We start from the raw sequence: 111,278 nt of genomic DNA on the forward strand, positions 1-111,278 counted from the left end.
ACAACCGGGGGAACGACTCCCCGTCTTTCCAAGAAGTTCGCGCGCCGCGCCGCCGCCGCGCTGGTCGTCCCCATGCTGATCGCCTCCGCCGCGGCCTGCGGCAGCGAGGACGCGTCCGACTCCAAGGGCGGCGCTCCCGCCGTCACCGGCGACGCGGGCAAGAAGCCCAAGGTCGCCAAGGGCGAGGGCGACCCGCCGAAGGACCTTCAGGTCAAGGTCCTCAAGGAGGGCAACGGCGAGAAGGTCAAGAAGGGCGACGCGCTCAACGCGGACTACCTCGGCCAGCTCTGGAACGGCAAGGAATTCGACAGCAGCTGGAAGCGCGGTCAGCCGGCCACCTTCGAGATCGGCACTGGCAAGGTCATCAAGGGCTGGGACGAGGCCCTGGTGGGCAAGAAGCTCGGCAGCCGTGTCGAGATCGTCGTGCCCCCGGACAAGGGCTACGGCAAGCAGGGCCAGCCGCCCCAGATTCCCAAGAACTCGACGCTGGTCTTCGTCGTCGACCTGAAGAAGATCATGCCGAGCCAGATCGACGGCAAGGCCAGCGACGCCGAGCACAACTCGGAGCTGCCCAAGGTCAGCAGCAAGGTCGAGAAGGGCAAGGCCCCGTCCGTCGAGATGCCCGACGGCAAGGAAGAGGCGCCCGACAAGATCGTGAGCGAGACCGTGGTCGAGGGCGACGGCAAGACCGTCGACGCGAAGAGCACCGTCCTCGCGCACTTCACCGCCAAGCTGTGGAAGGGCGGCAAGCAGCTCGACGACACCTGGCAGCAGGGCGGCCCGCAGGAGATCCCGGTCTCCCAGATCCCCGGCTGGAAGGACGGCCTCAAGGGCGCCAAGGCAGGCAGCCGCGTGGTGATCTCGGTCCCGAAGGACGAGTTCCCCAAGGAGCAGCAGAAGCAGTTCAAGTCCGGCGTCGTCTTCTCCGTGGACGTGCTCAACGTCAGCTAGCGCCCGGCAGGAGAGTCCGGCGGGTCCGTCAGGCCGTCAGGGGTGAGGGGGGCGCGGCGCGCCCCCCTCACCCACCTTTCCTCCGCCTCGCCGGAGCGCTTCCAGGCTGGTCGCGCGCGGTGCTCCCGCGCGTGGCAGACTGGCGCAGTTGTCCGAAAGATACGTTCGTAGGAGCCATTCGTGAGCATCGACAAGCCCGAGGTCGACTTCCCCGAGGGCGAGCCGCCGGCAGACCTGGAGATCGTCGAGATCTGGGAGGGCGACGGGCCGGAGGCCAAGGCGGGCGACAATGTCGCCGTCCACTACGTCGGCGTCTCCTTCTCCTCCGGCGAGGAGTTCGACGCAAGCTGGAACCGCGGCAAGCCGCTCCAGTTCCAGCTCGGCGCCGGACAGGTCATTCCCGGCTGGGACAAGGGCGTGCAGGGCATGAAGGTCGGCGGGCGCCGCCGGCTGACCATCCCGGCCCACCTCGCCTACGGCGAGCGCGGCGCGGGCGGGGGCCGGATTCAGCCGAACGAGACGCTGATCTTCGTTTGCGACCTGGTCTCCGTCTGAGCGACGGCCGGTACACGTCCGAGGGCCCCGCGGCTGCCGCGGGGCCCTCGGTCCGTTCCGGGGCGGTCTGTTCCGGGGCGGGGAGGGGCGCCGGGCCCTTCCCGCGCTCTCCCGGGCACCCCTCCGCACCGGCGCTCTCCCCGGCTGTACCCTTCGCTTTTGCCGGGCGTTGCCGGAGCGGTACGGTCAACTGCCGAGAGCAGCATGAGAGAGGGCAAGAGGGATCCCATGGCGATTGCCAAGGCCGAGCGGCTGATGAACCTCGCGCTGTGCCTCCTGGGAGCCCCGCGCCCGCTCACCAAGCGTGAACTGCGCGATTCCATCGAGGCGTACATCGAAGCGGGCGGCGACGACTCCTTCAACCGGATGTTCGAGCGCGACAAGGACGACCTGCGCGAGCTGGGCCTCGTCATCGACACCGTGGAGAACCTGGACGGCGAGACCGGCTACGTCGCCCGGCGCGACAGCAACCGCCTCCCTCCCGTCACGCTCGACGCCGAGGAGGCCACGGCGCTCAACCTCGCGGCCCGCGTCTGGCAGCAGGCCAGGCTCGCCGGGGCAGCGAGCGGGGCGCTCCAGAAGCTGCGCGCGGCCGGAGGCATGCCGCAGCAGCCGGAGGGCACGGAGGGCGATTCCGGCGCGAGCGGTGCGGACGGTACGGGCGCCGCCGGCGGTGCGGGCGGCGCGTCCGCGGGCCAGGCGGCGCAGCCGCACAGCACCCTGGAGCCCCATATCCCGGCCCGCGAGGCCGCTTTCGAGCCGCTGATGCTCGCGTGCCGCGACCGCCGTCCCGTCGTCTTCGACTACCGCAAGTCCAACGCGGCGCACCCCGAGCGCCGTCAGGTCGAGCCGTGGACGCTGGAGTGCTGGCGCGGGCACTGGTACCTCGCGGGCTACGACCGGGACCGGCAGGCCGAGCGCGTCTTCCGGATCTCCCGCATCACCGGTTCCGTCCGGTCCCGCGCCGGTGCCTTTACGGCGCCCGTGCCCGACCAGGTCACCGTCCGTGAGACCGTCGAGCGGTTCGCGGGCGAGAGCGCCTCGCGCAGCGCCCGTATCCGCCTGCGGTCCGGTTCCGGATACCCGCTGCGGGCCCGTGCGACAGAGGCGCGGGAACTGGGCGGCGAGTGGACGGGCTGGGAGGAGCTGGAGGTGCCCTACGGGCACGGTCTGGACGCCTGGCTCGTCGAATTCGGCGCCGATGTGATCGTGCTGGAGCCCGCTGAGCTGCGGGCCGACGTGCTGGACCGGCTGCGCGCCGTGGCCAAGGGCTGAGGGGAAGACGTACGGCATGGCATCGAACGCCATCGACCAGACACGCCGGATGCTGTCCCTGGTCACCTATCTGCGCGACCGGCCGGGGGCCCGCGTCGAGGACGTGGCCCGCGCCTTCGGCATCAGCACGGACGAGCTGATCTCGGACCTCAATGTGCTGCCGATGTGCGGCACCAGCTTCCGGGGCGGCGATCTGCTGGAGATCGACACCGACGGCGAGCGGATCTGGTGGCGCAACGCGGAGGCGCTGGGCAGCGACACGGCCCAGCCGCTGCGGCTGGCCGCCGACGAGGCCACGGCCCTGCTGGTCGCCGCGCGCGCCGTGGCGACCCTGCCGGGGCTGCGCGAGAGCGACAGGGACGCGCTGCGCCGGGCCACCGCGAAGCTGGAGGAGGCGGCGGGCGAGAGCGCCGGTGCCAGCTCCCGGCTCTCGGTGACCTTCGAGTCGGAGGGCGGGGTCTTCGCGGCCGTCGACCGCGCGCTCGCCGAGCGCCGGAGGCTCTGGATCCGCTACTACTCACCGGCGCGCGACGAGCTGACCTCGCGCGAGATCGACCCGATCCGGCTGTTCGCCGTGGGCCACACCTACGTCGAGGCGTGGTGCCGCCTCTCCGAGGCGCGACGCACCTTCCGGCTCGACCGCGTCGCGGAGATCCAGTTGCTGGACGAGACCGCCGATCCGCCGCCCATGGAGCTGCGCGATCTGAGCGAGGGCCTGGTCCAGCCCGCGGCCGAGGACCCCGAGGTCGTGGTGGAGGTCGGTCCCGGCGGGCGCTGGGTCGCGGAGTACTACCCGCACGACAGCGCCGAGGAACTGCCCGACGGCGGGCTGCGGATCACGCTCCGTACGCCCGACCCCGCCTCGCTGCGGCGGCTCGCCCTGCGGCTCGGGCGCGACGGGCGCATCACCGAGCCCGCCGAACTGGCGGCCAGCGCCCGCGAGGCGGCCCGGCTGGCGCTGGCGGCGTACGGGGAGTGATCCCGGCCACCCGTGGGGTGCGCCGCGCGAGTGATACGGCCCACTCGGGTGACGGGGGCGCGTCGCGGGCGTGGCGCGTTCCGTGCACCCGGGCGGGTGGGCGCCGTGACCCTCGGGTTCCGCTTGGCCGATAGGCTTCCCGCATGCTCTGGCCCATGTTCTTTCTCGCGCTCGCCTTCTGCGGAATCGCCGTGCTCGGCGTGCTGGCCGTCCGGGTCGGGCTGGAGGTGAGGCGCTTCTCCCGTGCCGTCGGGGACAGCGCGGAGCGGATCACGCTGGCCGCCGAGGACCTGGAGCGCGCGGCGCTTCCGCTGGCCGGGCGCGCCTCGCGCGCGACCGTACGCCCTGCTCCGACGACCCGTGCGGATTCCGCCGATCGTTGACGGCGCTCTCCAGTCTCGTACGGACGACCGGTACGCTGCTGTATGCGGCGTCTGTGATACGTGGTGGCGGTAATCAGGAGTACGCACGGGCATTGCCCCGCGTTCACTCCCCAGGGTTACGATCGCTGTCAGCACGACAGCATGACGCAGCCAGTCCGAATTCATACGGCAGGCACGGAAACACGCCGCCCCGGCGAGAAGGTAGTGGCACATGATCGCAGGTCTGAAGCCCATGGAGATCGTTCTGATCCTCCTGGTCATCCTGCTGCTGTTCGGCGCCAAGAAGCTCCCGGACATGGCCCGTTCGCTGGGCAAGTCGGCCCGCATCCTCAAGAGCGAGGCCAAGCAGATGAAGAAGGAGGGCGCGAGCGAGGACACCGAGGCGGGCAAGTCCACCGACGCCGAGCAGTCCGCGCCCCGGACCATCCAGGCGGCACCGGGCGATGTCTCGACGTCGCGTCCCGTGAGCGAGCCGGCCGCGCAGCAGCAGTCGAAGCAGAGCTGACGGCAGCCGAAGCGGAGCCGATCGACGGCCGGTCCGAGAACCGGCATGTGACCGGGTGAATGCCTCCTTCAAGGCTTCCCCGGCATCTTCTGGTAATTCCGACACTTCTGACAACGAGGACACGGGTTGCTCAAGTCCGCCCGCACAGAGGGTAAGCAGCAGAAGGACCCCGAGGGGCGGATGCCGCTCGCGGAGCACCTGCGGGAGTTGCGCAACCGTCTGATGAAGTCGGTGCTGGCGATTCTCGTCGTCTGCGTTGTCGCGATGATCTACTACAAGCAGATCGCCGACTTCCTCACCGACCCGGTCCGTGACTCCGTCGGCTGCACCAAGGGCTTCGGCCAGGCGGCCCAGGACGGCGAGACCTGCGCCGAGATCACGATCAACGGTCTGATCGCGCCCTTCACCATCATGCTGAAGGTGGCGCTGACCGCCGGTGTCGTCGTGGCCTCCCCGGTCTGGCTCTACCAACTGTGGGCGTTCCTCGCGCCCGGTCTGCACAGCCACGAGAAGAAGTACGCGCGCAGCTTCGTCGGCGCGGGCGTGCCGCTCTTCCTCGGCGGCGCCTACCTCGCGTATCTGGTCCTCCCCGCCGCCGCCAAGGCGCTGCTCGACTTCAGCCCCGACGGCACAGGCAACCTGATCCCGCTGGACGACTTCCTCGACATCGTCACCCGGCTCGTCGTCGTCTTCGGGCTCGCCTTCGAGCTGCCCCTGCTGCTCGTCCTGCTCAACCTCGGCGGCATCCTCAAGGGCAAGCAGCTTCTCGGCTGGTGGCGGGTCATGGTGCTCTGCATCACGATCTTCTCGGCCATCGCCACGCCCACAGGCGACCCGCTGACCATGGGCGCGCTCGCCGCTCCCATCGTGCTCCTCTACTTCGGCGCCGTCGGCGTCTGCCTCTTCAACGACCGCCGCCGCGCGAAGAGCGACCCCTACGCGGGACTGGACGACGACGAGGCGTCCGAGCTGGACATCCCCGAGGCGATCGGCACCTCCGAGTCCGTGCCGTCCCCGCGCGCGCTGCCCGAGGGCGAGAACGGCTCAGGCAACGGTGACGGACGCCAGGGCCCGAGCGGCCGGAACGGTTTCGACGACGCGACCTGATCCGGTACCGTCCGCGCGTGACCAGCGAGATCACCCTCTTCGTCAACCCGACGGCAGGCCGCGGACGCGGCGCCCACGCGGCACAGCCCGCCGCGCACGCACTGCGGGAAGCGGGTTTCGCGGTACGCACCGTGGTCGGAAGCGAAGCGCCTGACGCACTCGCCCGCGCCCGCGAGGCCGTCGCAGGCGGCACCGGAGCTCTCATAGCCGTCGGCGGCGACGGCATGGTCTCCCTCGCGCTCCAGGCCGTCGCCGGTACGGGCACCCCGCTCGGTGTTGTCGCCGTCGGCACGGGCAACGACTTCGCGCGCGCGAGCGGGCTCCCCGTGCGGGCCCCAGCCGAGGCGGGCCGCGTGATCGCCCGCGCGCTCAAGGGAGGCTGCGGCCGGGAGATCGACCTGGCCCGCGTCACCCGCGTCCCCGCTTTCCCCGGCCCGCGCGGCGCGGGCGACACGCCGGGGCCCGAGACCGGTCCGGCCGACCCAGCCGGCCCGGAAGCGGACGGTCCGGAATCCGTCGGCACGCCGCAGGACCCCCTCGCGGGCGCAGGGGAGCGACGGCACTGGTTCGGCACCGTCCTCGCCTCCGGCTTCGACTCGCGCGTCAACGACCGCGGCAACCGGATGCGCCACCCGGCCGGACGGCTCAAGTACGACCTGGCCATGCTCGCCGAGCTGGCCGCCCTGCGCACCGTCCCGTACCGCCTCACCCTCGACGACGGCGAGGGCGGCGAGGCCAGGCGGATCGTGGAGACCGAGGCCGTCCTGGTGGCCGTCGGCAACGGCTCCTCGTACGGCGGCGGCATGCGCATCTGCGCCGACGCGTCGATGACGGACGGGCTCCTGGACGTGACGGTCGTCGGCGCCTGCTCCCGCACCACGCTGCTGCGGGTCTTCCCCCGCGTCTACAAGGGCACCCACCTAGGGGGTGTCGTCAACGTCCCGTCTGGGCCGCGGCGTCTGGCACGCACACTCGCGACGTTGTCGGTCGTCAGCGCAGCCCGCTGCGCTTTCCTCCCTCCGCCTTGCGATTGCACGCACCAGACGCCGTGGCCCCCGGCCTGGCGGCCGGACGACGCTACGTTGACGACACCCCCTAGCCATCCGGCCGTCACCGTCCACCGGGTGCGCGCGGTGACGGTGGAGGCGCGCGACGTGACCGCGTACGCGGACGGGGAGCCGCTGGGCGCGCTGCCGCTGAGGGCCGAGGCGGTGCCCGGAGCCGTGCGTCTCCTCATGGGCGATTAAAGATCGTGATCTGTGTCAGAGGTGGCCGGTAGTCTCGTAGACACGATGACCGAGGACCTGTCCCCAGCAGAGCGATACACCGAGGCTCGGAGGCGCGCAGCCGAGCAGGCCACCGCTCTCGCCCCCTTCCGTGACCTGTACGACTTCGATCTCGACGCGTTCCAGGTCGAAGCGTGCCAAGCCCTCGAAGCCGGAAAGGGAGTGCTGGTCGCGGCGCCGACCGGCTCCGGCAAGACGATCGTCGGCGAGTTCGCCGTCCATCTGGCCCTGACGCAGGGCCGCAAGTGCTTCTACACCACCCCCATCAAGGCGCTGTCCAACCAGAAGTACAACGACCTGGCCAAGCGCTACGGCGCGGACAGGGTCGGCCTGCTGACGGGCGACAACAGCGTGAACTCGGACGCCCCGATCGTCGTCATGACGACCGAAGTGCTGCGGAACATGCTCTACGCCGGTTCGCAGGCCCTCGTCGGCCTGGGCTATGTGGTCATGGACGAGGTGCACTATCTCTCCGACCGCTTCCGTGGTGCCGTCTGGGAAGAGGTGATCATCCACCTTCCCGAGTCGGTCACCCTGATCTCGCTGTCGGCCACCGTCTCGAACGCGGAGGAGTTCGGCGACTGGCTGGACACCGTACGCGGCCACACCGAGGTGATCGTCTCCGAGCACCGGCCCGTGCCGCTGTGGCAGCACGTGCTCGCCGGGCGGCGGATGTACGACCTCTTCGAGGAGAAGGGGGACAAGCGGGAGGTCAATCCGGACCTGGTGCGGATGGCCAGGATGGAGAACAGCCGCGTCGGGCCGCGCGAGCGGCAGCGGGGCCGCCCCAAGCGGGAGGCGGACCGCGAGCGCGAGCGGCGGCAGCGCTCCCGCGTCTGGACGCCCAGCCGCGCCGAGGTCATCGACCGCCTGGACTCCGAGGGCCTGCTGCCCGCCATCACCTTCATCTTCAGCCGCGCCGGCTGCGAGGCGGCCGTCCAGCAGTGCCTCTACGCCGGACTGCGGCTCAACGACCAGGCGGCCCGCACCCGCGTGCGCGAGATCGTCGAGCAGCGCACCGCCGACATCCCGGACGAGGATCTGCACGTCCTGGGCTATTTCGAGTGGCTGGAGGGCCTGGAGCGGGGCATCGCGGCGCACCACGCGGGCATGCTGCCGACGTTCAAGGAGGTCGTCGAGGAGCTGTTCGTGCGCGGCCTGGTCAAGGCCGTCTTCGCGACCGAGACGCTGGCGCTGGGCATCAACATGCCTGCCCGCTCCGTGGTCCTGGAGAAGCTGGTCAAGTGGAACGGCGAGCAGCACGCCGACATCACCCCGGGCGAGTTCACCCAGCTCACGGGCCGCGCCGGGCGCCGCGGCATCGACATCGAGGGGCACGCCGTCGTCCTGTGGCAGCGCGGCATGGACCCGGGCGCGCTGGCGGGTCTCGCGGGCACGCGGACGTATCCGCTGCGCTCCTCCTTCAAGCCGTCGTACAACATGGCCGTCAATCTCGTCGGCCAGTTCGGGCGGCACCGCTCGCGGGAGCTGCTGGAGACCTCGTTCGCGCAGTTCCAGGCGGACCGCTCCGTCGTGGGCATCTCGCGCCAGGTGCAGAAGAACGAGGAGGGTCTGGAGGGCTATCGCGGCTCGATGACCTGCCACCTGGGCGATTTCGAGGAGTACGCGCGGCTGCGCCGTCAGCTCAAGGACCGCGAGACGGAGCTGGCCAAGCAGGGCGCCGTGCAGCGCAGGGCCCAGGCGTCCGCCTCGCTGGAGAAGCTGAAGCCGGGCGACGTCATCCATGTGCCCACGGGCAAGTTCGCCGGGCTGGCCCTGGTCCTCGATCCGGGCACCTCCGGGGGGCGCAGCCCGAGCCACCGGCAGGGCTGGGACCCGTATCAGGACGGCCCGCGTCCGCTCGTGCTCACCGCGCAGCGGCAGGTCAAGCGGCTGGGCTCGGTCGATTTCCCGGTGCCCGTGGAGGCGCTGGACCGGATGCGGATCCCCAAGTCCTTCAACCCCCGCAGCCCGCAGTCGCGCCGTGATCTGGCCTCGGCGCTGCGCACGAAGGCGGGCCACCACGAGCCGGCGCGCCACCGCAAGCAGCGCTCCGAGGCGGCCGACGACAGCGAGATCACACGGCTGCGCACCGAGCTGCGGCAGCACCCCTGCCACGGCTGCGACGAGCGCGAGGACCACGCGCGCTGGGCCGAGCGCTATCACCGGCTCAAGCGGGACACCCGTCAACTGGAGCGCAAGATCGAGGGGCGCACGAACACCATCGCGCGCACCTTCGACCGCGTCTGCGGCGTGCTGACGGACCTCGGCTATCTGCGCGGTGACGAGGTGACCGAGGACGGCCGCCGTCTCGCCAGGCTCTACGGCGAGCTGGACCTGCTGGCCTCCGAGTGCCTGCGCGACGGTGTCTGGGAGGGCCTGCCGCCCGCCGAGCTGGCCGCCTGCGCCTCCGCGCTGGTCTACGAGGCGCGTTCCAACGACGACGCGCTGCCGCCCAAGCTGCCGGGCGGCCGTGCCAAGACCGCGCTGGACGAGATGGTCCGCATCTGGGGCCGTCTCGACGCGCTGGAGGAGGAGCACCGCATCCAGCAGACCGAGGGCGTGGGCCAGCGCGAGCCGGATCTCGGCTTCGCCTGGGCCGCCTACCGCTGGGCCGAGGGCCACGGCCTGGACGCGGTCCTGCGGGACGCGGACATGCCGGCCGGTGACTTCGTGCGCTGGTGCAAGCAGTGCCTCGACGTGCTGGGGCAGATCGCGGCGGCGGCCCCGGAGGGCGGCACGGTCGCGAAGAACGCCCGCCGTGCCACCGACGCGATGCTGCGCGGCGTCGTCGCCTACTCCAGCGTGGGCTGAGCCTGCTGAGCTGCGGGCCCGGCGTGTGCCGTCGGGTCGTGCGCCGTCTGGCTGTGGCTGTGGCTGTGGTGTGCCGCGTCCCCGTTCCGCTCCGGCGGCGCGGGGACGCGGCGCTTCATGTTCCGTAGCGGCAGGAAGACGGCGAGTCTTCACCGACGAGATCCCGACCAGGTGCGAGGAGATCATGCGGGGCGTTGTGCACGAAGGTGAACGCGCAGCTGCGGGGGTTCAACGGCGAACGCGACCACGTCCACCTGCTCATCCACTACCCACCGCAGGTCGTGCCGTCGACGCTAGTCGGCCCGCTCAAGGGCGTCTCGGCGCACTACCTCCGCGAGGAGTTCCACGGCCACAACAAGCGGTAGCTGTGCGGCGATCACTTCTGGTCCCCCAGCCCAGAGGGGAACGCGGAGTTCAACTTGCCGCCCGGAGCGCGATGTTGACCAGGTGCGGGGGCGACGGCATGTTGAGCCCGTATCCGCCCCCTGACGGGAGACACACGTGCGCCGACACCTCAGCGACCACCGGAACCACCTGACCGGCCGGACCGGTTCCGCTCTCACACCCCGTACCGGCACGGCCCGCGCACGGGCCAGACCCGTGCTCCGCGGCTGGCTCCGCGCCGCGACCGCGCTCGCCGCCGTCGCGGCGCTGTCGTCGGCGGCCCAGGCCGCGCCCCCGCGCCACGGGCACGGGCACGGGGGCGACCCGGCGGGCTCACTGCGCCTCACCCAGGTGCAGTCCATGGCCACGCACAACAGCTACCACCGCGAGGCGTCCTTCGCCGAGCAGCAGCTCATGAGCCAGTACGACCCCAACTTCCAGACGCTGCTCTACAGCCACGCGTCCCTGCCCGTGCAGTTCGAGCGCCAGCGGGTGCGCGGCATCGAGCTGGACGTCTTCCCCGACCCCGACGGCGGGCTCTACGCGGACCCGCTGATCCAGAAGCAGGCCGGACTGCCCCCGCTCACCGATCCCGACTGGAAGAAGCCGGGCTTCAAGGTGATGCACTGGGGCGACTTCGACTACGGCACGAGCTGTGTGACGCTCACGGGCTGTCTGAAACAGGTCAAGAAGTGGTCGGAGAGCAGCCCGGGGCACGTCGCCGTGCCGATCCTGCTGGAGCTGAAGCAGACCGACCCGCGGCTGGAGGAGCGGGGCGGCGCCAAGAGCCCGCCCTGGGACACGGCGATGCTGGACGCGCTCGACGCCGAGATCCGCTCCGTCTTCCCCGACGAGGACACCGTCACCGCCGACGACATACGCCACCGGGGCGAGACCCTGGAGCGGTCCGTGCTCAAGCGCGGCTGGCCGAAGGTCGCCGACACCCGGGGCAAGACGATGTTCTTCATGGACAACGACGACCCGAAGCTCCAGGACGCCTACCGCGCGGGCGGGCGCGAGAGCCTTCAGGGCCGGGTGCTGTTCACCGACTCCGAGCCGGGGCGCGCCGACGCCGCCTTCATGAAGGTCAACGACCCGACCGGTGCCAACAAGGCCGTCATCCAGGACCTGGTGAAGCGGGGCTACTACGTGCGCACGCGCTCCGACGTCCCTCTGACGCAGGCGAGCACGGGTGATACGCGCATGCTGCGGGACGCGCTGGAGTCCGGTGCCCAGATGGTCAGTACGGACTTCCCGGTGCCGGGGATGGCGGCGCGCTACGGGTCCGACTACGTCGCCGAGCTGCCGCCGGGGAGCGGGCCCGTGCGGTGCAACCCGGTCACGACGACCGGGCACCGTTGCCCCGGAAACCGGCTGGAACGCTGACCCGACACGGAACGGAACGCCGACGCCGCACCTGGGGCGCCGACGCCGTGGGGCGGCCGGTCGGGCGACGGCCCCAGGCCGGGCCGTGCCGCCCCCCTCTCCGCGTCGCGCGGGATCAGCCCTGCGCCGCGCCCGCGCGCTCCGCCCCGCTCTCCTGCTCGGCTTCCACCTGCGCGTTCCACTCCTGCTTCGACGCCTGCCAGCCGTCCTCGTTGTGGCCGACGCGCCAGTACCCGGAGATGGAGAGCTGCTCGCGCGTCACCTCGCGCTCCAGGCGCAGGTGGCGGCGCAGCTCCTTCACGAAGCCCGCCTCGCCGTGCACGAACGCCTGCACCTGTCCGGGCGGGAACTCCAGCGCGCGCACGGCCTCCACGAGCCGCTGGCCCACGGGCGCCGAGCCGCGGTGCAGCCACGTCACCTGCGCGCCCAGCGGCGCGTCCAGCTTCTGCTCCTCCTCGGGGCCCTCGACCTCGATCAGCGCGTGCACGGGCGCCCCGGCGGGCGCGGCCTCCAGCGAGGCGGCGATGGCGGGCAGCGCGCTCTCGTCGCCGACGAGCAGGTGCCAGTCCGCGTCGGCGCCGGGCGAGTAGGCGCCGCCGGGGCCGAGGAACCTGATCTCGTCGCCCGGCTGGGCCTTGTCTGCCCAGGGGCCCGCGAGGCCCGCGTCGCCGTGCACCACGAAGTCGATGGTCAGCTCGCGGGCTTCAGGGTCCCAGCGGCGCACGGTGTACGTGCGGGTGACGGGCCACTGGTGGCGCGGGAAGTCGGCGCGGATCTGGGCCATGTCGAAGGGCTCGGGGTAGGTGACGTCCGGCAGCGGGAAGAGCAGTTTGACGTAGTGGTCGGTGTGCTCACCGGCGGAGAAGTCCGCCAGTCCCTCGCCGCCGAGGACGACGCGCACCATGTGCGGCGTCAGGCGTTCCGTGCGCGTCACCCGCGCGCTGTGGAGCTGGGGCTTCTTGCGTGCCGGACGTTCTGCCACGGTGGCCTCCCTGAAGCGCTGCGGCGATCACTGGTTAGGTTTACCTAACCTAACACCTCAGTCTGTGTGTGCGGAGACCTCCTCACGCCTGTTCAAGTGTGGACAGCAGCCTCTCCAGCGAGCCGCCGAGCCCCCAGCGCTCGCCGAGGCGCGCCAGCTCGTCCGCGTCGCGCGGGCGCGCGGGCAGCGCCGGGTCGAACTCCGGGAGCGCCACATCGTCCGCGACGCGCACCACCTTCGGGGCCACGGCGATGTACGGGCGTGCCTCGTCCAGCTTCTTGCGCTGCGACGGGGTCAGCTTGGCGCCGGGGTCGTCGACGGCGGCCATGATCCCCGCGAGGTCCCCGAACGCGTCCAGCAGCTTGGCCGCGGTCTTCTCGCCGATGCCGGGCACGCCGGGCAGCCCGTCGCTGGGGTCCCCGCGCAGCAGGGCCAGATCGACATAGCCGGAGCCGTCCACGCCGTACTTCTCGCGCAGGGCCTCCCCGTCGTAGGCGGCGAGGGTCCCCACGCCCTTGACCGGGTACAGGACGCGGACGCCGCGCTCGTCGTCGATGAGCTGGAAGAGGTCGCGGTCGCCGGTGACGATGTCGACGGGGCCCGTCGCGCGGGCGGTGAGGGTGCCGATGATGTCGTCGGCCTCGTAGCCCTCGGCGCCGACCCGGGCGATGCCCGCCGCGTCGAGCACGGCCTCGATCACCGGGACCTGGGGCGAGAGCGTGTCGGGGATCTCCTCGGCGTCGGCGCCTCCGGCGACCTCCTCGGCGACGCGGTGCGCCTTGTAGGTGGGGATCAGATCGACCCGCCACTGGGGGCGCCAGTCGAAGTCCATGCAGGCCACGAGGTCGTCGGGGTGGTGGTCGCGGACGAGTCTGGTGATGAAGTCCAGCAGCCCGCGCACGGCGTTCACGGGCGTCCCGTCGGGGCTCCTGACGGAGTCGGGCACTCCGAAGTACGCGCGGAAGTAGAGCGAGGCGGTGTCGAGGAGCATGAGGCGGCGCGCTGTTGTGGTCACGCCCCGATGATGCCGTATCCGGTGGCGCCGTTACGGGTGCCCGCCGATGCTGCGCGGGTGCCCGCTGATGCCGTAAGGGCGCCCGCGAATGCCCGAAAGCGGCGTTCAAGTGTGCGCACGGAGAGCGTTCTCCAAACACGCGGACGCATGTGACTCACGTCACCAAGGTGTTTACAAGCCATTCCCGGGGGCAGGTGCGCACGCGGACCGGCGTCCGTGTCGCCTACATCGATTTCGTAAGGTGTGTATTTGTCCGGTAGGCCCGGATGACGGTCGGCGACCCGCCAGCGGGGGAGGCGGGTCGTTTCCCGTTCCGCGACTTCGAGAGGTATATGTGTCAAGGCTGCAAGCCGAGAACCTGTACAAGGTCTTCGGCAAGAAACAGAACGAGGCGGTGACCCGGCTCGAAGCCGGTGCCGACCGCGACGAGCTGCGTGCCGAGGGCACCACGGCAGCCGTGATCGACGCCTCCTTCGAGGTCGAAGAGGGCCAGATATTCGTCGTCATGGGCCTCTCCGGATCCGGTAAGTCCACGCTGCTGCGAATGCTGAACGGCCTGCTCGAACCGACGTCGGGCCGGGTGCTCTTCGACGGCCAGGACATCACCCATCTCAGCCCCCGTGACCTGCGCGCCGTCCGCTCGAAGAAGATCAGCATGGTCTTCCAGCACTTCGCGCTCTTCCCCCACCGCAGCGTCATGGAGAACGCCGCCTACGGCCTGGAGGTCCAGGGCGTGCCCCGCGAGGAGCGCCAGCGGCGCGCCGTCGAGGCGCTGGAGCTGGCCGGGCTCAAGGGCTGGGAGAACTCCTGGCCCGACGAGCTGTCCGGCGGCATGCAGCAGCGCGTCGGCCTCGCCCGCGCCCTGGCCACCGACGCCGACCTGCTGCTCATGGACGAGTCCTTCAGCGCGCTCGACCCGCTGATCCGCCGTGATATGCAGGACCAGTTGCTTGAGCTTCAGCAGAAGCTCAAGAAGACCATCGTCTTCATCACCCATGACCTGAACGAGGCCATGCGCCTGGGCGACCGCATCGCCGTGATGCGCGACGGCCTGATCGTCCAGAACGGCACAGCCGAGGACATCCTGGTCCGCCCGGCGAACGACTACGTCGCCTCCTTCATCCAGGACGTCGACCGCTCCCGCGTGCTCACCGCGGGCTCGATCATGGGCGACGCCGAGCCCGTGGACGCGGCGGCCGTCCAGGACGCGCCCGCCTCCGGCTCCGGCGACGACGCGCACGCCCCCGACGCGCACGCCACCGTGACGGCGGAGACCCCCATAGCCGAACTGTTCTCGCCGTTCTCCGTCAGCGACGACGCCGTCGTCGTGACGGACGCGGCCGGAACCCCCGTCGGCGTCATCGACCGCGAGCGGCTGCTGGCAGCCCTCGCCGAGGAGCCCCAGGTCAACGGCGGCAACGGTGCTGACGGCGCCGTCGGCGCCACGGACACCGCGGCCACCGGCAGAGCCGATGACGAGCCGAAGGACGCAGCAGAGGTGACCGCACGTGCCTGAGTTCCATCCCGGTGACTGGGTCGAGAAGGCCGTGGACTGGCTCCAGATCCACCTCGGCTGGCTCTTCGACTTCGCCACCACCGTTCTGACCGGCCTGAACGACGGCATCAACGCCGTACTCGGCGCGGCCGACCCGCTGATCATGGCGGGCATCTTCGCCGTCATCGCCTTCTGGCTCCGGGGGCTGCTCCCCGCCGTTCTCGCCTTCGTCGGGTTCGCGGTCGTCGACTCCTTCGGACTGTGGGACGACGCGATGCTGACGCTGTCGCTCGTCCTCGCGGCGGCCGTCATCACCATCGTGATCGCCGTGCCGCTCGGCATCTGGGCGGCGCGCAGCGACAAGGTCAGCGCCACCGTGCGCCCGGTGCTCGACGTCATGCAGACGATGCCGGCGTTCGTGTACCTGATCCCCTGCGTGATGTTCTTCTCCGTCGGCCCGACCCCGGGTCTGCTGGCGACGATCGTCTTCTCCATGCCGCCCGGCGTGCGGATGACCGAGCTGGGCATCCGCCAGGTGGACAGCGAGCTGGTCGAGGCGGCCGAGGCGTTCGGCACCCGCCCCAAGCACACCCTGACGCGGGTGCAGTTCCCGCTGGCGCTGCCGACGATCATGGCCGGTATCAACCAGGTCATCATGCTCGGCCTGTCCATGGTCGTCATCGCCGCCATGGCCGGTGCCCCAGGGCTGGGCGAGCGCGTCTACTCCGCCGTCACACAGCTCCAGATCGGCCTCGGCGTCGAGTCCGGCATCGCGGTCGTCATCCTCGCCGTGTACCTGGACCGCATGACGGGCGCCCTCAACCAGCGTGTCTCCCCGCTCGGCCGCCGCGCCGCGGCCAAGGCAGCCGCGCTCATGGGCCGGATGCGGTTCCTGAACTACAAGCCGGGCACCGCGGTCGCGATGTGCGGTGTCGTGGTGCTCGCGCTGATCGCAGGCGGCATGAACGTCGCGAACAGCGGCGGCGACGACGCGCAGGCCGCCGGTGCGAACGTCGGCAAGGGCAAGCAGATCAACATGGGCTACATCCCGTGGGACGAGGGCATCGCCACCACGTACCTGTGGAAGGAACTGCTGGAGCAGCGCGGCTACAAGCCCAATGTGAAGCAGCTCGACGCGGGCCCGCTCTACACCTCGCTCGCGCAGGGCAAGACCGATTTCCAGACGGACGCCTGGCTGCCGACGACGCACGAGCAGTACTGGAACAAGTACAAGGACAAGCTGGAGGACCTGACCGACTGGTACGGGCCCACCTCGCTGGAGCTGACCGTCCCCTCCTACGTCAAGGGCGTCGAGTCGCTCGAAGACCTCAAGGGGAAGGGCAAGGAGTTCAACGGGAAGATCATCGGCATCGAGTCCAGCGCCGGTGAGATGAAGATCCTGAAGGAGAAGGTCCTCAAGGACTACGGCCTCAAGGGCGAGTACAAGGTCGTCTCCTCCTCCACCTCCTCCATGCTGGCCGAGCTGAAGCGCTCCATCCAGAAGAAGGAACCGGTCGTCGTCCCGCTCTGGTCCCCGCACTGGGCGTACAACGCGTACGACCTCACCAAGCTCAAGGACCCCAAGGGCTCCTTCGGCAAGGGCGAGAAGCTGCACTCCGTGGCCCGCAAGGGCTTCAGCAAGGACGAGCCGACGGTCGCCAAGTGGCTGAAGGACTTCAAGCTGAAGGAGAAGCAGCTCACCTCCCTGGAGAACGAGATCCAGAAGGCGGGCCAGGGCAAGGAGCAGGACGCCGTCCGCACCTGGCTCAAGGACCACCCCGGAGCCCTCGACAAGTTCGCGCCCGTGCCCGGCGGCAGCGGCGGTACGCAGAAGGGCAAGGACGCGGGCAAGTCCGTCAACATCGGGTACTTCCCGTGGGACGAGGCCATCGCGACCACCCACCTGTGGCAGAACATCCTTGAGGACCGCGGCTACAAGCCCAAGCTCAAGCAGCTCGACCCGGGACCGCTCTACACCTCGCTCGCGCAGGGCCAGATGGACTTCCAGACGGACGCCTGGCTGCCGACGACGCACGAGCAGTATTGGAAGAAGTACAAGGACAAACTCAGTGATCTGGGTTCCTGGTACGGGCCCACCTCGCTGGAGCTCTCGACGCCCGAGTACGTCGACGGCATCGACTCCATGGAGGACCTGAAGGGCAAGGGCGACACCTTCGGCCACAAGATCACCGGCATCGAGTCCAGCGCCGGTGAGATGAAGATCCTCAAGCAGGTGCTCAAGGACTACGGCCTGGACAAGGAGTACAAGGTCGTCTCGTCCTCCACCTCCTCGATGCTGTCCGAGGTGGACCGCTCGGTAAAGCAGAAGAAGCCCGTTCTGGCCGTGACCTGGTCGCCGCACTGGGTCTACAGCAAGTACCCGATGAAGAAGCTCCACGACCCGAAGGGCTCCTGGGGCGAGGGCGACGAGATCCGCGTCACCGGCAAGAAGGACTTCGCGAAGGACTTCCCCGAGCTGGCCGGGTGGCTGAAGGACTTCAAGCTGTCCGAGAAGGACCTCGGCTCCCTCGAAGCCGCCATCCAGGAGGGTGGCAGCGGCAAGGAGAAGCAGTCCACGCGCAAGTGGATGGACGAGCACCCGGGCATCGTCGACAAGCTCGCGCCTGTCGGCAGCTGACCCCCTCCCAGGTCGGCGCCTCCCCCCCTGGCGCCGACCGCCCCGGCCGGGGCCCGGCCGCACACCCCTCACGGGGCATGCGGCCGGGCCCCGGCTTTTTGGTGTGTGCGCTGTGAGCGGAAATTCGGATGACTCGACGGGGTGCCTTCTTCTACTCTCTTTCATGTGAGCGGAAACGCCTTCCGGTGCGAAGGCGACGGGTACTTCGGCTGATTTGGGTTCGATTCCCTGAAGCACCCCGCGAAAGCGGAGTGCTGTCCCCGTCGTCGCCTCTGACCTCGGAAGACGTCTCCGGCGCACACGGCGCCCGGTGCGCTGGCCGCGGATACTTCCTCCTTATAAGACACCGCAGCCGCATTCCGATCTCGGGCGCACTGAATTAACGGGGGAAAAGATGAGCAAGTTCAACAGGAAGGTAAGGAACACCGATAAGGACAACACGACGTGGGAGGGCAGCGCGTCGTATGTCCGTGATCCGCGGTCGGAGCTGGTGCTTCTGGCCGCGGTCAACATGGTCGGTGAGCAGACGTTCTACGAGGAGGCGGGTGAGCGCGATGCGCGCTTCACCCGCCTCGTGCGGTCCGTCGCCGTCGAGCACGGCGAGTGGACGACGCGGTTCGTGACGTGGCTGCGCGGCGAGGCGCAGATGCGCAGCGCGTCCCTCGTCGCCGCCGCCGAGGCCGTGCACGCCCGGCTGGCCGCCGGGCTGCACGGCGGCAACCGCGCCCTCGTGGACGCCGCCTGCGCCCGCGCCGACGAACCGGGCGAGTTCCTCGCCTACTGGACCGCGCGGCACGGCCGGGCCCTGCCCAAGCCCGTGAAGCGCGGCCTGGGCGACGCGGTGCGGCGGCTCTACGGCGAACGGTCCCTGCTGAAGTACGACACCGACGCGCACGCGTTCCGCTTCGGCGACGTCCTGGAGCTGATACACGCCGCGCCCGACCCGGCCAAGCCGTGGCAGGGCGCGCTGTTCCAGCACGCGCTGGACCGTCGGCACGGGCGGGCGTCTGGCGTGCCGGAGGAACTGCCCGTGATGCGGGCGCGCGCCGAGCTGTCGGCGATGCCGGTGGTGGAGCGTCAACTGATGCCCACCCAGCCGGACGGCCCCGAGGTGCTGAGGGGGGCGGGCATGACCTGGGAGGCGCTCGCCGGGTGGCTCCAGGGACCGATGGACGCGGCGGCCTGGGAGGCGGTGCTCCCGTCCATGGGGCTCATGGCGCAACTGCGCAACCTGCGGAACTTCGACGAGGCCGGGGTCTCGGACGAGGCGGCGCGGCTGGTCATGGACCGGCTGTGCGACCCCGCGGAGATCGCCCGCTCGCGCCAGTTCCCCTACCGCTTCCTCTCCGCGTACCGCGCGGCACCCTCGCTGCGCTGGGGCCACGCACTGGAGCGGGCGCTGGACGCCGCCACGTCGAACGTCCCGGCACTGCCTGGGCGCACGCTCGTCCTCGTCGACGCGTCGGGCTCGATGCGGGGTTCTGTGTCGGGGCGCTCGAAGGTGCGGCACGCGGACGTGGGCGCACTGTTCGGCGTCGCGCTGGCACACCGGGGCTGCGACGTCGAGCTGTACGGCTTCGCCGACCGCCCCTTCCGGCACGAACTGACGCCGGGCGGCTCCGTGCTCGGCGGCATCGAGAGCTTCTGCGCGCGGATCGGCGAGGTCGGCTACGGCACGGAGACGGTCGCGTCGCTGCGGGCCACGTACCGGGGCCACGACCGGGTGGTGATCGTCTCGGACATGCAGGCGTTCGCCGACTGGTCGGCCGCCGGACGGCGCGGCGAACGGAACACCCCGGTCTCCGAGGCGATCCCGGCCCACGTCCCGATGTTCGGCGTCAACACGACGGGCTACGCCCAGGCGTCGATCGCCCCCGACACCCCGAACCGCTACGAGATAGGCGGCTTCAGCGACAAGCTGTTCACGATGGTCGGGCTGCTGTCCGGGGTGGGGGAGCGGCGATGGCCCTGGGAAGCGGTGGACGTGCGGGACGGCGACGTCTGAGGGGGTGGCCCTCGCCGGGTGGTGAGGGCCGCACCGTCAGAGCTGCGTTACGAAGTGGTGCCAGGTGTCCCGGCCGATGGTGAGGGCGGGGCGGGTGGTGTCTTTGCTGTCTCGTACGCGTACGGCGGCGTCGGGGACGTTGTCGGCGACCTCGATGCAGGCGTCATTGGTCTCACCTGAGTACGAGCTTTTCCGGAAGGTGTAGGTCACTGCGTGGGCCTTTCGCTTGCCGCTTCTGTGCCCTTCCGTCAGAGCTGCGTGACGAAGTGGTGCCAGGTGTCTCGGCTGATGGTGAGGGCGGGGCGGGTGGTGTCTTTGCTGTCCCGGACGTGGATGGGGGCGTCGGGGATGTTGTCGGCAACCTCGATGCAGGCGTCGTTGGTCTGTCCCGAGTACGAGCTTTTCCGGAAGACATGTGTCACTGCGTGTGCCTTTCGATTGCCGCTTCGATGTGCTGCGTTGAGGCCCGTGCTGAGAGCGAGTCTCCGTGGATACGATCGTAGACCCGCTGATACTGCGCCACCTGGTCCGGTTCCTTGGTCACCGCGCCACAGGTGAATCCTTCCGTGTAAGCCAGCCTCGTGCCATCCGGCATGGTGAGCAGGCTCAAGTAGCCGGTAACTACGGGTGAGTTGAAGGGCAGGATGCTGAGGTTGATGTGGGGCAGCCGGTTCAGTTCGAGCAGGCGCTCCAGTTGGTGCCGCATGGCCTCGGGAGGCATCCCCCAATCCCTGTGCAGTACGGCCTCATCGAGGGTGCACCACAACCATGGAGGCTTCGTGCGGCCCCAAATAAGGTCCTGCCGTTCCATTCGTCCTGCGACGAACGACTCGATGTCGGCCGGATCTCCGGCCTGACCAGCGATCATGTTGGCTCTGGCGTAGTCCTCGGTCTGGAGCAGTCCGGGGATGTGAGCGGAGAACTCGTGCATGCTCTCCGCGAGGAGTTGCTGGCGCATGAAGCCGCTGGCGTAGTCCTGCACCTGGCTCCCGTCCAGGAGCCGCAGCAGGTTCACGAGTTCGTTGCCGAGGCCCAGGACGACGCCCAGCCGTTTCGCCAGGTCCCGGGTGGGCACCTCGTTGCCCCGTTCGATCTCCGAGATCAGCGAACCCGAGGCGAACACCTTCTGGCCCAACTCGGTCTGTTTCCAACGGCGTTCCATGCGCGCGTCACGGATACGGGAGCCGATGAACGCCTCGATGGATTCGCCCGGATCGATCTCACGCAGGGCGGGCATATGCCTCACTCGTTCCAGGGGTAGCGGACTGTAACCGAAACGCTTTCAGAGTAACCGTCCACTTGTGAGCCTGGTCACTAAACCCGACCAGTGACCAGGAGCAACCACGTGGCGATCCCATCCCTCGAACCGCACCGGCAGCCGGGCCCTCCTCCAGGGGAGGGGCAGCCGCGATGAGCCGCATGACCCTGCGCGTATCGCGCGACTCCGGCCGGACATGGGGACCGACGCACGTCGTTGAGGAACACCCTCCCGACCCCCGCGTACTGCCGGACTCCTGGTTCAAGCTCCCTCCCGAACTGGAACCCTGCGAGTGCCCGCGCTGCCGGGTCCGGCCCGTCCGCTTAGACGCTCCGCTGACCCGTCTCGACGTTGTGGTCTACTGCGGTTCCCTCAGCGCACTCGTCATCGCGCTGCTCGTGGGCATCGGCACGGGCCGCTGAGTGCTCGCGGTTCGCGGGCGTACGGTGCCGGTATGGCGAACACCCCCACCCGCACCGTGCGGCGCGTGGTCTCTCTCGTGCCCTCCCTCACCGAGGCGGTCGCCGCCACCGGGCCCGAACTGCTCGTCGGCGCGACGGACTGGTGCAGTCACCCCGAAGGGCTGGACGTCGCCCGTGTGCGCGGCACCAAGAACCCCGACCTCGCACGGATCTCCGCGCTCGCTCCCGATCTCGTCATCGCCAACGAGGAGGAGAACCGTCCGGCCGACCTCGCCGCGCTCCGCGCGGAAGGCATCGACGTGCTGGTGACCGAGATCCGCGACGTGCCCCAGGCGTTCGCCGAGCTGGAGCGGGTGCTCACGCGCGGGTGCGGGCTCGGCAGGCCGGGGTGGCTGGACGAGGCCGAGGAGGCGTGGGGCGCGGCGCGCGCGGAGTTCGACGTGCGGGCCGTCGTGCCCGTGTGGCGCAGGCCGTGGATGGTGCTGGGCCGCGACACCTTCGCGGGCGCGCTGCTCGACCGGCTCGGGGTGCGCAACGTCTACGCGGAGCACCCCGAGCGCTACCCCCGCATCCCCCTCGCGGAGCTGACGGCGCCGGGTCGCGCGGATGTGGCCGTACTGCCCGACGAGCCGTACGCGTTCTCCGCCGACGACGGCCCCGAGGCGTTTCCAGGGCTGCCCTCCGCACTCGTCAGCGGGCGCCATCTCACCTGGTACGGGCCCTCGCTCACCGAGGCGCCCGCTCTGCTGGCCGGGGCGCTGCGAGCAGCGCTCCGGTGACCAGTCCCCGTACCGTCCCCGCGCAGGCGGCGCACCAGGCGAGGACCAGCGCGACGTAGAGCGCGAGCGCCAGCCAGCCCAGCGCCGCAAGGCCCGTGTGCCGTGCCAGCGATGCCGCGCCCGTGACACAGGTGCCCACCGGGAAGGTGAAGGCCCACCACGTCATCGCGAACCCCATCCCAGCGCGCGCAGCCCGCACCACCATCGCCGTTGCCAGCGCCAGCCACAGCAGCGCGAAGCCCGTCACCGGAACCCCGTAGAGCACCGCCGCCGAGGCGAAGGTGCCCGGTGCCGCGTCCGCGAGGTTGCCCATGGCCGTGGTGGACTGGCCCAGCGGCCCGAGCACCAGGAAGAGCGTCGGCGTCAGGGCCGGGGGCGGCGCCCCGTGGTGCATCAGGCGAGCGAAGACGACGGGCAGGATCATCAGCGTCGCCAGCAGGCTCATCCCGAACAGCGCGAAGCAGCCGAGCAGCATCGCCAATCGGGGTTGCCCCGGCGGCAGATGGAGCGCGAGCTGCGGCCCCAGCGCCGCCGAGACCATGGGCGCGACGACGGGCAGCAGCCACACGGGCGAGGCCGAGCCCGGCTCGATCCTGTGCCGCACCACCATCAGATACGGCACGGCCGTCGCGGTCACCAGCGCCAACGCGGTGCCCACGGACCACAGGGCCGCGTCCAGGGCGAGACCGCCAGGCACCCCGGCCGCCAGGGCGCCGCCGCCCACGGCGAGGAGCGCCATCGAGAGGCAGCCGTAGAAGGGCGCGACGGACGGGTCGCGCAGATGGGTCCTGGCCTGGTCGGTGTGGCGCAGCCAGTGCGCGGCACGCGCGACGAGCAGTGTCACGAGCGCCAGCGCGGACAGCGCCCACACGGCGGCGAGCACCGGGTCCGGGACCCGCACCGGCAGTGCGGCGCCCGCGGTGGCGAGGATGGCGGTGCCCATGACCGACGCGTACCAGTTGGGGCCGAGGTGGCGGACGGAGGGCCGGGCGGGGGAGACGGGGGACCGGAAGGAGGCGGTGTCCCGGCGGCCGGGGTGCCGGACGTCGGCATGGACGAGAGCGGTCATCTCCGCACGGTCGCAGCAGCGCACGGCTCCGACCAGCCCCTTCGCCCCTATGAGGCCATAAGCCCGGGTTATGTGCTGCTGCCCCCACCGCCTCCGCGTCGTGCGCGCAGGACGCTGTCGTGGGTGTGGTGGGTGCCGACGGGTGCCGGGGTGACACGTGGGCGGGTCTCGTTGGCCTCGACGGCCCATGCGGGGCCGGTGAGTTGAGGGAGAAGGCGGGCGATGTCGTCGGCCTGGTAGTAGTCGGCGGGGTCGGGGCCGCCGTCCTGGCGCGGCGGCAGGTCCGTGAGTACGTGGGTGGCGAACAGGAACGTGCCTCCGGGCGCGACGGCGTTCAGCAGGCCGCGCAGCGCGGTGTGACCGGGTCGACGCCTGAGCGGGAAGTAGTGGACGGACACCAGGCCGAAGGCGTCGGCCGGGGGTGGTGTGGTGAGCAGGTCCGTCCGCTCCCAGGACACGCTGCCCCGGACATCCGTAGCGGTGGCCGTGTCGGTGGCGGCGGCGCGGCGCAGGGCCACCTCGGAGACATCGGCCGCGGTGACGTGCCACCCGCGCCGGGCCAGCCACAGCGCGTCGCCGCCCTCGCCGCACCCCACGTCGAGCGCCCGGCCAGGTGGCAGATCCGCCGCCTCGGCCACGAGCACGCCGTTGGGGTTGCCGCTGAACACCTGCTCGCGGCTGCGGTACATCGTGTCCCAGCGCTGAGCTTCCATGTCGTCCATGTCACGTGGTCCTTCTTGCCGGTGGGTTCGCTACTTCCGACGCCAAGGTCCCGCCACCGCACCGTCGCGGCAAAGTTCTTTGCGGAAATCGCAAAGCGGCAGCACGGTGGGTGCATGAACGAGGATCTCGACGCGGTGCTGGCGGCGGTCGGGCCCCGGCTGCGCGAGCTGCGCCGTCGGCGCGGCACCACGCTGACCGCACTGTCCGAAGCCACCGGCATCCCGGTCAGCACCCTGTCCCGGCTGGAGTCGGGGCAGCGCAGACCGGGCCTGGAACTGCTGCTGCCGCTGGCCAGGGTCCACCAGGTGCCGGTCGACGAGCTGATCGGCTCCCCGCCCGACCCCGACCCCCGGGTGCCCGCGCGGCCCTTCACCCGCAACGGCATGACCGTCGTCCCCCTGACCCGTAAACCCGGCGGCCTCCAGGCGTACAAGCACGTCCTGCCGGCGGGCCTCACAGACGGCCGCGAGCCCGAGCCACGCTCGCACGAGGGCTACCACTGGCTGTACGTCCTCAAGGGGCACCTGCGCGTCGTCCTCGGCGACAACGACTTCGTGCTCACGGAAGGCGAGGCCGCCGAGTTCGACACCCACCTCCCGCACTGGTTCGGCAACGCCGACGACCGCCCCGTCGAATTCCTGAGCATCCTCGGCCCCCAGGGCGAACGCGTGCACATCAAGGCCCGCTACCGTCCCGACCGGTGAAGGCGGTCCCGGCCGTCGGGTCGCCGGGCCGCCGCCGTACGACGCCGCGCGACGACACCGCATAGCCTGAGACCCATGCAAAGCGCCCACGAGGCGGACCCGGGTCCGCTCAGCCATCGCGTCCCCGACCTGGGCGGACTCCAGCTCCTGCTGGCCGTCGCGCGGCTCGGCAGCCTCGGCCGCGCGGCGCGCGAGAGCGGCGTCAGCCAGCCCGCCGCGAGCAGCCGGATGCGCGCCATGGAGCGTCAGCTCGGCGTCGCGCTCCTGGAGCGCTCACCGAGGGGTTCGCGGCTCACCGAGGCAGGGACGCTCGTGACGGACTGGGCCCGCCGCATCGTCGAGGCGGCCGAGGGCTTCGACGCGGGCGTACAGGCGCTGCGCGACCGTCGTGACTCGCGGCTGAGCGTCGCCGCCAGCATGACCATCGCGGAGTACCTGCTGCCCGGCTGGCTGATCGCGCTGCGCACCGCGCGCCCCGGCACGGCCGTCTCGCTCCTCGCGGGCAACTCGGCCGCCGTCGCGGAGCGGGTGCGTACCGGCGAGGCCGACCTCGGCTTCGTGGAGGGGATCGGGCTGCCCACGGGGCTCGACGGGGCCGTGATCGGCCGCGACCGGCTGCTGGTGGTGGCGGCGCCGGGGCACGCGTGGGCGCGCCGTCGAGGGCAGGTCGGGGCCGAGGAGGTCGCGGCCACCCCGCTGATCCTGCGGGAGCAGGGCTCCGGCACCCGTCAGGTGCTCGACGACGCGCTCGCCGCGCACGGCGGCCTCGCGCCGCCGCTCCTCGAACTGTCCTCCACCACCGCCGTGAAGTCAGCGGCCGTCAGCGGCGCGGGGCCCTCCGTGCTCAGCGAACTCGCCGTCGGCGAGGAGCTGTCGGCCGGACGGCTCGTGGAGGTCCCCGTCGCCGACGTACGCTTGGGCCGCGAACTGCGCGCCGTCTGGCCCCGCGGCGCCCGCCCCACGGGCCCGGCCCGCGAACTGCTCACCCTCACCCGCGGTCGCCCCACCTCACCGCGCGACGCCTCACCGCGCACCGGGGGCTGAGGCGACGCGGGGTGCCGCACCGTGCCTCGCACGGCGCTGTGCGGTGTGGGTTCCGCCTGGTCCGGGTGCCGCGTGGTCCCGGTCCCGTTGACGGGAGCGTCGCGCGGGACGCCGGGCCCGCGAGGCGGGTGCCGGTGCCGTAGGGGGTGTCGTCGCTGCCCCGTCTGGGCTGCGACGCCTGGCACGCACGCTCGCGGCGTTGTCGGTCGTCAGCGCAGCCCTCCCCCCAGGCCCTGCGGGCTGGGGGTGCCCCTGGCGGCCGGAGACGCTACTGCGAAGACACCCCCAGGCCCGCGCTGTTCCGCTCGTGCTCACAGGGAGGGCGCGGTCCGTGAAGGGGCAGCCGCTTCGCGGGCGTGGGTGACGAGGGATTCCATCACGCGCAGGTCGTCGCCCTCCTCGGGGTGCCACTGGACGGCGAGCACGAAGCCCTCCGCTTCCGGGAGTTCGAGGGCCTCGACCGTCCCGTCCGCCGCGTAGGCGCCCGGCACCAGGCCCTCGCCGAGCCGGTCGGTGGCCTGGTGGTGGTAGGCGGGCACGGACAGCGGCTCCGGCAACACCTGTGACAGCAGCGTGCCGGGCACCGGCTTCACCTCGTGCGACGTGAACACGCCGGGCTCTCCCCGGTGCCCCTCCAGATGCTGGACGAGGGTGCCGCCGCGCAGGACGTTCAGCACCTGCATCCCCCGGCAGATGCCCAGCAGCGGCACGCGCCTCGCGAGCGCGGCCCGCGCGAGCGCCAGTTCCCACGCGTCCCGCTCGCGCGAAGGAGGCCCGGTCTCCGGGGCCGGATCGGCGCCGTAGAGCGCGGGTTCCACATCGGGGCCGCCCGCGAGGACGAGCCCGTCGAGCCGTGCCACGACCTTCTCGGCGGCCTCCGGCGCGTCCGGCGGCAGCATCACCGCCAGTCCGCCCGCGCGCTGCACCAGCCGGTGGTACCCGACGGGCAGCAGCGCGGCGGCCCACTGCCAGATTCCGTAACTCACGGTGGGTTCCAGATACGTGCTGACGCCGATGAGGGGGCGGGAGAGCGGGTGGGCGGGCGGGGGCATGACGGAGACCTCTCAGAACGGATCGGACACGAGCACGGGCACGGGCACGGGCACGGGTTTCGGCACCGTCAGTGTGCACCGCACACCGCCGGGCGGGCCCACAGCCGAGTGAGCCGAGTCAGTCGAGTTCCGCCTCGGCCGCCGCCAGCGCCGCGAACTCCTCCTCCGGCGCGGCGGCGACGAGGTGGTGCCTGCTGTAGAAGGTGAAGTAGCCGACGGCCACCACGTACAGGGTCAGCGCGATCCCGGCCGCCTTCGGGTCGACGAGGAAGGTGGCGACCACGGCCGAGCAGGCCAGCACGAACGCGACCGACGAGGTGACGACGCCGCCCGGCGTGCGGTACGGGCGCGGCAGCTCCGGCTCCCTGCGGCGCAGCACGATGTGCGAGAGCGACATCAGGACGTACGAGATGGAGGCGCCGAACACCGCGATGTTCAGCATCCGCGCCCCGTCGCCCGAGAACGCGGCGAGCCCGAAGCCGAGCGCGCCCGGCACCAGCAGCCCGAGGTAGGGGGCCTTGCGGCGGCTGGTGAGAGAGAGGAAGCGCGGCAGGTATCCGGCGCGGGAGAGCGCGAAGAGTTGGCGCGAGCCCGCGTAGATGAGGGAGAAGAAGGAGGCGACGAGCCCGGCGAGGCCCGCGTAGTTGACGATGCGGCTCAGCGTGGTCGCGTCGCCGCCCGAGGCCGCTTCCAGCGCCGCGACCAGCGGGTTGTCGGCGTCCTTGATCGCGTCGGAACCGGCCGCTCCCGCCGCGGGCAGCAGGGTGAGGAGCGCGAGCAGCACCAGGATGCCGATGGCGAGCGCCATCGCGCGCGGCAGGGTCTTCGCCGGGTTCCTGGTCTCCTCGGCCGCCAGCGGCACCCCCTCGATCCCGAGGAAGAACCACATGCCGAAGGGGAAGGCCGCCCAGATGCCGAGCAGCCCCAGCGGCAGCCAGGAACTGGAGCCGAGCGCCGAGCCGTCGACGGCGATGTCGTCGAGGGAGCCCGCGTCGAAGTGCCCGAGGGCGCCGACGCAGAAGACGATGAGCGCGGCGACGGCGATGCCCGTGACCACGAAGCTGAAGCGCAGCGCCTCGCCGACGCCCCACAGGTGGATGCCGATGAAGAGCGCGAAGCAGACGAGGTAGACGGGCCACCCCGACTCCAGGCCGAACAGGCCCAGCGACTCGACGTAGCCGCCGATGAACACCGAGATGGCGGCGGGCGCGAGCACGTACTCGATGAGGATCGCGGTCCCGGTGAGGAAGCCGCCCCAGGTGCCCAGGGCGCGGCGCGCGAAGCCGTAGCCGCCGCCCGCCGTGGGGAGGATGGAGGACAGCTCGGCCAGCGAGAAGACGAGGCAGGCGTACATCGTGCCCATCAGCACGGTGGCGATGGCCAGTCCGCCGAAGCCGCCCTCGGCGAGGCCGAAGTTCCAGCCCGCGTAGTCGCCGGAGACGACGTACGCGACGCCGAGCCCGGTCAGCAGCAGCCAGCCCGCGCTGCCGCGCTTGAGGGCACGTCGCTGAAGATACGCGTCGGCGCTCTCCGTCGTGCCGGTGCCGGTGGTGCCGGTGCCCGCATCGGTCGCCGACGGCGGGGGCGCCCCGGTGGGCCGTGCGCTGCCTGACTCGGTTCCTTCGGCCATGAGCCACTCCTGCCTACGGCATTGGTGTGCGCCCATACCTTTGTGTGCCGCACACGTGCGGCGCAACCCCCGTGCGTTAAAGAAGGGTTACGGCTGCGCCGCGAGGGCCCGCGCCGCCCCGGCGGGGGCCGTCACGTCAGGAACCCCCGCAGCAGCGCCGCCGTCCCCGCGCAGTGCTCGCGCATCACCTCGCGGGCCGCGTCGGCGTCACCGTCGAGCACCGACTCCACCAGCGCGGCGTGCTGGAGCTGCGCGTGCTCCAGGTTCCGCACCAGCAGCGGTATGCGCTCCAGCATCGCGTTCACCCGCGCCCGTACGGCCGCGTACTGCGCCGTCAGCGTGGGCGAGCCCGCCAGCTCGGCCAGGGTGAGGTGGAGGAATGTGTCGTGGCGGCGGTAGTCGTGCGGCGCCGCGTCCCGCGTCGCGTCCAGTGCCGCGCGCAGCCGCGACGCCTCGGCGTCGGAGAGGCCGCGCGCGGCGCACAGTCCGGCCGCGCCCACCTCCAGCACCTCGCGGAAGCGCAGCGCGTCCTCGACGTCGCCCTCGTCCTCGTCCGCTGACGCGACGGCCCCCGCGCCCCCGTCCACCTCCCCGCGACGGCGGACGAAGGTGCCGCCGTAGCGCCCGCGACGGCTCTCCACGAGGCCCTGTTCCGTCAGCACCTTCAGCACCTCGCGCAGCGTCACCCGGCTGATGCCGAGCCGCTCCGCCAGTTCGCGCTCGGCCGGGAGCCGTTCGCCGTCCGGCACCAGGCCGAGCCGGACGATCTGGAGTATCTGCTCCAGCGCCTCCTCGAAGCCGTTGCCCGCGCGCACGGGACGCAGCACGGTGGCGAGGCGGTCGCCGTTGCCCTGGTCCGCGCCCGCGCCGTCGCCCCGGCCGACGCCCGCACCGCCGCTCGTGCCGTCGCCCGTGTCGTTCATCCCGGACCTCTTCCGAATCAATGGTCTTCCCGACTACCTTATGGCTTCCGGTGGACCGACAGGAGGCCCTCACGTGCCAGACCGCACCGCAGACCGCATCCCACCGCAACGCACCGCGCACCGCACCCCGCCGCTCGCCGTCGACGAGCTGCGCGCGCTCGTCGAAGCGGGCGAGATCGACACCGTCGTCCTCGCCTTCACCGACATGCAGGGCCGCCTCCAGGGCAAGAGATTCGCCGCCCGCTTCTTCCTCGCCGAGGTCCTGGACCACGGCACGGAGGGCTGCAACTACCTGCTGGCCGTGGACGTCGAGCTGAACACCGTCGAGGGCTACGCGATGTCCTCCTGGGAGCGGGGCTACGGCGACTTCGCCATGCACGGCGACACCGGCACGCTGCGCCGCGTCCCCTGGAACCCCGGCACGGCGATGATCAACGCCGATCTCGCCTGGCACGACGGCTCGCCCGTCGTCGCCTCGCCCCGCCAGATACTGCGCCGCCAGCTCGACCGCCTCGCCGAGCGCGGCTGGAGCGCGTACGTGGGCACCGAGCTGGAGTTCATGGTCTTCCAGGACACCTACGAGCAGGCGTGGGGCAGCGGCTATCGCGGACTCACCCCGGCCAACCAGTACAACGTCGACTACTCCGTCCTCGGTACCGCGCGCGTCGAGCCCCTGCTGCGGCGCATCCGCAACGAGATGGGCGGGGCAGGGATGACCGTCGAGTCCGCCAAGGGGGAGTGCAACTACGGGCAGCACGAGATCGCCTTCCGCTACGACGAGGCCCTGACCACCTGCGACCACCACGCCATCTACAAGACCGGCGCCAAGGAGATCGCGGCCCAGGAGGGCCAGTCGCTCACCTTCATGGCCAAGTACGACGAACGCGAGGGCAACTCCTGCCACATCCACCTCTCCCTCCGCGACGAGGAGGGCCGCCCCGTGATGGCCGACGAGGAGGGCCCCTACGGGATGTCCCGCACCATGCGGCACTTCCTCGCGGGCCAGCTCGCCGGGCTCCGCGAACTGTCGCTGCTCTACGCGCCCAACATCAACTCCTACAAGCGGTTCCAGCCCGGCTCCTTCGCGCCCACCGCCGTCGCCTGGGGGCCCGACAACCGCACCTGTGCGCTGCGCGTCGTCGGCCACGGGCCCTCGCACCGGCTGGAGAACCGAGTCCCTGGCGGCGACGTCAACCCGTATCTGGCCGTCGCCGGAATGATCGCCGCCGGGCTGCACGGCGTGGACCACAAGCTGGAGCTGCCCGAGGCGTGCACGGGCAACGCGTACACGGGCGAGGCCGAACACGTCCCCGCCACCCTGCGCGAGGCCGCCGACCTGTGGGGCGCGAGCGCGCTCGCCCGCGACGCGTTCGGCGAAGAGGTGGTCGGGCACTACCTGAACATGGCGCGCGTGGAGCAGCGCGCGTACGACACCGCCGTGACCGACTGGGAGCGCTACCGCTCCTTTGAACGTATGTGAGGGGCCGTCGGCCCCGGCACGTCCACACCTCCGCACAACGCCGCACAACGCCGCACCACCAGGAACGAGGACACACCCTTGGCTGACCAGCACGAAGCGCGCGGTCACGACACCGCGTCCCCGCCACCGCCCCTCCAGGTGATCAACCCGGCGACCGAGGAACCCGTCGCCACCGTCCCCTCCGCCACCCCGGCCGAGGCGGACGCCGCCGTCGTACGGGCAGCGGCGGCGCAGCGCGCCTGGGCGGCCCTCGCGCCGGCGGACCGCGCCCGGCTGCTGCGCCGCTTCGCCTCCGTCGTCGACGCGCACATCGAGGAACTGGCCCAACTGGAAGTGCGCGAGGCGGGCCACCCCGTGGGCAACGCGCGCTGGGAGGCGGGCAACGTCCGCGATCTGCTCGACTACGCGGCCGGGGGAGTGGAACGCCTGACGGGCCACCAGATCCCCGTCGCCGGAGGAGTGAACCTCACCTTCGCCGAACCCCTCGGCGTCGTGGCCGTGATCGCGCCCTGGAACTTCCCGATGCCCATCGCCGCCTGGGGCACGGCGCCCGCGCTCGCCGCGGGCAACGCCGTCGTCCTCAAGCCCGCCGAGACCACCCCGCTGACCGCCCTGCGGCTGGCCGAGCTGGGCCTTGAGGCGGGGCTTCCCGAGGGGCTGTTCCAGGTGCTGCCGGGGGAGGGGTCCGTCGCGGGCGCGGCCCTCGTCGAGCACCCGGGCGTGGCCAAGGTGGTCTTCACCGGGTCCACGGCCGTCGGCAAGGAGATCATGGCCAAGTGCGCGGCGAGCGTGAAGCGCGTGACGCTCGAACTCGGCGGCAAGAGCCCCAACATCGTCTTCGCCGACGCCGACCTGGAGCGCGCCGCCGCCGCTGCCCCCGGCTCCTTCCTCGACAACACGGGCCAGGACTGCTGCGCCCGCAGCCGCATCCTCGTCCAGCGCGCGGTGCACGACCGCTTCCTGGAGCTGCTGGAGCCCGCGGTACGGGCCTTCACCGTCGGCGACCCGGCAGACCCCGGCACCGACATGGGGCCGCTGATCTCGGCCCGGCAGCGCGAGCGCGTGCGCGGCTACGTGCCCGAGGACGCGCCCGCGCTCATCCGCGGCGATGCGCCGCAGGGCAAGGGCTTCTGGTACCCGGCGACGGTGCTGGCGGGAACACCCGGCGACCGCGCCGCCACCGAGGAGATCTTCGGGCCCGTCGCGGTCGTCATCCCCTTCGACGACGAGGCCGACGCCGTCCGCATCGCCAACGACTCCGACTACGGCCTCTCCGGCTCGCTCTGGACCCGCGACACGGGCCGCGCGCTGCGGGTCTCGCGCGCCGTCGCCGCGGGGAACCTGTCGGTCAACTCGCACAGCAGCGTCCGCTACGCGACCCCCTTCGGCGGCTACAAGCAGTCAGGGCTCGGCCGCGAGCTGGGCCCGGACGCGCTGGCCGCCTTCACCGAGACCAAGAACGTCTTCATCAGCACAGAGGAGCAGCCGTGACCGCAGAGCCCGCGCCCACTCCCGCGCCCACGCCCACGCCCGACTCCGGGAACACGCCCGTCTGCCGACGCCTCGTCGGACGTACCGCCGTCGTCACCGGCGCGGGCAGCGGCATCGGCCTCGCCTCGGCCCGCCGCCTCGCGTCCGAGGGCGCCCACGTGGTCTGCGCCGACGTGGACACCGTGCGCGGCAAGGCGGCGGCCGAGGAGGTGGGCGGGCTGTACGTCGAGACGGACGTCACCGACCCGGGCCAGGTCGAGGCGCTGTTCGCGACGGCCCACGAGACGTACGGCTCCGTCGACATCGCCTTCAACAACGCGGGCATCTCCCCGCCCGACGACGACTCCATCCTCACCACAGGGCTCGACGCCTGGCAGCGCGTCCAGCAGGTCAACCTCACCTCGGTCTACCTGTGCTGCCAGCAGGCACTGCCCTACATGCGGGAACAGGGCAGGGGCTCCATCATCAACACCGCCTCCTTCGTGGCCGTCATGGGCGCGGCCACCTCGCAGATCAGCTACACCGCGTCCAAGGGCGGGGTGCTGGCGATGTCGCGCGAGCTGGGTGTCCAGTTCGCGCGCGAGGGCATCCGCGTCAACGCGCTCTGCCCCGGGCCCGTCAACACCCCCTTGCTGAAGGAGCTGTTCGCCAAGGACCCCGAGCGCGCGCAGCGGCGCCTCGTGCACGTTCCGGTGGGCCGGTTCGCCGAACCGGAGGAGATCGCCGCCGCTGTCGCCTTCCTCGCGAGCGACGACGCGTCCTTCGTCAACGCGGCGGAGTTCCTGGTGGACGGGGGCATCGCGGGCGCGTACGTGACGCCGCTCTAGACGTATCGGTCACGAGCGTCGCTCACAGCTCGCTCACAGTGTCCACACGTACCGTCGCGGAGCGGTGTCCGCCGCACTAGAGTGCGACGGGTGAACACAGAGACCCCGCCCGGCTGGTATCCCGACCCCGGGCACGCGGGCAAGGGCCCCGCGCAGGAGCGCTGGTGGGACGGCACCGCCTGGACAGCGCAGACCCGCACGCGCGGCCCCGCCCGTGTGCCCCTCGTCGCGGGCATCGTCGGTGCCCTCGTCCTCGTCGCCGCGCTCATCGTCGGCGGGATCCTGTTCGTCGGCGCAGCGGACGACGAGGACTCCGGCCCGCGCGAGCGCGCCGGTTCCTCGGACGGGCCCGGCTTCGGCTCGCCGCAGCCGTCACCCTCGGGGCCCCAGCGCCAGGGCCCGCCCGGGCAGGAAGGCCCTGGCCAGGAAGGGCCGCAGCAGAACCCCGAGGCCCCGCCGGGCCAGCAGCAGCCCGACCTCCCGGCCTCGGGCGTCGAGCTGCCCGTCCTGGACGGCTGGAAGGACGAGGGCGGCGGCGCCATGGTCACCATGGGCGAGTACAAGTGCCCCGGCGACAGCGGGGAGACCTGCCTGCGCGGCGCCGCGATGGTCATCGTCGCCACCTCGGAGGGGTCGGCCGAGAAGGTGGCCAAGGCCGACATCGAGAAGCACGCCGAGTCGGCCTACAGCAAGGAGACCTACGGCGGCATCACCTCGCACAAGGTCCTCGCCACGGAGAAGACCACCGTCGCGGGCGAGGACGCCTACCGCGTCCGCTGGAAGATCACCAACAAGGTCAAGCCGGACGCCTACGTCGAGTCGGTCGCCTTCCCGCACCCCGACGGTTCAGGGCAGATGCTGGTGCTGCGCACCGGGTTCGACATCCACAAGGACGCCCCGCCGCAGGACGACATGGAGAAGCTGTCCGAGGGCATCAAGGAGAACCCGAACGCCACGGGCGGCGGCACCGGCGGCAACGGCAAGGAGATCGCGTACCGGCACTGAGCGCGCTGACGCCGCGGCCGTTCCGACGTCGGCAGTCGGCCGAGTGAGCGCCCGCGCACCCCGGGCTCGGAGTGCGCGCCGCGCCTCGGCAGACTGGGCCGCATGGACGCAGGTCTCGCGGCCCTGCTCGGCGCCGCCGTCGGTTCCCTCGCCACCCTCGGCGCCGCGATCGTGGGCGGCCGGGCGCAGGCACGCGCACAGCACGACCAGTGGCACCGTCAGCAGCGCCGCGACGCGTGCGCCGGTTACCTCAGCGCGCTTCACGACCGCGACCTCGCCATGGACGCCGTTCTCGACGCGCTGCGTCCGGACGGGCCCGATCTGCCCGACGTCGACGAGAAGGTGCGCCGCTTCATCGGCCTGGCCCGCGAGGTGCACCGCGCCGTCGAGATCGTCATGCTTGAGGGCCCGGCCTCCCTGGCCGGGGCCGCCGAACGCGTGACCCACACCTCCCACGACCTGGCGCGGGTCATGCGGCGGATGGTCGAGCGAGCCCACGCGGGAGACGCCACCCGCAAGGCCGAGGACACCGCCCTCGCCGCCGAACGGGAACGCGCCCTCTACCAGGCGGTGAAGGACTTCCGCCTCGCGGCACGCGACACCATCGGCGGTACACGCTGAGCCCGGCCACCCCGGGCGGGCCCCTCACGGTTCACCCCGTCACAGGAACGTGTGCCCCTCGCCCCGGTATGTGGGGACCGTCGATGTGACGCGGCCGTCCTCCACCAGGTGCAGTTCGGCGAAGCGCTCGCACAGTTCGCCCGCCTTCGCGTGCCGGAACCACACCTTGTCGCCGATCAGCAGATCGTCGGCAGGCTGCCCCCGCAGCGGGGTCTGCACCTCGCCGGGGCCCTCCTGCGGGTCGTACCGCAGGCCCCGTGGCAGATACGGCTGCGGCAGCCGGTCGGGGCCCGGCGCGCCCGAGGCGGGGTAGCCGCCGCCCAGCACCGTCACCACGCCGACCCCCGGCCTGCGCACCACCGGCATCGCGAACAGCGCGGCGGGGCGCGCGGTGAACGACGTGTAGTTGTCGAACAGGCGCGGCACGAACAGGCCCGAGCCGGCGGCGATCTCCGTCACCGCCTCCTCGGCCGCCGTGTGCTGGACGCTGCCCGTACCGCCGCCGTTGACGAACTCCAGGTCGGGCGCGACCGCGCGCACCGCCCGTACGGCAGCGCCCCGTCGCGCCGCCAGCTCGCGCCGCGCCACGGTCTGCATCATCCGCACCGCGCGCGAGCGCAGCGGGCTGCCGGGCACCGCGTCGCCGACGCCCGCCACATGGCCCTCGTACGCCATCAGCCCCACCAGCCGGAAGCCCGGCCTGCGCACCACGGAACGCGCCAGCTCGGCCAGCCGCTCGGGGGAGTGCAGCGGGGAGCGCAGCGCGCCCACCCGCACCCGGCCGCCCAACAGCCGCAGCGAGGTGTCGAGTTCGAGACAGACGCGGATCTCCTCGGTGCCGCCGTCGCGGGCCGCGTCGATCAGGGCGAGCTGGGACGGGTCGTCCACCATCACCGTCACGGAGCGCGCCAGCTTCGGGTCCGCTGCCAGTTCCGCGTAGCCCGCGCGGTCGGCCGACGGGTAAGCGAGCAGCACGTCCTCCACGCCGGAGCGGGCCAGCCACAGCGACTCGGCGAGCGTAAAGCTCATCACCCCGCTGAAACCGTCCCTGGCGAGCACCCGCTCCAACAGGGCCCTGCACCGTACCGACTTGGACGCGACGCGGACCGGTTTGCCCGCAGCGCGGCGCACGAGTGCGTCGGCGTTCGCGTCGAACGCCTCCAGATCGACCAGCGCCAGAGGGGCGTCGAGGTGCGCGGTGGCGCGGTCGTAGCGCGCGCGGTCCGCGGCGGGGTCAGCAGTCGTATCGAACACCTGGGCAGCTTGCCAGAGCCCCGCCCTCCAGCACAGCCCTTCCCGGCCCTGCTTGCCCCTCGGGTCGCCCTCGGGCCGGGTTGCCGCGGATACCTGTTCGCACCGTAGAGTGACGGCCGCACGCTGCGACACCTGACCAGCGGCGTGTTGTCCGATACGAACCGGCCTGCCCCGAAAGGCATTCGTGTGGGGTGGCACTGCGCGCGGGAGGGGTGCAGATGAGCACTGATGCCGACCGCACCGGCGTGCCCCTTCCGCCGGTGGCCCCACCCCGTCCCAGCTTTCCGCCCCGCCCCGCCGTACCCCCGCGCCCCAGCGTCCCCCCGATGCCGACGGCTCCGCCGTCCATGGCATCCGCCGCGCGCGCGGAGTCCGGCGGCCCGGAACCGGCTGAGCCGGCCGGGCCCGCCGCACCGGCAGAGACCGCCGTACCGGCCGGGGCCGGCGCCGTACCGGAGGGCGCGGAGACCCGCAGGGACCCGAGCGAGGAAGACGAGCCCGACCCACAGATGCCGCACCACACGGATGCGGAGGAGTACCGGCTGGCACCTCCCCGCGGGCGCGGAGACCGCCCGCGCCCGCCGATACCGACCGCGCCGCCCCAGCCTCCGCCGCCCACCGGCCGCCCCATCACCGGCCCGCGCCCCGCACCGCTCAGCGACGTGCCCCCGCCACCGTCCGGCGCGCCCGCCATCGGCCCGGTCGCCCGCGCCTCCGGGCAGGGGGCCGACGGAGGCGGGGACGGGCCCGAGCCGAAGGAGCCGGTCGAGCCGGTCACCGCGGCCGGGCCGCTGCGCCCCCTCGGCACCAGCGACCCGCTCGCCACCGGCAACCCCCTCGGGACCGGCAACCCCCTCGCCACCGGCCGCACGCTCGGCATCCCGGGACCCCGCGAACCGGAAGGACCCGGAGCACCCGGAGCCCCTGGTGTGCCCGGCGCCTCCGGCAGGCCGGGCGCGCCCGGCACGACCGGCGCCACCGGAACCGTCGGCTCGGCCGCCGAGCACGACGCGGAGCGCTCAGCACCGCCCACCGCGCGCCCTTGGTCCGTACTCGACCCGGCGCGTGGCCGCCCGGCCCGCCGCACGGTCGCCGCAGCCGCCTGCCTCGTCCTCGGCGCGGGGCTGCTCGGCGGCTCGGCAGCGGGCGTCTGGCTCTCCGACGATCCGGGCGAAGCGGCGGCGGCCCAGGGCGACTTCGACCGCACGCGCGGCCTGTGGCACAACGTCCCCGTCGACGAGCTGTTCCCGCCCGTACTCAAGGGCGAAGGGGCGGGCCCCGGCGGCGCCGACCGGCGCTGGACCCGGGTCGCCGTGGCGCCCGACAGCGACTGCGCGAACGCCTTCGACCCCCTGCTGGCCAAGGCGCTCTCCCCGGCCGGGTGCAGCCGCCTCGTACGCGCCACCTACGCGGACGAGACGACGACCAGCGTCACCACCGTCGGCCTCGTCTTCACCCGCGCCGACGAGGCCACCATGGGGTCGCTCAGGAAGCGGTTCGCGCTGGAGAACCTCACCGACCGCACCGATCTGATGCCCCGTCCGTACGCGGCGCGCGGCACCGTCGCCGCCGACTTCGGCGACGCGCAGCGCGCCAGTTGGACCGTCCGCGTGCTCGACGACGCGCCCGTCGTCGTCTACGCCGTGACCGGGTTCGCCGACGGACGCGTGGTGAGCGACCCGCAGGCCGCGTCCGCCGCGACGGGCAAGGGCGAGAACTCGGCGGCGGCACAGGCGGGCCTCGGCCACGACGCGCAGGGCATCGCCGACCGCGTCGAACGCGGACTGCGCAAGGCGTCGAAGGCGGCCGGAACGGAAGACGAATGAGCGAGCACCACCCCGGCAACTCCGGCCACCCCGGCAACTCCGGCCACCCCGGCAACTCCGGCCACCCCGGCAACTCCGGCCACCCCGGCAACTCCGGCCACCCCGGCCACCCCGGCAACTCCGGCAACTCCGGCACGACGTGGCACCGGTCCGGCCCCGCGAGCACCCGGTCCCGCCGCACCCCCCGTCGGATGTCCCGTCGCACGCGCGCCCTGGCCCGCAGGGGCGGCGCCGTGCTGCTGGCCGCGCTCCTCGCGCTCGCCCCCACGGCGGGTACGGCGCACGCGCAGGGCGAGGGCGTCCAGGAGCAGTTGTGGGGCCTCAAGGCCATCCACGCACAGGACGCCTGGAAGACCACCAAGGGCAACGGCATCACCGTGGCCGTCCTCGACACCGGGGTGGACGCCGACCACCCCGACATCAAGGGCAGCGTCATGGAGGGCAAGGACTTCGTCGGCATGGGCGCGAAGAAGGGCGACCGCGAGTGGGCCAGGCACGGCACCGCCATGGCCGGGATCGTCGCGGGCCACGGGCACGGCAAGGGCCGCAAGCAGGGTGTCCTCGGCGTCGCGCCCGAGGCCAAGGTGCTGCCCGTGCGCGTCCTCCTCGAAGAGAGCGACCCGGACCGCAAGAAGGCCCGCAACGCGCGCGGCGGCGCCCTCGCCGACGGCATCCGCTGGGCCGCCGACCACGGCGCCGACGTCATCAACCTCTCCCTCGGCGACGACAGCGACTCGGCCCACCCCGAGGCCCGCGAAGACGCCGCCGTCCGCTACGCGCTGCGCAAGGGCGCCGTCGTCGTCGCCTCGGCGGGCAACGGCGGTGAGGACGGCGACCATGTCTCCTACCCGGCCGCCTACCCCGGTGTCATCGCCGTGGCCGCCGTGGACCGCAGAGGCGCGCGCGCCGCGTTCTCCACGCGCCGCTGGTACGCGACGGTCGCCGCACCGGGCAAGGACGTGATCATCGCTGACCCCGACCGCCGCTACTACGAGGGCTGGGGCACCAGCGCGGCGGCGGCCTTCGTCTCCGGCGCCGCCGCCCTGGTCCGTGCGGCGCACCCCGACCTCAGCCCCGCGCAGATAAAGGAGCTGCTCTCGGACACGGCGCGCAACACACCCGAGGGCGGACGCAGCGACGCCCTGGGCACGGGCGTCGTCGACCCGTCGGCGGCCATCGAGGTCGGCACCAGCGTCAAGCCCCGCAAGCAGGAACCGAGCCAGTTGCCGTACCGCAGCCAGTACTTCGGCACGGGGCCCGACGGCGAGGGCCACGCGGTGTGGGCGGCCGTCATAGCCGCGCTGGTCGGCGCGCTGCTGGTCGGTGGAGCCGTCGCGCTCCACCGCGGGTTGCCGCGCCGCCGCGACGGCTGAGGCGCGCGGAGGGGGAGTGGGGACGGCGCCCCGTCCCCACTCCACGAGCCGTACCGGCCTCGGGGCTCGCGCGCCCCGCCGGATACCCTCGGGGCGTGGCGCTCAAGAACATCCCCGACCCCGGTTTCGCCGACGACGACGGCTCGGCCGACCCCGCACTGACCGAGGCCCTCGCCGCCTGGCAGGCGGCACCCTCGGACCCCGGAACCGAGGCACGGCTGCTCACGGCGCTGGCCGGGGCCCGGCTGCTCGTCCCCGTCGTCGCCGTCCTGGGGGAGAGCGAGACCGGCGAGGACGGGCTGCGCCGCGAGAAGTCCAGCGACATGGCGGTACCCACCCTCACCGCGCCCGGCGGACGCAGGGCACTGCCCGCCTTCACCTCCACCGCCGCACTGGCCCGCTGGCGCGCCGACGCGCGCCCCGTGGCCGTCCCCCTGCGCCAGGCGCTCCAGGCCCTCGCCCACGAGGGGGCAGACACCCTCGTCCTTGACCTCGCGGGCCCCGTCACCTACCCGCTCACGGGCCCCGCGCTGCACGCGCTCGCCGAGGGCCGTACGCGCACGGACCCGGCCGCCGACCCCGCCGTCGCCGAGGCCCTGCGCACGGTGCTCGCCGACGAGCCCGAGGTGGCGGGCGCCCACCTGGCCCCCGGAGGCGAAGCCTCCGACGGCACCCTCGCGCTCTCCCTCGAACCCGGTGCCGAGGCCCGTACGGTCGCGGAGCGGCTGGCCGGGGCGCTGGCCGGGCACGAGACGCTGCGCTCCCGGCTCGTGCACGGGCTCGACCTCGCGCTCCTCCCGCCCGGCAGCACCCTCCCGGAGCGGGCCCTCTACCGGCGCTGACGCCGCGCGCCGGGCGCGTCGGCGCCGTGCCCGGCGCCGTGGGCGCCGCCTCGGCGTGCGGCCCGGCGGAAGGCGGCGGACACTCTAGGAGAGATCGGGAAGGACCGGATCTCCCGACCACCCGGACGTGACGGGAGGGTGTCATGCCGACCATGTCGTCCATGCAGTCGTCTTTGCGGTCGTCCATGTCGGCCGAAGAGGTCGAGACGAACCCGCAGCCCTACGCGGCGGAGTTTCTCGGAACCCTCCTTCTGGTCTTCTTCGCGGTCGGCGCGGCCGTCCTGTCGAGCGAGTACATCGGCACCCTCGGCGTCGCGCTCTCCTTCGGCTTCACCCTGCTGGCACTCGCCTACGCCATCGGGCCGATCTCGGGCTGCCATGTGAACCCGGCGGTGACCCTCGGCATGCTGATGGCCCGGCGCATGAGCCTGCACACGGCCATCCGCTACTGGATCGCGCAGATCGTCGGCGCCATCGTGGGCTCCGCGCTGCTCTTCCTCGTCGCCAAGCAGGTGCCGGGACTCCAGACCGACGAGTCGTTCGGCAGCAACGGCTTCGGCGACCGCTCGGCGGTCCACATCAACGCCTTCGGCGCCTTCGTCGCCGAGCTGATCCTGACGATGCTGCTGGTCTACGTCGTGCTGTCGGTGACCCACAAGGTGGCCGTCGTCGGCTTTGACGGGCTGCCTATTGGCATGGCACTGGCCGTCGTCCACCTCGTCGGCATCCCGCTGACGGGCACCTCGGTCAACCCGGCCCGCAGCATCGGCCCGGCCCTCTTCGCGACGGGCTCGGCGCTGACGCAGCTCTGGCTGTTCATCGTCGCGCCGCTGATCGGCGCCGTCCTCGCGGCGCTCGTCCACCGCGTCACCCACCCGCAGACGGGCCGGGACGAGCTGGCGAACGCCGAACCGGCGGAATCCACGAGCCGCTGAACGGCGGCCCGGTGATCCGCTCAGCCGGAGACTCAGCCGTAGACGGGGCCCGTGAACTTCTCGCCGGGGCCCTGGCCGGGCTCGTCCGGCACGAGGGACGCCTCGCGGAAGGCGAGCTGGAGCGACTTCAGGCCGTCCCTGAGCGGCCCGGCGTGGTAGGAACCGATCTCGGTCGCGCTCGCCGTGACCAGCCCGGCCAGCGAGTGGATCAGCTTCCTGGCCTCGTCCAGGTCCTTGTGCTGCTCGCCGTCCTCGGAGAGCCCGAGGTTCACGGCGGCGCTGCTCATCAGGTGCACCGCCACCGTGGTGATCACCTCGACGGCCGGCACGTCCGCGATGTCGCGGGTCATGCTGTCGAAGTCGGGGTTCTGACCGGAGGGCCCGGCGGATCCGGAAGATGCGGTGTCGCTCATGCGCCACAGCCTATGCTGCGCCCGGCTCGCACGGACGTGTGGGGACCACCGGCGTCCCCTGGTATGCTGGGAAATCGACCGGCTGAAGACTGCGCTCTCGTATACCGCGTGCTCGTGATCTCCAGCCCACAAGTGGAGGCTCTTCAAACTCCCACCTGGCGATCTCCCGGATCGCGGGTCAAAGGTCAGGCTGCGCCCCGTGGGTTCTCACGGCGGTGCTCCCGGTCCATGAGGAGCCCCGCTTGTGTCCTGTCCGGGGCGTTTTGTGCGTTCCGGCGCGGTGGTCACCATTAACAGACTCATGTGCGGCCGTTCGCCAGATGGCCGCGCGGTGCACCCGAGGAGGCCCCATCAGCGCCGAGCCCCGCATCAACGACCGGATTCGTGTCCCCGAGGTGCGACTCGTCGGTCCCAGTGGCGAGCAGGTCGGCATTGTGCCGCTTGCCAAGGCCCTGGAGCTTGCGCAGGAGTACGACCTCGACCTCGTCGAGGTGGCGGCACAGGCCCGCCCGCCTGTCTGCAAGCTCATGGACTACGGAAAGTTCAAGTACGAGTCGGCCATGAAGGCCCGTGAATCGCGCAAGAACCAGGCGCACACGGTCATCAAGGAGATGAAGCTCCGGCCGAAGATCGATCCGCACGACTACGACACCAAGAAGGGTCACGTCGTCCGGTTCCTCAAGCAGGGTGACAAGGTCAAGATCACGATCATGTTCCGCGGTCGTGAGCAGTCCCGCCCGGAGCTGGGCTTCCGCCTGCTCCAGCGACTCGCTGACGATGTGGCCGACCTGGGCTTCGTGGAGTCCAACCCGAAGCAGGACGGCCGCAACATGATCATGGTTCTCGGTCCTCACAAGAAGAAGACCGAGGCGATGGCCGAGGCCCGCGAGGCGCAGGCCGCACGCAAGGTCAGCCGCCACCAGAGCGAGAACCCTGGTGAGCAGCCGAGCGAGCAGCCCGCCCAGCAGGCCGAGGAGCCCGCCGAGGCGTGAGCCCCCTCCGGGGGCACCCGCCCCGGGACACACACACGAACGACTTGGTGCTTCCGTGTGCCCGTCCGTCGACGGGAGGACGAGGGAAGCACCACCGACGAGGAGAGTACGGCGACATGCCGAAGAACAAGACGCACAGTGGTGCCCGCAAGCGCTTCAAGGTCACCGGCTCCGGCAAGGTGATGCGCCAGCGCGCCGGTCGCCGCCACCTTCTCGAGCACAAGCCCTCGACACTGACGCGCCGCCTTGCCGGCAAGACCGAGATGGCCCCGGCCGACGCCAAGAAGGTCAAGAAGCTTCTCGGCAAGTAAGACCCCCGCACGACCGGGACCCATTCGTTCCGGGCCGGATGGATGAGCGGAACCATGCTCACCGGCCCCGCCTACAAGGAGTTATCAAGTGGCACGCGTCAAGCGGGCGGTCAACGCTCAGAAGAAGCGCCGGGCGATCCTGGAGCAGGCCAGCGGTTACCGCGGCCAGCGCTCCCGCCTCTACCGGAAGGCGAAGGAGCAGGTCACCCACTCCTACGTCTACAACTACAACGACCGCAAGAAGCGCAAGGGCGACTTCCGTCAGCTCTGGATCCAGCGGATCAACGCCGCTGCCCGCGCCAACGGCATCACCTACAACCGCTTCATCCAGGGTCTGAAGGCTGCCAACATCGAGGTGGACCGGAAGATGCTGGCCGAGCTGGCGGTCAATGACATCAACGCGTTCGCCGCGCTCGTCGAGGTGGCCCAGAAGGCCCTGCCGAGCGACGTCAACGCTCCGAAGGCCGCCTGAAGCACGGCCGCAGAGCGCGCGTGTACGGACCCGCAGGCCCCTGGCCTGCGGGTCCGTCCTTGTGTGCGGGGCCCGCACCGCCGCATCCGGCGACAGACCCAGTGACAGACGACGTGACGACGTGAGAAGTGAGCCGCCGCCCATGGGCACCCCCGAGCTGATCTCCCCGCGCTCCGCGCGCGTGGCCGCCGCGCGGCGGCTGGTGCGCCGCAACTTCCGCGGCAAGGACCACCGCTTCCTCGCCGAGGGGCCGCAGGCCGTACGGGAGGCCGTCGCGCACCGCGGTGCGGACGGCGGGCCCACCCTGCTGGAGCTGTTCGCCACGCCCGAGGCGGCCCAGCGGCACGACGCGATCCTCGCCCGCGCACGTGCGGAAGGCGCCCGCGTCCACCTGGCCGACGAGGCGACCCTCGCGGACATCGCGCAGACGGTGACCCCGCAGGGCCTGGTCGGCGTCTGCCGCTTCGTCGACCGGCCCTTCGCCGACGTGCTCGCCGCGCGCCCCCGCCTGGTGGCCGTCCTCGCGCACGTACGCGACCCGGGCAACGCGGGCACCGTGCTGCGCTGCGCCGACGCGGCGGGCGCCGACGCCGTCGTCTTCACGGACGCCTCCGTGGACCTCTACAACCCCAAGGCCGTACGCGCCTCGGCCGGGTCGCTCTTCCACCTCCCCGTCGCCGTCGGCGTGCCCGTCGAGGAGGCGGCGCGCGGCCTGGGGGAGACCGGGGTGCGGGTGCTCGCGGCCGACGGCGCGGGCGAGAGCGACCTCGACGACGAGCTGGACGCGGGAACCATGGGCGCGCCCACCGCGTGGATCTTCGGTAACGAGGCGTGGGGGCTCCCGGAGGAGACCCGCGCACTCGCGGACGCGACGGTGCGTGTTCCGATCCACGGCAGTGCCGAGAGCCTCAATCTCGCGACGGCTGCCGCAGTGTGCCTGTATGCCTCGGCCCGTGCGCAGCGGTCCGCTGGAGGGTGCCGCTCCGTCACCGAGAGCTAGTAGGGTGGCGGGCCCGGGACGGGGAAGCCCGGAGGGGAGAGGGGGTGCGGCGTGGCGAATGTGGAGACTCCTGGGAGGCGCGCGCGCGGCGCCCCGGCCACCGAGCACACCGTGACCTCGGACGAGGGCGCGGGTCCCGAGCGGATCGGCGACGCCCCCGCGGCCCCCCGCGTCGAGTTCGTCCGCTCCTTCGGCTCGCCGGGACAGCAGCGCCAGGCAGCGGAGGACGCGCTCGGCCTCTTGCCCGACGACCTGCCGGACGGCCTGGTCGTCGCCGATCACACCGGACAGGTGATCTGTTTCAACAGCGCGGCGGCCCGGATCACGGGGTGCAGCGCCGAGGACGCGCTCGGGCGCCCCATCCACAGTGCGCTGCCGCTGGAGGATCTGGAGGGCCACCGCTGGTGGCAGCTCACCGATCCCTACGGCGGCCTCGCCACCCGCAAGAGCCAGCCGGAGCGGAACCTGCTGCTGCCGGGGGGCCGCGAGGTGCTGGTCTCCGCGCGGTACGTCCGCACGCGCCCCACGGGCCCCGTCCACCGCCTCGTCGTCACCCTGCGCGGCACCGAGGCCAGGCGGCGCACGGAGCGGGGGCACGCGGAGCTGATCGCCACCGTCGCGCACGAGCTGCGCTCCCCGCTGACGTCGGTCAAAGGTTTCACCGCGACGCTGCTGGCGAAGTGGGAGCGGTTCAACGACGACCAGAAGCGGCTGATGCTGGAGACCGTGGACGCCGACGCCAACCGCGTCACCCGGCTCATCGCGGAGCTGCTGGACATCTCCCGTATCGACTCGGGACGGCTGGAGGTGCGCCGTCAGCCCGTCGACATGGCCGCGGCCGTCCGCCGTCACATCGAGGCGCACACCACCGCGGGCCAGCCCGCCTCCCGCTTCGTCACCCGCATCAGCGGGCCGCTGCCCGCGCTGTGGGCGGACCCGGACAAGGTGGACCAGGTGCTGGGCAACCTGCTGGAAAACGCGGTGCGGCACGGCGAGGGAACTGTCACGATCGAGGTGGCGCCAGCGCCCACCCGTACAGGCGACGAAGGAACGGCGGTCACCGTGAGCGACGAAGGCCCCGGCATCCCCGAGGAGTCGATGGGCCGCGTCTTCACCCGCTTCTGGCGCGGCAGCAAGCGCGGCGGCACCGGGCTCGGCCTCTACATCGTCAAGGGCATCGTCGAGGCGCACGGCGGCACCATCACGGTCGGCCGCGCCGCCGAGGCGGGCGGCGCCCAGTTCCGATTTACGTTGCCCGTGAGCGCTCCGGCCTTCATGGCCTGACCCGCGCCACGGGCTTCCCGGCGGCCCACGGGCCGGTGCGGACGTCTCCCCGCGGACCGGTGCGGACACCGGTGCGGACACGTCCGCGTACAAGAGACCAGGCAGGCCCCTTTAGACTCGGCCTTTGGCACCTTTCGCACCAAGGTCTGATCGCACCAAGGTCTGGGGCAAAGCGCGCGCTCAGCTGCCGGATGCCTCTTCGCCCAGCGGAGGCGGAGCGGAGCGGAGCCATCTATCGGAAGCACGGGAAGAGATGTCGGCACCCAATAAGTCGTACGACCCTGTCGAGGTCGAGGCACTGAAACCGGAAGAGATCGACCGGGCGAAGGACGAGGCGATCGCGGCGATCGCCGCCGCCGGTGACCTCGAAGCGCTGCGCGAGGTGAAGGCCGCCCACTCGGGCGACCGCTCCCCGCTGGCCCTCGCCAACCGCGAGATCGGCGCCCTGCCGCCGCACGCCAAGGCCGAGGCGGGCAAGCGCGTCGGCCAGGCCCGCGGCGCGGTCGGCAAGGCGCTCAAGCTGCGCCAGGAGGAGCTGGAGCGCGAGCGCGACGAGCGCGTGCTGGTCGAGGAGGCCGTGGACGTCACGCTGCCCTACGACCGCGTGCCCGCCGGGGCCCGCCACCCGCTGACCACGCTCATGGAGCGCATCGAGGACATCTTCGTCGCCATGGGCTACGAGGTCGCGGAGGGCCCCGAGGTCGAGGCGGAGTGGTACAACTTCGACGCCCTCAACCTTGGCCCCGACCACCCGGCCCGCACCATGCAGGACACCTTCTTCGTCGAGGGGCCGGGGAAGAGCGGCGCTGCGGACGGTGACAGCGGTGTCGTCCTGCGGACGCACACCTCGCCCGTGCAGGTCCGTACGCTGCTCGACCGCGAGCCCCCCGTCTACGTCATCTGCCCCGGCCGCGTCTTCCGCTCCGACGAGCTGGACGCGACCCACACCCCCGTCTTCACGCAGGTCGAGCTGCTGGCCGTGGACGAGGGCCTGACCATGGCCGATCTCAAGGGCACCCTGGACCACATGGTGCGCTCGCTGTTCGGTGAGGGAGTGCACACGCGGCTGCGGCCCAACTACTTCCCCTTCACCGAGCCGTCCGCCGAGATGGACATGGTCTGCTACAAGTGCCGCGGCGAGTCGGTCGGCGACCCCGACAACCCCTGCCGCACCTGCTCCAGCGAGGGCTGGATCGAGCTGGGCGGCTGCGGCATGGTCAACCCGCGGGTGCTGCGCGCCTGCGGCGTCGACCCGGAGAAGTACAGCGGATTCGCCTTCGGGTTCGGCATCGAGCGGATGCTGATGTTCCGCCACAACGTCGAGGACATGCGAGACATGGTCGAGGGTGACGCGCGCTTCACCAGGCCGTTCGGGATGGAGATCTGATGCGGGCCCCGCTTTCGTGGCTGCGGGAGTACGTCGACCTGCCGGCCGGTGAGACAGGACGCGACGTCGCGGCGAAGCTGATTTCGGCGGGCCTGGAGGTCGAGACCGTCGACCGGCTCGGTGCCGGTATCGAAGGTCCGCTCGTGGTCGGCAAGGTCCTCGCGATCGAGGAACTGACCGAGTTCAAGAAGCCCATCCGCTACTGCCAGGTGGACGTCGGCCAGGCCAACGGCACGGGCGAGCCGCAGAACCTCATCTGCGGCGCCCGCAACTTCGCCGTCGGCGACAAGGTCGTCGTGGTCCTCCCCGGCGCCACCCTGCCCGGCGACTTCAAGATCGCGGCCCGTAAGACGTACGGGCATGTCTCCGAGGGCATGATCTGCTCCGAGCGCGAGCTGGACATGGGCGACGACCACGACGGCATCATCGTGCTGCCGCCGGAGTACGAGGTCGGCACCGACGCGATCGAGCTGCTCCAGCTCGTCGACGAGGTCCTGGACATCGCCGTCACCCCGGACCGCGGCTACTGCCTGTCGATGCGCGGCATCGCCCGCGAGACGGCCACCGCCTACGGCCTCCCGCTGCGCGACCCCGCGCTGCTGGACGTGCCCACGCCCAACTCCTACGGCCACCCCGTCAAGGTCGCGGACCCCAAGGCGTGCGACCGCTTCACCGCGCGCACGGTCACCGGGCTGCGGCCCGAGGCGCGGTCGCCGATCTGGCTGAAGCGCAGGCTCCAGAAGGCGGGCATGCGGCCCGTCTCGCTCCCCGTCGACATCACCAACTACGTGATGCTGGAGCTGGGCCAGCCGCTGCACGCCTACGACCGCTCCCGCCTCGACGGGCCCGTCGGCGTGCGCCGTGCCGAGGCAGGCGAGAAGCTGACCACGCTCGACGGCACCGTCAGGGAGCTGGACCCCGAGGACCTGCTCATCACCGACAACCGCGGCCCCATCGGGCTCGCCGGTGTCATGGGCGGCGCCAACACCGAGATCGCCGGGGCCACCCAGGACCCGGAGACCGGGCGCGTCGAGGGCACCCGCGAGATCCTGGTGGAGGCCGCGCACTTCGACCAGGTCGCCATCGCCCGTACGGCGCGGCGGCACAAGCTGGTCTCCGAGGCGTCCAAGCGCTTCGAGCGCGGCGTCGACCCTGAGGCCGCCTCGGCGGCGGCGCAGCGCACCGTCGATCTCCTCGTGCTGCTCGCGGGCGGCACGGCCGAGGCCGGGGTCACCGAGATCGTCGCGCCCTCGGGGCCGCGCACCATCAAGGTGGCGGCAGACCACCCCGACCGGGTCGCGGGCGTCGCCTACGGCCGCGAGACCGTCGTGCGCCGCCTCCAGCAGGTCGGCTGCGACGTGTACGGGCAGGACGAGCTGACGGTCACGGTCCCCTCCTGGCGGCCCGATCTGACGGACCCGAACGACCTCGCCGAGGAGGTCATCCGCCTGGAGGGATACGAGAACCTCCCCTCCACGCTCCCCAAGCCCCCCGCGGGCCGGGGCCTGACCGAGTCGCAGCGGCTGCACCGCCGCGTCGGGCGGGCACTGGCGGGCGCGGGCTACGTCGAGGCGCTCAACTACCCCTTCGTCGGGGACGCGGCCTTCGACGCGCTCGGCCTGGAGGCCGACGATCCGCGCCGTGCGACGGTCCGGCTCGTCAACCCGCTCTCCGACGAGGAGCCCGCGCTGCGCACCACGCTGCTGCCCGGGCTGCTCGCGGCGCTGCGCCGCAACGACGGCCGCGGCAGCCACGACCTCGCGCTCTTCGAGACCGGTCTTGTCTTCCGGCCGACGGGCGAGGAGACGGCCGCGCCGCGCCCGAGCGTCGCGGGCCGTCCCGCCGCCGAGGAGATCGCCGCGCTGGAGCGCGCCCTGCCGCGGCAGCCGCGCCACGCCGCCGTCGTCCTCACGGGCGCGCGCGAGCAGGCGGGCTGGTGGGGGAAGGGGCGTCCGGCCGACTGGGCGGACGCGGTCGAGGCGGCCCGTTCGGTGGCCCGCGAGGCCCGCGCCGAGCTGACGACGGAGAACGCCAGGTACGCGCCGTGGCACCCGGGCCGGTGCGCCGCGCTGTACGTCACCGTCGACGGCGCGAAGACCCTCGCCGGACACGCGGGCGAGCTGCACCCGCGCGTGCTCAAGGCGCTCGGCCTGCCGCCGCGCACCTGCGCGATGGAGCTGGACCTCGGCCTCGTCGAGCGCGCCGGAAGCGGCCCGCTGCGGGCGCCGCACGTGTCCACGTTCCCCGTGGCCACGCAGGACGTCGCGCTGATCGTGGACGAGTCCGTCCCGGCCGCCGACGTGGAGGCGGCGCTGCGCGCGGGCGCGGGCGAACTGCTGGAGTCGCTGCGGCTGTTCGACGTCTTCACGGGCGAGCAGGTCGGCGGGGGCAAGAAGTCCCTGGCGTACGCGCTGCGCTTCCGCGCCGACGACCGCACGCTGAAGGCGGAGGAGGCGAGCGCCGCGCGGGACGCGGCGGTGGCTGCCGCCGTGGAGCGGACGGGTGCGGTGCTGCGCGGGGCGTAGGGACACCGGAAACCTGGTGGTGGGGCGAGGGGCGCGCGGCATTTTCTGCCGCGCGCCCCTCGCTTTGTCGCGGCTGCGCGCGGCGCCCTGGCCTGCTCACTCGATTGGGTGAGTATTCCCAGGAACATGGTCAATCCGGACCAGCGCTCCTCCACCATCGTCATGGCCCCAGGGGCGGCGCGAGGCCGGAGCGGGCCCGTCGGCCGGAGCGGGCCCGCCGGAAGGACCGCGAGCAGAAAGGGGGCGCCGTCGTCGCACCGCACACACCGCACACCTCCACCGCCACCGGCGCCGCATCCCGCGCGCCGCGGGTCCGCAGGGCCCTGGTCTTCGTCGCGCCCTTCGTGCTTCCGGCGCTGTGGGTCCTCGGGGTGCTGGCCTGGGAGGCCCGCGTGCCCTTCGAGACCCACGCCGTCCCACTCCTCGCCGCCGCCCCCGCCGTCGCCTGCGCGGGGACAGGGCACCGCCGGGGCGTGGTGGCGGGCGGGGCCTGCGCGCTGCTGGCGCTCTCTCCGCTCGGCTCGGCCCTGGCGTACGAGGGCGAGCGCGAGAGCGTGGGCGGCCGGTTCGGCACGTGTGCCGCGGTCCTGTCCGTCGTGGCGGCCAGCTATCTCTCCGCGCGCCGCCGCGGGCGGCTCGCCGGTGAGCTGACGCGAGCCCGTACCGTCGCCACCGCGGCGCAGGAGGTGCTGCTGCGGCCTGTGCCGCCGCGCGTCGAGGGGCTCTCGGTGGCGTCCGCGTATCTGTCGGCGACGCGGGACGCCTCGGTGGGCGGCGATCTGTACGACGTGGTGGCCACCCCGTACGGCGTGCGCGTCGTCATGGGGGACGTCAGGGGCCACGGGCTCCCGGCGATCGGCACCGTGTCCGCCGTGCTCGGCAGCTTCCGCGAGGCGGTCTACGACGAGCCCTCGCTCGGCGGGGTGCTGCGGCGCATGGAGCGGGGGCTGTCCCGGCATCTGTGCGAGCGCCGCGCGGGGCGGGGGTCGCCGGGCATGGCACCGGTACCGGGAGCTGGATCGGCGCCGGTATCGGCGTCGGCGCTGGGCGATCCGTACGACGGTCCGGGGTACGGCGGTGCCGAGACACACGGGAGCGCGGGGCGGGCGCCTTCCCCCGCGGCGGCCGAAGTGCCGGACGCGGGCGAGGAGTTCATGACCGTGCTGCTGCTGGAGGTGGGCCGGGACGGCTCGGTGGCCTTCCTCAACTGCGGCCACCCCTGGCCCTACCGCCTCTCCGTCCCGGAACACGGGCCGCCGTGCGCCCAGCCGGTCTCCGAGACCGAACCGCTGCCCCCGCTCGGGCTCTTCCCGCTGCCCGCGAGGCTTCCCCGGCCCCTGCTGCTGCGGCTGGCGCCGGGGCACGGGCTGTTCGTGCACACCGACGGTGCGGAGGACGCCAGAGACGCGGACGGTGCCTACTTCCCCTTGGCCGAGGCGTTGCTGTCCGCGCTCGCGGGGCGGCCGGGGCCAGCAGCGCTCGTCCAGTCCGTACGGGGTTCGCTGCTGCGCCACACCGGCGGACGGCTCAGCGACGACGCGGCGCTCCTCGCCCTCCGCAACGACCACTGCCGCGTCCCCGGCGAACCGGGCCCCGCCGCGCCCACCCCGGAACGAGAACTGCCCCGCCCACACCCGTCCACCACCCGTGTCCCCTGCCCCCGCGTCTCGGGCCTCCCCGACGAACAGGGTCCGCGCAGGGGTGGGCGGGGCGAACGGGACGGGACGTCGCGGGGGCAGCCGTACGCGTAGGGGCTCTGGGGGCGGGGCTGTTCGGTGTTTCGGGGTGGCCCCCTGTGTCGGGGGTGTTGCGCGGGACGGTGGGCCGGTGTGGTGGGTGCCGTAGGGTCCCGCGCTGGTTTTTGTGCGGCTTCACGGGGTGGGGCGTTTTTCGGGTGCGGGCCGGTGGCTTCGGCGCGGCGTGTGGTGCAGGTCCGACGCGGCTTGCGCCGCGTGATTCTCGGTTTCGGCCGGTGGTTGTGGGGTGCGTGTGTGGTGGGGGTCGGTGCCGCGCCGGGGTGTCTCCTCGGCGTGAAGGTTTCGTTTTTGGCTTTCGGCCGGTGACTTGCTCGTCCTGCGGGGACACCCCACCACGTCCCCTCCCGGCCGTGGCCGACTCCCGGCCGGTGGCCGGTACCGGTCCGCTCATGCTGTGGGCGGCACGGTGGTGAGTTGGAGGGTGCGTCCGCCGACGAGGGGCGCGGTGAGGATGACGGTGCGGCCCTCGTGTGTCAGCGCCTTGCCGATGCGGGTGTGGCGGGCGTGCCACCAGTGGCGAGGCGCGAGCAGGGTGGATACGCAGTCCCGTGTCTCCCCGTCGACGGTGACGCGTTCGCCCTTTTCGCGGAGGCGGAGGGGGTGGCAGGCGTGGGCGGTGAGGAGCGTCGCGAGGTTGCCTTCCATGATCTCGATGACCTGTCCGGAGGGCATGGGGCGCGGGTAGCTGGTGAGGAAGACGGGGCCGTGTGGGAGTTCGTACATGAGGCGTACGGCTCGGTCCTGGATGCGGCGCATGACGAAGTGCTGCTGCTGGCCGTCGAGTACAGCGACGGGGAAGCCCGATGTGGTGGTCCAGCCGTGGGGGTCGTAGAAGACGTCTTCCGGGTCGGCGGGGATGAGAACGGTGTGGTCGCGGGGCACGGGGCTGCTCCAGATCAGTGGCGAGTGAGGGCGTAGATGAGGGTGACGATGAGTGCGGCGAGGACGGTGACGGAGGCGATCTGCTCGCGTCGTCCTGGCGGGCAGAGGGGGCAGGCCAGGACGGGCTGGTCCGGGCCGTGCCACTGGATGATGCGGCCCTCGGCGGTCCAGCAGCCGCACTGGGCACAGACCCCGGTCACGGTGTGCGCACCACGCGCAGGGTGGGCGCGGGTTCGGCGTCCGGCTCGGGTTCGGTGTCGTCGGTGCGGTGTTTTCCGGCGCCGGTGAAGACGGTGATGGCGCGGGCGACGGTCTCCCCGGTGACGTCGGCGCGGATCGCTGCGAGGGGGAGGTATGCGCCGTGTCCGGGGCAGAGCCACACCGGCTCGTGCCACGGATAGCGCGCGGTGGCCAGGTAGCGCATGACGGGGCCCACGTGGTCGTCGTCCTCCACCTCGCACGTGCGGGCGGTCACCGATCCGCCCCCGTGCTCGCGGCACGGGCCTCGTCCTCGGCGGCGATGTCGGCCGCGCAGCCGTCGCAGACCTTCACGGGGACGGTGCGTGTGCGTGTCTGAGGGCTCGCGCCCCGCTCGTCGCCGGAGTACAGGTCGAGGACGACCTGTGTGCCGGGCGCCTGGCGGCAGCGGAAACAGCACTCGGCGGCCCGCCGCGCGCAGTCGTCGCAGATCCGCACCGGAACAGCGCGCGGGGCTGCCCCGTCCCCGGACAGGACGTAGATCTCCACCGTGCCCGGCCGCTGACGGCAACGGACACAGCACGGGCTCACCGCCCGGCCCCGCTCACATCGTCGCGGGGCCCGTGCTCGGCCCGGATGACCGCGTCAAGCACCACATACAGCAACCGTGCGTCGGTCAGCCCGTGCTCAGCCCAGCTCCGCACCCAGTGCGTGAAGGCCGACCGCGTACACCAGCCGGGCGGAACCGTCACATGCTGCGCGGTGCTGAGCAGTTGCACCCACGAGGTCTCGGGGATGACCCACCCGTTCGTCGCGCCGGGCGGCACCAGCCACGTCAGCCGGTGCCCGTACGGGTCCCGGATCACAGCCCCCGACTCACGACCGAGCCGCGCCAGCACCCGATCCCCCAGATATGCGGGGACGATGGCTGCGTCCCAAAACACCCCGGCGGGCAGTAACTCGGCGGCGACTCCCGTTGGAGGCGCCCACGACCGGACAGCGTGTTGAAGCTGGATGCCTGACATGACGACCAGCATCACGGGGCCAACGTGCCCTGGGAGTAGCCAATCTGTCGGCCAATCAGGTAGCGCCGGCCCCGCGCTGGATCTCGTCCAGCAGCATCCTCAGCGAGAGGCTGTGCTTCTCCGGCGGCAGCTTGTCCAACGCGGCGCGCGCATACCGGGCGCCCCCGGCCTGGTCGCCCGCGCGAGCCATCATCAGGCCACGGTGCATCTCCAGGTGGGTGGCGAACCGGGGCAGCTCGGGGGGCAGCTCCCTGCGGGCCACCTCCTGCGCCTCGACCGCCCCTCGCTCCTCCCCGAGACGAGCGAGGAGCATGGAGAGGTCGACGTTCCGCCGCCAGTGCGGTACCGCGTAGTCGGATGCCTGCTCGTGCGAACCGACCCGGTCATGAATCCTGTGTCCCTCGTCCGCGAGGGCAACGGCGGTTCGCCGGTCGCCCCGGATCGCGGCGACGTGCGCGCGTCCCATGACGGCGTTGAGGCGGCCGAGGGACGGGCGGTCATCGAGGGCCAGGGCCTCGGCCGCCAGCTGGTCGGCGACGCGCAGCGCGGCACCCTCGTATCCCAGCGCGATGGCTGCCCGGCCGCGAACCCATACCCGGGTGTCGGTGTCCTCGGAACGGTCGGCGGCCCGCGCCGCCATGCGGTACCAGCTCACGGCCTTCACGCCGTCGCTGCCCGGGAAGGTCTTGGCGTACAGGGTCATCAGCTTGGCGGCGATGCCCCACAGCTCGGGCCGGTCGGCCTGCCGCTGGAGGAGGACCAAATCGCTGGTCAGACGCCGCCGGATGTCGGCGGCGCCCATGGACATGTAGTCGTGGCCGTAGGCGGTCAGGGTCTCCCGCCACTGGTCGATGTCCGGCGCGGAGGTGGTGAGCGCGGCCTCGAAGCCGTTCAGTACGAGATCGGAGGCGACGACGGGCGCTATGGCGGTGGCGGCGATATCGGTGACGAACGTACGACGGTGCACGGCAGACCACTCCAGTATCTGGACGGGCACCTGGAGGGCGGCAGCGAGGGCACGGAGCGTCCGTAGGCGCGGGGTCCGCTTCCCGCATTCCCAGCGGGAGACGTCCTGCCTGGTGCAGGGTTGGCCGGAGACCTTGGAGAATTCATCGGCGAGCCGCGTCTGTGACCAGCCGACGGCCCGGCGTAGCTCGACAATCGTCCGTCCGATCGCTGATGACGCACAAGGGTCGGAAGACTGCTGGGACATGGGCCTGCTCCGTATCTGCCTGTGAGTCGCGTCACCAGGCTACGGCGCAGGGCCGTTCTCGTGTGGCCGACTGTCCACGGGCGGCTGCCTCTTGGGCATGACGCGTGGGAGGCGACCGGCGCGAACACGGGTCCGGGCACGGTGGCCCCGTCGCCTCGCGCGTGGCCGTGTCGAACCCCTGTCCGGCGTGGCCCGGGACTTCATCGAGGAGACGCGGGAGGTGTGAATGGCGCGGGGCTGGAGATCCCCGCAGGGGCGCTGACGACCTGGCGGATGTTCGTGCTGAGCTGCTGGCGGCGTACACGCGGGTGTATGCGGACCGGCTGGGCGAGCCGTACCCGTATACGGTCGGGCACAGCGTGTCGCGTCCGGTGCGGGAGGTACGGGACCGGCTGCGGGGCCTGTTGGCGAGCTGAGAAGGGACCGAGTGGTGACCACGATCGCGGTGACCGGGCACATGGATCTGACCGACGGCACCGTCCCCTTGGTACGGGCCGGGCTGGAGCGGTTGCTCGCGGGCTACGAGCCGTCGGATCTGACCGGCGTCTCGTGCATCGCGAAGGGCAGCGACTCCCTGTTCGCTGAGGCGCTGCTCGCGGTCGGCGGGCGGCTTGTCGTGGTCGTGCCGAGCGAGGACTACCGGCGGGCGAAGGTGAAGCCCGAGCATGCCGCCACGTTCGACCGGCTCGTCGGGGCGGCCGACGAGGTCCTGGTGATGCCCCACGCGTCGGCGAACCGGCAGGCGTACGAGGCGGCGAACGCGGTGCTGCTGGAGCGGGCCGACCGTCTGGTCGCGGTCTGGGACGGGCAGCCGCCCTCGGGCAAGGGCGGCGGCACGGCGGACGTGGTGGAGGAAGCACACGGGGCCGGGCTGCCGGTGGATGTGGTCTGGCCGGAGGGCGCGACGCGCGGTTGACCACGCCGGGTCGCTGGGCCCGCCCCCGGAGCAGTGCCCCGTCGGCCCCGTCGCGTCTCCCCGAGAACTCCCCGGGCACCGACACCCCCGCCGGCCACGACCAGTGAAGGCCGCCTCCCGGGTGTACTCGGGGAGCGGCCTTCGGTGCTGGTGTCGCGGGGGCGCCCCGTGCGGGGGCGACGGGTGGCAGGCGTCAGGCGTAGGCGTAGAAGCCCGCGCCCGCCTTGCGGCCCAGGCGGCCCGCGTCGACCATGCGCTGGAGCAGCGGGGGAGCGGCGTACAGCGGCTCCTTGAACTCGGCGTACATCGAGTCGGCGACCGAGGCGACCGTGTCGAGGCCGATGAGGTCCGTCAGCTTGAGCGGGCCCATGGGGTGGGCGCAGCCCATCTCCATGCCGTTGTCGATGTCCTCGCGGCTGGCGATGCCCGTCTCGAACATCCGGATCGCGGAGAGCAGGTAGGGGATCAGGAGCGCGTTGACCACGAAGCCCGAGCGGTCCTGGGCGCGGATGGTGTGCTTGCCGAGTATCCCGCTCACCGCGGCCTCGGCCCGCTTGACCGTCTCCTCGCCCGTGGTCAGCGCGGGGATCAGCTCGACGAGCCGCTGCACGGGGGCCGGGTTGAAGAAGTGGATGCCGATGACCTGGTCGGGCCGCGACGTGGCCACCGCCAGTTTCACCAGCGGGATGGAGGAGGTGTTGGAGGCCAGGATCGCGTCGGGCCTGGTCACGACCTGGTCCAGGACCTGGAAGATCTCGGTCTTGACCTGCTCGCTCTCGATGACCGCCTCGATGACGAGATCGCGGTCGGCGAAGTCGCCCAGGTCGGTGGTGAAGGTGAGGCGCGCCAGTGTGGCGTCGCGCTCCTCCTCGGTGAGCTTGCCGCGCTCGGCGGCCTTGCCGAGGGAGTTCACCAGCCGGGTGCGGCCCAGCTCCAGGGCCTCGCCCGTGGTCTCGGCGACCATGACATCCAGTCCGGCCCGCGCGCACACCTCGGCGATGCCGGCGCCCATCTGGCCGCAGCCCACCACTCCGACGCGTTCGATGTCGGTCACATCGTGCCTTTCGCTGATCTTGGGGTCCTGGCGGAGCCGGCGGGAGCGTCAGGAGCGTCCCGGCCGAGCCACCTCGCCGCTCGACGTTACCTGTGCGTGTCCGGGGCTTGTGGGGCGGGTGCGATAGCTCACCCAACTGTCCATGATCATTTAATGTCAAGCCGACGCTCCGGCGCGTGAGCGGCGCGCGATGAACCCGTACGGAGGGGTGTATCAGGGCGTGCCGGGGGTGTACGGGCCCGTCGGCGGGCGGGATCATCGGCGGACCGGTGCGTGGCCGGTGCGTGGACCGCTCGACCCCTGACTCGACCCCTGAGAGGCCGTCTCCATCCCGTAGGGCCCGTAGAGAGGGAGCTGAGGCTCATGAGGCGCATGTATCGCACGGGGCACATCACACGAAGACGCTTCGGCGCCGTCGCGGCCGGTATGGCGGCCACCGGGACCATCGGGCTCGCGGCGGGAGACGCGAGCGCACGCGGGCGCGGGCGTGGACGTCACCGGGAGATGCGGGGCATGTGGCTGGCCACCGTCGCCAACAGGGACTGGCCCAGCGCGCAGGGGCTCAGTCCCGAGCAGCAGCGGGCCGAGCTGCGCGCCTATCTGGACGCGGCGGTACGCCGCCGTCTGAACACGGTCTTCTTCCAGGCCCGCCCGACGGCGGACGCGCTGTGGCCCTCCCGGTACGAACCGTGGTCGGAGTGGCTGACCGGCGAGCAGGGCAAGGACCCGGGCTGGGACCCGCTGGGCTACGTCGTGCGCGAGGCCCACCGGCGGGGCCTGGAGGTGGAGGCGTGGTTCAACCCGTACCGCATCGCCGTGCACGAGGACCCGTCGCGCCTCGTGCCCGGGCACCCCGCGCGGCTGCACCCGGAGTGGGTGGTCCCGTACGGCGGCAAGCTCTACTACAACCCAGGCCTGCCCGAGGTACGCAGGTTTGTGCAGGACGCGATGCTCGACGCGGTGCGGCGCTACGACGTGGACGGCGTCCACTGGGACGACTACTTCTACCCGTATCCCGTCCTCGGCGAGATCTTCGACGACAGCGACGCCTACCACCGCTACGGCCAGGGCTTCCCCGACCTCGCCTCCTGGCGGCGCGAGAACATCGACCTGCTGGTGCGGGAGATGGCGGAGCGGGTGCACGCGGTCAGACCGCGCGTGCGCTTCGGGATCAGCCCGTTCGGTGTGTGGCGGAACAAGGCGACCGACCCCCTCGGCTCCGACACCCAGGCCGGGGTGCAGACCTACGACAACCTCTACGCGGACACCCGGCGCTGGGTGCGCGAGGAGTGGATCGACTACGTCGTCCCGCAGGTCTACTGGCACATCGGCTTCCAGGCCGCCGACTACGCCAAGCTGGTGCCCTGGTGGGCGGACACGGTGCGCGGGACGCGCGTACGGCTGCACATCGGCGAGGCGCTCTACAAGGCGGGCGCCGCGGGCCAGCCCGCGCCCTGGCAGGACCCCGCCGAACTCTCCCGCCACCTCACCTTCTGCCGGGACTTCCCCGAGGTCAGGGGGCATGTCTTCTTCTCGGCCAAGGAGGTGTCCCAGGACCTGATCGGCGCCATGGACCGCGTGGTGGCCGACCACTACGCGACGTCGGCGACGGAGCGGCGCTGACGGTCGCGGGGCGGGTGGACAGGCGGGCGGGGCCCGGCGGTCCGGGCCCCTGGGGCGTCAGCGTTCGTCCCGCACCTGGACCACGGAGTCAGGCCCTGGCGACATGACGGCTTCGTGACCGTCCTCGAAGCGGACCCGGTACGGCGGCTCGCCGTCCGCTCCCAGCACCTCGACGATCTCCGCGACGCGGTCGTGCTGGCCCACGACCCGTCCGTGCACCAGCAGACGGTCACCCGTATTGGCTCGCATCGACAGGGCCCTCCTGTTCGGCGGGGGTACGGTCGTAATGTCCGAGCTGTGGTCCGAAGTCTACGGCGGGAGACCGGAGTTCGCCCCCAGGCGTCACGCGCTGCTCCCCCGGCGCCAGGCGCCGCCGCCCCCGTCGTCGGACATCGCGGCCCCGTCGTCAGGCGCGGCTGCGCTGCACCACGACGATGCACACCAGGACCGCTGCGGCAGCGGCGGGAGCGGCGGGCGTCAGGTGCTCGCCGAGCAGCAGCACCGACCAGACGAGGGTGAGCAGGGGCTGCGCGAGCTGCACCTGGCTGGCCTTGGCCACCCCTGCGACGCCCATGGCGCGATACCAGACGATGAGCCCGAGCAACTGGGACCCCGCGGCCACCCACACCAGCCCCGTCACGGAGTGCGCGGTCAGCTCGACGGGCTCGGCCAGCAGCGCGATCACCGCGCCGGGAACGGCCAGCGGCAGACAGGCGACGAGGGCCCAGCCGATGATCTCCAGGCCCGACAGCTCGCGGGCCAGCTTCCCGCCCTCCGCGTATCCGGCCGCGCAGATCAGCAGGGCGCCGCAGAGGTAGAGGTCGCCCGTGGTCGGGGTGCCGCCGCTCTGGTGGAGGGCGAAGGCGATGACGACGGCGGCCCCCGCGAACGCCGCGACCCAGAAGGCGCGCGAGGGGCGGGCGCCGGTGCGTACGCAGGAGTAGAGCGCCGTCGTCAGCGGCAGCAGGCCCACGACGACGGCCGCGTGCGAGGTGGTGGACGTCTGGAGCGCGAGCGTGGTGAGCAGGGGGAAGCCGATCACGACACCGGACGCGGCGACGGCGAGCCCGGCCCAGTGACGGCGCGCGGGCGGCGGCACCCGGCGTGCGGCGAGCGCGATCCCCGCGACGGTGGCGGCGAGCACCGTCCGCAGCGTGGTCAGGGACCAGGGGCCGAAGCCCTCCAGGGCCCAGGCGGTGCCGGGGAAGGTGAGCGAGAAGCAGACGACGCCGAGGACGGCGAGGAACAGCCCGGAACGGGGCGGGGCCGGGGCCGGGCACGGGTGCGGGCTCTCCTCCGGGGAGGGGGCCGGCGGTGCGGCGGTACGGGTGGGCGCGCTCGCGACGGGGGCCGGGCCCGAGGCCGAGTTCGGGGCCGGGGCGTCCAGGGCCTGCGGGGCGGGAACCGCTATCGGGGACTCGGCGGTAGCGCTATCCTGTGCTCTCATGCAGCAGAGTAGCAGCGTCGCGGAACTGGTCACTCGCCTCCGAGGCGAGGTGAACCGCTACTCTCCGGGTGAGAAGCTGCCCTCCAGCAGGGCGCTCGTCGACCGGTACCGCGTCAGCCCCGTCACCGTCTCGCGCGCCCTCTCCGCGCTCTCCGCCGAGGGGCTGGTCGTCACCCGCCCCGGCTCCGGCGCCTACCGGGCCGAGCGGCGCGCGCCGCTGCCGGAGACCGGGGACACCTCCTGGCAGGAGGTCGCCCTGAGCGCCGACCCGTCGGCCGACGACGTACCGCGCGGCGTCGACGCCGAGGGCGTGCTCGCCACGCTGACCCAGCCGCCGCCCGGCGTCATCGAACTCAACGGCGGCTATCTGCCGCCCAGTTGGCAGCCGGAGCGGGCGCTGTCCGCCGCGCTCGCGCGCGCGGCACGTCGGCCCGGAGCCTGGGGGCGCCCGCCGGTCGAGGGCGTGGACGAGTTGCGGGGCTGGTTCGCGCGCGAGATCGGCGGCGCGGCGGGCGCCGTCGGCGCGGCCGACGTGCTCGTCACGGCCGGCGGCCAGAGCGCCATCACCACGGCGCTGCGCGCGCTGGCCCCGCCGGGCGCCGCCGTGCTCGTCGAGTCGCCCACCTACCCCGGCATGCTCGCCGCCGCGCGCGCCTCCGGGCTGCGGCCCGTGCCCGTGCCCGTCGACACGGACGGGGTGCGCCCCGGACTGCTCGCCGACGCGTTCCGGGCCAGCGGCGCGCGCGTCTTCGTCTGCCAGCCGCTGTTCCAGAACCCGACCGGTGCTGTGCTCTCGCCCGTGCGGCGCCCCGAGGTGCTGCGCGTGGCGCGCGAGGCCGGGGCCTTCGTCGTCGAGGACGACTTCGCGCGGCACCTCGCGCACGAGGACGCGGGGCCGCTGCCGCCCACGTTGCGCGGCGACGACCCGGACGGCGTCGTCGTCCACATCCGCTCCCTCACCAAGATCACCTCGCCGAGCCTGCGGGTTGGCGCGCTCGCCGCGCGCGGGCCCGTGCTGGAGCGGCTCCGCGCCGTCCAGATCGTCGACAGCTTCTTCGTCCCCAGGCCCCTCCAGGAGGCCGCGCTCGAACTGGTCGGCTCTCCCGCGTGGGGGCGCCACCTGCGCACCGTCGCGGGCCGGCTGCGGCAGCGGCGCGAGGTGATGCTGACCGCACTCGCCACCCGGCTCCCCGGGCTGCCCCTCGCACACGCCCCGCGCGGCGGCTACCACCTGTGGCTGCGCCTGCCCGACGGCACGGACGAGCGGGCCCTGACCGCGGCGGCGCTCCGCGCCGGGGTCGCCGTCGCCCCGGGCCGCCCCTACTTCGCCGCCGAGTCGGCCGCGCCCCACCTGCGGCTGACGTTCGCGCCCGCGGCGGCCGAGTCCGAGATCGTGGAGGGCGTGGAGCGGCTGCGGGCCGCCTGCGAGGAGGTCATCGGGCGGCCGGTAGGCTGAGGGGGAGGAGGGCTCGCGGTGAGCGGAGGCCAGGCGGCCGTACGGGGCCCGCTGTGCGCCGGGCAGCGCGCCAGGCGGACAGGAAGCAAGCCCGCTCGGCGCCCGGCGCCGTCCGGGTCCGGGACGGTTCCGGTTCCGGCTGCGGACTCGGGCCCGGCGCTGAGTACGGTCATCGCGGCGGGCGGCTGGTCCGGTCGCCGAGCGCGAGCCCGTTCGGTGCCCGGCGCCGTCCGGGTCCGGTCCGGGACGGTTCCGGTTCCGGCTGCGGACTTGGCCCGGCGCTGAGCACGGTCATCGCGGCGGGCGGCTGGTCCGGTCGCCTAGCGCGAGCCGGGTCGGGCAGGCGGCCCCGCCCCGGGCAGCCCCGGGCAGCCCCGGGCCGACGCGAGCGGCCGCGAGTGCGAGAACCGCGTCCACACCCGTGTCCACCCCCGCGTCCAAACCGTCCGCACCGCGACCACCACGCCCAGGCGGCCTACGGCAGTTCCGGTGCCATTCCGCAGAGGTACGAGGCGCCGTCCAGGAGGTCGGCGTCGAGGGGGACGCCCGTCAGGCGTTCGGCGAGCGCGAACGCCGCCTCCTCGTACAGCGCGTCGTCCGGCTCTTCGACGTCCCGGAGGTCGAAGCCCGCCGCGCGTATCTGCCCGGCCGCCTTGTCCGCCTCGCGGCCGAAGCGCTCGCCGGGCGTCAGCAGGTCGAACTCCAGCAGGGCCTCGCCGTCCTCCACCCAGGAGAAGTGCTCGTTCCCGCTGACCCCCTTGAAGCAGGTGATCTGACGCGTGCCCCGCGACAGCTTCTCCTGGCCCTGTTCCACCGCGGCCAGGAAGCCGTTCGGCTCGATGACCAGGGCCCAGTTCCCCACGGCGGCGGCCGAGACGAAGGCGCGCACGCCGTCCCACAGCTCCCAGTCGCCGAAGGCGGCCTCGCACAGGGCGCGGACACCCCACAGGACGCGGATCTCGCTGTTGACCCCCAGCCGCAGCAGGGCTTCGCGCGGGCTCAGCCCCTCCACCAGTGTCACGCAGTACGCCTCGGCGAGGTCGGGGAACCGCTCGCGGAACCAGGTGTAGTCGTGCGCGGTCGGCGAAGTCGTCATGCCTCGCATCGTGGCAGCGTCACCGGCGGCCCGCGCCGGGTTTGGCAATGCCCTTTTCCGCGCATGGCGTGCTCTCCGGGCATACGTGGCCGCGCCCGCGTGCGCCCGTTCGCCTCCCGGCTATCGAACACGGGGCCTGTCCCGCTCTACGATCCTCAAATGCACGTTCGCCTCACGCTGTTGGCCGCCGCGCGCAGCTCCGGCGCGCTCGATGTGCGCTTCGAGGACGATCGCGGGCTCGACGCCGCGGGCTGGCACGAGGTACGGCGCGTGGTCCCGGCCCTGTCCCATCTGGCGGCGGCCGAGCTGCGCTACTGCTCCCCGTCGGCCCGCTGCCGCGAGACGGGCGACGTGCTCGCGCTCTCCCCCCTCGCCCAGCCCTCCCTGCGCGACTGCGACATGGGCCGCTGGCGCGGCCACACGCTCCAGGAGGTCGCCCAGGTGGAGCCGGACCGGGTCAGCCTGTGGCTCAGCGACCCGCGCACGGCGCCGCACGGGGGCGAGTCGCTGCTGGCGTTCATCCAGCGCATCGGCGGCTGGCTCGACAGCCGTCCCCTGGGCAACGGCGGCTGGGCCGTCGCCGTCGCCGAGCCCTCCGTCGTACGCGCCGCGCTGTGCTACGCGCTGAAGGCCCCGCCCCACTCGTACTGGCACATCGACGTCCAGCCCCTGGCCACCGTCACCCTCGCCGGGCGGGCGGGGGACTGGAGCCTGAGCCTGACGGGGTGACCTGGGGTGACCTGGGGCCCCGCGTCCCAGCGGAGCCCCACCGCGCGTCAGCGGTTGACGAAGCCGAGGCTGCCCTCGTCGTAGCGGGTGCCCGCGATCTCCGAGGCGGGGGCCGCCGCGTCGATGGCGGCGAGGTCGTCGTCGGACAGCTCGATCGCGACCGCGCCGAGGTTCTCCTCCAGATACTTCTGGCGACGGGTCCCCGGGATCGGCACCACGTCGTCGCCCCGGTGCTGCACCCAGGCCAGCGCGAGCTGTCCCGCCGTGACGCCCTTCTCGGCGGCCAGCTCGTCCAGCTTCGCGACGATGGCGAGGTTCTTGTCGAGGTTCCCCTCGGCGAACCGGGGCTGGCTCCGCCGCATGTCGTTCTCGGCCAGCCCCTCGACGGAGGTGTAGCGCCCGGTGAGGAAGCCTCGGCCGAGCGGCGAGAACGGCACCAGGCCGATGCCCAGTTCACGGCACACGGGGGCGATCTCGGCCTCCAGGTCCCGGGTCCACAGCGACCACTCGCTCTGGAGCGCCGCGATGGGGTGCACGGCGTGCGCCCGCCTGATGGTCGCCGCGCTCGCCTCGGAGAGGCCGAGGTGCCGCACCTTGCCCGCCGCCACCAGCTCCGCCATCGCGCCGACGGTTTCCTCGATGGGCACGTCCGGGTCGACGCGGTGCTGGTAGTAGAGGTCGATGTGGTCGAGGCCGAGCCGTCGCAGCGAGGCGTCGCACGCCTCCCGCACGTACGCGGCGTCGCCCCGGATCGCCGTGGGCTCCCCGAGCCGGTTGGCGAAGCCGAACTTGGTGGCCACCACCGCCTGGTCGCGGCGGTCGGCGACGGCGCGGCCGACCAGCTCCTCGTTGTGGCCCGCGCCGTAGAAGTCGGAGGTGTCCAGCAGGGTGACGCCGAGTTCGAGCGCGCGGTGGATCGTCGCGACCGACTGCTCGTCGTCGGCCGAGCCGTACCCGTGGCTCATGCCCATGCAGCCGAGACCCTGCGCGGAGACCGCCAGTTCGCCGAGGTGCCGCGTGGGGAGACTCGTGGGGAGAGTGGTCATGCCGATGCCTCCAATGGGTGTGCCCCGCCGTACGAGGCCCGATGACGACGACGGTAGGAGTTGGAGCGCACTCCAGGTCAAACGGACCGACGGCGACGCCGAGGGCGAAGGGGCGGCAGCCGGTGCCGGTCCGATGCCGGTCCGGTTCAGGAGAGGGGCAGACGGCGTACGGGCTCGCCCGCGAGCCAGGCGGCGATGTCCTCCACCGCCTCGCGGAAGTACCCCTCGTAGTTGCGCCGGGTCACATAGCCGATGTGCGGGGTGGCCAGCAGATTCGGCAGGGAGCGGTACGGGTGGTCGACGGGCAGCGGCTCCTCCTCGAACACGTCCACCCCGGCCCCCGCGATCCAGCCGTCGCGCAGCGCCTCGGCCAGCGCGTCCTGGTCCACGATCGCGGCGCGTGAGGTGTTCACGAGGTACGCCGTCGGACGCATCCGCCTCAGCTCGGCAGCGCCGAGCAGCCCGCGCGTACGGTCGCCGAGCACGAGGTGGACGGAGACGAAGTCGCTCGTCTCCAGCAGCTCTTCCTTCGTTTCGACGCGCCGCGCGCCGACGTCCGCGGCGCGCTCCTCCGTCAGGTTCTGGCTCCAGGCCGCCACGTCCATGCCGAACGCCTGGCCGACGCGTGCCACCTTGCCGCCGATCTTGCCGAGCCCCAGCAGGCCGAGCCGCTTCCCGTGCAGGTCGGCGCCGACCGTGCTCTGCCAGGGTCCGCCCTCGCGCAGCGCGGTGTTCTCCTGGACGAGGCCCCTGGCCAGCCCGAGGAGCAGCGCCCACGTCAGCTCGACGGGCGCCTCGGAACCGCTGCCCGTACCGCACACGGTCACGCCGTGCCGGTCGGCGGCGGCGAGGTCGACGGAGGCGTTGCGCATGCCGGACGTGACGAGGAGCCGCAGCCGGGGGAGCCGGGCGAACAGTTCCTCGGGGAACGGGGTGCGCTCCCGCATGATGACCACGATCTCGCAGTCGCCGATCTCCTCGACGAGGCGGTCGTGGTCCGCGATGTGCTCCCGTACGGTCCGTACCTCCACCGCGTCGCCGAGCCCCGACGACCAGTCGGCCAGGGAGCGGGCGACACCCTGGTAGTCGTCCAGAACGGCACAGTGGAGCGTCATCTTCGTGTCCTCCGAGCGGTCGCGGAGGCCGCGGGTGCCACGGCCCGCGTGCCAGTTTCCCAGGCCGCTCACGCGTGCGCCGTCCCCGCCCATCCCGCTGACGGGCGGGGCGGGCGGGAACGGCGCGGTGTCGCGGGGTGCGACGGGGTGTGACGAGGTGTCAGAGCCCGGACGGGATCTTCGCCTGCGCACCGGACTCGGGCGACTGCCCCTGCTGACCGGGCGTCTGGCCCTGCTGGCCGGGAGCCTGCTGCTCCTGGCCCGGGGTCTGCCCCTGCTGGCCGGGAGTCTGGCCCTGCTGACCAGGCGCCTGCTCCTGCTGACCGGGTGCCTGGTCCTGGCCGGGGATGTCCAGCAGGTTGCCGGGTGCCTTGCCCTGCTGGCCGGGGGCCTGCTTCTCCTGGCCCGGCGCCTGCTCCTGGCCGGGGGTCTGGCCCTGCTGGCCGGGGGCCTCCTGCTGGTTGCCGGGTGCCTGGCCCTGACCGGGCGTGTCCTGCTGGTCGCCGGGTGCCGGGGTCTCCTTGGGGGTCTGCCCCTGGGCGGGGGGCTGGTCCTGGCCCGGGGTGTCCTGCTGGCCTCGGGGCGACTGCTGCTGGTCGGACGGCTGGGACTGGGCGGGTGCCTGCTCCTGGCCGGGGGTTTGGCCCTGCTGTCCGGGAGTCTGGTTCTGGCCGGGGGTCTGGGGGCCGGACGCCTCGTCGAACTCGTCGGGGCTGAGCCGCCCGTCGTCGTCGTGGTCCGCCTTTTCGAACGCCCGCGTCGGCTGTACGTAGCCCTCGCCGTCGTTCGCGAACCACGCCGCCATGAACTCCTCTTGGGTGACTCCGCCGTTGCTGTCACCGTCGGCGCTCTGGAAGGCCCAGCCCTGGGACGGTGCCTTTGGCGCCGGGGCGGAAGCGGCGTGGGCCGGGACGGCCGCGATGCCGCACAGGGCGGTGGCGGTGAGGGCTACGGCGCTCAGTCGGCGCATGGGAAGGGTCCTCTCTTACGGGGGTCTTACGGGGCCTTACGGGGGCCCCGCCGCGGACGGCGCGGGCCCGATCTCGCGTTTCGCGGTACCCGCCCGCGGCCCCGCCCCATCACTCATGCACCCGGATGCGCACGCGTTTCACTCCCGTGACTGACCCCGGGGCCCACTCCCGTGACCGGGCGACTGGACCTGGTCGAACTGGACCTGGTCGAAGAGGGCGAGGGCCTCGGCGGGGTCCGGGCTCACGAGGCGCTCCAGACCGGCCGTCGTGATCCGCGCCCACCTGTCGGCCCGTGCCCACATCTGTTCCTCGAAGGCGCGGACGGCCTCGTCCAGGTCTCCAGGTCCGGCGGCGACGGACTCGGCGAGTTCGGCGCCCTCCAGCATCGCGAGGTTCGCGCCCGCCCCCAACGGGGGCATCAGATGGGCGGCGTCGCCCAGCAACGTCACTCCGGGGACGTGGGTCCAGGTGTGGGACACGGGCAGGACGTGGAGGGGGCGGTGGACGAAGGCGGTGCCGTGACGGAGGAGGTCGAGGACGGGAGCGGCCCAGCCGTCGAACATGGCCAGCAGACCCGACCGCACGGCCTCGACGTCGTCCAGGTCCAGGTCCCGGCCCAGGTCCAGGTGTGTGGGCCGGTCCAGCGGCGCGCGGAACTGGGCGTAGACCTTGACGTGGCCGCCGCTGTTGCGCTGGGCGACGAGCGCTCGGTTCACCCCGTACACCGCCACGGAACCGTCGCCGATCAGCCGGGCGAGGTGAGGGTGGCGGGTGTCGACGTCGTCGAGGGAGGTCTCGACGAAGGTGACGCCGGTGTAGTACGGCGTCACCGACGAGACCGCCGGGCGGGTCCGGGACCGGGCGCCGTCCGCGCCGACCACGAGGTCGAACGCCTCCTGCCGCCCGTCCGCGAAATGGACCAGTACACCGTCCCGCGTCCCCGGCACCACCCGCGTCACGCCCCGGCCCCACTGGACGTCGAGAGTGCCGAGCAGCAGGTCACGGAGTTGCCCGCGGTCGATCTCGGGGTTGGCACGGTCATCTGGGCGGGGCGGCCAGTCGCGCAGGACCGTCCCGTCCGTGTCCAGGATGCGCATGGCCTGCCCCTCGGCGCGTGCCAGCGCCTGGAACTCCGCCAGCAGCCCCGCCTTGTCCAGCGCGCGCTGGCCCAGCCCTTCGTGCAGGTCCAGCGTGCCGCCCGGGGGACGCGCGTCGGGTGCCGCGTCGCGTTCGAGGACGGTGACGGGGTGCCCGTGGCGGTGCAGGACGCGGGCGAAGGTGAGTCCGGCGGGGCCGCCCCCGACAACGGCGATACGGTGTCTCATGTCGATACACTGTATTGCCATGGTGATGGATCGCGACAGTACGGTGTGGCCATGACTGTGTGGGACCGTCCGGAGCCGCCGACTCGACCCGTGCCGCTCGACCGTGAGCGGATCGTCACCGCCGCCGTCGCGCTGGCCGACGAGGGCGGGCTGGAAGCGGTGTCGTTGCGGAAGGTCGCCGCCCGGCTGAACGCGGGCCCGATGCGGCTGTACGGATACATCTCCACCAAGGAGGAGCTGTTCGACCTCATGGTGGACGAGGTCCAGGCCGAGATTCTCCCCGAGGAGCGGTCAGGTGACTGGCGGGAGGCGCTGCGCGCCCTCGCCCACGGCACCAGGCGGACCGCTCTCCGCCACGAATGGCTGGCCGACCTGCTCGGCGGCCGTCCGGCCCTGGGCCCGAACGGCCTCGCCGTCGCCGAGTCCACGCTGGCAGCGCTCGACGGCCTCGCCGACACCGACACCGTCATGCGCGCCGTGGAGACTGTCAGCGCCTACTTCACCGGCGCGATCAGGCGCGAGATCACGAACCTGCGGGCCGAGCGCGCTACGGGCATGTCCAAGCGCGACTGGCAGCGCGCCCACGGCCCCCACATGACGAAAATGCTGGCCACGGGCCGCTTCCCGGCGTTGGCCAAGGCCGTGTACGACGGCACGGACGTGGACGCCGAGACATCCTTCGCGACGGGCCTGGACTGGGTCCTCGACGCCGTGGCCGCCAGGCTCGCCAGGCCGCAGGCGTGACGCTCAGCTCCCGCGGCTCCCGCGGCTCCCGCGGCTCCCGCGGCTCCCGCGGCTCCCGCGGCTCCCGCGGCTCCCGCGGCTCCCGCGGCTCCCGCCGCTCCCGCGGCTCCCGCCGCTCCCGCGGCTCCCGCGGCTCCCGCCGGAGGTGAGCGGGGCCGGGGCCGGGGTCGAGGGCCCGGTCGTCTCCGGGGAGGGCCCGGGCGCCGGTTCCGCGAACCGCTCACCCGCGTGCGGCCGGGCGGCACTGTGCGCGTCTCCGAGCCGTTCCGCCTCGTGCGCGGCACCGGGCACCTTCTCCCTCCGACATGCCGGGCAAGGCCCTCGGACTCCCGCCGCGCCGCCGGGCTGGAGCCCGCCGGACGAGCCGCGCTCGGCCACGGCGTCACCGTACGGCGCGGCCAGGGCCGCGCCCTCCGCGTCGCCGCGCCCGAGCCCCGGACCGGCCACGCTGACCGGCCGGTTCGGCGTCAGCCGCTGTACCGGTGCTCCCCGTCCGCCGTCTTCGTCGTCACCTCGCGGCTCGCGGCGCGCAGCACCCCGGCGCCGAGGACCAGCCCGCAGGCCAGCACGGTGACCAGTCCGAACGACACGACCAGTGACGTCACGTCGGCCACCGCGCCGATCGCCGAGGGCGCGATGAGGCCCGAGGTGTACGTGATCGTCGCGACGCCCGCGATGGCCTGGCTCGGGTTCGGGCCGCTGCGTCCCGCCGCCGCGAACGCCAGGGGCACGACCACGGCCACGCCGAGCCCCATGCACCCGAAGCCGGACATCGCCACGGCCGGGTGCGGTGCCACGACGACGAGCAGCCCGCCCGCCGTGGCCAGCACGCCGCCCACGCGCACGGTCCGCACCGGGCCGAAGCGGTCCACCACCCGGTCGCCCGCGATCCGGGCCACCGCCATCGTCAGTGCGAAGGCCGTGGTGGAGGCCGCGGCGAGGCCGGCCGAGGTGTCGAGGGTGTCGCGCAGATAGACCGCGGACCAGTCGAGGCTGGCGCCCTCGGCGAACACCGCGCAGAAGCCGACGAGGCCGATGGCCAGCGACGACTTCGGCGGGAGCGCGAAGCGCGGCGGCGCCTCCTCGTCGGCGGTGCTGCGCAGGTCCAGCACCCCCTGGCAGGCGACGAGGCCGAGCACCGTCAACGCGGCGGCGGCGAGGGCGTGGTGGAGTCGTGCGTCGGCCCCCAGATGGGCGGCGACGGTGCCGGCGGCCGAGCCGATCAGCGCGCCCGTGCTCCACATGCCGTGCAGCCCGGACATGATCGAGCGGCCGAGGCGGTTCTCGGTCTCGATGCCCAGCGCGTTCATCGCGACGTCCGACATGCCCGACGTCGCGCCGTAGACGAACAGCGCCGCGCACAGCGTGAACAGGTTCGGCGCGAGCGCGGGCAGGGTGAGCGAGAGCGTCCACAGCGCGAGGAGTCCGCGCAGCGCCGTGCGCGCTCCGAAGCGGTGGCTGACGGCACCGGCCAGCGGCATCGCCACGGAGGCGCCGATGGCGGGGAAGGCGAGGGCCAGCCCGAGCTGGCCCGCGCTGAGCGAGGCGTGCTCCTGGATCCACGGGACACGGGTGGCGAAGCTCCCGGTGACGGAGCCGTGGACGCAGAAGACCACGGCGACGGCGACGCGCGCGCGGCGCACCTGGCGGGTGGTGAACTCGGTGTCCCCCGGCATGCTGCCCCTTTTCCTCGCTGGTCAGGCTGGCGCGTAAACTATCAGGAACCCTGCCTGATAAAAAGGGAAAAGAATACTGAGAGAGAATCCCGCCATGCCCGCATCACCGAGCACCGCCCGGGCCATGAACGACCGGCTCGCCCTCCAGTACCTCCAGGAAGAGGGCCCCCTGACGGCGGGTCAGCTCAAGACCCTGACGGGGCTCTCCCGCCCCACCGTCGCCGACCTCGTGGAACGGCTCCAGGCCTCCGGCCTGATCGCGGTCGTCGGCGAGGCGGGGGCGCGGCGGCGCGGGCCGAACGCGCGGCTCTACGGGATCGTGGCCGACCGCGCCCACCTCGCCGCGCTCGACGTGCGCACCGACAGCGTCCGCGTCGGCGTCGCCGACCTGCTCGGCAGCACCCTGGCCGAGGCGTCCCTGCCCGTCGACGGCGCGACGGGTCCGGGGCCGGGTGCGTGGCCCCCCGGCGCGGGCGGCGCGGAGCCCGCCGTCGAGCGGGCCGTGGCGCTGCTGGAGCGCACCGTGGGGGAGGCGGGCGCCGCACGGCTGCGCCACATCGTCATCGGGGCCCCCGGTCTGGTCGATCCCGCGACCGGCGCACTGCGGGCGACCAGCGGCACGTCGGCCTGGCACGGCAGGCTCGTCGAGGCGCTGCGGGAACGGCGGACCGGGGTTGCGGGCGGCGGTGCCGGTGCCGGTGCCGGTGCCGGTGCGACCGTGACCGTCGAGAACGAGACGAACCTCGCCGCCGTCGCCGAACAGCGCGCGGGCGCGGCGCGCGACCGCGACACCTTCGTCTTCCTCTGGCTCGGCTACGGCACCGGCGCCGCCGTCGTCCTGGACGGGCAACTGCGGCGCGGGGTCTCGGGCGGCGCGGGCGAGATCGGCTTCCTGCCGGTGCCAGGGACGTCCGGGCTGCCGTCGGCGACGGGGTGCGACGGCGGGTTCGACTCCCTCGTGGGCGGCGCCGCGCTCGTCGAACTGGCGGAGGAGCACGGGGTCGTGGCGCGGGACGCGGCGCCGCCGGAGAACGAGGAGGGTGGCGCGACGGAGGACGCCGGGGGCACGGCGACCCCGCCCGCCGCCGGGCTGGTGCGCGCCGCGCTCTCGGCGGGCGCGGCGGGCGACGCGTTCCTGGACGTGCTGGCCGACCGGGTCGCGCTGGGCGCGGCGTCCGTCGCCGCCGTCCTCGACCCCGGCTGCGTGGTGCTCGGCGGCGAGGTCGGCCACGCGGGCGGCAAGGCGCTGGCCACCCGCGTCGAGGAGCGGCTGCTGCGGCTGTCACCGCTGCGTACGGAGGTACGGGCCGGGACTCTCGGCGGCGCCGCCGTCCTGCGTGGCGCGCTGCTCGTCGCCCGCGACGCGGCGCAGGACGAACTCTTCGGGCCGCGCGAGTAACGCGCGCTCCCGCAGCTCCCGCAGTTCCCGCAGCTCCAGCAGCACCGGGCCGAGGCCGTTGTCCGCCGCGAGCAGCGGCAGACCGAGGACCGTCGCCGCGAGCTGCGCGCCGGGATCGCTGCACTCGGCGATCACCAGATCGGGCCGCTCCCGGGTCCACGCGGTGAGCAGATCGCGGGCCTTCGCCCCGGCCCGCTCCGGCCAGAGCTGACCGAAGACGTACCGGTTGAAGTGCGCGTTCCCCCACTCCCGCCAGACCTCGCTCGCCGTCCGCTGGACGGCGGGATCGCATGTCCAGCTCGTCCCCGCCCTGCGGAACCCCACACCGCGTCGCCGTGCTTCGCCGCGGAACATGAGGGGCGCGTGGAGCGTGACGTCATGCCCCTGCTCGACGGCCGGGCCGATGACGTGGTCGAGCGCGGACACATGCGAAGGTATCGGCTCAGCGGTGATCGCGATGCGCAGCGGCACGGAGGCTCCAAGGGGATTCGTCGACGGAGCCGTGACGTGTCGAGCACCGTGCCTGGGGCGTGTGCTCCCCTCGGCCTCCGGCTTCGGAGGCCGCGCGCGAAGCGCCGGACCGGACCAGACGGCTCCGCGTGTACGGGACACGAGGTATGACGGTCGCCCGGCGGCAAAGGTTCACGTATGCGGAGGGATTTCGCATACGGCCCCGTGTGCGGGGTGAGTGCGGTCCCGTGTACGGGGTGCGGTTCAACACCCCGGCGCCGTCCTCCGGTCGGTGGCGCTGGTCAGGACCCGTCGGGCCCGGCCGCCGCGCGAGCGGTCCGTTCCGCTCGTTCCGCCCGTTCAAGGAGGAGCTGCCGCTCGCGTCCGTTGCGGGCCAGGGACGCCGCCAGCGCGAACTGCGCGCGTGCCTCGCCCCGTCGGCCCAGCCGCTCCAGGAGGTCGCCCCTGACGCTCGGCAGCAGGTGGTAGTCCTTCAGCGCCGGTTCCCCTGCCAGCACGTCCACCACGCGCAGCCCGGCCTCGGGCCCCTCGGCCATGGAGACGGCGACCGCGCGGTTCAGCTCCACGACAGGGGACGGGGTCAGCGCCATCAGCCTGCCGTACAGCGCGGCGATGGCCGCCCAGTCCGTGTCCTCGTAGCGGAGCGCCCGCGCATGGCACGCGGCGATGGCGGCCTGCACGGAGTACGGGCCGCGCCCCGCGCGCAGCAGAGCCTCGGCGCCCCGGCGCATGAGCGGACGGTTCCAGTGCGCGCGGTTCTGGTCGGCGAGCAGCACGGGCTCGCCGTCCGGGCCCGTACGGGCCGCGATGCGCGAGGACTGGAACTCCAGGAGCGAGACCAGCCCGTGCACCTCGGGCTCCCGGGGCATCAGCCCTGCCAGCACGCGGGCCAGCCGGAGCGCGTCCTCGCACAGCGCCGGGCGGACGAGGTCGTCACCCGCGGTGGCGGAGTAACCCTCGTTGAAGACGAGGTAGATGACCTCCAGGACGGAGGCGACGCGGCCAGCGCGGTCGGCCCCGTAGGGCACCTCGAAGGGGACCGCCGCCTTGGCCAGCGTCCGCTTCGCGCGCACGATGCGCTGGGCGACCGTCGCCTCGCCGACGAGGAAGGCGCGGGCGATCTCGGCCGTGGTCAGCCCGCCCAGCAGGCGCAGGGTGAGCGCGACCCTGGCCTCCGTCGACAGCACGGGGTGGCACGCGGTGAAGATCAGCCGCAGCAGGTCGTCGTCGATGCCGTCGATACCGTCGAATCCGTCGGCGTCCTCGACGGCGTCGCCCGCGCCCGGCGGCGGCACGTCCTCCAGGGAGCGCCCGACCTCGGCCAGCTTGCGCGCGTAGGTCTCCTGCCGCCGTACGAGATCGATCGCGCGGTGCTTCGCGGTGGCCATGAGCCAGGCGCCCGGGTTGTCCGGGACGCCCGCCCGTGGCCACCGCTCCAGCGCGGCGACCAGCGCGTCCTGCGCCAGCTCCTCGGCGATGCCCACGTCCCGCACGATGCGGGTGACCCCGGCGATGATCCGCGCGGACTCGATCCGGAACACCGCCTCGACCGCCTCGGCCGTGCTTCCCGCCGTACCCCCGGATGTGCCCTGCGCCGTGCTTCGCGCCGTGTGCTCTTCCGTGCTCTCTGCCGTCACGGGCACATCAGAGCAGCAGCCCGGGGGAGCGGCAAGCGCCTTCCTGGCAGGCGGGCCGGCAGGCGGCCGGGATCAGCTCGCGGTCACGTCCGGGCCCTCGACGATCTCGCGGACCTCGGCCGTGATCTTCCAGTGCTCCGGGTGGATCCGCAGGAAGCGGTTGGTCCACTCGACGGCCTCGGCCTTGTCCTTCGCCTGGATGATGGAGTAGCCGCCGACGACCTCCTTGGTCTCGGTGAACGGGCCGTCGGTGTAGCTGAGCCTGCCGCCGGACCAGGTGACCCGGGTGCCCTCGGCGCTGGGGCCGAGCCCGGCCGTGTCCAGCATGACCCCGGCCTTGGTGATCTCCTCGAACAGCGCACCCATGCGCTCGTCGAACTCGGGGCCCGGAGCGTCCGTGGGGGCGTTCTGCTCGTCCATACGGATCATCGTCAGGTAGCGCGGCATGGTGACTCCTCGGTCGGGAGGGCGGGGCGTGTTCCCCGCCTCTCACCCTTGCGTCGAACGGGAGTCGCCCGGATCGACAGCTCCCCGGAAATTCTCCCCGGAATTTTTTCCGCGCCGCGCGGACCCGTCCGCCGAGCGTACGAGCGCGCGTGCTGCTAGACGAGCGCGGCGAGGACCCGTCGCATCGTGCGGGGGAACAGGGACTCCGCGTCCTGGGGCTGGGCCTGGAGCTGGGGCTGGTCCGAGTCCGGGTCCGGGTCCGCTTCCGGTGGGCCGGAGGGGGCCAGGGCCGCCGCGAGGTGCGGGTGATCGCCCTGTGCCGCGGCCGCGCGCAGATACGCGGCCTGCGCCGCCTGGCGGCCGGTGCCCGCGCGGGCACCCAGCCGTTCAGCCTGTTCGGCGCGCGCGAACTGCGCGACGAGGGCGCTCAGTACGGCGACCGCCTCCAGCTTGGCCGGTCCCGGCAGCCGCGTCGGAGCCATGGCCCGTAGCGCGTACTCCAGATAGGCCAGGCCGCGCGGGCCCAGCCGGAGGGGCTCCGGCGGGACGTCGGACAACCAGGGGTGCCGCAGGTGCACGTCCTTGGTCCTGACGGCCAGGGCCAGCAGATCCTCGACGGGATCGCCGCTGAGCGGGACGTCGAGGTCGGTCTCGCCCGTCACCGCGTCCGTCATCAGGTCGAGCAGGTCCTCGCGGCTGGAGATGTAGCGGTAGAGGGACGACTGGCCGACGCCCAGCTCCTTGGCCACCTGGCGCGTGGACACCGCGGCGAGTCCGCGCCGGTCGGCCAGCCCGACGGCAGTGGCGGCCAGCTCGGCGCGGCTGTGACCTGCGGCGGGGCCGCGGGCGCCGCGCTCGGGCCGGTCCCAGACCGTCACCGGTCCCGCCGCCCTGGCTGCCGCCCTGTCCGTCGTCTCGTCCGCCATTCCGCCCGCCATCGTGCCCCAGCCTCCTCCACCCGCCTCTTCCGGTCCCGGGGCGGGGCCTCTAGAGTAAAACTGCGAACGCTGATCGCAGTAAAAGAGCAAGGGGAGGTGGTCCTGTGGCATCGTCACCGGAACCCGTCGCATCCGCCGCATCCGTCTCGTCCGCCGCACCTGGCGCGCCCGTCTGGAGCCCGGTCCGCTGGGCCGCGAACGGCTCGGTGCGGCTGGCCTTCGACCGGCTGACGGAGGGCGCCGACGGTGAGCCGCTGCTGCTGGTCACGGGTCTGGGCGTCAACCGGTTCTGGGTCCCCGACGGGCTGTGCGCGATGCTGGCCGCGCGGGGCTTCGCCGTCGCCCGGTACGACCAGCGCGACGGCGGCGAGTCGGCCCATCTGCCGCCCACCTCCACGCGCTCCCCGGTCTCCGCGCTGCTCACCAGGCGGCGCGCGGAGGCTTACTCGGCCGAGGACATGGCGGACGACGCCGTCGCGGTCATGAGCGCGCTCGGGTGGCCGTCGGCGCATCTCCTGGGCGTCTCGCTCGGCGGCGCCGTCGCCCAGCGCGTGGCGCTGCGCCACCCGGAGCGCGTCCGCTCGCTCACGTCCATGGCGGCCGTTCCCGGAGACATCGCGGGGCCGCGCACCCTGCGGTACGTACGCGCGGGCACGCTGGCGAAGTTCGCCCGGCTGAGGTTCCCGGACACGCGCGAAGGTGCCGTCGAGGCGGGCGTCGCCGTGTCCCGCCTCCTCGCCTCGCCGAACCGGCCCTTCGACGAGCGGGCCGCCCGCGCCGCCGCCGAGCGCAACGCGGACAGCGGGGTGCACGACCAGCGGGCGCAGAGCCGCCAGATCGGCGCCCGCTGGCACGGCCCGCCGATCAGCGCCCTCACCCGGCCCGCACTCGTGCTGCACGGGGAGGACGACCCCCTCATCAGGCCCGCCGCGGCCCGCGCGATCGCCTCCCGGGTTCCCGGCGCGCGCCTGGTCCTCCTGCCAGGCGTCGGCCACGAGCTTCCCGCGCCCGCGTGGGAGACCGTCACGGCCGAGGTCCGCGCCCTCGCCGACGCGGGCGGCGCGGCGCGCTGATGTGACGGTGGTCAGGACGCGGGGACCGGGCCGCCGGGACGGAACCGCTCCACCCCGACGATGTGCCGCACCTTGGTCGGGCGCACGACCACCGCGACGCGCTCCTCGCCGGGCATGATCCACTCGAACCGCTCGCTGCCCAGGTACTTCTGGGCGAGCCGGTCCATCCGCTCGTGCGCCTCCTTGCCCTCGATGAAGCGGGCGACCTCGCCGCTGATCTGTACGCGGTCGAAGGGGTTGGCGGCGTCCGCGTGCGAGAGGTAGACGCGGGGGTCGTGGCGCAGGTTCTCCTCCTTCACCCGGCCGACGGAGGTGTTGAACGTCAGCTCGTTCTCGCCCTCCAGGTCCACCCACATGGGGCTGACCTGCGGCGCTCCATCGGGGAACACGGTCCCGACGTACCAGATGAGGGGGGCTTTCAGGCGGGCGCGGACGGCTTCGTCGAAGGTCGCAGTCATCCCGGGAGGCTACCAATCATGATCATCGCGACGGTCCGGGGGGAGCGGCCCCGGTCCGGTTCCGGTTCCGGCTCCGGCTCCGGGCCGTCGGTGCGGTCACCAGGGGACGGGCCGGCCGAAGCGGTCCAGGTATGCCAGGCCCTTGGTGTCCAGGCGGGAGAGCAGGACGTCCACGAGGAGCGGGATGCTCTCCTTCACGGTGTACGGCGCGTCCTCGCCGCCGAGTTCGGTGCGTATCCAGCCCGGCGCCATCAGCAGCAGGGCGCGGTCGGTGTCCGCCTGGCGGGCGGCGTAGCTGCGCATGTACATGTTGAGGGCCGCCTTGCTGCCGCGGTAGACCTCGCGCCCTCCGGTGGTGTTGTTGGCGACGCTGCCCTGCCCAGAGGACATCACGCCGATGAGGCCGCTGGGGCTCACCAGGCCGTCGAGCGCCTCGATGACGCGCAGGGGGCTGAGCGCGTTGGTGACCATGACCTCGATGAAGTCCTGCGTGGGGACGTCTCCGATGGGTGCCTGTTCGTTGTTGGTGGTGCCCGCGTTCACGAACAGGACGTCGAGCCGCGTTCCGGCCAGGCGCTCGCGCAGGGGCGCGAGTTGCTCGGGTTCGGTGATGTCGAGGTGTTCCACGCGGATCTGTTCGGGGCGGCGGTCGGCGAGGTCGTGCAGCGGGGTGCGGGCCGTGCCCCTGACGGTGCCGATGACCGACCATCCCCGGTCGGCGAGTTCGGCCGCCATGGCGCACCCGAGCCCGCGGGACGCGCCGACGATCAGGGCGGTGGGGGTGTGCTCGTGCGCGCTGGGCTGCTGCGTCATGTCGCGTCGTCTCCGTAGCGCTGGTCGGGTCAGGGGCAGAGGTCAGAGGTCAGGGGAGGCAGAGGTCAGTGGGGTGTGGCGAGGTCGATGCCGAAGAGGGCGGCGGCGTTGGCCGAGCGGACCTTGTGCCGGTCCGTGTCGGTGGCGAGGTGACCGAAGAAGGCGTCGATCTCCGCCCGGCCGGGCTGCTGGAAGGGGTAGTCGGTGGAGAAGATCAGCCGGTCGACCGTCGTCACCGTCAGGGCGTGCCGCAGCAGGGCGGGGTTGAGCATTCCCGAGGCCGTGACGAAGACGTTCGTGCGGACGTAGTCCGAGACCGGGCGTTCGAGACCGGCGAGGCGGGAGAGGCTGTCGGCCCGGTCCAGCCAGAAGAGCAGCAGCTCGCCCCAGTGGCCCAGCACGATCTGGAGGCCGGGGTGGCGGTCGAAGGTGCCGCGCAGGACGAGCCGCAGTGCCGCCGTCGCCGCTTCCAGGTGCCAGCCCCAGCCGAAGGTGGCCAGAGCCAGATCGGTCATGGGGTCGAAGCCACGGTAGGCGGCGTCGCGCAGCGCGTCGGAGGGGATCTGCGGGTGGATGAAGACCGGCTGGCGCAGTGCGGCGGCAGCGGCGAAGAAGTCGTCGTAGACGGGATCGTCCAGGAAGCGCTCGCCGGACCGCCCGTAGACCATGCTTCCCACGTGGCCCTGGACCGCGGCGCGTTCGAGTTCGGCGGCGACGTGGCGCGGGGACGACATCGGCAGCGTCGACAGTGATCTGAACCGCATCGGGTGGGCGCTCACCGCGGCAGCGGCGGTGTCGTTCGCGAGGCGGCTGAGCGCGACCGCCTCCTCGGGGGGCAGCGACTGGGTTCCGGGCGGCGTGAGGGCGAGGACGGCGACGTCGATGCCCTGGGCGTCCATGGTGGCGATCCGGCCGGTGCCGAGGTCTTCGAGCCGCCGGCCGGTGTCACCCCGCTTGTTGAAGGCGAGGCTCTCGTCCGGGTGGACGACGGCTTCGAGGGCGGAGGTCAGCTCCGGCAGCATCCAGTGTTCTTCGATGCCGATGAGGGGCATGGTCAGCGTTCCTTCGGGAGGAATGGGGGAGCGGAGGAGGGGTGGCGGGGGCCACGGGCACCCGGGCCCCGAACGAGATGTTTCCCGCCATACATGGGCAAAGCTAAGCGACACCCTGTTACCTGTCAAGTGATAACTATCGAATGACAGGTAAAATACACTGAAGGAGTGGACGAGACACAGAAGGCCAGACTGTTCGAGCTGGCCGACCTGATCCTGGCGATCAGTCGGCACCTGCACGCCGCCAAGGCGGACGCGGCGGAGTCATGGACGCCGCTCGAAGCGGCGGTCATGCGCTACATCGACCATCAGCCGGGCGCCACCGCGAGTCAGGCGGCCGAGGCGACGCGGCTCATCTCCAGCAACTTCAGCCGGGCGCTGCGCAAGCTGGAGCAGAAGGAGCTGGTGCGCCGCGAGGCCGACCCCGACGACGCCCGGCGCGTGCGCCTGTATCCGACGCGGAAGGCGGGCGAGAACCTGGGGTATCTCCAGGACGCCTGGAGCCGCCTTCTGGACGAGACCGTGCCCGACGCCGCCGAGGCGGATGCGGTGATCACCACGCTCCGGCGCATCGAGTCGCAGCTCCTCGACCGCACCCGCGCCGCTGCGGACCCTGCCAGGAAGGGCCAGGGCGCGGCGCGGTGACCAGCCACGACGAGGCGGATGACCACGACGAGGCGGATGAGGCGGACGAGGCGGCGGCCGTCCGCCCTTCGGCCCTGGCCTGGGTGAACCGGCACCTGGAACCAGGCGAGCGGGTCCTCGGAGCCGAGGTGCTGCGGGGCGGCATCACCGCCGAGATGCGGAGGCTGACCATCGGCGGGCGGGACGGGGGCACGCGTGATCTGGTGCTGCGGACCTTCGTCGACGTGGAGCACGCCGAGGACCGGCTGCACAGGGAGGCCGGTGCCCTGACCCGGCTCGTGGGGACCGGTGTGCCGGTTCCCGGGCTCGTCGCGGTCGATCCCGTCGCCGAGCACTGCGAGTACCCGTCGCTTCTCATGACGCATCTCCCGGGCCGGCCGGTCCTCGACGGCGAGGGGTTGGAGACGCGCGTCCCTCTGCTGGCCCGTCAGCTCGTGGCGATCCACGCGGTGCGGCCAGCCGAGCGGCCCCAGGAGTACGCGGCGCTGACGACCGCCGACACCGTCGTGGTCCCGAGGGGCGCCGACGCGGCGGCATGGGCCGCGGCGATCGACATGATCCGCGGGCCCGCGCCGCCCTACGAGGGGCGCTTCCTGCACAGGGACTTCCAGCCCGGCAATGTGCTGTTCGACGTGCCGCCCTCGGGGTCGGCGGGTGCCCGGCTCACCGGCGTCGTCGACTGGGCGGGGGCGTCCTGGGGTCCGGCGGATCTCGACGTGGCGCACTGCTCCGTCAATCTCGCGCTGCTGCACGGCCCGGCGTGGGGTCTGCGGTTCGCCGAGGCGTACGAGCGGGCGGGCGGGGTGCTGGCCGCGACCGCGAGCGAGCGGCTGTACTGGCGCGTGCGGGATGCCCTGGCGTCCTCGGAAGAGGTGCGGCTGGTGTCGCAGCCGTGGCGGGAGGCGGGGAGGACGGAGCTGACGGCGCGAGCCGCCGAGGAGCGGCTGGACGCCTATGTCACCGCTCTGATGGACGCGCAGGGCTGAGCCGGGGCGGCCCTGCCCCATCGGGCACGGCCCGACCCCGACCGGCCCGACGGGGCCTTCGCGGGGTGCGGCGTCAGGAAACCAGTGACGGCTGCCGTGCGACGGACGCGACCGGCTGATCCGCGACGGTTCGCTCCTCGACGCTTCGTCCCGCGTCGGTTCGCTCCGCCTGGCTGATCTCGGCCCAGACGGCGTCGAGTGACAGGCCGAGGGTGTCGGCGATCGCCGCGATGGTCGGGAAGGCGGGGGTGGCCACGCGGCCGGATTCGATCTTCCGCAGGGTCTCCGGCGAGATCTGTGCGGCGAGCGCCACGTCCAGCATCGAACGGCAGCCCCGGGCCCGGCGGAGCAGCGCGCCGAGGCGCTCTCCGCGTTCCACTTCGGCGGGGGTGAGCGGCAACCTGACCATGGCCCCACTCTAATGCCGGTATAGTTTGACCGGTATAGTTATTGGACGCACCTGAGAGGCCCCCATGATCGAGATCCTGAACTCCGCGCAGCTCGAGCGGGCGAGGGACACCGGCGCCCTGGTCGGGCACATCCTGGACACGCTGAAGCGGCGCAGCACGGTCGGGACGAATCTGCTGGACATCGACCAGTGGGCCAAGGAGATGATCACCGAGGCGGGGGCGCAGTCCTGCTACGTCGACTACGCGCCCTCCTTCGGGCGCGGCCCGTTCGGACACTACATCTGCACGGCCGTCAACGACGGAGTGCTCCATGGGCTGCCTCACCACTACACGCTGGCGGACGGGGATCTGCTGACTCTCGACCTCGCCGTGGTCAGGGGCGGGGTCGCCGCGGACGCCGCGATCAGCTTCCTGGTGGGCAAGGCCAGGCCGGCGGAGAGCGTCGCGATGATCGAGGCGACCGAACGCGCACTCGCCGCCGGTATCGCCGCCGCCAGGCCCGGGGCACGCACCGGCGACCTCTCCCACGCCATCGGCACGGTCCTCAGCGAGGCGGGCTATCCGGTCAACACCGAGTTCGGAGGCCACGGCATCGGCTCGACCATGCACCAGGACCCGCACATCGCCAACACCGGACGGCCCGGCCGCGGATACAAGCTGCGCCCCGGACTGCTGCTCGCCCTGGAGCCCTGGGTCATGGCCGACACCGCCACGCTCGTCACCGACGCCGACGGCTGGACGCTGCGCAGCGCGACGGGCTGCCGGACCGCGCACAGCGAGCACACCATCGCCATCACCGAGGACGGAGCCGAAATCCTCACCCGCCCGACCCGCCCGACCCGCCCGACCCACCCGACCCGTCCGTAAGGGGCCGATGCCGCTGCCGCGCCGTCCGGACCGGCGGACGGGGCGCCGTCACGCAGGGGTGCCGAGCGGCGGGTGTTCGAGCACGCGGGGCCTGTACTCGACGAGCTGGAGGCGGCCGTCGAAGGTGCGGTGCTCGATCATCTCCAGGGCGACGTCCGGATAGCCGTCGTAGATGCGCTCCTCACCCGTGGCCCCGGTGATCACCGGGAACATCACGACCCGGAAGCGGTCCACGAGTCCGGCCCGCAGCAGGGACCGGCACAGGCTGAGGCTGCCGATCGTGCTGAGGAGCCCCGAGCCGCTCGACTTCATGGCGCGGACCGCCTCGACGGCGTCGTCGCGGACGAGCGTGGAGTTGGCCCACTTCAGTGGCTCCCCGAGCGAGGAGGAGAACACCACCTTGGACGCTTGCGTGAGCTCGTCGACAGACGCCTCTTCTTCGGGCCTGAACTCGTCCTGGCCGCTCGGGACCTCGCCCGAGGCGAAGCCCGACATCAGGCGGTAGGTGTTCGCTCCCATCAGGTAGGTGGCCTCGGGCTGCTCGCCGAGCCATGCGAGGTACTCGGGGCCCTCGAGGCCCCAGAACCCGGGCCATCCCTCCCCTGATGCGTAGCCGTCGAGGGAGGTGATGAAGTCGACGAGAAGCTCCGACATGGCGGTTCCCCTTCCTTGGGGGTCACGAGTCCTTGGGTGTCACGAGCTTGGACCGGCCGCGAGCCACATACTCATCGGCCGCGCTGTGCGATAACGAGAAAACCCATGACGCGGCGGCCGGTCAGGCCGGCGGAGCGCACACCGTCGCACCGTCACACCGGCCCCGGCGAACAGGGGCAGGGAGGGATTCCGGAATCAATCGGCCTCCCGTTCCACCGGCAGCCACAGCTCGGCATCGGCCTCGCCGCCGTCCGCCGACATTCGCGTGCGAAGGATCTCCGGCCCGGGGCGGCTCCGGTACGGGTTCGACGGGAACCACTCGGTGAACACATCACGCCACAGCGCTTGGACCGCCTCCGGCGCCGGCCCCGAGGTGGTGAAGACCGCCCATGTCCCGGCCGGCACGGGCAGCGTGGCCATGCTCTCCGGCGCGGACGCCGAGGTGACGACCCCGTGGTAGTAGTCGAGGTCGGTGCCCTCCGCCCGGCTGGGATCGAGGTCGTCGCAGACCGCGAGGATGCCGTGCGGCTCCTGGTCGGACAGCGTCTCCAGCAGCTTCCTTGCCTGGTCGCCGGTCCCGCGGACGAAATCGATGATCGCCTGGTTCGGCCCCGAGTGCACGAGCGGCACCCGGGCCTTCGCCCCGACGACGCTGAACTCCGGCTTGCGCACGACGCGGTAGCGCATGCTGCTGCTCCCGTCGACGATGAGGCGGAAGGCCATCCGGGGCTGGGAGCTGAGCGCCGCGCCGGTGCGCCGCGCCTCGCCGGGCCCCACGCCGTGCACCGCGCGGAACGCCCGCGCGAATGCCTCTCCCGAGCTGTATCCGTACCGCACCGCGATCTCCAGCAGCGTCCACTCATCGGCCAGTACCTCCGCGCCCGCGACGGTCAGCCGTCGGCGCCTGATGTACTCCGACAGCGGCATCCCCGCGAGCGCCGAGAACATCCGCCGCAGGTGGTACTCCGAGGTGGCCGCGATCCGCGCCAGCTCGCCTACGTCGACGGAGCTGTCGAGCTGCCGCTCGATGTGCTCCATGGCCTGATTGATCCGCTCCAGCACGCTCGCCTCCAAGATCCCGGCCATCGATTCCATCAGGCGGCCCTGAACGCCGCACCCGAGAAAGGCGGTGCGGCAAGTGTCGGGTGACCGGTACGGGCGGCGCCGCACGATAGAGCCATGGACGACACGACCTTGGTATCCCGCTTCCTCCGCGACGGCTTCGTCAAGCTGGAGGGCGCCGTCGCGCCCCGCGTGGCCGCGAGCTGTGCGCGGCTGCTGTGGCGGGAGACGGGTTGCGACCCGGACGACCCGGAGACGTGGACGCAGCCCGTGCACCGGGTCGGCGGGATGGCACAGGGACCGTTCGCCGCCGCACCCAACTCCCCGGTCCTGCACCGGGCGTACGACCTGCTGGCCGGCGCCGGGCGCTGGGAGCAGCGCTACTCGCTCGGCACCTTCCCGCTGCGCTTTCCGCACGACGAGGAGCCCGATGACGCGGGCTGGCACATCGAGGGCAGCTATGCGGTGGAGGGCGAGACCTGGCCCTTCACCAATCTCCGCTCACGCGGCCGGGCCCTGCTGATGCTGTTTCTGTTCAGCGAGGTGGGCGAAGAGGACGCCCCGACCCGGATCCGGGTCGGCTCCCACCTCGACGTGCCGAAGGTGTTGGAGCCGTACGGGGAGGAGGGCGCGAGCGGCCTGGCCATCGCGCCGGACCTCGTAGCGGCATCCGCCCACCGGCCGCTCGCCCTCGCCACCGGTTCCCCGGGTGACGTCTTCCTGTGCCATCCGTTCCTGGTGCACGCGGCGCAGCCGCACCACGGGGCGCGACCGCGCTTCATGGCCCAGCCGCCGCTGATGCCGGCAGCGCCGTACGAACTGGAGCGGGCCGACGGCGCGTACTCACCCGTAGAGACCGCGATCCGCCGGGGCCTGGGACAGGCCACCTCCGGTCCCGACGGGGAGGACGCCGGACCCGCCGACTAGCGCGCTCAGTCACAACAGCTCTCAGGTGCCCCTTGCGCCCCTCATTGCATAAAACTGCTGTGCTACGTATAGTCATGCCATCGACGAGGAGGGTTCGATGGCAGTGCGAGCAGCGGTAGCGGGAGCCAGTGGCTACGCGGGGGGTGAGGTGCTGCGCCTGCTGGCGGGGCATCCGGAGGTCGAGGTCGGGGCCCTGACGGGGAACTCCAACGCGGGCCAGCGCCTCGGCGCGCTCCAGCCGCACCTCACGCCGTACGCCGACCGCGTGCTGGAGCCGACCACCACGCAGGCCCTCGCCGGGCACGACGTCGTCTTCCTCGCGCTGCCGCACGGGCAGTCGGCGGCCGTCGCGGAGGAGCTGGGCGACGGGGTGCTCGTCGTGGACTGCGGCGCGGACTTCCGGCTGACGGACGCGGCCGACTGGGAGAAGTTCTACGGCAGCCCGCACGCCGGGACCTGGCCGTACGGCCTCCCCGAGCTGCCCGGGGCCCGAGCCGCGCTCCAGGGGGCCAAGCGCGTCGCGGTCCCCGGCTGCTACCCGACCGCCGTCTCGCTCGCGCTCTTCCCCGCCTACGGTGCCGGGCTCGCCGAGCCCGAGGCCGTGGTGGTCGCGGCGACGGGCACGTCGGGCGCCGGCAAGTCGCTCAAGCCGCATCTGCTGGGCAGCGAGGTCATGGGCTCGATGAGCCCGTACGGCGTCGGCGGCGTGCACCGGCACACCCCGGAGATGAGCCAGAACCTCTCCGCCGCGGCCGGGGAGCGGGTCAGCGTCTCCTTCACCCCGACCCTCGCGCCGATGTCCCGCGGCATCCTCGCCACGTGCAGCGCCAAGGCCAGGCCTGGCGTGACGGGGGAGAGCCTGCGGGCCGCGTACGAGAAGGCGTACCAGGACGAGCCCTTCGTCACCCTGCTCCCCGAGGGCCAGTGGCCCGCGACGGCCTCGGTGCAGGGCTCCAACAGCGTTCACCTCCAGGTCGCGTACGACGAGGACGCGGGACGCCTCATCGTCATCAGCGCCGTCGACAACCTCACCAAGGGCACGGCGGGCGGCGCGGTGCAGAGCATGAACCTCGCCCTCGGCCTCCCCGAGGGCCTGGGCCTCCCCACGGTCGGGGTCGCCCCGTGAACACCGGCACCCCCGTGTCCGACGGCACCCGTACGACGAGCGGCCTTGTACCGCCGCACCCCGCGGCCGGAGCAGTCGCGGCCGGAGCAGCGAACGGAGAAGCACAGTGAGCGTGACAGCGGCGAAGGGATTCACGGCGGCGGGCATCGCGGCCGGAATCAAGGACAGCGGCGGGGCGGACCTCGCCCTCGTCGTCAACAACGGGCCGCGCCATGCCGCAGCGGGCGTCTTCACCAGCAACCGCGTCAAGGCCGCGCCGGTCCTGTGGTCGGAGCAGGTGCTCAAGGGCGGCCAGGTCTCGGCCGTGGTCCTCAACTCGGGCGGCGCCAACGCCTGCACCGGAGCCCCCGGCTTCCAGGACACCCACGCCACCGCCGAGAAGGTTGCCGAGGCGCTCGGGCACAGCGCGGGCGAGGTCGCCGTGGCCTCCACGGGGCTGATCGGCACCCGGCTGCCCATGGACAAGCTGCTGCCCGGCGTGGACAAGGCCGTCGCCGCGCTCTCCGCGCACGGCGGCGAGAAGGCGGCCATCGCCATCAAGACCACCGACACCGTGCACAAGACCGCCGTGGCCGAGGGCGCGGGATGGACCGTCGGCGGCATGGCCAAGGGCGCGGGCATGCTGGCGCCTGGACTGGCCACCATGCTCGTCGTGCTGACCACGGACGCCGAGCTGGACCAGCCCGAGCTGGACCGGGCGCTGCGCGCCGCCACCCGTACGACCTTCGACCGGATCGACTCGGACGGCTGCATGTCCACCAACGACACGGTGCTGCTGCTGTCCTCCGGGGCCTCCGGGGTCACCCCCGGGTACGACGAGTTCGCCGAGGCCGTCCGCACGGTCTGTGACGACCTCGGCCAGCAGCTCATCCGCGACGCGGAGGGCGCCTCCAAGGACATCCGCGTCGAGGTCGTGGGTGCGGCCAGCGAGGAGGACGCCGTGGAGGCGGGGCGCTCCATCGCCCGCAACAACCTCCTCAAGTGCGCCCTGCACGGGGAGGACCCGAACTGGGGGCGGGTCCTCTCCGCGATCGGCACGACGTCGGCGGCCTTCGAGCCCGACAAGCTGAACGTCGCCATCAACGGCGTCTGGGTCTGCAAGGACGGCTCCGTCGGCGAGGACCGCGAGCTGGTGGACATGCGCTTCCGCGAGGTCCGCATCACCGCCGACCTGGCCGCGGGGTCCGAGTCCGCCGTCATCTGGACGAACGACCTCACCGCCGACTACGTCCACGAGAACAGCGCGTACAGCTCATGAGCACACGCAAACACACCGCCCTCCCCAAGGCCCGCACCCTCATCGAGGCGCTGCCCTGGCTGACGCGGCACAACGGCAAGACCGTCGTCATCAAGTTCGGCGGCAACGCCATGGTCGACGAGGATCTCAAGTCCGCCTTCGCGCAGGACGTGGTCTTCCTGCGGCACGCCGGACTGCGCCCGGTCGTCGTGCACGGCGGCGGGCCGCAGATCAGCGCGCAACTGGAGAAGCTGGGCCTGGAGTCGGAGTTCAAGGCCGGGCTGCGGGTGACCACGACCGAGACGATGGACGTCGTACGGATGGTCCTGGCCGGGCAGGTCCAGCGCGAGCTGGTCAACCTGCTCAACCAGCACGGCCCCCTCGCCGTCGGCATGACCGGCGAGGACGCGCACATCATGGCGGCCACCCAGCACTACGCGGACATCGACGGCGAGCGGGTGGACATCGGCCGGGTCGGCGAGATCGCCTCCGTCGAGACCGGCGCCATACAGGCGCTGCTCGACGACGGACGCATCCCCGTCGTCTCCTCCATCGCGCGCAGCGCCGACGAGGGGGACACGGGCGTCTACAACGTCAACGCCGACACGGCCGCCGCCGCGCTCGCCGCGGGCCTGGGCGCCGAGACGCTGATGGTCCTCACCGACGTCGAGGGCCTGTACGCGGACTGGCCCAGCAGCGACGACGTGATCAGCGAGCTGACGGCCACCGAGCTGGAGAAGCTGCTGCCGGGCCTGGCCAGCGGCATGGTGCCCAAGATGGAGGGCTGCCTGTACGCGGTGCGCAACGGCGTACGGACGGCACGCGTCCTGGACGGGCGCGTCCCGCACTCCATCCTGCTGGAGATCTTCACCGACGAGGGGATCGGCACGATGGTCGTGCCGGACAAGGACGCGCCGGGCAAGCCGGCAGAGGGGGACGAGGCGGCATGAACACCACCACGGGAAGCGGAAGCGGAACCGGACGCGGAACCGGCGTTGGTGCGGGCGCGGGTACGGGTGCAGGCGTGGGCGCGGGCGTCGGCGCCAACGCGGCGCTCACGCGCCGCTGGCAGTCCACCCTGATGGACAACTACGGCACCCCCCGCGTCCCCCTCACCCACGGCGAGGGCGCCACCTTCTGGGACGCGCAGGGCAAGTCCTACACCGACTTCGTCGGCGGCATCGCCGTGAACGCGCTGGGCACCGCGCACCCCGCGGTGGTCCGCGCCGTCTCGGACCAGGTCGCCACCCTCGGCCATGTCTCCAACCTCTTCATCGCCGAGCCCCCGGTCCTCCTCGCCGAGCGGCTGCTGGAGCTGGCCGGGCGGCCGGGACGGGTCTTTTTCTCCAACTCCGGCGCGGAGGCGGTCGAGGCCGCCTTCAAGCTCGGCCGCCGCACAGGCCGTACCCACATGGTCGCGACCGACGGCGGCTTCCACGGCCGCACCATGGGCGCCCTGGCACTGACCGGTCAGCCCGGCAAGCAGGCGCCCTTCGCGCCGCTGCCCGGCGAGGTCACCCACGTCCCCTACGGCGACGTCGAGGCCCTGCGGGCCGCGGTCACCGAGGAGACCGCGCTGTTCATCGTCGAGCCGGTCCAGGGCGAGAACGGCGTCGTCGTCCCGCCGGAGGGCTATCTCGCCGCTGCCCGCGAGATCACCCGGGCGACGGGCACGCTGCTCGTCGTCGACGAGATCCAGACCGGCATCGGCCGCACGGGCCACTGGTTCGCCTGCCAGGCGCAGGGCGTCGAGCCCGACGTCGTCACCCTGGCCAAGGGCCTGGGCGGCGGGCTGCCCATCGGCGCCACCCTCGCCTTCGGCGAGACGGCCGAGCTGTTCACCCCCGGCCAGCACGGCACGACCTTCGGCGGCAACCCCGTCTCCTGCGCGGCCGGGCTGGCCGTGCTGGAGACGATCGCCGACGAGGACCTGCTGGCACACGTCAAGCGCATGGGCGCCCGGCTGCGCGACGCGGTCACGGCGCTCGGACACCCGCTCGTGGACCATGTCCGCGGTGCGGGGCTGCTGCTGGGTATCGTGCTCACCGAGCCCGTCGCACCAAGGGTGCAGCAGGTGGCTCAGGACGAGGGCTTCCTGGTGAACGCGGTCGCGCCCGGCGTCGTCCGGCTCGCGCCCCCGCTGATCATCGGTGAGGACGAGGTGGACGCGCTCGTACGCGCCCTGCCCGGCATCCTCGACGCGGCCGCCGACGGAGACCGACAAGTCGAAGGGGAACGGGGATGACGAGCGGGGAGAGCGGCCGAGGACCCGAGCCGGACGCGGGCACCGACACCGATCCGGAGGCGGGGAACGGACATCAGGCGGGCCAGGCCGTGCCGCAGACGCGCATGGCACGGCACCGTCGGATAGTCGACATCCTCAACCGCCAGCCCGTCCGCTCCCAGAGCCAGCTAGCCAAGCTCCTCGCCGACGACGGGCTGACCGTCACCCAGGCCACGCTCTCGCGTGACCTGGACGAGCTGGGCGCCGTCAAGATCCGCAACACGGGCGGCGAGCTGATCTACGCGGTGCCCAGCGAGGGCGGCTTCCGCACCCCGCAGGCGCCGCTCGGCGAGTCGGCGAAGGAGGAGCGGATGCGCCGCCTCTCCGGCGAGCTGCTCATCTCGGCCGAGGCGTCGGCCAACCTCGTCGTCCTGCGCACCCCGCCGGGCGCGGCGCAGTTCCTGGCCTCGGCCATCGACCAGGCCGAGCTGCACGCGATCCTCGGCACGATCGCGGGCGACGACACGCTGCTGCTGATCAGCCGCGATCCGGACGGCGGCCGGTCCCTGGCCGAGCACCTGCTGAGCCTGGCGCAGAACGAGCGGTAGCGGCCGATGGCCGTGCGGCCTCGCGCCCTCGCGCCGTGCCGCGTCGCGCGACGTACGGTCTCGCGCCGTGCCGCCGTCGACGCTGGTCAGAGGCCCGCTGCCCGGCGGCCGTGTGCCCGGCGGCCGTGTGCCCGGCGACCGGGAGGTCGCCGGGCACCACCGCCCCTCGGCTCATGGCCCGGTCAGCGTTTGCGCGAGAACCACGCCGCTGCCAGCGCGCCCGAGATGTTGTGCCAGACGGAGAAGACGGCGGCGGGGAGCGCGGCCAGCGGGCTGAAGTGGGCCGTGGCGAGCGACGCGGCGAGCCCGGAGTTCTGCATGCCGACCTCGAAGGCCATCGCGCGGCTGGCCGGTTCGCCCAGGCGGCTGATCCGTCCCGCGCCGTAGCCCAGCGCGAGCCCCAGCCCGTTGTGCAGCACCACGGCCAGGAACACCATCCCCGCGGCCGACTTGATGGCGTCCGCGCTGCCCGCGACCACCACGGTGACGATCACCGAGATGGTCAGCGCTGACAGCCACGGCAGCACGGGCAGCGCCTTGGTCACATACCGGCCCGCGAGCAGCCGCACGACCAGCCCCGCGAGCACCGGCAGCAGCACGGTCTTGAGGATGTCGGTGACCATCGAGCCCGCGTCGACGGGCAGGAACTCGCCCGCGAGCAGCAGCGTCAGCGGCGGGGTGATGAGCGGGGCCAGCACGGTGGAGACGGTCGCGACGGAGACGGAGAGCGCCACGTCGCCGCGGGCGAGGTACGTCACGACGTTGGACGCGGTGCCGCTCGGCGCGCAGCCCACCAGGATGACTCCCGCGGCGAGCTGCGGCGACAGATTCAGCCCCGTGGCGACGAGCCACCCCAGCCCCGGCATGATCACGTAGTGCGCGACGAGGCCGAGCCCGACCGCCCACGGGCGCTTGGCCACGCCCTTGAAGTCCTCCGGCGTCATGGTCACGCCCATGCAGAACATGACCACGCCCAGCAGATACGGGACGGCCTCGGCCCCGCCGGAGAAGGTGCCCGGGCTGATCATCCCGGCGGCTCCGGCGAGGAGTACCAGCAGGGGGAAGACGGTGACGGCGCGCCGCGCCGAGCGGCCGTCGCCGGAGGTATCAGGGGTGTCTGGGTTATCGGAGGCTTGGCTCGATTGGTCGGTTCGCACCGCGCGATGGAACGCCTGATGAGGGCCTTTGTGCAAGCTCGTCTCGCGATGCGGCCCTCTGCGGGGCCTGCCGTTGTCCTACGGCGTGGGCGGCAGCGGGAGCGGCAGCCCCGGCAGCCCGTCCATGCTCGTGGCGATGTGCTCCTTCTTCTGGAAGTACGCGTCCAGTGTCTCGTCCGTCTCCCGCGCGAAGCGCGAGCCGTGCAGCGTCCTGTCCTCGTCGTACGTCATGAACGGCACAGCGAAGCCGCACGTGTCCCGGATCAGCTCGGCGCTCACCACGATGACCGCGCGCAGCCCGTGCCGCGACGGGTCGATGCCGGGGAAGTGCGCGAGCAGGTCCGTGAACCGGGGGTCGTCGCGGAAGACGGGCTCACCGCGCCCGTGCACGCGCAGGATGTTGGGCGGCCCCTGGAAGGCGCACCACATCAGCGTGATGCGGCCGTTCTCGCGCAGGTGCGCGATGGTCTCCGCGTTGCTGCCCGCGAAGTCGAGGTACGCGACGGTGTGCTCGTCCAGCACCGCGAGGGAACCCGTGAGTCCCTTGGGGGAGAGGTTGACGGTTCCGTCGCCGTCCAGCGGGGCCGTGGCGGTGAAGAAGACGGGCTGCTCGTCGATGAAGGACCGCAGCCGGTGGTCTATTCGCGTGTAGGTCTTTCCCATGACGCGAGTATGCGCCGGGCGCCTCCCGTCCATGCCAGAGCCGTCGGGGGTGCGGGTTCCGCGCGCGCCCTGCACGCTGGGGGCATGAGCGAGAAGAGCCCGCGGGTGCGGGTGCGGCGCGTGTACGAGGAGCCCGGCGCTGACGACGGCGTCAGGGTGCTGGTGGACCGGCTGTGGCCGCGCGGCCTGGCGAAGGCGGAAGCGGAACTGGACGCCTGGGACAAGGACGTCGCGCCGTCCACCGAGCTGCGCAAGTGGTACGGGCACGACCCGGAGCGCTTCGAGGAGTTCGCCGAGCGCTACCGCGCCGAGCTGTCCGAACCCGAGGGGCAGGAGGCGCTGCGGCGCCTGCGCGAACGCGCGGGCCGGGGCCCGCTGACCCTGCTGACGGCGACGAAGGACCTCGCGCACGGGCACGCGGGCGTGCTGGCCGAACAGCTCGGCGAGGCGGACTGAGCGGTCTCCGAAGGGGCCGACCCGGCCGGGACCGGCCGCGCCACCGGGCGAGGCCGGTGGCGCTTCACCTCGTGTGTCACCTCGCGCGTCTCCTCACATCTCGCGCTCGCCGTGCCGGAACGGCTTCGAGGGCTCGCGCGCGCTGTCGGGGGAGACGGGGGAGCCGCCACTGGCGGGCCCGGGGCGGTCGGGCCTGGCACCCTCCGCGTCGCCCGGGGTCGGCTCGGCGCCCCGGTCCAGCTCGCGCAGCCGGGCCGCGAGCACCTCGGTCACCTGGGGCCGGCCCGCGTGCCCCCGCTCGTGTTCCAGCAGCCGGTTCACGTCCTCCCGGGACAGCGGCCTGACGCGGTGCTCGATGCTCGCGGCGGGCAGCTCGTCGTAGTCGGGCAGCGGCAGGTCCTGTCCAGTCATGCCTGTGACCTCCTGTGGCGTGGGAGACGGCGTGAGAAACCTCTGTTGCGGCCTCCCTGTCCAGTGTGATCACCCTCTCTCCGCGCGCCAGCCGGGGAGCACGAGCGCGTTGACGAAACATGCAGTGGAATGCATACTTATGCCCTGTCGCGCTCAGCGCCTTGACGCACCTTCCAGCCAGTTCCAGCACGCACCCGCAAGGAGCCCCCGATGACCCAGGACCCGCAGACCTCCGGCGGCGGCGACGACGTACGGCTGTGGGGCGGGCGGTTCGCCGACGGTCCTTCCGAGGCGCTGGCCAAGCTCTCGGCCTCCGTCCACTTCGACTGGCGGCTCGCCCCGTACGACATCGCGGGCTCCCGCGCGCACGCGCGCGTGCTGCACAAGGCCGGGCTGCTGACCGCCGACGAGCTGGAGCGGATGCTGGCCGGTCTCGACCAGCTCGAACGGGACGTGGCCGACGGCTCCTTCACCGGCACCATCGCCGACGAGGACGTGCACACGGCCCTGGAGCGCGGCCTGCTGGAGCGGCTCGGCCCTGACCTCGGCGGCAAGCTGCGCGCGGGCCGGTCGCGCAACGACCAGGTCGCGACCCTCTTCCGCATGTACCTGCGGGACCACGCCCGGCTGATCGGCGGGCTGCTCACGGAGCTTCAGGAAGCGCTCGTCGGGCTGGCCGAGGCGCACCCCGACGTCGCGATGCCGGGGCGCACCCACCTCCAGCACGCGCAGCCGGTGCTGTTCGCGCACCACGTGCTCGCGCACGCGCAGGCGCTGGGCCGGGACGCCGAGCGGCTGCGGCAGTGGGACACGCGCACCGCGGTCTCGCCGTACGGCTCGGGGGCGCTCGCCGGTTCCTCGCTCGGCCTCGACCCGGAGGCCGTCGCCGCCGACCTCGGCTTCGAGTACGGTTCCGCGGCCAACTCCATCGACGGGACGGCCTCGCGGGACTTCGTCGCCGAGTTCGCCTTCGTCACCGCGATGATCGGGGTCGACCTCTCGAAGATCGCCGAGGAGATCATCCTCTGGAACACGAAGGAGTTCTCCTTCGTCACCCTCCACGACGCGTTCTCCACCGGCTCGTCGATCATGCCGCAGAAGAAGAACCCGGACATCGCCGAGCTGGCCCGAGGCAAGTCCGGGCGGCTGATCGGCAACCTCACGGGGCTGCTGGCCACGCTCAAGGCGCTGCCGCTCGCGTACAACCGCGACCTCCAGGAGGACAAGGAGCCCGTCTTCGACTCCTGCGACCAGCTGGAGATCCTGCTGCCCGCCTTCACGGGGATGATGGCGACGCTGACGGTCAACCGCGAGCGGATGGCCGAACTGGCGCCCGCGGGCTTCTCGCTGGCCACGGACGTGGCCGAGTGGCTCGTGAAGCAGGGCGTGCCGTTCCGGGTGGCGCACGAGGTCGCCGGGGAGTGCGTGAAGGTCTGCGAGCGCGAGGGGATCGAACTGGACCAGCTCACGGACGCGCAGTTCGCCGAGATCTCCCCGCATCTGACGCCCGAGGTCCGCACGGTCCTCGACGTCCCCGGCGCCCTGGCCTCACGGGACGGGCGCGGCGGCACGGCGCCCTCGGCGGTCGCCGTCCAGCTCGCGGAGATCAAGTCGGACCTGGCGCACCAGCGGGAGTGGGCGGCACTGCCGCTCGTGCGGCGCCGCGCCTGACGGTCCGGGCGCGCGGCGGTTGACGGGGCGGCGCGGCATGGCGGGCGGTGTCCGGGGCAGGTGATCATGCGCACGATCACACCTTGGAGACACCAGAAAATGAAAAAGGCATCATTCGTCGTAGCCGCCCTCGTGCTTGGAGCCGTCGGCGTCACCGGGTCCTCGGTCACCTCGGCCGTCGCCGACAAGCGTCCCGAGCCCGTCGTCCAGGACGCGTTCGACCCGCTCGGCTCGCCGATGCACGAGATACGCCGCGACGGTCGCACCGTCCACTTCAGCGACACCGGCGAACGGGACGGCAAGCCCGTGCTGTTCATGGGCGGCACCGGAACCACGGCGCGTGCTTCCGGGATGACGGACTTCCTGCGCACCACCCGCGAGAACCTCAAGCTGAGACTCATCTCCGTCGAGCGCAACGGCTTCGGTGACACCGAGTACGACGGGTCGCTCGGCTTCGCCGACTACACCCGCGACGTGGCGGCCGTGCTCGACGAACTCGGCGTCGAGAAGGCCCCCGTGATCGCCATCTCCGGCGGCGGCCCCTACGCAGCGCACTTCGCCGCAGAGCGCCCCGAGCGGGTCTCCGCGCTCCATCTCGCCGCCGCCTCGCCGCCCTACGGGCCCGCCTCGTCCTTCTGCGGCCTCGGCGAGGACGAGCAGCGTGCGCAGGTCGCCGAGCAGATCCGCGACCCGCGCGAGTGGTGGGCCTTCGACGAGGACAGCCCCGTCGCGGACATCCCCGGCTTCACCGACAACGCCGAGGAGGACGGCGCCCGCTCGTACTACCTGCGGGGCCAGAAGGGCGACCCCTCGGCGCAGGTCCACGAGCAGCGGCTCTACTGCCAGCGGCCAGGGCCTGACCTCTCGGGGTTCGCGGGGCCCGCGTACGTCTACACCGGCATGAAGGACACCACCGTGCCGCCCTCCGCGCAGAAGCTGTGGAGCGAGAAGCTGCCGGGCAAGCCGACCGTCCGCCGCTACGAGGACTCCGGGCACGACGTGCAGTACCGGCACTGGGACCAGATCCTGCTGGACCTCGCCGGGTACGCGGACCGCACGGCCGTCTGCGTGGGCGGGAAGACCAGGGTGCCCGGCGCGGAGACGGCGGAGCGGCTGATCGAGAAGGGCGCCGGAGTGGGGAGCTGCGCCTGGCGTGAGTGAGTGAACGAGGCCGCCCCGGTCACCCTCGGGCCGTCCTCGGGCCACCCCTCGATGAGACGTAACTGTCTCATACGAGGTAGCGTGGTCTCATGAGCCAGGATCGTGAACGAGTGCTGGGCAAGGCCGCCGAGCTGCTCACCCGGAAGCCCACCGCGTCGACGGACGAGATCGCCAGGGCGGCGGGCATCAGCCGTGCCACCCTCCATCGTCTGTTCGCGAGCCGGGACACGCTCGTCAGGGCGCTGGAGGAGCTGGGCATCAGGCGGCTGACGGCCGTACTGGACGCCGCCAGGATCGAGGAGGGGGACCCGGAGGAGGCCGTGCGGCGGCTCGTCGCCGAGGCCGAGCCCGTCGCCGGGTTCCTCGCCTTCCTGGTCACCGAGAACCAGCTCTTCGAGCCCGGTGAGCTGAACGAGGGGTGGGTCCGCGTCGACGAGCGCGTGGGCGCCCTGTTCCGGCGCGGCCAGGAACAGGGCGTCTTCCGGATCGATCTGACCTCGGCCTGGCTGACGGAGGCGCTGTACGCGCTGATCACCGCCTCGGCCTGGGCCGTGCAGGACGGCCGCGTCGCGGCACGCGACTCCGGCCGGATGGCCACCGAACTCCTGCTGGGCGGCGTCCGGCGAGAGCAGGAGCGGGAGCGGGAGCAGGAGCGGGAGCAGGGTAAGGGTCAGGAGCGGGCGCGATGAGCAGCAGGACCCTGGATCCCGCGCAGCCCGCGCCGAGAGCCGCGCGCTCCCGGTGGCTGGCCCTCGCCGTGCTCGTGCTGGCGGTGCTGCTGGTCGGCGTCGACGCGACCGTACTGGGGCTCGCGACCCCGTTCCTGAGCGAGGACCTGCAACCCTCCAGCACCCAGTTGCTGTGGATCGGCGACGTCTACTCGTTCGTCATCGCCGGACTGCTGGTCTCCATGGGCAGCCTCGGCGACCGCATCGGACGCAAGAAGCTGCTGCTCGTGGGCTCGGTCGCCTTCGGCGCCGTCTCCGCGCTGACGGCGTACGCGCACAGCCCCGAGGCCATGATCGTCTGGCGGGCGCTGCTCGGCGTCGCCGGTGCCACCCTGATGCCCTCCACGCTGGCGCTGATCCGCAACATCTTCCCCGACCCCAGGGAGCGCAGCCTCGCCGTCGGCATCTGGGGCGCCATGGCCTCGGCGGGCGCGGCCGTGGGGCCCGTGGTCGGCGGGTTCCTGCTGGAGCACTTCTGGTGGGGGAGCGTCTTCCTCATCAACCTGCCGGTGATGGCCGTGCTCGTGGTCGTCGGCGTCAAGCTGCTGCCCGAGTCGAAGAACCCCGCGCCTGGCCCCTGGGACCTGGTGAGCGTGGGCCTGTCCATGATCGGCATCGTCGCGGTCGTCTACGCCGTCAAGGAGGCGGCGGCCTACGGCATCCGCTGGGACATCGGCGTCGCCGCCGCCGTCGGACTGCTGGCCCTCACCGCCTTCGTACGGCGGCAGTTGCGGCTGCCCTCGCCCCTGCTCGACGTGCGGCTCTTCCAGCACAAGGGCTTCACCGGCGCGGTGATAGCCGACCTGCTGACCATCCTCGGGCTGTCCGGACTGGTCTTCTTCCTCTCCCAGTTCCTCCAGATGGTGCAGATGCGCACCCCGCTCCAGGCGGGCCTGGCCGAACTGCCCGCCGCGGTGGGCGCGGTGAGCGCGGGCCTCTTCGCGGGGTACGTGGCCCGCCGCACCTCGGTGCGGGGCGCGGTCTCCGGCGGGCTCGCCGCCGTGGGCGTCGCGCTGGGCGCGTGCGTGGGGCTCCAGGCCGCGACGGGGTACTGGCTGCTGGGCAGCGTGCTGCTCGTCGTGGGGATCGGCGCGGGGCTCGCCTTCACGGTGACCGCCGACGTCATCCTCTCCAGCGTGCCCAAGGAACAGGCGGGCGCGGCCTCCGCCGTGTCCGAGACGGCCTACGAACTGGGCGCGGCCCTCGGCATCGCACTGCTGGGCTCCGTGGTGACGGGCTTCTACCGGGGTTTCCCCGTGCCCGACGGGGTCGCGGCAGGCGCGGCGGACGAGGCACACGCGTCGCTGGGCGGCGCGGTGCGGACGGCGGCGACGCTGCCGGACGACATGGGAGCGCGGCTGCTGACGGCGGCCCAGGAGTCGTTCACGGACGGGCTCAGGGCGGCGGCCGGTGTCGGCTCGGTCATCCTGCTCGCCGCCTCGGTGCTCGCCTGGCGCCTGCTGCGGGGCCAGAAGCTGGAGGAGAGCTGAGGGGAGGGCGGCGTGTCCGGGAAGGGTGGCGTGTCCCGCCCGGCGTGCGGGCGGAACACCACCCAGGAACTGGACTACGCGGCGGAACCGGACTACGCGGCCTTCGCCTTCGTGGCGTACATGTCCACGTACTCCTGGCCCGAGAGACGCATGACGTCGCTCATGACCTCGTCCGTGACCGCGCGCAGCACATAGCGGTCGCGGTCCATGCCCTCGTAGCGCGAGAAGTCCAGCGGCTCACCGAAGCGCACCGCGACCCGCTGCCCGCGCCGGACACGGGGGATGCCCTTGCCGCCGGGCTGGACCGCGTCCGTGCCGATCATCGCGAACGGGACGACGGGGGCTCCGGTCATCAGGGCGAGGCGCGCGATGCCCGTACGGCCGCGGTAGAGACGGCCGTCGGGGGAGCGGGTGCCTTCCGGGTAGATGCCGAAGACCCTGCCCTCTTCCAGGACGCGACGGCCGGTCATCAGCGCGGCGACACCGCCGCGCCCGCCGTCCCTGTCGACGGGGATCATGCCGACACCGGTGAAGAACCAGGCCATGAGGCGGCCCTTGAGGCTCTTCCCTGTGACGTACTCGTCCTTGCCGATGAAGAAGACCTGACGGTCCGTGACCACGGGGAGGATCATCGAGTCGATGAACGTGAGGTGGTTCCCGGCCAGGATCACGGGGCCGGAACCCGGGATGCGGTCCGCTCCCTCGACCTGCGGGCGGAACAGCACGCGCAGGAGCGGGCCGAGCAGTGCCTTGATCAGCAGGAAACGGGACAACGGGTCCTCCGGTCGGTGATGGATGTGCGCACGCCTGCGCAGGTGAGGACGATACTCGCCGCTACTGGTGAGTCGCACACCGGGTTCATTGCACCGATACGCAGAATTGACGTGGGTTACGCCCGTCTTGCGGCGGATGCGTCGCCACCCTCCGTACGTGTTTCCCCTGTGTTCCGGATGATGTCTCCCCTCCGTCGCCCGTGCGGATCTACGATCGGCGCGTCTTTCGCCGGGGTGCCCGACGCACCCCGGCACCACCCGGACGAGGAGGGGCCCATGGCACAGGAGCAGCAGCCAGGTCGGAGAACCGTGCTCGGAGCGGCGGTGCTGTCCGCTGCGGGCGCGGCGGCGCTGGGCCCCGCAACGGCCGCACGGGCCGAGGAAGCGCGCGGGAGGGGAAGGGAACTCCCGGTGCCCCTCGTCGTCGCGCACCGTGGCACCAGCGGCTACCGCCCCGAGCACACACTGGGCTCGTACCAGCTCGCGCTGGACATGGGCGCGGACGTCATCGAGCAGGATCTCGTACCGACGAAGGACGGCCATCTCGTCTGCCGGCACGAGAACGACATCACCGCGACGACGGATGTCGCCGACCACGCGGAGTTCGCCGGGCGCAAGACGACGAAGACCGTCGACGGCGTCGAGCTGACGGGCTGGTTCACCGAGGACTTCACGCTGGCCGAGCTGCGCACGCTGCGGGCGAAGGAACGTATCCCCAAGCAGCGCCAGCACAACACCCTCTACGACGGGCGCTGGCAGGTGCCCAGCTTCGAGGACGTGCTCAAGTGGGCCGAGCGCGAGGGCCGCAGGCGTGGCCGTCCGGTCTGGCTGCACATCGAGACCAAACATCCCACCTACTTCCGGAAGCTCGGCCTCGGCCTGGAGAAGCCGCTGGCCCGCCTGCTGCGCCAGTACGGACGGCACAAGGCGCACTCGCCGAACTTCGTGCAGTCCTTTGAACCCAGCAGCATCGAGAAGCTGGGCGAGCTGGTGGACTGCCCCGGCGTCGTGCTGCTCTCGACGGCGGGTTCGCGCCCGTGGGACTTCGTCGAGGCGGGCGACCCGCGCACCGTCAAGGACCTGATCACGCCCGAGGGCCTGAAGTGGATCTCCCGCTTCGCCGCCGGTATCGGCCCGACGCTGGACCTCGTCATCCCCAGGAAGGCCGACGGCAGCCTCGGCGAGCCCTCCACGCTGGTGCGCGACGCGCACGCCGCGGGCCTGGTGCTGCACCCGTACACGATGCGGAACGAGAACAGCTTCCTGCCAGCGAACTTCCGCAGGGGCACCGACCCCAACGCCTACGGGGACGCCTTCGGCGCCTTCAAGGCGTATCTGGAGACCGGCATCGACGGCATCTTCTCCGACAACCCGGACACGGCCCTGCTCGCGGCGGCCGAGTTCCGCGAGAAGGGCTGAGCGAGGTACCGGGCGAGGGGGCCGGTACGGGGCGGCGTCACCCGCCCGTGTGGTCGCGGCGCGCCCCGGCAACCGCCGGGGCGCGTGCGGCGTCGCGCGGCACATGAGTGAGCATCTTTCCCCAGGGGCCTTACCGCCCGAGCCGTCCGGGCTACCCGGGCCACCCGGGCCACCCGAGCCGTCCGGGCCACCCGGGCCGGCCGCGCTCCCGCCTCCGTTGCTCGCGCTGCTCGCCGCCGAGTGCGCGGCCGAGGCGGCGGGCGGCGGCGTCGAGCCCGAGGACCTCCAGCAGGGCGTGTGGCTGCGCTGGCTGGAGGGGACGCGAGGCGGCGGCCCGCCGCCGCGCGGCGCGGCCGACTGGCTGCGCGCCGCCGTACGCGAGGAGGCCCGCACGGCACGCGCACGCCGCGCGGCCGAGGTGCCGCTCGGCGACGGGGAGCACGCGTCGTACCGCGCCCGCGCCCCGTGGGGCAGGACGGCGCTGGTCGTCGCCGACGACGGGGTGGACGACGCGGCCTCGGACCCCGAGGCGCCGCTCCTCGCGGCCGAGCGCCGCCACACGCTCCGGGCCGCCATCGGACGGCTCCCGGGGCCCTGCCCCGCGCTCTTCACCGCTCTGCTGTCGCGAAGGGACCCCACATACCCCGAAATCGCCCGCGAGTTGGGAATGTCACAGGGGAGCCTTGGACCGGTACGTTCCCGTTGTCTGGGTTGCCTGCGCAGAATGCTCACGGCGGAGGTTGCGGCACATGAACCGCGGGGAATGGTGCGATAAGCAACCGGCGTCATCAGGGCAGACGGTCCGTGCACGGCAACCCTCACCTCACCGTGTCCGGACGCACACGACATGGGAGGCATGCGCGCATGGGCATGAGCGTGACCATCTCAGCGGCGGGCGAGCAGGACGCCGAGCAGATCCTCAAACTCCAGTACCTCTGTTTCCAGAGCGAGGCGGAGGCATACGGGGACTACGCCATCGAACCCCTCACCCAGACCCTCGACGAACTGCGGGCCGAGCTGGAGTCGGGCTGCGTCATGGTGGCGCGGCTGGGCACGGAGGTCGTCGGCTCGGTCCGGGCCACCGTGGACGCGGACGGCACGGCCCGCATCAGCAGGCTCTGCGTACACCCCCGGCTCCAGCGGCACGGACTCGGCGGGCGCCTGCTCGCCGCCATAGAGGCCAGGGCCGCGAGCGAGCGGGCCCCGAAGCGCTACCGCCTCGTCATCACGGCCCACCGCAGCGAGGGCAACCTGCGTCTCTACCGCAAGTACGGCTACACCGCCGTGGGCACCGAGCGGGACCGTCAGGTCACGCTCACGGAGATGACGAAGGAAGCGCCCAAGGAAGCGTTCGCCACCAGCGCGTGACCGCTGTCCCGTCCGCGCGGCTCGCCGCGCGTGCCGCGTTCCGCCCGGTCCCGGGTTCCGGGGCCGGGCGGCGGCGTCTCAGGGGGGCAGAGGCTCGGGCGTCAGGCGGGCCGCGCCGTACGGGCGCGCCGCAGCCACAGCAGCCCTGTCACCGGCAGGATCACCGGGATGAAGAGGTAGCCCATCCCGTAGTCCGACCACACGGTGGCGTCAGGGAAGGCCGACGGCTCGGCCAGCGTCCACGTCCCCACCGCCAGCACCCCGAGCAGCTCGACGCAGCAGCAGACCAGCGCGGCCTTACGGGCACGCTCGCCGCCCCGCACCAGGGAGACGGTGATGAACGCGTACACCAGCGCGGCCACGGCGGAGAGCACATAGGCGAGCGGCGCCTCGTGGAAGCGCGTCGAGAGCTGGACGATCGAGCGTGAGGCGGCGCCGACGGTGAAGATCCCGTAGAGCGTGACCAGCAGCTTTCCCGGTCCGGTCCCGATGCCGCCGCGCTGTCCCGGCTCCGGCTCCGTCGCCGCGGGTGTGGTCGTCGCGTTCTCGTCGGCGTCACGCACCGGCTCCGCCTCCCCAGATGTCGTGCAGCCGCACCTGAAGCACCGCCAGCACCACGGCGCCCGCGACCACCGTCAGCGAGCCCCACTTCGTCCGTTCCGTCAGCGAGATCAGGCCCACCACCGGAACACAGGCCACGACGCCCACGAGGTACGAGACGAAGATCACGGCCCCGTCGGCGGGCTTCTCACCCCGCGCGAGCTGCACGATCCCCACGACGAGCTGCACCAGCGCGAGCAGTGAGACCACCGCCATGCCGATGAAGTGCCAGTCCTTGGTGGGCTGATCGCGGTACGCCGCCCAGCCGCACCAGGCGGCCAGCGCGAGCGCGGCCACGGCGAGCGTGACGGTGAGCGGGGTGAGCATGGACCCGAGTCTATGAGGGCGGGAGAACCCCGTGGCGCGCGGCCCCTGGAGGCGCGAAAACCCCGGAGCGCACCCGGAGCGCACCCGGAGCGTTTGGCTCCGGAACGCCACGTACGCTGGCACATCATGAAGATCTCCGCCGCTGCCCTGCTGTTCGACAACGACGGCACGCTCATCTCCTCCCTGGACTCCGTGATCCGCTGCTGGACCCGGTGGGCCGGTGAGTACGGCATCGCGGCGGAGGACTTCGCGAAGGTCGAGCTGCACGGCCGCACCGCGTCCGAGATCATCGCCGACCTGCTGCCGCCCGAGCGGCACGCCGAGGCCAGGGCCCGCATCGAGCGGCTGGAGCTGGAGGACGTCGGCGAGGGCGGCGTCGTGCTGCTGCCCGGCACCGCCGAGCTGCTCGCCTCCCTGCCCGAGGGGAGCTGGGCCGTCGTCACCTCGGCCACCCGCGCGCTGGCCGAGGCGCGGCTGCGCCAGGTCGGCATCGAGCCGCCGCTGCTCATCGCCGCCGACGACATCACCCACGGCAAGCCCCACCCCGAGCCCTATCTGCTGGGCGCCGCGAAGCTCGGCGCCGACCCGGCGCGCTGCGTGGTCTTTGAAGACGCACCGGCCGGTCTCGAATCGGGCCGCGCGGGCGGCATGCGGACCGTGGCATTGGCCACAACCCACGAGCGCCACGAGCTGCGCGCCGATGTGGTCGTCGACGATCTGTCCGGCGTATCCGCGCAGGTCACCGCCGAGGGCGTGGAGCTGGAGGCGCGGGGCTGACCCCGGCGGAAAAGGACGAGCGGGGCACCGGCGAGTGTCCAGTATGCGGACGCGGAGCTGGACATCTCTGGGGTGTCGTAGCGCCTGTCTGGTTTACTGATCCACATGGACACGACGAGCGACCGCACTTCCGCGACCGAGGCGTATCTGACGCCCGGTGCTCGCTGTCCGCGCATGCCCGAGCGCGGCGTGCGGCGAATGTGTGCCCTCTGAGGGCCCCTGTCTGAGCCGCCACCACCACGGGCTCGCGCCCCGAAGCGAGCTCTGAGCCCGCGCTCACTCACCCCGCAGTGCCCCGTGCGACGCCACGTGTGCCGGATACGTGCGCGCCCCCGCGCACGAAGCGGCCTGCTCGTGACGCCTTCCGCAAGGCATGCCCCCGTGCCCGGCGCCGCCACCGCGTGCGCCGTGCCTCCGACCAGTCCCGAAGCGACGGAAATCCTGTGATTACGACAACGGACCTCACCAAGGTCTATCGCACCCGAGACCGCGAGATCACGGCGCTCGACGGCGTGAATCTCCATGTCCGCGAGGGCGAGGTCTTCGGCGTCGTCGGCCAGAGCGGCGCCGGCAAGTCCTCCCTCATCCGCTGCGTGAACCTCCTGGAGCGCCCCACTTCCGGCACGGTCACCGTCGACGGCCAGGACCTCACGGCGCTCGCCGGAGGCGGCAACCGCGCGAGCACCGACCTGCGCCGCGCCCGCAGCCGCATCGGCATGGTCTTCCAGCACTTCAACCTGCTCTCCTCGCGCACGGTGCAGGGCAACGTCGAGCTGCCCCTGGAGATCCTCGGCCTCACCGGGCGCGAGCGCTCCCGCAAGGCGCTGGAGCTGCTGGACCTCGTCGGGCTTGCCGACAAGGCGCGCTCCTACCCGGCGCAGCTCTCCGGCGGCCAGAAGCAGCGCGTCGGCATCGCCCGCGCGCTCGCGGGCGAGCCGAAGGTGCTGCTCTCCGACGAGGCCACCTCGGCCCTCGACCCGGAGACCACCCGCTCCGTCCTCCAGCTGCTGCGCGACCTCAACCGCCAGCTCGGCCTGACCGTGCTGCTGATCACGCACGAGATGGACGTCGTCAAGGCCGTGTGCGACTCGGCCGCGCTGATGAAGGAGGGACGGGTCGTGGAGTCCGGCACCGTCGCCGAGCTGCTGTCCACGCAGGGCTCCGAGCTGGCACGCGAGCTGTTCCCCGTCGGCGGGCGCCCCTCGTCCGAGGGGCGGACCGTCGTGGACGTCACCTTCCACGGCGAGACGACGACCGAGCCGGTCATCTCGCAGTTGTCGCGCACCTACAACGTGGACATCTCCATCCTGGGCGCCGCCATGGACACCGTCGGCGGCAAGCAGGTCGGCCGGATGCGGATCGAGCTGCCCGGCAGCTTCGAGGACAACGTGGTGCCGATCGGCTACCTGCGCGAGCAGGGCCTGACCGTCGACGTCGCCGACGTCGCGGCGGCCCCCGAGGACGCGACGGACGCGACGGAAGCCGTGGACACCACGGGCGCCGAGGACACCGTCGACAAGGGCGCGGACGGCGGGACGGACGGCGAGGCCGCCCCCGCCGCCGGGCAGCAGACCGCGCGGGCCGAGGAGGTCGCCAAGTGAGCTGGTCCGAGATTCAGCCGCTGCTGGTCCAGGGCACCCTGGACACGCTCTACATGGTGGTCTTCTCCACCCTGATCGCCGTGCTCGTGGGCCTGCCCCTGGGCGTACTGCTGGTGCTGACCGACCGCGGCGGCCTGCTCGCCAACGCGGCCGTCAGCAAGGTGCTGGGCGCCGTCGTCAACGTCGGCCGCTCGCTGCCCTTCATCATCCTCATGGTCGCGCTGATCCCGCTGACCCGGCTGATCGCCGGGACCGCCATCGGCCCGACGGCGGCCATCGTGCCGCTCGCCATCGGCGCCATCCCCTTCTTCGCGCGGCTCGTGGAGACCGCGGTGCGCGAGGTCGACGGCGGGCTCGTCGAGGCCGTGCAGGCCATGGGCGGCGGCACCCCCACCGTCGTCTTCAAGGCGCTGCTCCCGCAGTCCCTGCCCTCGCTCGTCGCGGGCGTCACCACCACCGTCATCGTGCTGATCAGCTACTCGGCCATGGCGGGCGCCATCGGAGGCGGCGGCCTCGGCAGCGTCGCGCTCTCCTACGGCTACCAGCGCTTCGAGACCAGCGTCATGCTCGCGACCGTGGCCCTGCTGATCGTGCTCGTCACCCTCGTGCAGCTCATCGGCGACGCCGTCGTACGCGGCCTGGCCCGGCACAGCCGCGCGAGCGGCACCCCCTCCGGGCGGCTCGCGCGTCTCGGGGGCCGCAGGACGGTCGCACTGGGCGCCGCCGTCGTCATCCCCGTCGGCCTGCTCGGCTACGGGCTCACCGCCAAGGACGACGACCAGTCCCTGACGGTGGCCGCCTCGCCCTCGCCGCACGCGGAGATCCTGGAGTACGTCCAGAAGCACCTGGCGAAGAAGGAGGGCCTCGACCTCCAGGTGAAGGAGTTCACGGACTACGTGCTCCCCAACACCGCCACCGAGAGCGGCGAGGTCGACGCCAACTTCTTCCAGCACCAGCCCTACCTGGACGACTTCAACCAGAAGAAGGGGACCCACATCGTCCCCGTCGCCAACGTCGAGCTGGAGCCCCTGGGCCTCTACTCGAACACGGTCAAGGAGCTGAAGGGCGTCAAGAGCGGCCAGACCGTCGCGCTGCCCAACGACTCCACGAACGAGGGCCGAGCGCTGCACCTCCTCGCCGAGCACGACCTCATCACCCTCAAGAAGGGCGTCGGGCAGGAGGCCACGCTGGGCGACATCGAGGACAAGAAGGGGCTCCAGTTCAAGGAGCTGGAGGCCGCCTCCGTGCCGCGCTCCCTCGACGACGTGGACGCCGCCGTCATCAACGGCAACTACGCGCTGGAGGCCGGGCTCAACCCCTCCAAGGACGCCCTGGTCGCGGAGGACTCCAAGGACAACCCCTTCACCAACTTCCTCGCGGTGAAGGACGGGCAGCAGGACGACCCCCGCATCAAGAAGCTCGCCAGGCTGCTCCAGTCCGACGAGGTGCGCGCCTTCATCGAGGACAAGTACGAGGGCGCCATCGTGCCCTCGTTCGGCAAGGTGAAGTCCGCGAAGTGAGGTGCGAGGACCGACGGCGGCGCCGCTTCGGGCCTCCGTAGGTCCCCGTATCGACAAGTCGGTTTACAGCGCCGGGCACCCCTTCTGAAGGGGGCCCGGCGCTGCACATCGGGCGGCCGATGCTGCATGCTGTGCACTGCTGCAATCCTCTGGGCTGCGCGCCAGACCCCCTGTGACTGCACTTCTCCGGGGGCCGACCGGCCGGCCCCAGACCCCCGATCTTGGTATGGAGCGGCGCATGACATCGACCTTCCCGGACATCTCGATCAGCACGGACCGGCTCGTGCTGCGCCCGTTCGAGGAAGCGGACATCCCCGCGCTCACCGAGATGATGGGGGACGAACTCGTCACCGCCTGGACGTCCGTGCCCTGCCCGTACACCGAGACCGAGGCCCGCGACTTCGTCACCAGACGCGCGCCCACGGTGCGCTCCGCCGGAGAGGGCATCGTCTTCGCCGTCACCGAGTTCCTCACCCAGCGCCTCGTGGGCGTCGTCCACCTCTCCGGCACCGACTGGCGCATCCTCTCCACCGAGGCCGGATACATCACCGCGCCCTGGGCGAGAGGCGAGGGCTACGCGTCCGAGTCGATGCTCGCCGTCGCCCAGTGGCTCTTCCAGGACCAGAAGTTCGAACGCCTGGAACTGCGCACGGCCGCCGACAACACCGCCTCCCAGCAGGTGGCACAGAAGCTCGGCTGCATCAGCGAGGGCGTCCTGCGCAACGCCTGGATAGCCCGGACCCGCACCGAGGACGGCGGCTGGGCCGACATCCGCACCGACCTCATCGTCTGGAGCCTCCTCCCCGAGGACCTCGACGGCGCGTTCGAGCAGATGGCGGAGGCGGGCGGATACGCCCCGTACCCGGACTGGAACTGAGCGCACCCCACCGCCGCGCCCTCCGGGAACAGGGGTACTCTCAGTGGGCCCACGACCTGCGACGAGCCCAGGAGAGACCCGCCGATGGCCGACCGCGTCACCGTGATCGGATGGGACGGTACGCCGCTGACCGGCGCGGCCCGTTCCGCCCTCGGCGCGGCCACCCTCGTCGCCGGGGCGGCCCACCATCTCGCGCTGCCCGAAGTGCCCGAGCGGGCCGAGCGCATCCGCCTCGGCAGCGTCTCGCTCGCGGCGCGCCGCATCGCACGCCACCGGGGTACCGCGGTCGTACTGGCGGACGGCGACCCTGGCTTCTTCGGCGTCGTACGGGCGCTGCGCGCACCCGAACACGGACTTGAGGTCGAGGTCGTCCCCGCGGTCTCCTCCGTCGCGGCGGCCTTCGCGCGCGCCGGGATGCCCTGGGACGACGCACAGCTCGTCGTCGCCAACTCGCGCACCCTGCGCCGCGCCGTGAACGTCTGCCGCGCGCACACCAAGGTCGCCGTGATCACCTCGCCCGGCGCGGGGCCGGCGGAACTCGCCCTGCTGCTCGGCCAGGTGCACCGCACCTTCGTCATCTGCGAGGCACTCGGCACGGACCGCGAGGAACTGACCGTCATCACCTCGGACAAGGTCGCCGACCACACCTGGCGCGACCCCAGCGTGGTGATCGTCGTCGGGGGAGGGGCCGCGGCCGGACCAGGACCCACGGCAGCCGCACCCTGGACGGGCGGCAGCAGCGGCGGCGGAGGCTGGATCGCGGGACGCGAGCCCGGCTACCCCTCGGGCCCGCGCGGCTGGGCACTGCCCGTCTCCGCGTACGCGGAGGAGACAGGTCAGGACGCGCCCGTGGGCGGCGACGGCGCCGCGGAGACGCACGGGGGAGCCGCCGGGGCCGCGCGCGACGCACGGGGCGCCAAGGCCAGCGAGTCGCCGGTGCTGCGCGCCTCGCAGCTCGCCAAGCTGGGCCCGCGCGTCGGCGACCTGGTGTGGGACATCGGCGTCGGCAGCGGCGCGCTGTCGGTCGAGGCGGCCCGCTTCGGCGCCGCCGTCATCGCCGTCGACCGCGACCCCGAGGCATGCGCCCGTACGGCAGCGGCGGCGCGGCGCCTCGGCGTACAGCTCCAGACGGTGCACGGCGCGGCCCCCCACGTACTGGAGGACCTTCCCGAGCCCGACGTCGTACGCGTCGGCGGTGGCGGAGTGCCCACGGTGATCGCGGTGGCCGACCGTAGACCGGGACGTATCGTGACGCACGCCGCGACGCGCGACGAGGCGGAGGCGATCGGCCGAGCCCTCTCGGAGGGTGGCTACGCGGTGGAGTGCGCGCTGCTCCAGTCCGTTGAACTGGACACCACACGGTGGGTGGAAAGTGAACGCGCGGTTGTTTTCCTGCTCTCGGGTGTCCGGATCTGAAACTCTGTGATCCGCTGCGTGACGAACCGCGACGAAGTGCGGTTTGTCGCCCACCCGTGGCCTGCGCTGCGCTCCATGCCGGGTAGGCTGATGGATCGTTGTGCCGCCTTTCCGTGCTGACGGTTCGTCCGTCATTGTCCGGGATGGCGAAGGCGGAGGCACGCGGCCCGCCGTGCGCATGCTCGTTCTTCATCAACGGGCGCTGCGGTCTGCGCCGGGTTGGAAGGAGCACTACCGAATGGGCGAGGGGTACGCATGACTGACACCGGCCAGGTCCCAGGTGAGGGACTGCCGGAGAACGCAGGCGCACAGCCGGAGGGGCAGCAACCGGCAGCTCCGGCCCCCGGCACGTACACCTTCGCGGGGCCGGACGACGGCGTCGGCGGCCCACCGGCCGAGGAAGAGGACCTGCTGATGCCCGGCGCGCAGGGCGCGTGGGGCGAACCGCAGCAGGTGGCGGCCCAGCAGGCCCCGCATCCTTCGCAGGCGCAGCCCCAGCAGCAGTACGCGCCGGAGCAGTACGTACAGGAACAGCAGTACGCGCAGGGCGTGCCCTTCGCACAGGACCCGGCCCAGGCCGCAGCCCAGCAGGCGCAGGACCAGTACGAGGCGCAGCTCCAGGCGCAGCAGGCGCAGGCCGCCCAGGCACAGCAGCAGGCTGAGCCGCAGGGGCAGCCGGAGCAGGCCCAGTACCTCTCGCCCGAGGACCAGCAGGCCCACTACCAGGCGCAGGCCCAGGCCGACGCGTACGCCCGGACGACGGGCCAGACGGCGGACCGGACGACGGGTCAGCAGCCCGCGCCCGCACAGGGATCGGGGCACTTCCCCGGCCCGCACGAGGCGGACGGCCGCGACTCCGGTTCCCTCGACTACAGCGCGGTGCGCACGCCGCACTCCGGCACCCCGGCCCCCGGCGTCTCCGCCACGCCCCCTTCCGGTACGAACGTGCCGCGCCGCCCGCTGCACCTCGGGCCGCCCGTGCCCGAGCAGTCGGGGGCCGTGCGCCCGCTGTCCGACCGCGGACCGAGCCGCCCGGCGCCGAACCCCGCAGCGCCGCCGCAGCCCTCGCAGGCGCGGCACGCGGGCCCGCCGACGGTGGGTCCCGAATATCTCGACGTCGCCCACCAGGGCCCGGACTCCCTTCCGGGGCCGCAGCTCGGTGAACTCCCGCCGCAGAACGACGCCTGGACGTCCCAGGGGCAGCAGACGGCGGCAGCAGAAACGGTCGATCAGGTTCCGGAAACGGAGCAGCCGGGTCAGACGGGTCAGCAGGGGCAGCCGGGACAGGCGGAGCCGTCGGAGCCCGCGCCCGAGGCCGTCCCCGGAACCGCTCCCGAGCCCGCCCCCGAGGCTCCGGTGGCCTCCGCTTCCGTCGCCGCTCCGGCAGACCCCGCGGGGGCTATGCCCGTCGAGCAGCCGGAACAAGCCGGTCAGCCGGGACAGTCCGCGCCCATGCCCGCCGCCGTGCCCGAGGACGGCGCCGCGACGGGTGGCAACGGCGCCCTGGACGCCGACGGTTCGGGCGCAGCCGCGAGCGGACTGATCCCCGCGCAGCAGCAGGCCGAGGCCCCCGTTGCCGAGCCGCTGCCCGCGCCCGTACCCGTAGCGGAAGAGCAGCCGCAGCAGCCCGTAGCGGCACAGGAAGCGGCTCCCGCCAGCGGCGAGGACGGCGCGGTCGCGGAGCAGGCCGGTCAGCCGGAGCAGGCCGGGAACGACGAGGAACAGCAGCGGCAACCGCACGTGGACGAGCACCAGAACCAGAACCCGGCCCCCGAACAGGCCGAGGCCCAGATCCCGGCTCCGGCCCAGCCCGAGCCGCAGGAGCAGCCGCAACCGGAACCGCAGCCGATGCCCCAGCCCGAGGCGGCAGGGCAGCCCGGACAACAGGCCGTGGACCAGGGTCAGGTGCCCGCACAGGGCCAGGCCCCAGAACAGGAACAGCTGGCGGCCCAGGAAGCGGCGCCCGCCGCCGGGGAAACGGCGGGGGAGACCGTCGACGCGCCCGTCCCGGCGCCCGAGGAGGCCACGGCCGCCTCGCCCGCCGAGAACGGATCCGGTGCCCTGATAAGCGAGGACGGCTCGGCGGCAGCAGCCGCGCCGTCCACCGACGGCACCCCTGGGGACGGCGCCGAGTCCGCCGCTCCGGAAACCGGCGAAGCCGCTGAGGGCGCCGAGGCCGCCGTCGAGAACACGGAGCCGGAGCAGCGGACCGGCTCCGAGGAGTCCGCGCCCGAGGCCCCCGGCCTGCCCGAGGGAGCCGAGGCCGCTGACGCTGCCGAGGCACCCGGGGTCGCCGAAGCACCCGGCACCGCCGAGGCCCCGGCGGCTCCGGAGGCGCCCGAGACCACGGAACCCGCTCCCGAGCCCTCGGCCGAGACCGAGGCCGAGGCCGAGGCCGAGCCCGCGGAACCCGCCACGCCGGACGAGACGGTCGACGCCGCGGCCCAGCCCGTCGCCGCGCCGGAGCAGCCCGAGCAGCCCGAGCAGTCCGCGCCCGAAGGGGACACCGTGGAAGCCGGAGCAGCCGGGGACGAGGCCGCGGCGGAACCCGCCGAGGCCGCGGAGACCGCCGAGGACGGCGCGGAGCCGTCCACCGGCGAAGGCGAAGACGCGGGCGAGGCCACGGAAACGGCAGCGGCGGCGACCGAGCCCGCAGGCCCGGACGCCGAACCGTCGGACCAGCCCGCCGAGCCGCCAGCCGAGAGCGTCGGCGAGCCCGCCCCCGGCTACGCGGAGGCGGAGCGCGAGGCCGTGCACCGGCTGATGCGCGAGCGGCGCGACATCCGCAACGGCTTCCGCTCCGACCCCATCCCGCACGAGGTCCTGCTCCGCGTCCTCGAAGCGGCCCACACGGCGCCCAGCGTCGGACACTCGCAGCCGTGGGACTTCGTGGTCATCCGCTCCGAGGAGACCCGGCGGACCATGCACGAGCTGGCGCAGCGCCAGCGCGAGGCGTACGCGAAGTCGCTGCCGAAGGCGCGGGCCAAGCAGTTCAAGGAACTGAAGATCGAGGCCATCCTCGACACCCCCGTCAACATCGTCATCACCGCCGACCCGACCCGCGGCGGCCGTCACACCCTCGGGCGGCACACCCAGCCGCAGATGGCGCCGTACTCCTCCGCGCTCGCCGTGGAGAACCTGTGGCTCGCCGCGCGCGCCGAGGGCCTCGGCGTCGGCTGGGTCAGCTTCTTCGACGAGCGCGAGATGGTGCGCGCCCTCGAACTGCCCGAGCACCTGGACGTCGTGGCGTACCTCTGCGTGGGCTACGTCGACGAGTTCCCGCCCGAGCCCGAGCTGGCGCAGGCGGGCTGGTCCAAGCGCCGTCCGCTCTCGTGGGTCGTCCACGAGGAGTCGTACGGCCGTCGCGTACTGCCCGGCTCCGAGCCGCACGACCTGCTGGCCGAGACCGTCGCCGCCATCCGTCCGCTGGACGCGAAGGCGCTCGGCGAGGCGTGGGAGCGGCAGAAGCGGATGACGAAGCCGTCCGGCGCGCTCGGCATGCTGGAGATCATCTCGGCCCAGCTGTGCGGCCTGTCCCGGCAGTGCCCGCCGCCCATCCCGGAGCCCGCAGCGGTGGCCGTCTTCGCGGGCGACCACGGCGTGCACGCCCAGGGCGTCACCCCCTGGCCGCAGGAGGTCACGGCGCAGATGGTCGCCAACTTCCTGGGCGGCGGCGCGGTCTGCAACGCCTTCGCCAACCAGGTCGGCGCCGAGGTCTGCGTCATCGACGTGGGCGTCGCCGGCGAACTGCCCGCCACCCCAGGCCTGCTCCCGCGCAAGGTGCGCCCCGGCACGGCCGACATGACGGCGGGCCCCGCGCTCACCCGCGAGGAGGTCACGCAGGCCATCGAGGTCGGCATCGAGACAGCGCGTGATCTGGTGACGGCGGGCAACAAGGCGCTGCTCACGGGCGAGATGGGCATCGCCAACACCACGTCGTCAGCGGCGCTCATCTCCGCCTGCACCGGCGCCGACCCCGCCGAGGTGACGGGGCGCGGCACCGGCATCAACGACGAGACGCACGCCCGCAAGGTCGAGGTCGTCCGCCGTGCGCTGGAGCTGCACAAGCCCGATCCTGCCGACCCCATCGGCCTGCTGGCAGCCGTGGGCGGCCTGGAGCACGCCGCGCTCGTCGGCCTGATCCTGGGCGGCGC

At 72.6% G+C, this 111,278-nt stretch carries 107 protein-coding genes and 4 pseudogenes (2 of these 111 cut by a window edge); 67 read left to right on the forward strand and 44 right to left on the reverse strand.

Annotated features, from left to right (window positions below; all coding sequences use genetic code 11):
* The 10 genes and pseudogenes from ACYVOO_RS14035 to ACYVOO_RS14080 form a co-directional block, all read left to right on the forward strand.
* Positions 1-951: the 3' portion of an FKBP-type peptidyl-prolyl cis-trans isomerase gene (locus ACYVOO_RS14035; protein ID WP_461016000.1), read on the forward strand. Its footprint begins 9 nt before the window's first position; 951 of the gene's 960 nt are visible here — the last part of the coding sequence; its start codon lies beyond the left edge, outside the window; its stop codon occupies positions 949-951.
* Between the two features lie 180 nt (positions 952-1,131).
* A complete protein-coding gene (locus tag ACYVOO_RS14040) occupies positions 1,132-1,506 on the forward strand; it encodes an FKBP-type peptidyl-prolyl cis-trans isomerase (protein WP_453345011.1) in 375 nt (124 codons plus the stop codon).
* A 228-nt stretch (positions 1,507-1,734) separates the two neighbouring features.
* Positions 1,735-2,116, forward strand: a pseudogene (locus tag ACYVOO_RS14045) (helix-turn-helix transcriptional regulator); the annotation flags it as partial.
* Positions 2,117-2,214: 98 nt separating this feature from the next.
* Positions 2,215-2,781: pseudogene (locus ACYVOO_RS14050) on the forward strand (helix-turn-helix transcriptional regulator); the annotation flags it as partial.
* A 16-nt stretch (positions 2,782-2,797) separates the two neighbouring features.
* Positions 2,798-3,760, forward strand: coding sequence for a helix-turn-helix transcriptional regulator (locus ACYVOO_RS14055; RefSeq protein ID WP_453345013.1), 963 nt, complete (start codon positions 2,798-2,800; stop codon positions 3,758-3,760).
* Between the two features lie 143 nt (positions 3,761-3,903).
* Complete coding sequence (locus tag ACYVOO_RS14060; protein WP_461016001.1) at positions 3,904-4,143, forward strand: hypothetical protein; 240 nt, start codon at positions 3,904-3,906, stop codon at positions 4,141-4,143.
* 211 nt (positions 4,144-4,354) lie between these two features.
* Entirely contained in the window at positions 4,355-4,648 is a 294-nt protein-coding gene (gene tatA, locus ACYVOO_RS14065; RefSeq protein ID WP_453345015.1) for a Sec-independent protein translocase subunit TatA, read from the forward strand.
* Positions 4,649-4,774: 126 nt separating this feature from the next.
* On the forward strand, positions 4,775-5,755 hold the full coding sequence (gene tatC / locus ACYVOO_RS14070) for a twin-arginine translocase subunit TatC (RefSeq protein ID WP_461016002.1): 981 nt from the start codon (positions 4,775-4,777) through the stop codon (positions 5,753-5,755).
* Positions 5,756-5,772: 17 nt separating this feature from the next.
* Entirely contained in the window at positions 5,773-7,002 is a 1,230-nt protein-coding gene (locus tag ACYVOO_RS14075) for a diacylglycerol kinase family protein (protein ID WP_461016003.1), read from the forward strand.
* Positions 7,003-7,047: 45 nt separating this feature from the next.
* Positions 7,048-9,855 (forward strand): DEAD/DEAH box helicase, encoded by a 2,808-nt coding sequence (locus ACYVOO_RS14080; RefSeq protein ID WP_461016004.1) that lies wholly within the window; start codon positions 7,048-7,050, stop codon positions 9,853-9,855.
* Here the strand turns inward: ACYVOO_RS14080 and ACYVOO_RS14085 are convergent.
* Positions 9,837-9,974 (reverse strand): hypothetical protein, encoded by a 138-nt coding sequence (locus ACYVOO_RS14085; protein ID WP_461016194.1) that lies wholly within the window; start codon positions 9,972-9,974, stop codon positions 9,837-9,839. The genes ACYVOO_RS14080 and ACYVOO_RS14085 overlap by 19 nt on opposite strands.
* A gap of 17 nt (positions 9,975-9,991) precedes the next feature.
* On the opposite strand from ACYVOO_RS14085, the pseudogene tnpA reads away from it, so the two are divergent.
* A pseudogene (tnpA, locus tag ACYVOO_RS14090) lies at positions 9,992-10,217 on the forward strand (IS200/IS605 family transposase); the annotation flags it as partial.
* Between the two features lie 139 nt (positions 10,218-10,356).
* Positions 10,357-11,625 (forward strand): phosphatidylinositol-specific phospholipase C1-like protein, encoded by a 1,269-nt coding sequence (locus tag ACYVOO_RS14095; protein ID WP_461016005.1) that lies wholly within the window; start codon positions 10,357-10,359, stop codon positions 11,623-11,625.
* A 115-nt stretch (positions 11,626-11,740) separates the two neighbouring features.
* Here ACYVOO_RS14095 and ACYVOO_RS14100 read toward each other — a convergent pair whose 3' ends face one another.
* Positions 11,741-12,607, reverse strand: coding sequence for a siderophore-interacting protein (locus ACYVOO_RS14100; protein ID WP_461016006.1), 867 nt, complete (start codon positions 12,605-12,607; stop codon positions 11,741-11,743).
* Positions 12,608-12,689: 82 nt separating this feature from the next.
* The gene (locus tag ACYVOO_RS14105) at positions 12,690-13,598 is read right to left on the reverse strand and encodes a 5'-3' exonuclease (RefSeq protein WP_461016172.1); all 909 of its coding nucleotides are present in this window, start codon (positions 13,596-13,598) and stop codon (positions 12,690-12,692) included.
* Positions 13,599-13,956: 358 nt separating this feature from the next.
* On the opposite strand from ACYVOO_RS14105, the gene ACYVOO_RS14110 reads away from it, so the two are divergent.
* The 3 genes from ACYVOO_RS14110 (at position 13,957) to ACYVOO_RS14120 (ending at position 19,760) form a co-directional block, all read left to right on the forward strand.
* Entirely contained in the window at positions 13,957-15,138 is a 1,182-nt protein-coding gene (locus tag ACYVOO_RS14110) for a quaternary amine ABC transporter ATP-binding protein (protein ID WP_461016007.1), read from the forward strand.
* On the forward strand, positions 15,131-17,755 hold the full coding sequence (locus ACYVOO_RS14115) for an ABC transporter permease/substrate binding protein (RefSeq protein WP_461016008.1): 2,625 nt from the start codon (positions 15,131-15,133) through the stop codon (positions 17,753-17,755). The genes ACYVOO_RS14110 and ACYVOO_RS14115 overlap by 8 nt, the downstream gene beginning before the upstream one ends.
* A gap of 394 nt (positions 17,756-18,149) precedes the next feature.
* A complete protein-coding gene (locus ACYVOO_RS14120) occupies positions 18,150-19,760 on the forward strand; it encodes a TROVE domain-containing protein (RefSeq protein ID WP_461016009.1) in 1,611 nt (536 codons plus the stop codon).
* A 36-nt stretch (positions 19,761-19,796) separates the two neighbouring features.
* Here the strand turns inward: ACYVOO_RS14120 and ACYVOO_RS14125 are convergent, their stop codons facing one another.
* The 3 genes from ACYVOO_RS14125 to ACYVOO_RS14135 are packed head-to-tail and all read right to left on the reverse strand — an operon-like array spanning position 19,797 to position 20,997.
* Positions 19,797-19,970 (reverse strand): DUF397 domain-containing protein, encoded by a 174-nt coding sequence (locus tag ACYVOO_RS14125; RefSeq protein WP_461016010.1) that lies wholly within the window; start codon positions 19,968-19,970, stop codon positions 19,797-19,799.
* 38 nt (positions 19,971-20,008) lie between these two features.
* Positions 20,009-20,182 (reverse strand): DUF397 domain-containing protein, encoded by a 174-nt coding sequence (locus ACYVOO_RS14130; protein WP_461016011.1) that lies wholly within the window; start codon positions 20,180-20,182, stop codon positions 20,009-20,011.
* Positions 20,179-20,997: a helix-turn-helix domain-containing protein gene (locus ACYVOO_RS14135; RefSeq protein WP_461016012.1), complete on the reverse strand. Its 819-nt coding sequence runs from the start codon at positions 20,995-20,997 to the stop codon at positions 20,179-20,181. The genes ACYVOO_RS14130 and ACYVOO_RS14135 overlap by 4 nt, the downstream gene beginning before the upstream one ends.
* 173 nt (positions 20,998-21,170) lie before the next feature.
* Here ACYVOO_RS14135 and ACYVOO_RS14140 point away from each other — a divergent pair, with 173 nt between their 5' ends.
* Both ACYVOO_RS14140 and ACYVOO_RS14145 read left to right on the forward strand, forming a co-directional pair.
* Positions 21,171-21,440 (forward strand): hypothetical protein, encoded by a 270-nt coding sequence (locus tag ACYVOO_RS14140; protein WP_461016013.1) that lies wholly within the window; start codon positions 21,171-21,173, stop codon positions 21,438-21,440.
* Positions 21,441-21,472: 32 nt separating this feature from the next.
* Positions 21,473-22,219: a helical backbone metal receptor gene (locus ACYVOO_RS14145; RefSeq protein ID WP_461016014.1), complete on the forward strand. Its 747-nt coding sequence runs from the start codon at positions 21,473-21,475 to the stop codon at positions 22,217-22,219.
* Here the strand turns inward: ACYVOO_RS14145 and ACYVOO_RS14150 are convergent.
* A complete protein-coding gene (locus tag ACYVOO_RS14150) occupies positions 22,167-23,288 on the reverse strand; it encodes a TDT family transporter (RefSeq protein ID WP_461016015.1) in 1,122 nt (373 codons plus the stop codon). The two genes, ACYVOO_RS14145 and ACYVOO_RS14150, sit on opposite strands and share 53 nt — an antisense overlap.
* A 68-nt stretch (positions 23,289-23,356) precedes the next feature.
* Positions 23,357-24,001, reverse strand: a complete 645-nt coding sequence (locus ACYVOO_RS14155; protein WP_461016173.1) for a class I SAM-dependent methyltransferase — start codon at positions 23,999-24,001, stop codon at positions 23,357-23,359.
* A gap of 123 nt (positions 24,002-24,124) precedes the next feature.
* Between ACYVOO_RS14155 and ACYVOO_RS14160 the strand changes: the two genes are divergently transcribed.
* Both ACYVOO_RS14160 and ACYVOO_RS14165 read left to right on the forward strand, forming a co-directional pair.
* The gene (locus tag ACYVOO_RS14160) at positions 24,125-24,715 is read left to right on the forward strand and encodes a helix-turn-helix domain-containing protein (RefSeq protein ID WP_461016016.1); all 591 of its coding nucleotides are present in this window, start codon (positions 24,125-24,127) and stop codon (positions 24,713-24,715) included.
* A 75-nt stretch (positions 24,716-24,790) separates the two neighbouring features.
* Positions 24,791-25,759, forward strand: a complete 969-nt coding sequence (locus ACYVOO_RS14165) for a LysR family transcriptional regulator (protein WP_461016017.1) — start codon at positions 24,791-24,793, stop codon at positions 25,757-25,759.
* A 311-nt stretch (positions 25,760-26,070) separates the two neighbouring features.
* Here ACYVOO_RS14165 and ACYVOO_RS14170 read toward each other — a convergent pair whose 3' ends face one another.
* From ACYVOO_RS14170 to ACYVOO_RS14180, 3 genes are all read right to left on the reverse strand, one after another.
* Positions 26,071-26,811, reverse strand: a complete 741-nt coding sequence (locus ACYVOO_RS14170; protein ID WP_461016018.1) for a gamma-glutamyl-gamma-aminobutyrate hydrolase family protein — start codon at positions 26,809-26,811, stop codon at positions 26,071-26,073.
* 118 nt (positions 26,812-26,929) lie between these two features.
* Positions 26,930-28,441, reverse strand: a complete 1,512-nt coding sequence (gene eat, locus ACYVOO_RS14175; RefSeq protein WP_461016019.1) for an ethanolamine permease — start codon at positions 28,439-28,441, stop codon at positions 26,930-26,932.
* Positions 28,442-28,572: 131 nt separating this feature from the next.
* Positions 28,573-29,364 (reverse strand): FadR/GntR family transcriptional regulator, encoded by a 792-nt coding sequence (locus ACYVOO_RS14180; RefSeq protein WP_461016020.1) that lies wholly within the window; start codon positions 29,362-29,364, stop codon positions 28,573-28,575.
* Positions 29,365-29,437: 73 nt separating this feature from the next.
* Here ACYVOO_RS14180 and ACYVOO_RS14185 point away from each other — a divergent pair, with 73 nt between their 5' ends.
* From ACYVOO_RS14185 to ACYVOO_RS14205, 5 genes are all read left to right on the forward strand, one after another.
* Entirely contained in the window at positions 29,438-30,844 is a 1,407-nt protein-coding gene (locus ACYVOO_RS14185; RefSeq protein WP_461016021.1) for a glutamine synthetase family protein, read from the forward strand.
* A 78-nt stretch (positions 30,845-30,922) separates the two neighbouring features.
* Positions 30,923-32,335, forward strand: coding sequence for an aldehyde dehydrogenase family protein (locus ACYVOO_RS14190; protein WP_461016022.1), 1,413 nt, complete (start codon positions 30,923-30,925; stop codon positions 32,333-32,335).
* On the forward strand, positions 32,332-33,162 hold the full coding sequence (locus ACYVOO_RS14195; RefSeq protein ID WP_461016023.1) for a 3-oxoacyl-ACP reductase: 831 nt from the start codon (positions 32,332-32,334) through the stop codon (positions 33,160-33,162). Before ACYVOO_RS14190 ends, ACYVOO_RS14195 begins: the two co-directional genes overlap by 4 nt.
* A gap of 90 nt (positions 33,163-33,252) precedes the next feature.
* Positions 33,253-34,167, forward strand: coding sequence for a DUF2510 domain-containing protein (locus ACYVOO_RS14200; protein WP_461016024.1), 915 nt, complete (start codon positions 33,253-33,255; stop codon positions 34,165-34,167).
* A 102-nt stretch (positions 34,168-34,269) separates the two neighbouring features.
* The gene (locus ACYVOO_RS14205; RefSeq protein WP_461016025.1) at positions 34,270-34,788 is read left to right on the forward strand and encodes a proline dehydrogenase; all 519 of its coding nucleotides are present in this window, start codon (positions 34,270-34,272) and stop codon (positions 34,786-34,788) included.
* 39 nt (positions 34,789-34,827) lie between these two features.
* On the opposite strand, the gene ACYVOO_RS14210 is transcribed toward ACYVOO_RS14205, so the two are convergent.
* Positions 34,828-36,042, reverse strand: a complete 1,215-nt coding sequence (locus ACYVOO_RS14210) for an amino acid deaminase/aldolase (RefSeq protein ID WP_461016026.1) — start codon at positions 36,040-36,042, stop codon at positions 34,828-34,830.
* Positions 36,043-36,368: 326 nt separating this feature from the next.
* On the opposite strand from ACYVOO_RS14210, the gene ACYVOO_RS14215 reads away from it, so the two are divergent.
* From ACYVOO_RS14215 to ACYVOO_RS14230, 4 genes are all read left to right on the forward strand, one after another.
* Positions 36,369-37,868: a hypothetical protein gene (locus ACYVOO_RS14215; protein WP_461016027.1), complete on the forward strand. Its 1,500-nt coding sequence runs from the start codon at positions 36,369-36,371 to the stop codon at positions 37,866-37,868.
* Between the two features lie 191 nt (positions 37,869-38,059).
* Complete coding sequence (mycP, locus tag ACYVOO_RS14220) at positions 38,060-39,241, forward strand: type VII secretion-associated serine protease mycosin (protein WP_461016174.1); 1,182 nt, start codon at positions 38,060-38,062, stop codon at positions 39,239-39,241.
* Positions 39,242-39,336: 95 nt separating this feature from the next.
* Entirely contained in the window at positions 39,337-40,083 is a 747-nt protein-coding gene (locus tag ACYVOO_RS14225; RefSeq protein WP_461016028.1) for an SseB family protein, read from the forward strand.
* Between the two features lie 185 nt (positions 40,084-40,268).
* Positions 40,269-41,018, forward strand: a complete 750-nt coding sequence (locus tag ACYVOO_RS14230; RefSeq protein ID WP_461016175.1) for an MIP family channel protein — start codon at positions 40,269-40,271, stop codon at positions 41,016-41,018.
* Positions 41,019-41,050: 32 nt separating this feature from the next.
* On the opposite strand, the gene ACYVOO_RS14235 is transcribed toward ACYVOO_RS14230, so the two are convergent.
* Complete coding sequence (locus ACYVOO_RS14235) at positions 41,051-41,431, reverse strand: DUF1844 domain-containing protein (protein WP_461016029.1); 381 nt, start codon at positions 41,429-41,431, stop codon at positions 41,051-41,053.
* Between the two features lie 320 nt (positions 41,432-41,751).
* Here ACYVOO_RS14235 and infC point away from each other — a divergent pair, with 320 nt between their 5' ends.
* The 8 genes from infC to ACYVOO_RS14275 all read left to right on the forward strand — a co-directional run bounded on the left by infC (position 41,752) and on the right by ACYVOO_RS14275 (position 51,153).
* Positions 41,752-42,423, forward strand: coding sequence for a translation initiation factor IF-3 (gene infC / locus ACYVOO_RS14240; RefSeq protein WP_461016030.1), 672 nt, complete (start codon positions 41,752-41,754; stop codon positions 42,421-42,423).
* A gap of 116 nt (positions 42,424-42,539) precedes the next feature.
* Complete coding sequence (rpmI, locus tag ACYVOO_RS14245) at positions 42,540-42,734, forward strand: 50S ribosomal protein L35 (RefSeq protein WP_028431538.1); 195 nt, start codon at positions 42,540-42,542, stop codon at positions 42,732-42,734.
* A gap of 88 nt (positions 42,735-42,822) precedes the next feature.
* Entirely contained in the window at positions 42,823-43,206 is a 384-nt protein-coding gene (rplT, locus tag ACYVOO_RS14250) for a 50S ribosomal protein L20 (protein WP_453345045.1), read from the forward strand.
* A gap of 142 nt (positions 43,207-43,348) precedes the next feature.
* Positions 43,349-44,206 carry a TrmH family RNA methyltransferase gene (locus ACYVOO_RS14255; protein WP_461016031.1) on the forward strand — a complete coding sequence of 286 codons (858 nt, stop codon included), beginning with the start codon at positions 43,349-43,351 and terminating at the stop codon, positions 44,204-44,206.
* Between the two features lie 144 nt (positions 44,207-44,350).
* A complete protein-coding gene (locus tag ACYVOO_RS14260) occupies positions 44,351-45,490 on the forward strand; it encodes a sensor histidine kinase (RefSeq protein WP_461016176.1) in 1,140 nt (379 codons plus the stop codon).
* Positions 45,491-45,743: 253 nt separating this feature from the next.
* On the forward strand, positions 45,744-46,877 hold the full coding sequence (gene pheS / locus ACYVOO_RS14265; RefSeq protein ID WP_461016032.1) for a phenylalanine--tRNA ligase subunit alpha: 1,134 nt from the start codon (positions 45,744-45,746) through the stop codon (positions 46,875-46,877).
* Positions 46,877-49,402, forward strand: a complete 2,526-nt coding sequence (pheT, locus tag ACYVOO_RS14270; protein ID WP_461016033.1) for a phenylalanine--tRNA ligase subunit beta — start codon at positions 46,877-46,879, stop codon at positions 49,400-49,402. Before pheS ends, pheT begins: the two co-directional genes overlap by 1 nt.
* 104 nt (positions 49,403-49,506) lie before the next feature.
* Positions 49,507-51,153 (forward strand): PP2C family protein-serine/threonine phosphatase, encoded by a 1,647-nt coding sequence (locus ACYVOO_RS14275; protein ID WP_461016034.1) that lies wholly within the window; start codon positions 49,507-49,509, stop codon positions 51,151-51,153.
* Between the two features lie 393 nt (positions 51,154-51,546).
* Here ACYVOO_RS14275 and ACYVOO_RS14280 read toward each other — a convergent pair whose 3' ends face one another.
* The 6 genes from ACYVOO_RS14280 to ACYVOO_RS14305 form a co-directional block, all read right to left on the reverse strand.
* On the reverse strand, positions 51,547-52,041 hold the full coding sequence (locus tag ACYVOO_RS14280) for a hypothetical protein (RefSeq protein ID WP_461016035.1): 495 nt from the start codon (positions 52,039-52,041) through the stop codon (positions 51,547-51,549).
* 14 nt (positions 52,042-52,055) lie between these two features.
* Positions 52,056-52,241, reverse strand: coding sequence for a hypothetical protein (locus ACYVOO_RS14285; RefSeq protein WP_461016036.1), 186 nt, complete (start codon positions 52,239-52,241; stop codon positions 52,056-52,058).
* Positions 52,238-52,516, reverse strand: coding sequence for a hypothetical protein (locus ACYVOO_RS14290; RefSeq protein ID WP_461016037.1), 279 nt, complete (start codon positions 52,514-52,516; stop codon positions 52,238-52,240). The genes ACYVOO_RS14285 and ACYVOO_RS14290 overlap by 4 nt, the downstream gene beginning before the upstream one ends.
* Positions 52,513-52,788 (reverse strand): hypothetical protein, encoded by a 276-nt coding sequence (locus tag ACYVOO_RS14295; protein WP_461016038.1) that lies wholly within the window; start codon positions 52,786-52,788, stop codon positions 52,513-52,515. Before ACYVOO_RS14295 ends, ACYVOO_RS14290 begins: the two co-directional genes overlap by 4 nt.
* Positions 52,789-52,826: 38 nt before the next feature.
* The gene (locus tag ACYVOO_RS14300; RefSeq protein WP_461016039.1) at positions 52,827-53,183 is read right to left on the reverse strand and encodes a hypothetical protein; all 357 of its coding nucleotides are present in this window, start codon (positions 53,181-53,183) and stop codon (positions 52,827-52,829) included.
* A gap of 136 nt (positions 53,184-53,319) precedes the next feature.
* Complete coding sequence (locus ACYVOO_RS14305; protein ID WP_461016040.1) at positions 53,320-54,477, reverse strand: helix-turn-helix domain-containing protein; 1,158 nt, start codon at positions 54,475-54,477, stop codon at positions 53,320-53,322.
* A gap of 430 nt (positions 54,478-54,907) precedes the next feature.
* On the opposite strand from ACYVOO_RS14305, the gene ACYVOO_RS14310 reads away from it, so the two are divergent.
* Positions 54,908-55,393: a hypothetical protein gene (locus ACYVOO_RS14310; RefSeq protein ID WP_461016177.1), complete on the forward strand. Its 486-nt coding sequence runs from the start codon at positions 54,908-54,910 to the stop codon at positions 55,391-55,393.
* Between the two features lie 193 nt (positions 55,394-55,586).
* Here ACYVOO_RS14310 and ACYVOO_RS14315 read toward each other — a convergent pair whose 3' ends face one another.
* A complete protein-coding gene (locus tag ACYVOO_RS14315) occupies positions 55,587-56,447 on the reverse strand; it encodes a 3-hydroxybutyryl-CoA dehydrogenase (protein WP_461016041.1) in 861 nt (286 codons plus the stop codon).
* 372 nt (positions 56,448-56,819) lie between these two features.
* Here ACYVOO_RS14315 and ACYVOO_RS14320 point away from each other — a divergent pair, with 372 nt between their 5' ends.
* Positions 56,820-58,070 carry a glycoside hydrolase family 10 protein gene (locus ACYVOO_RS14320; protein WP_461016178.1) on the forward strand — a complete coding sequence of 417 codons (1,251 nt, stop codon included), beginning with the start codon at positions 56,820-56,822 and terminating at the stop codon, positions 58,068-58,070.
* A 57-nt stretch (positions 58,071-58,127) separates the two neighbouring features.
* Here ACYVOO_RS14320 and ACYVOO_RS14325 read toward each other — a convergent pair whose 3' ends face one another.
* Both ACYVOO_RS14325 and ACYVOO_RS14330 read right to left on the reverse strand, forming a co-directional pair.
* The gene (locus ACYVOO_RS14325) at positions 58,128-58,319 is read right to left on the reverse strand and encodes a DUF1918 domain-containing protein (RefSeq protein WP_453345057.1); all 192 of its coding nucleotides are present in this window, start codon (positions 58,317-58,319) and stop codon (positions 58,128-58,130) included.
* Between the two features lie 157 nt (positions 58,320-58,476).
* The gene (locus ACYVOO_RS14330; RefSeq protein ID WP_461016042.1) at positions 58,477-59,517 is read right to left on the reverse strand and encodes a DMT family transporter; all 1,041 of its coding nucleotides are present in this window, start codon (positions 59,515-59,517) and stop codon (positions 58,477-58,479) included.
* On the opposite strand from ACYVOO_RS14330, the gene ACYVOO_RS14335 reads away from it, so the two are divergent.
* The gene (locus ACYVOO_RS14335; RefSeq protein WP_461016043.1) at positions 59,516-60,973 is read left to right on the forward strand and encodes an aminotransferase-like domain-containing protein; all 1,458 of its coding nucleotides are present in this window, start codon (positions 59,516-59,518) and stop codon (positions 60,971-60,973) included. The two genes, ACYVOO_RS14330 and ACYVOO_RS14335, sit on opposite strands and share 2 nt — an antisense overlap.
* A gap of 475 nt (positions 60,974-61,448) precedes the next feature.
* Here the strand turns inward: ACYVOO_RS14335 and ACYVOO_RS14340 are convergent, their stop codons facing one another.
* Positions 61,449-62,069 carry a DUF6461 domain-containing protein gene (locus ACYVOO_RS14340; RefSeq protein WP_461016044.1) on the reverse strand — a complete coding sequence of 207 codons (621 nt, stop codon included), beginning with the start codon at positions 62,067-62,069 and terminating at the stop codon, positions 61,449-61,451.
* 159 nt (positions 62,070-62,228) lie between these two features.
* Between ACYVOO_RS14340 and ACYVOO_RS14345 the strand changes: the two genes are divergently transcribed.
* Entirely contained in the window at positions 62,229-62,798 is a 570-nt protein-coding gene (locus ACYVOO_RS14345; protein ID WP_461016045.1) for a histidine phosphatase family protein, read from the forward strand.
* Positions 62,799-62,845: 47 nt separating this feature from the next.
* Here the strand turns inward: ACYVOO_RS14345 and ACYVOO_RS14350 are convergent, their stop codons facing one another.
* The 4 genes from ACYVOO_RS14350 to ACYVOO_RS14365 all read right to left on the reverse strand — a co-directional run bounded on the left by ACYVOO_RS14350 (position 62,846) and on the right by ACYVOO_RS14365 (position 67,255).
* Positions 62,846-63,844, reverse strand: coding sequence for an aldo/keto reductase (locus tag ACYVOO_RS14350; protein ID WP_461016046.1), 999 nt, complete (start codon positions 63,842-63,844; stop codon positions 62,846-62,848).
* A 146-nt stretch (positions 63,845-63,990) separates the two neighbouring features.
* Entirely contained in the window at positions 63,991-64,959 is a 969-nt protein-coding gene (locus ACYVOO_RS14355; protein ID WP_461016179.1) for a D-2-hydroxyacid dehydrogenase family protein, read from the reverse strand.
* A 160-nt stretch (positions 64,960-65,119) separates the two neighbouring features.
* Positions 65,120-65,929, reverse strand: a complete 810-nt coding sequence (locus ACYVOO_RS14360; RefSeq protein ID WP_461016047.1) for an EF-hand domain-containing protein — start codon at positions 65,927-65,929, stop codon at positions 65,120-65,122.
* Positions 65,930-66,067: 138 nt separating this feature from the next.
* Complete coding sequence (locus tag ACYVOO_RS14365) at positions 66,068-67,255, reverse strand: FAD-dependent oxidoreductase (RefSeq protein ID WP_461016048.1); 1,188 nt, start codon at positions 67,253-67,255, stop codon at positions 66,068-66,070.
* Between the two features lie 51 nt (positions 67,256-67,306).
* On the opposite strand from ACYVOO_RS14365, the gene ACYVOO_RS14370 reads away from it, so the two are divergent.
* A complete protein-coding gene (locus ACYVOO_RS14370; RefSeq protein ID WP_461016049.1) occupies positions 67,307-67,999 on the forward strand; it encodes a TetR/AcrR family transcriptional regulator in 693 nt (230 codons plus the stop codon).
* Positions 68,000-68,466: 467 nt separating this feature from the next.
* Here the strand turns inward: ACYVOO_RS14370 and ACYVOO_RS14375 are convergent, their stop codons facing one another.
* The gene (locus ACYVOO_RS14375) at positions 68,467-69,675 is read right to left on the reverse strand and encodes an MFS transporter (protein WP_461016050.1); all 1,209 of its coding nucleotides are present in this window, start codon (positions 69,673-69,675) and stop codon (positions 68,467-68,469) included.
* A 94-nt stretch (positions 69,676-69,769) separates the two neighbouring features.
* Between ACYVOO_RS14375 and ACYVOO_RS14380 the strand changes: the two genes are divergently transcribed.
* On the forward strand, positions 69,770-71,074 hold the full coding sequence (locus ACYVOO_RS14380) for an ROK family transcriptional regulator (RefSeq protein ID WP_461016051.1): 1,305 nt from the start codon (positions 69,770-69,772) through the stop codon (positions 71,072-71,074).
* Here ACYVOO_RS14380 and ACYVOO_RS14385 read toward each other — a convergent pair.
* From ACYVOO_RS14385 to ACYVOO_RS14400, 4 genes are all read right to left on the reverse strand, one after another.
* A complete protein-coding gene (locus ACYVOO_RS14385; RefSeq protein ID WP_461016052.1) occupies positions 70,958-71,545 on the reverse strand; it encodes a hypothetical protein in 588 nt (195 codons plus the stop codon). The genes ACYVOO_RS14380 and ACYVOO_RS14385 overlap by 117 nt on opposite strands.
* 281 nt (positions 71,546-71,826) lie before the next feature.
* Positions 71,827-73,182, reverse strand: a complete 1,356-nt coding sequence (locus tag ACYVOO_RS14390) for an RNA polymerase sigma factor (protein ID WP_461016053.1) — start codon at positions 73,180-73,182, stop codon at positions 71,827-71,829.
* 72 nt (positions 73,183-73,254) lie between these two features.
* A complete protein-coding gene (locus ACYVOO_RS14395) occupies positions 73,255-73,629 on the reverse strand; it encodes a YciI family protein (RefSeq protein WP_461016054.1) in 375 nt (124 codons plus the stop codon).
* A gap of 155 nt (positions 73,630-73,784) precedes the next feature.
* The gene (locus tag ACYVOO_RS14400; protein ID WP_461016180.1) at positions 73,785-74,555 is read right to left on the reverse strand and encodes a TetR/AcrR family transcriptional regulator; all 771 of its coding nucleotides are present in this window, start codon (positions 74,553-74,555) and stop codon (positions 73,785-73,787) included.
* Between the two features lie 218 nt (positions 74,556-74,773).
* Between ACYVOO_RS14400 and ACYVOO_RS14405 the strand changes: the two genes are divergently transcribed.
* Entirely contained in the window at positions 74,774-75,640 is an 867-nt protein-coding gene (locus ACYVOO_RS14405) for an alpha/beta fold hydrolase (protein WP_461016181.1), read from the forward strand.
* A gap of 11 nt (positions 75,641-75,651) precedes the next feature.
* On the opposite strand, the gene ACYVOO_RS14410 is transcribed toward ACYVOO_RS14405, so the two are convergent.
* The 3 genes from ACYVOO_RS14410 to ACYVOO_RS14420 all read right to left on the reverse strand — a co-directional run bounded on the left by ACYVOO_RS14410 (position 75,652) and on the right by ACYVOO_RS14420 (position 77,963).
* The gene (locus ACYVOO_RS14410) at positions 75,652-76,098 is read right to left on the reverse strand and encodes a TIGR03618 family F420-dependent PPOX class oxidoreductase (RefSeq protein ID WP_461016055.1); all 447 of its coding nucleotides are present in this window, start codon (positions 76,096-76,098) and stop codon (positions 75,652-75,654) included.
* Between the two features lie 96 nt (positions 76,099-76,194).
* Entirely contained in the window at positions 76,195-76,911 is a 717-nt protein-coding gene (locus ACYVOO_RS14415; protein ID WP_461016056.1) for an SDR family NAD(P)-dependent oxidoreductase, read from the reverse strand.
* Between the two features lie 65 nt (positions 76,912-76,976).
* On the reverse strand, positions 76,977-77,963 hold the full coding sequence (locus tag ACYVOO_RS14420) for an amidohydrolase family protein (protein ID WP_461016057.1): 987 nt from the start codon (positions 77,961-77,963) through the stop codon (positions 76,977-76,979).
* Between the two features lie 168 nt (positions 77,964-78,131).
* Between ACYVOO_RS14420 and ACYVOO_RS14425 the strand changes: the two genes are divergently transcribed.
* Both ACYVOO_RS14425 and ACYVOO_RS14430 read left to right on the forward strand, forming a co-directional pair.
* Positions 78,132-78,608 carry a MarR family winged helix-turn-helix transcriptional regulator gene (locus ACYVOO_RS14425; RefSeq protein WP_461016058.1) on the forward strand — a complete coding sequence of 159 codons (477 nt, stop codon included), beginning with the start codon at positions 78,132-78,134 and terminating at the stop codon, positions 78,606-78,608.
* A gap of 83 nt (positions 78,609-78,691) precedes the next feature.
* Positions 78,692-79,594, forward strand: coding sequence for a phosphotransferase family protein (locus ACYVOO_RS14430; RefSeq protein ID WP_461016182.1), 903 nt, complete (start codon positions 78,692-78,694; stop codon positions 79,592-79,594).
* A gap of 73 nt (positions 79,595-79,667) precedes the next feature.
* On the opposite strand, the gene ACYVOO_RS14435 is transcribed toward ACYVOO_RS14430, so the two are convergent.
* Complete coding sequence (locus ACYVOO_RS14435) at positions 79,668-80,003, reverse strand: helix-turn-helix transcriptional regulator (protein ID WP_461016059.1); 336 nt, start codon at positions 80,001-80,003, stop codon at positions 79,668-79,670.
* A gap of 64 nt (positions 80,004-80,067) precedes the next feature.
* On the opposite strand from ACYVOO_RS14435, the gene map reads away from it, so the two are divergent.
* The gene (map, locus tag ACYVOO_RS14440) at positions 80,068-80,871 is read left to right on the forward strand and encodes a type I methionyl aminopeptidase (RefSeq protein WP_461016060.1); all 804 of its coding nucleotides are present in this window, start codon (positions 80,068-80,070) and stop codon (positions 80,869-80,871) included.
* A gap of 48 nt (positions 80,872-80,919) precedes the next feature.
* Here the strand turns inward: map and ACYVOO_RS14445 are convergent, their stop codons facing one another.
* Both ACYVOO_RS14445 and ACYVOO_RS14450 read right to left on the reverse strand, forming a co-directional pair.
* Positions 80,920-81,525, reverse strand: coding sequence for a dihydrofolate reductase family protein (locus tag ACYVOO_RS14445; protein WP_461016061.1), 606 nt, complete (start codon positions 81,523-81,525; stop codon positions 80,920-80,922).
* A gap of 195 nt (positions 81,526-81,720) precedes the next feature.
* On the reverse strand, positions 81,721-82,587 hold the full coding sequence (locus tag ACYVOO_RS14450) for an AraC family transcriptional regulator (protein WP_461016183.1): 867 nt from the start codon (positions 82,585-82,587) through the stop codon (positions 81,721-81,723).
* Between the two features lie 117 nt (positions 82,588-82,704).
* Here ACYVOO_RS14450 and ACYVOO_RS14455 point away from each other — a divergent pair, with 117 nt between their 5' ends.
* The 6 genes from ACYVOO_RS14455 to ACYVOO_RS14480 all read left to right on the forward strand — a co-directional run bounded on the left by ACYVOO_RS14455 (position 82,705) and on the right by ACYVOO_RS14480 (position 88,709).
* A complete protein-coding gene (locus ACYVOO_RS14455; protein ID WP_461016062.1) occupies positions 82,705-83,514 on the forward strand; it encodes a phytanoyl-CoA dioxygenase family protein in 810 nt (269 codons plus the stop codon).
* Positions 83,515-83,611: 97 nt separating this feature from the next.
* Positions 83,612-84,640 (forward strand): N-acetyl-gamma-glutamyl-phosphate reductase, encoded by a 1,029-nt coding sequence (gene argC, locus ACYVOO_RS14460; RefSeq protein ID WP_461016063.1) that lies wholly within the window; start codon positions 83,612-83,614, stop codon positions 84,638-84,640.
* A 106-nt stretch (positions 84,641-84,746) separates the two neighbouring features.
* Positions 84,747-85,898 carry a bifunctional glutamate N-acetyltransferase/amino-acid acetyltransferase ArgJ gene (gene argJ / locus ACYVOO_RS14465; protein WP_461016064.1) on the forward strand — a complete coding sequence of 384 codons (1,152 nt, stop codon included), beginning with the start codon at positions 84,747-84,749 and terminating at the stop codon, positions 85,896-85,898.
* Positions 85,895-86,827, forward strand: coding sequence for an acetylglutamate kinase (gene argB, locus ACYVOO_RS14470; RefSeq protein ID WP_461016065.1), 933 nt, complete (start codon positions 85,895-85,897; stop codon positions 86,825-86,827). The genes argJ and argB overlap by 4 nt, the downstream gene beginning before the upstream one ends.
* Positions 86,824-88,122, forward strand: coding sequence for an acetylornithine transaminase (locus ACYVOO_RS14475; RefSeq protein ID WP_461016066.1), 1,299 nt, complete (start codon positions 86,824-86,826; stop codon positions 88,120-88,122). The genes argB and ACYVOO_RS14475 overlap by 4 nt, the downstream gene beginning before the upstream one ends.
* On the forward strand, positions 88,119-88,709 hold the full coding sequence (locus ACYVOO_RS14480) for an arginine repressor (protein ID WP_461016067.1): 591 nt from the start codon (positions 88,119-88,121) through the stop codon (positions 88,707-88,709). Before ACYVOO_RS14475 ends, ACYVOO_RS14480 begins: the two co-directional genes overlap by 4 nt.
* Before the next feature lie 182 nt (positions 88,710-88,891).
* On the opposite strand, the gene ACYVOO_RS14485 is transcribed toward ACYVOO_RS14480, so the two are convergent.
* Together ACYVOO_RS14485 and ACYVOO_RS14490 are read right to left on the reverse strand one after the other, a co-directional pair.
* Positions 88,892-89,866: a bile acid:sodium symporter family protein gene (locus ACYVOO_RS14485; protein ID WP_461016068.1), complete on the reverse strand. Its 975-nt coding sequence runs from the start codon at positions 89,864-89,866 to the stop codon at positions 88,892-88,894.
* 78 nt (positions 89,867-89,944) lie between these two features.
* Positions 89,945-90,529 carry a pyridoxamine 5'-phosphate oxidase family protein gene (locus ACYVOO_RS14490; RefSeq protein ID WP_453345092.1) on the reverse strand — a complete coding sequence of 195 codons (585 nt, stop codon included), beginning with the start codon at positions 90,527-90,529 and terminating at the stop codon, positions 89,945-89,947.
* 84 nt (positions 90,530-90,613) lie between these two features.
* Here ACYVOO_RS14490 and ACYVOO_RS14495 point away from each other — a divergent pair, with 84 nt between their 5' ends.
* Positions 90,614-90,985, forward strand: a complete 372-nt coding sequence (locus tag ACYVOO_RS14495; RefSeq protein WP_461016069.1) for a DUF488 domain-containing protein — start codon at positions 90,614-90,616, stop codon at positions 90,983-90,985.
* A 93-nt stretch (positions 90,986-91,078) separates the two neighbouring features.
* Here ACYVOO_RS14495 and ACYVOO_RS14500 read toward each other — a convergent pair whose 3' ends face one another.
* Positions 91,079-91,396 (reverse strand): hypothetical protein, encoded by a 318-nt coding sequence (locus ACYVOO_RS14500; protein WP_461016070.1) that lies wholly within the window; start codon positions 91,394-91,396, stop codon positions 91,079-91,081.
* A 210-nt stretch (positions 91,397-91,606) separates the two neighbouring features.
* On the opposite strand from ACYVOO_RS14500, the gene argH reads away from it, so the two are divergent.
* The 4 genes from argH (at position 91,607) to ACYVOO_RS14520 (ending at position 96,446) form a co-directional block, all read left to right on the forward strand.
* Complete coding sequence (argH, locus tag ACYVOO_RS14505) at positions 91,607-93,067, forward strand: argininosuccinate lyase (RefSeq protein ID WP_461016071.1); 1,461 nt, start codon at positions 91,607-91,609, stop codon at positions 93,065-93,067.
* Positions 93,068-93,166: 99 nt separating this feature from the next.
* Positions 93,167-94,228 carry an alpha/beta fold hydrolase gene (locus ACYVOO_RS14510; RefSeq protein WP_461016072.1) on the forward strand — a complete coding sequence of 354 codons (1,062 nt, stop codon included), beginning with the start codon at positions 93,167-93,169 and terminating at the stop codon, positions 94,226-94,228.
* A gap of 89 nt (positions 94,229-94,317) precedes the next feature.
* The gene (locus ACYVOO_RS14515) at positions 94,318-94,917 is read left to right on the forward strand and encodes a TetR/AcrR family transcriptional regulator (RefSeq protein WP_461016073.1); all 600 of its coding nucleotides are present in this window, start codon (positions 94,318-94,320) and stop codon (positions 94,915-94,917) included.
* Positions 94,914-96,446 (forward strand): MFS transporter, encoded by a 1,533-nt coding sequence (locus ACYVOO_RS14520; RefSeq protein WP_461016074.1) that lies wholly within the window; start codon positions 94,914-94,916, stop codon positions 96,444-96,446. Before ACYVOO_RS14515 ends, ACYVOO_RS14520 begins: the two co-directional genes overlap by 4 nt.
* Positions 96,447-96,538: 92 nt before the next feature.
* On the opposite strand, the gene ACYVOO_RS14525 is transcribed toward ACYVOO_RS14520, so the two are convergent.
* Positions 96,539-97,219 (reverse strand): lysophospholipid acyltransferase family protein, encoded by a 681-nt coding sequence (locus tag ACYVOO_RS14525; protein WP_453345099.1) that lies wholly within the window; start codon positions 97,217-97,219, stop codon positions 96,539-96,541.
* Between the two features lie 276 nt (positions 97,220-97,495).
* Between ACYVOO_RS14525 and ACYVOO_RS14530 the strand changes: the two genes are divergently transcribed.
* From ACYVOO_RS14530 to ACYVOO_RS14540, 3 genes are all read left to right on the forward strand, one after another.
* The gene (locus ACYVOO_RS14530) at positions 97,496-98,638 is read left to right on the forward strand and encodes a glycerophosphodiester phosphodiesterase (RefSeq protein WP_461016075.1); all 1,143 of its coding nucleotides are present in this window, start codon (positions 97,496-97,498) and stop codon (positions 98,636-98,638) included.
* 217 nt (positions 98,639-98,855) lie between these two features.
* Entirely contained in the window at positions 98,856-99,413 is a 558-nt protein-coding gene (locus tag ACYVOO_RS14535) for a sigma-70 RNA polymerase sigma factor region 4 domain-containing protein (protein ID WP_461016076.1), read from the forward strand.
* 89 nt (positions 99,414-99,502) lie between these two features.
* On the forward strand, positions 99,503-100,006 hold the full coding sequence (locus ACYVOO_RS14540; RefSeq protein WP_453345102.1) for a GNAT family N-acetyltransferase: 504 nt from the start codon (positions 99,503-99,505) through the stop codon (positions 100,004-100,006).
* A gap of 101 nt (positions 100,007-100,107) precedes the next feature.
* On the opposite strand, the gene ACYVOO_RS14545 is transcribed toward ACYVOO_RS14540, so the two are convergent.
* Entirely contained in the window at positions 100,108-100,497 is a 390-nt protein-coding gene (locus ACYVOO_RS14545; protein WP_461016184.1) for a hypothetical protein, read from the reverse strand.
* Positions 100,498-100,561: 64 nt separating this feature from the next.
* On the reverse strand, positions 100,562-100,933 hold the full coding sequence (locus ACYVOO_RS14550; RefSeq protein ID WP_453345103.1) for a hypothetical protein: 372 nt from the start codon (positions 100,931-100,933) through the stop codon (positions 100,562-100,564).
* A 126-nt stretch (positions 100,934-101,059) separates the two neighbouring features.
* Here ACYVOO_RS14550 and ACYVOO_RS14555 point away from each other — a divergent pair, with 126 nt between their 5' ends.
* The 7 genes and pseudogenes from ACYVOO_RS14555 to cobT form a co-directional block, all read left to right on the forward strand.
* Positions 101,060-101,710: an HAD family hydrolase gene (locus ACYVOO_RS14555; protein ID WP_461016077.1), complete on the forward strand. Its 651-nt coding sequence runs from the start codon at positions 101,060-101,062 to the stop codon at positions 101,708-101,710.
* 443 nt (positions 101,711-102,153) lie between these two features.
* On the forward strand, positions 102,154-103,311 hold the full coding sequence (locus ACYVOO_RS14560; protein WP_461016078.1) for a methionine ABC transporter ATP-binding protein: 1,158 nt from the start codon (positions 102,154-102,156) through the stop codon (positions 103,309-103,311).
* Positions 103,308-103,973: pseudogene (locus tag ACYVOO_RS14565) on the forward strand (methionine ABC transporter permease); the annotation flags it as partial. The gene ACYVOO_RS14560 and the pseudogene ACYVOO_RS14565, both read left to right, overlap by 4 nt.
* A gap of 69 nt (positions 103,974-104,042) precedes the next feature.
* Positions 104,043-104,831 carry a MetQ/NlpA family ABC transporter substrate-binding protein gene (locus ACYVOO_RS14570; protein ID WP_461016185.1) on the forward strand — a complete coding sequence of 263 codons (789 nt, stop codon included), beginning with the start codon at positions 104,043-104,045 and terminating at the stop codon, positions 104,829-104,831.
* 238 nt (positions 104,832-105,069) lie between these two features.
* Entirely contained in the window at positions 105,070-105,708 is a 639-nt protein-coding gene (locus ACYVOO_RS14575; protein WP_461016079.1) for a GNAT family N-acetyltransferase, read from the forward strand.
* A gap of 84 nt (positions 105,709-105,792) precedes the next feature.
* A complete protein-coding gene (gene cbiE, locus ACYVOO_RS14580) occupies positions 105,793-107,124 on the forward strand; it encodes a precorrin-6y C5,15-methyltransferase (decarboxylating) subunit CbiE (protein WP_461016080.1) in 1,332 nt (443 codons plus the stop codon).
* 255 nt (positions 107,125-107,379) lie between these two features.
* Positions 107,380-111,278: the 5' portion of a nicotinate-nucleotide--dimethylbenzimidazole phosphoribosyltransferase gene (cobT, locus tag ACYVOO_RS14585; protein WP_461016081.1), read on the forward strand. It continues 292 nt past the right edge of the window; the window shows 3,899 of its 4,191 coding nt (coding positions 1-3,899); the start codon lies at positions 107,380-107,382; its stop codon lies beyond the right edge, outside the window.

The organism is Streptomyces daliensis, from assembly GCF_054782395.1.

Excerpts from the sequence above, each read along its gene's own strand:
- ACYVOO_RS14490 (WP_453345092.1), bottom strand. The coding sequence starts at position 90,529 with ATGGGAAAGACCTACACGCGAATAGACCACCGGCTGCGGTCCTTCATC.
- ACYVOO_RS14170 (WP_461016018.1), bottom strand. The coding sequence starts at position 26,811 with ATGCCCCCGCCCGCCCACCCGCTCTCCCGCCCCCTCATCGGCGTCAGC.
- ACYVOO_RS14530 (WP_461016075.1), top strand. The coding sequence starts at position 97,496 with ATGGCACAGGAGCAGCAGCCAGGTCGGAGAACCGTGCTCGGAGCGGCG.
- ACYVOO_RS14150 (WP_461016015.1), bottom strand. The coding sequence starts at position 23,288 with ATGACCGCTCTCGTCCATGCCGACGTCCGGCACCCCGGCCGCCGGGAC.
- mycP (WP_461016174.1), top strand. The coding sequence starts at position 38,060 with ATGTCCCGTCGCACGCGCGCCCTGGCCCGCAGGGGCGGCGCCGTGCTG.
- ACYVOO_RS14135 (WP_461016012.1), bottom strand. The coding sequence starts at position 20,997 with ATGCCCGCCCTGCGTGAGATCGATCCGGGCGAATCCATCGAGGCGTTC.
- infC (WP_461016030.1), top strand. The coding sequence starts at position 41,752 with ATGGCCGCGCGGTGCACCCGAGGAGGCCCCATCAGCGCCGAGCCCCGC.
- rpmI (WP_028431538.1), top strand. The coding sequence starts at position 42,540 with ATGCCGAAGAACAAGACGCACAGTGGTGCCCGCAAGCGCTTCAAGGTC.
- ACYVOO_RS14365 (WP_461016048.1), bottom strand. The coding sequence starts at position 67,255 with ATGAGACACCGTATCGCCGTTGTCGGGGGCGGCCCCGCCGGACTCACC.
- ACYVOO_RS14340 (WP_461016044.1), bottom strand. The coding sequence starts at position 62,069 with ATGACGACTTCGCCGACCGCGCACGACTACACCTGGTTCCGCGAGCGG.
- ACYVOO_RS14480 (WP_461016067.1), top strand. The coding sequence starts at position 88,119 with ATGACGAGCGGGGAGAGCGGCCGAGGACCCGAGCCGGACGCGGGCACC.
- ACYVOO_RS14255 (WP_461016031.1), top strand. The coding sequence starts at position 43,349 with ATGGGCACCCCCGAGCTGATCTCCCCGCGCTCCGCGCGCGTGGCCGCC.
- ACYVOO_RS14415 (WP_461016056.1), bottom strand. The coding sequence starts at position 76,911 with ATGACGCAGCAGCCCAGCGCGCACGAGCACACCCCCACCGCCCTGATC.
- ACYVOO_RS14105 (WP_461016172.1), bottom strand. The coding sequence starts at position 13,598 with ATGCTCCTCGACACCGCCTCGCTCTACTTCCGCGCGTACTTCGGAGTG.
- ACYVOO_RS14355 (WP_461016179.1), bottom strand. The coding sequence starts at position 64,959 with ATGACGCTCCACTGTGCCGTTCTGGACGACTACCAGGGTGTCGCCCGC.
- ACYVOO_RS14320 (WP_461016178.1), top strand. The coding sequence starts at position 56,820 with ATGTATCGCACGGGGCACATCACACGAAGACGCTTCGGCGCCGTCGCG.
- ACYVOO_RS14500 (WP_461016070.1), bottom strand. The coding sequence starts at position 91,396 with ATGACTGGACAGGACCTGCCGCTGCCCGACTACGACGAGCTGCCCGCC.
- ACYVOO_RS14395 (WP_461016054.1), bottom strand. The coding sequence starts at position 73,629 with ATGCCGCGCTACCTGACGATGATCCGTATGGACGAGCAGAACGCCCCC.
- ACYVOO_RS14435 (WP_461016059.1), bottom strand. The coding sequence starts at position 80,003 with ATGGTCAGGTTGCCGCTCACCCCCGCCGAAGTGGAACGCGGAGAGCGC.
- ACYVOO_RS14305 (WP_461016040.1), bottom strand. The coding sequence starts at position 54,477 with ATGTCCCAGCAGTCTTCCGACCCTTGTGCGTCATCAGCGATCGGACGG.
- cbiE (WP_461016080.1), top strand. The coding sequence starts at position 105,793 with ATGGCCGACCGCGTCACCGTGATCGGATGGGACGGTACGCCGCTGACC.
- ACYVOO_RS14060 (WP_461016001.1), top strand. The coding sequence starts at position 3,904 with ATGCTCTGGCCCATGTTCTTTCTCGCGCTCGCCTTCTGCGGAATCGCC.
- ACYVOO_RS14550 (WP_453345103.1), bottom strand. The coding sequence starts at position 100,933 with ATGCTCACCCCGCTCACCGTCACGCTCGCCGTGGCCGCGCTCGCGCTG.
- ACYVOO_RS14445 (WP_461016061.1), bottom strand. The coding sequence starts at position 81,525 with ATGTCGGAGCTTCTCGTCGACTTCATCACCTCCCTCGACGGCTACGCA.
- ACYVOO_RS14370 (WP_461016049.1), top strand. The coding sequence starts at position 67,307 with ATGACTGTGTGGGACCGTCCGGAGCCGCCGACTCGACCCGTGCCGCTC.
- argH (WP_461016071.1), top strand. The coding sequence starts at position 91,607 with ATGACCCAGGACCCGCAGACCTCCGGCGGCGGCGACGACGTACGGCTG.
- map (WP_461016060.1), top strand. The coding sequence starts at position 80,068 with ATGATCGAGATCCTGAACTCCGCGCAGCTCGAGCGGGCGAGGGACACC.
- ACYVOO_RS14420 (WP_461016057.1), bottom strand. The coding sequence starts at position 77,963 with ATGCCCCTCATCGGCATCGAAGAACACTGGATGCTGCCGGAGCTGACC.
- argC (WP_461016063.1), top strand. The coding sequence starts at position 83,612 with ATGGCAGTGCGAGCAGCGGTAGCGGGAGCCAGTGGCTACGCGGGGGGT.
- eat (WP_461016019.1), bottom strand. The coding sequence starts at position 28,441 with ATGGCCGAAGGAACCGAGTCAGGCAGCGCACGGCCCACCGGGGCGCCC.
- ACYVOO_RS14205 (WP_461016025.1), top strand. The coding sequence starts at position 34,270 with ATGGACGCAGGTCTCGCGGCCCTGCTCGGCGCCGCCGTCGGTTCCCTC.
- ACYVOO_RS14410 (WP_461016055.1), bottom strand. The coding sequence starts at position 76,098 with ATGACTGCGACCTTCGACGAAGCCGTCCGCGCCCGCCTGAAAGCCCCC.
- ACYVOO_RS14080 (WP_461016004.1), top strand. The coding sequence starts at position 7,048 with ATGACCGAGGACCTGTCCCCAGCAGAGCGATACACCGAGGCTCGGAGG.
- pheS (WP_461016032.1), top strand. The coding sequence starts at position 45,744 with ATGTCGGCACCCAATAAGTCGTACGACCCTGTCGAGGTCGAGGCACTG.
- ACYVOO_RS14475 (WP_461016066.1), top strand. The coding sequence starts at position 86,824 with ATGAACACCACCACGGGAAGCGGAAGCGGAACCGGACGCGGAACCGGC.
- ACYVOO_RS14145 (WP_461016014.1), top strand. The coding sequence starts at position 21,473 with ATGGCGAACACCCCCACCCGCACCGTGCGGCGCGTGGTCTCTCTCGTG.
- ACYVOO_RS14330 (WP_461016042.1), bottom strand. The coding sequence starts at position 59,517 with ATGAGAGCACAGGATAGCGCTACCGCCGAGTCCCCGATAGCGGTTCCC.
- ACYVOO_RS14215 (WP_461016027.1), top strand. The coding sequence starts at position 36,369 with ATGCCGACGGCTCCGCCGTCCATGGCATCCGCCGCGCGCGCGGAGTCC.
- ACYVOO_RS14400 (WP_461016180.1), bottom strand. The coding sequence starts at position 74,555 with ATGGCGGACGAGACGACGGACAGGGCGGCAGCCAGGGCGGCGGGACCG.
- ACYVOO_RS14515 (WP_461016073.1), top strand. The coding sequence starts at position 94,318 with ATGAGCCAGGATCGTGAACGAGTGCTGGGCAAGGCCGCCGAGCTGCTC.
- ACYVOO_RS14575 (WP_461016079.1), top strand. The coding sequence starts at position 105,070 with ATGACATCGACCTTCCCGGACATCTCGATCAGCACGGACCGGCTCGTG.
- ACYVOO_RS14540 (WP_453345102.1), top strand. The coding sequence starts at position 99,503 with ATGGGCATGAGCGTGACCATCTCAGCGGCGGGCGAGCAGGACGCCGAG.
- ACYVOO_RS14325 (WP_453345057.1), bottom strand. The coding sequence starts at position 58,319 with ATGCGAGCCAATACGGGTGACCGTCTGCTGGTGCACGGACGGGTCGTG.
- ACYVOO_RS14455 (WP_461016062.1), top strand. The coding sequence starts at position 82,705 with ATGGACGACACGACCTTGGTATCCCGCTTCCTCCGCGACGGCTTCGTC.
- ACYVOO_RS14520 (WP_461016074.1), top strand. The coding sequence starts at position 94,914 with ATGAGCAGCAGGACCCTGGATCCCGCGCAGCCCGCGCCGAGAGCCGCG.
- argB (WP_461016065.1), top strand. The coding sequence starts at position 85,895 with ATGAGCACACGCAAACACACCGCCCTCCCCAAGGCCCGCACCCTCATC.
- ACYVOO_RS14055 (WP_453345013.1), top strand. The coding sequence starts at position 2,798 with ATGGCATCGAACGCCATCGACCAGACACGCCGGATGCTGTCCCTGGTC.
- ACYVOO_RS14555 (WP_461016077.1), top strand. The coding sequence starts at position 101,060 with ATGAAGATCTCCGCCGCTGCCCTGCTGTTCGACAACGACGGCACGCTC.
- ACYVOO_RS14350 (WP_461016046.1), bottom strand. The coding sequence starts at position 63,844 with ATGACCACTCTCCCCACGAGTCTCCCCACGCGGCACCTCGGCGAACTG.
- ACYVOO_RS14510 (WP_461016072.1), top strand. The coding sequence starts at position 93,167 with ATGAAAAAGGCATCATTCGTCGTAGCCGCCCTCGTGCTTGGAGCCGTC.
- ACYVOO_RS14360 (WP_461016047.1), bottom strand. The coding sequence starts at position 65,929 with ATGCGCCGACTGAGCGCCGTAGCCCTCACCGCCACCGCCCTGTGCGGC.
- ACYVOO_RS14165 (WP_461016017.1), top strand. The coding sequence starts at position 24,791 with ATGCAAAGCGCCCACGAGGCGGACCCGGGTCCGCTCAGCCATCGCGTC.
- ACYVOO_RS14380 (WP_461016051.1), top strand. The coding sequence starts at position 69,770 with ATGCCCGCATCACCGAGCACCGCCCGGGCCATGAACGACCGGCTCGCC.
- ACYVOO_RS14120 (WP_461016009.1), top strand. The coding sequence starts at position 18,150 with ATGAGCAAGTTCAACAGGAAGGTAAGGAACACCGATAAGGACAACACG.
- ACYVOO_RS14140 (WP_461016013.1), top strand. The coding sequence starts at position 21,171 with ATGAGCCGCATGACCCTGCGCGTATCGCGCGACTCCGGCCGGACATGG.
- ACYVOO_RS14155 (WP_461016173.1), bottom strand. The coding sequence starts at position 24,001 with ATGGAAGCTCAGCGCTGGGACACGATGTACCGCAGCCGCGAGCAGGTG.
- ACYVOO_RS14375 (WP_461016050.1), bottom strand. The coding sequence starts at position 69,675 with ATGCCGGGGGACACCGAGTTCACCACCCGCCAGGTGCGCCGCGCGCGC.
- ACYVOO_RS14085 (WP_461016194.1), bottom strand. The coding sequence starts at position 9,974 with ATGAAGCGCCGCGTCCCCGCGCCGCCGGAGCGGAACGGGGACGCGGCA.
- ACYVOO_RS14345 (WP_461016045.1), top strand. The coding sequence starts at position 62,229 with ATGCACGTTCGCCTCACGCTGTTGGCCGCCGCGCGCAGCTCCGGCGCG.
- ACYVOO_RS14495 (WP_461016069.1), top strand. The coding sequence starts at position 90,614 with ATGAGCGAGAAGAGCCCGCGGGTGCGGGTGCGGCGCGTGTACGAGGAG.
- ACYVOO_RS14160 (WP_461016016.1), top strand. The coding sequence starts at position 24,125 with ATGAACGAGGATCTCGACGCGGTGCTGGCGGCGGTCGGGCCCCGGCTG.
- pheT (WP_461016033.1), top strand. The coding sequence starts at position 46,877 with ATGCGGGCCCCGCTTTCGTGGCTGCGGGAGTACGTCGACCTGCCGGCC.
- ACYVOO_RS14235 (WP_461016029.1), bottom strand. The coding sequence starts at position 41,431 with ATGAGCGACACCGCATCTTCCGGATCCGCCGGGCCCTCCGGTCAGAAC.
- ACYVOO_RS14335 (WP_461016043.1), top strand. The coding sequence starts at position 59,516 with ATGCAGCAGAGTAGCAGCGTCGCGGAACTGGTCACTCGCCTCCGAGGC.
- ACYVOO_RS14230 (WP_461016175.1), top strand. The coding sequence starts at position 40,269 with ATGTCGGCCGAAGAGGTCGAGACGAACCCGCAGCCCTACGCGGCGGAG.
- ACYVOO_RS14180 (WP_461016020.1), bottom strand. The coding sequence starts at position 29,364 with ATGAACGACACGGGCGACGGCACGAGCGGCGGTGCGGGCGTCGGCCGG.
- tatA (WP_453345015.1), top strand. The coding sequence starts at position 4,355 with ATGATCGCAGGTCTGAAGCCCATGGAGATCGTTCTGATCCTCCTGGTC.